General features: G+C 70.4%; 104 protein-coding genes, 1 tRNA gene, 6 pseudogenes and 1 riboswitch (2 of these 112 only partly in view). Of the genes and pseudogenes, 75 read left to right on the top strand and 36 right to left on the bottom strand.

Annotation, left to right across the window (positions count from 1 at the left end; translation table 11 throughout):
* Positions 1–908: the 3' portion of an inorganic phosphate transporter gene (locus ABD297_RS01910; RefSeq protein ID WP_344252427.1), read on the top strand. It extends 97 nt beyond the left edge of the window; 908 of the gene's 1,005 nt are visible here — the last part of the coding sequence; the start codon falls outside the window, past its left edge; it ends in the stop codon at positions 906–908.
* Between the two features lie 131 nt (positions 909–1,039).
* Here ABD297_RS01910 and pstB read toward each other — a convergent pair whose 3' ends face one another.
* The 8 genes from pstB to mshD form a co-directional block, all read right to left on the bottom strand.
* On the bottom strand, positions 1,040–1,816 hold the full coding sequence (pstB, locus tag ABD297_RS01905; protein ID WP_344252426.1) for a phosphate ABC transporter ATP-binding protein PstB: 777 nt from the start codon (positions 1,814–1,816) through the stop codon (positions 1,040–1,042).
* Positions 1,817–1,835: 19 nt separating this feature from the next.
* Entirely contained in the window at positions 1,836–2,801 is a 966-nt protein-coding gene (gene pstA, locus ABD297_RS01900) for a phosphate ABC transporter permease PstA (protein ID WP_344252425.1), read from the bottom strand.
* Positions 2,798–3,805, bottom strand: a complete 1,008-nt coding sequence (gene pstC, locus ABD297_RS01895) for a phosphate ABC transporter permease subunit PstC (RefSeq protein ID WP_344252424.1) — start codon at positions 3,803–3,805, stop codon at positions 2,798–2,800. The genes pstA and pstC overlap by 4 nt, the downstream gene beginning before the upstream one ends.
* A 115-nt stretch (positions 3,806–3,920) precedes the next feature.
* A complete protein-coding gene (gene pstS, locus ABD297_RS01890) occupies positions 3,921–5,048 on the bottom strand; it encodes a phosphate ABC transporter substrate-binding protein PstS (protein WP_344252423.1) in 1,128 nt (375 codons plus the stop codon).
* A gap of 281 nt (positions 5,049–5,329) precedes the next feature.
* A complete protein-coding gene (locus tag ABD297_RS01885) occupies positions 5,330–6,280 on the bottom strand; it encodes an NUDIX hydrolase (protein WP_344252422.1) in 951 nt (316 codons plus the stop codon).
* 101 nt (positions 6,281–6,381) lie between these two features.
* On the bottom strand, positions 6,382–7,764 hold the full coding sequence (locus ABD297_RS01880) for a DUF1731 domain-containing protein (RefSeq protein ID WP_344252421.1): 1,383 nt from the start codon (positions 7,762–7,764) through the stop codon (positions 6,382–6,384).
* 86 nt (positions 7,765–7,850) lie between these two features.
* A complete protein-coding gene (locus ABD297_RS01875) occupies positions 7,851–10,163 on the bottom strand; it encodes an RNA degradosome polyphosphate kinase (protein ID WP_344252420.1) in 2,313 nt (770 codons plus the stop codon).
* Positions 10,164–10,207: 44 nt separating this feature from the next.
* Positions 10,208–11,158, bottom strand: coding sequence for a mycothiol synthase (gene mshD / locus ABD297_RS01870; protein ID WP_344252419.1), 951 nt, complete (start codon positions 11,156–11,158; stop codon positions 10,208–10,210).
* Between the two features lie 252 nt (positions 11,159–11,410).
* Between mshD and ABD297_RS01865 the strand changes: the two genes are divergently transcribed.
* Positions 11,411–13,180, top strand: coding sequence for a bifunctional metallophosphatase/5'-nucleotidase (locus tag ABD297_RS01865; RefSeq protein WP_344252418.1), 1,770 nt, complete (start codon positions 11,411–11,413; stop codon positions 13,178–13,180).
* A 164-nt stretch (positions 13,181–13,344) separates the two neighbouring features.
* On the opposite strand, the gene ABD297_RS01860 is transcribed toward ABD297_RS01865, so the two are convergent.
* A complete protein-coding gene (locus ABD297_RS01860) occupies positions 13,345–14,049 on the bottom strand; it encodes a response regulator transcription factor (RefSeq protein WP_344252417.1) in 705 nt (234 codons plus the stop codon).
* A gap of 66 nt (positions 14,050–14,115) precedes the next feature.
* Here ABD297_RS01860 and ABD297_RS01855 point away from each other — a divergent pair, with 66 nt between their 5' ends.
* Both ABD297_RS01855 and ABD297_RS01850 read left to right on the top strand, forming a co-directional pair.
* On the top strand, positions 14,116–14,478 hold the full coding sequence (locus tag ABD297_RS01855) for a MoaD/ThiS family protein (protein ID WP_344252416.1): 363 nt from the start codon (positions 14,116–14,118) through the stop codon (positions 14,476–14,478).
* A 6-nt stretch (positions 14,479–14,484) separates the two neighbouring features.
* Complete coding sequence (locus tag ABD297_RS01850; RefSeq protein WP_344252415.1) at positions 14,485–15,318, top strand: hypothetical protein; 834 nt, start codon at positions 14,485–14,487, stop codon at positions 15,316–15,318.
* Between the two features lie 79 nt (positions 15,319–15,397).
* Here ABD297_RS01850 and ABD297_RS01845 read toward each other — a convergent pair whose 3' ends face one another.
* Complete coding sequence (locus ABD297_RS01845; protein WP_344252414.1) at positions 15,398–15,769, bottom strand: DsrE family protein; 372 nt, start codon at positions 15,767–15,769, stop codon at positions 15,398–15,400.
* Between the two features lie 23 nt (positions 15,770–15,792).
* Here ABD297_RS01845 and ABD297_RS01840 point away from each other — a divergent pair, with 23 nt between their 5' ends.
* From ABD297_RS01840 to ABD297_RS01800, 9 genes are all read left to right on the top strand, one after another.
* Positions 15,793–16,290, top strand: a complete 498-nt coding sequence (locus ABD297_RS01840) for a heme-binding beta-barrel domain-containing protein (RefSeq protein WP_030199640.1) — start codon at positions 15,793–15,795, stop codon at positions 16,288–16,290.
* A 49-nt stretch (positions 16,291–16,339) separates the two neighbouring features.
* Positions 16,340–17,386 (top strand): CAF17-like 4Fe-4S cluster assembly/insertion protein YgfZ, encoded by a 1,047-nt coding sequence (ygfZ, locus tag ABD297_RS01835; RefSeq protein ID WP_344252474.1) that lies wholly within the window; start codon positions 16,340–16,342, stop codon positions 17,384–17,386.
* Positions 17,387–17,421: 35 nt separating this feature from the next.
* Entirely contained in the window at positions 17,422–18,276 is an 855-nt protein-coding gene (locus tag ABD297_RS01830) for a beta-keto acid cleavage family enzyme (RefSeq protein WP_344252412.1), read from the top strand.
* Between the two features lie 72 nt (positions 18,277–18,348).
* A complete protein-coding gene (locus ABD297_RS01825; protein ID WP_344252411.1) occupies positions 18,349–18,837 on the top strand; it encodes a helix-turn-helix domain-containing protein in 489 nt (162 codons plus the stop codon).
* A gap of 1 nt (position 18,838) precedes the next feature.
* Positions 18,839–19,849, top strand: coding sequence for a hypothetical protein (locus ABD297_RS01820; RefSeq protein WP_344252410.1), 1,011 nt, complete (start codon positions 18,839–18,841; stop codon positions 19,847–19,849).
* Between the two features lie 87 nt (positions 19,850–19,936).
* Complete coding sequence (locus tag ABD297_RS01815) at positions 19,937–20,935, top strand: asparaginase (protein WP_344252409.1); 999 nt, start codon at positions 19,937–19,939, stop codon at positions 20,933–20,935.
* A 49-nt stretch (positions 20,936–20,984) separates the two neighbouring features.
* The gene (gene dtd / locus ABD297_RS01810) at positions 20,985–21,410 is read left to right on the top strand and encodes a D-aminoacyl-tRNA deacylase (RefSeq protein WP_344252408.1); all 426 of its coding nucleotides are present in this window, start codon (positions 20,985–20,987) and stop codon (positions 21,408–21,410) included.
* 88 nt (positions 21,411–21,498) lie between these two features.
* Positions 21,499–21,813, top strand: coding sequence for a DUF2516 family protein (locus ABD297_RS01805; RefSeq protein WP_344252407.1), 315 nt, complete (start codon positions 21,499–21,501; stop codon positions 21,811–21,813).
* 76 nt (positions 21,814–21,889) lie between these two features.
* Positions 21,890–22,327 (top strand): phosphomannose isomerase type II C-terminal cupin domain, encoded by a 438-nt coding sequence (locus ABD297_RS01800; RefSeq protein WP_344252405.1) that lies wholly within the window; start codon positions 21,890–21,892, stop codon positions 22,325–22,327.
* An 88-nt stretch (positions 22,328–22,415) separates the two neighbouring features.
* Here ABD297_RS01800 and ABD297_RS01795 read toward each other — a convergent pair whose 3' ends face one another.
* Positions 22,416–23,216: a class I SAM-dependent methyltransferase gene (locus tag ABD297_RS01795; RefSeq protein WP_344252404.1), complete on the bottom strand. Its 801-nt coding sequence runs from the start codon at positions 23,214–23,216 to the stop codon at positions 22,416–22,418.
* 153 nt (positions 23,217–23,369) lie between these two features.
* On the opposite strand from ABD297_RS01795, the gene mshA reads away from it, so the two are divergent.
* The 3 genes from mshA to ABD297_RS01780 are packed head-to-tail and all read left to right on the top strand — an operon-like array spanning position 23,370 to position 25,989.
* The gene (gene mshA, locus ABD297_RS01790) at positions 23,370–24,683 is read left to right on the top strand and encodes a D-inositol-3-phosphate glycosyltransferase (protein ID WP_344252403.1); all 1,314 of its coding nucleotides are present in this window, start codon (positions 23,370–23,372) and stop codon (positions 24,681–24,683) included.
* The gene (locus ABD297_RS01785; RefSeq protein WP_344252402.1) at positions 24,680–25,222 is read left to right on the top strand and encodes a YbjN domain-containing protein; all 543 of its coding nucleotides are present in this window, start codon (positions 24,680–24,682) and stop codon (positions 25,220–25,222) included. The genes mshA and ABD297_RS01785 overlap by 4 nt, the downstream gene beginning before the upstream one ends.
* Positions 25,223–25,245: 23 nt before the next feature.
* On the top strand, positions 25,246–25,989 hold the full coding sequence (locus ABD297_RS01780; protein WP_344252401.1) for a phosphoglyceromutase: 744 nt from the start codon (positions 25,246–25,248) through the stop codon (positions 25,987–25,989).
* Positions 25,990–26,103: 114 nt separating this feature from the next.
* Here ABD297_RS01780 and phoU read toward each other — a convergent pair whose 3' ends face one another.
* The gene (gene phoU / locus ABD297_RS01775) at positions 26,104–26,820 is read right to left on the bottom strand and encodes a phosphate signaling complex protein PhoU (protein WP_344252400.1); all 717 of its coding nucleotides are present in this window, start codon (positions 26,818–26,820) and stop codon (positions 26,104–26,106) included.
* 252 nt (positions 26,821–27,072) lie between these two features.
* Between phoU and ABD297_RS01770 the strand changes: the two genes are divergently transcribed.
* Both ABD297_RS01770 and ABD297_RS01765 read left to right on the top strand, forming a co-directional pair.
* The gene (locus ABD297_RS01770; RefSeq protein ID WP_344252399.1) at positions 27,073–28,281 is read left to right on the top strand and encodes a sensor histidine kinase; all 1,209 of its coding nucleotides are present in this window, start codon (positions 27,073–27,075) and stop codon (positions 28,279–28,281) included.
* Positions 28,282–28,333: 52 nt separating this feature from the next.
* On the top strand, positions 28,334–29,017 hold the full coding sequence (locus tag ABD297_RS01765; protein ID WP_147065418.1) for a response regulator transcription factor: 684 nt from the start codon (positions 28,334–28,336) through the stop codon (positions 29,015–29,017).
* Between the two features lie 124 nt (positions 29,018–29,141).
* Here ABD297_RS01765 and ABD297_RS01760 read toward each other — a convergent pair whose 3' ends face one another.
* Entirely contained in the window at positions 29,142–29,663 is a 522-nt protein-coding gene (locus ABD297_RS01760; RefSeq protein WP_344252398.1) for a hypothetical protein, read from the bottom strand.
* A gap of 305 nt (positions 29,664–29,968) precedes the next feature.
* Here ABD297_RS01760 and ABD297_RS01755 point away from each other — a divergent pair, with 305 nt between their 5' ends.
* From ABD297_RS01755 to ABD297_RS01730, 6 genes are all read left to right on the top strand, one after another.
* Positions 29,969–30,451 carry a CarD family transcriptional regulator gene (locus ABD297_RS01755; RefSeq protein ID WP_030199704.1) on the top strand — a complete coding sequence of 161 codons (483 nt, stop codon included), beginning with the start codon at positions 29,969–29,971 and terminating at the stop codon, positions 30,449–30,451.
* Positions 30,452–30,464: 13 nt separating this feature from the next.
* Positions 30,465–31,172: a 2-C-methyl-D-erythritol 4-phosphate cytidylyltransferase gene (gene ispD / locus ABD297_RS01750; RefSeq protein ID WP_344252472.1), complete on the top strand. Its 708-nt coding sequence runs from the start codon at positions 30,465–30,467 to the stop codon at positions 31,170–31,172.
* Positions 31,173–31,247: 75 nt separating this feature from the next.
* Positions 31,248–32,048, top strand: coding sequence for an SDR family oxidoreductase (locus tag ABD297_RS01745; RefSeq protein ID WP_344252397.1), 801 nt, complete (start codon positions 31,248–31,250; stop codon positions 32,046–32,048).
* Positions 32,045–32,536 carry a 2-C-methyl-D-erythritol 2,4-cyclodiphosphate synthase gene (ispF, locus tag ABD297_RS01740; protein ID WP_344252396.1) on the top strand — a complete coding sequence of 164 codons (492 nt, stop codon included), beginning with the start codon at positions 32,045–32,047 and terminating at the stop codon, positions 32,534–32,536. The genes ABD297_RS01745 and ispF overlap by 4 nt, the downstream gene beginning before the upstream one ends.
* Positions 32,537–32,704: 168 nt before the next feature.
* Positions 32,705–33,787: an S-(hydroxymethyl)mycothiol dehydrogenase gene (locus ABD297_RS01735; protein WP_344252395.1), complete on the top strand. Its 1,083-nt coding sequence runs from the start codon at positions 32,705–32,707 to the stop codon at positions 33,785–33,787.
* A complete protein-coding gene (locus ABD297_RS01730; protein ID WP_344252394.1) occupies positions 33,784–34,458 on the top strand; it encodes an MBL fold metallo-hydrolase in 675 nt (224 codons plus the stop codon). Before ABD297_RS01735 ends, ABD297_RS01730 begins: the two co-directional genes overlap by 4 nt.
* A 74-nt stretch (positions 34,459–34,532) precedes the next feature.
* On the opposite strand, the gene ABD297_RS01725 is transcribed toward ABD297_RS01730, so the two are convergent.
* Complete coding sequence (locus tag ABD297_RS01725) at positions 34,533–35,282, bottom strand: hypothetical protein (RefSeq protein ID WP_344252393.1); 750 nt, start codon at positions 35,280–35,282, stop codon at positions 34,533–34,535.
* A 121-nt stretch (positions 35,283–35,403) separates the two neighbouring features.
* Here ABD297_RS01725 and cysS point away from each other — a divergent pair, with 121 nt between their 5' ends.
* The 4 genes from cysS to ABD297_RS01705 all read left to right on the top strand — a co-directional run bounded on the left by cysS (position 35,404) and on the right by ABD297_RS01705 (position 39,542).
* Entirely contained in the window at positions 35,404–36,894 is a 1,491-nt protein-coding gene (gene cysS / locus ABD297_RS01720; RefSeq protein ID WP_344252391.1) for a cysteine--tRNA ligase, read from the top strand.
* Position 36,895: 1 nt separating this feature from the next.
* Positions 36,896–37,864, top strand: a complete 969-nt coding sequence (rlmB, locus tag ABD297_RS01715; RefSeq protein ID WP_344252390.1) for a 23S rRNA (guanosine(2251)-2'-O)-methyltransferase RlmB — start codon at positions 36,896–36,898, stop codon at positions 37,862–37,864.
* Between the two features lie 274 nt (positions 37,865–38,138).
* Positions 38,139–38,999, top strand: a complete 861-nt coding sequence (locus ABD297_RS01710) for a DUF929 family protein (protein WP_344252389.1) — start codon at positions 38,139–38,141, stop codon at positions 38,997–38,999.
* A 6-nt stretch (positions 39,000–39,005) separates the two neighbouring features.
* Positions 39,006–39,542, top strand: coding sequence for a vitamin K epoxide reductase family protein (locus ABD297_RS01705; RefSeq protein WP_344252388.1), 537 nt, complete (start codon positions 39,006–39,008; stop codon positions 39,540–39,542).
* 48 nt (positions 39,543–39,590) lie between these two features.
* Here the strand turns inward: ABD297_RS01705 and ABD297_RS01700 are convergent, their stop codons facing one another.
* The 3 genes from ABD297_RS01700 to ABD297_RS01690 all read right to left on the bottom strand — a co-directional run bounded on the left by ABD297_RS01700 (position 39,591) and on the right by ABD297_RS01690 (position 42,730).
* Positions 39,591–40,835, bottom strand: coding sequence for a DUF4032 domain-containing protein (locus tag ABD297_RS01700; RefSeq protein ID WP_344252387.1), 1,245 nt, complete (start codon positions 40,833–40,835; stop codon positions 39,591–39,593).
* A complete protein-coding gene (locus ABD297_RS01695; protein WP_344252385.1) occupies positions 40,832–41,491 on the bottom strand; it encodes a Pr6Pr family membrane protein in 660 nt (219 codons plus the stop codon). The genes ABD297_RS01700 and ABD297_RS01695 overlap by 4 nt, the downstream gene beginning before the upstream one ends.
* Before the next feature lie 135 nt (positions 41,492–41,626).
* Complete coding sequence (locus ABD297_RS01690; RefSeq protein WP_344252384.1) at positions 41,627–42,730, bottom strand: ABC transporter ATP-binding protein; 1,104 nt, start codon at positions 42,728–42,730, stop codon at positions 41,627–41,629.
* 268 nt (positions 42,731–42,998) lie between these two features.
* Between ABD297_RS01690 and ABD297_RS01685 the strand changes: the two genes are divergently transcribed.
* From ABD297_RS01685 to ABD297_RS01665, 5 genes are all read left to right on the top strand, one after another.
* Positions 42,999–44,318 carry a sugar ABC transporter substrate-binding protein gene (locus tag ABD297_RS01685; protein ID WP_344252382.1) on the top strand — a complete coding sequence of 440 codons (1,320 nt, stop codon included), beginning with the start codon at positions 42,999–43,001 and terminating at the stop codon, positions 44,316–44,318.
* A gap of 150 nt (positions 44,319–44,468) precedes the next feature.
* A complete protein-coding gene (locus ABD297_RS01680) occupies positions 44,469–46,013 on the top strand; it encodes an ABC transporter permease subunit (protein WP_344252381.1) in 1,545 nt (514 codons plus the stop codon).
* On the top strand, positions 46,013–46,957 hold the full coding sequence (locus ABD297_RS01675) for a sugar ABC transporter permease (protein ID WP_344252380.1): 945 nt from the start codon (positions 46,013–46,015) through the stop codon (positions 46,955–46,957). The genes ABD297_RS01680 and ABD297_RS01675 overlap by 1 nt, the downstream gene beginning before the upstream one ends.
* Positions 46,954–48,840, top strand: coding sequence for a glycoside hydrolase family 13 protein (locus tag ABD297_RS01670; RefSeq protein WP_344252379.1), 1,887 nt, complete (start codon positions 46,954–46,956; stop codon positions 48,838–48,840). The genes ABD297_RS01675 and ABD297_RS01670 overlap by 4 nt, the downstream gene beginning before the upstream one ends.
* 3 nt (positions 48,841–48,843) lie before the next feature.
* Positions 48,844–49,857: a LacI family DNA-binding transcriptional regulator gene (locus tag ABD297_RS01665; protein WP_344252378.1), complete on the top strand. Its 1,014-nt coding sequence runs from the start codon at positions 48,844–48,846 to the stop codon at positions 49,855–49,857.
* Positions 49,858–50,460: 603 nt separating this feature from the next.
* Here ABD297_RS01665 and otsB read toward each other — a convergent pair.
* Positions 50,461–51,267, bottom strand: coding sequence for a trehalose-phosphatase (gene otsB / locus ABD297_RS01660; RefSeq protein ID WP_344252377.1), 807 nt, complete (start codon positions 51,265–51,267; stop codon positions 50,461–50,463).
* Complete coding sequence (locus tag ABD297_RS01655; protein WP_344252376.1) at positions 51,264–52,826, bottom strand: alpha,alpha-trehalose-phosphate synthase (UDP-forming); 1,563 nt, start codon at positions 52,824–52,826, stop codon at positions 51,264–51,266. Before ABD297_RS01655 ends, otsB begins: the two co-directional genes overlap by 4 nt.
* A 207-nt stretch (positions 52,827–53,033) precedes the next feature.
* Here ABD297_RS01655 and ABD297_RS01650 point away from each other — a divergent pair, with 207 nt between their 5' ends.
* From ABD297_RS01650 to ABD297_RS01625, 6 genes are all read left to right on the top strand, one after another.
* Positions 53,034–53,465 carry a CBS domain-containing protein gene (locus ABD297_RS01650; RefSeq protein ID WP_344252375.1) on the top strand — a complete coding sequence of 144 codons (432 nt, stop codon included), beginning with the start codon at positions 53,034–53,036 and terminating at the stop codon, positions 53,463–53,465.
* A gap of 122 nt (positions 53,466–53,587) precedes the next feature.
* Entirely contained in the window at positions 53,588–55,384 is a 1,797-nt protein-coding gene (locus ABD297_RS01645) for a serine/threonine-protein kinase (RefSeq protein ID WP_344252374.1), read from the top strand.
* A gap of 375 nt (positions 55,385–55,759) precedes the next feature.
* A riboswitch (cyclic di-AMP (ydaO/yuaA leader) is annotated at positions 55,760–55,944 on the top strand.
* Positions 55,945–55,949: 5 nt separating this feature from the next.
* Entirely contained in the window at positions 55,950–56,630 is a 681-nt protein-coding gene (locus ABD297_RS01640; protein ID WP_344252373.1) for a transglycosylase family protein, read from the top strand.
* Between the two features lie 150 nt (positions 56,631–56,780).
* A tRNA-Thr gene (locus ABD297_RS01635) sits at positions 56,781–56,856 on the top strand.
* Positions 56,857–57,019: 163 nt separating this feature from the next.
* Positions 57,020–58,171: a tyrosine-type recombinase/integrase gene (locus tag ABD297_RS01630; protein WP_344252372.1), complete on the top strand. Its 1,152-nt coding sequence runs from the start codon at positions 57,020–57,022 to the stop codon at positions 58,169–58,171.
* A 407-nt stretch (positions 58,172–58,578) separates the two neighbouring features.
* Entirely contained in the window at positions 58,579–58,821 is a 243-nt protein-coding gene (locus tag ABD297_RS01625) for a helix-turn-helix domain-containing protein (RefSeq protein WP_344252371.1), read from the top strand.
* A 146-nt stretch (positions 58,822–58,967) separates the two neighbouring features.
* Here ABD297_RS01625 and ABD297_RS01620 read toward each other — a convergent pair whose 3' ends face one another.
* Complete coding sequence (locus tag ABD297_RS01620) at positions 58,968–59,198, bottom strand: excisionase family DNA-binding protein (protein ID WP_344252369.1); 231 nt, start codon at positions 59,196–59,198, stop codon at positions 58,968–58,970.
* A 560-nt stretch (positions 59,199–59,758) separates the two neighbouring features.
* Here ABD297_RS01620 and ABD297_RS01615 point away from each other — a divergent pair.
* The 13 genes and pseudogenes from ABD297_RS01615 to ABD297_RS01555 form a co-directional block, all read left to right on the top strand.
* Positions 59,759–60,202, top strand: coding sequence for a hypothetical protein (locus tag ABD297_RS01615; RefSeq protein ID WP_344252368.1), 444 nt, complete (start codon positions 59,759–59,761; stop codon positions 60,200–60,202).
* A gap of 101 nt (positions 60,203–60,303) precedes the next feature.
* The gene (locus tag ABD297_RS01610) at positions 60,304–61,089 is read left to right on the top strand and encodes a hypothetical protein (RefSeq protein ID WP_344252367.1); all 786 of its coding nucleotides are present in this window, start codon (positions 60,304–60,306) and stop codon (positions 61,087–61,089) included.
* A 21-nt stretch (positions 61,090–61,110) separates the two neighbouring features.
* Positions 61,111–61,806: an SAF domain-containing protein gene (locus ABD297_RS01605; protein WP_344252366.1), complete on the top strand. Its 696-nt coding sequence runs from the start codon at positions 61,111–61,113 to the stop codon at positions 61,804–61,806.
* A 4-nt stretch (positions 61,807–61,810) separates the two neighbouring features.
* Positions 61,811–62,614, top strand: a complete 804-nt coding sequence (locus ABD297_RS01600; protein WP_344252365.1) for a hypothetical protein — start codon at positions 61,811–61,813, stop codon at positions 62,612–62,614.
* 242 nt (positions 62,615–62,856) lie between these two features.
* Positions 62,857–64,260 (top strand): TadA family conjugal transfer-associated ATPase, encoded by a 1,404-nt coding sequence (locus ABD297_RS01595; protein WP_344252364.1) that lies wholly within the window; start codon positions 62,857–62,859, stop codon positions 64,258–64,260.
* A gap of 161 nt (positions 64,261–64,421) precedes the next feature.
* The gene (locus ABD297_RS01590; protein WP_344252363.1) at positions 64,422–65,150 is read left to right on the top strand and encodes a type II secretion system F family protein; all 729 of its coding nucleotides are present in this window, start codon (positions 64,422–64,424) and stop codon (positions 65,148–65,150) included.
* Complete coding sequence (locus ABD297_RS01585) at positions 65,150–66,073, top strand: type II secretion system F family protein (RefSeq protein WP_344252362.1); 924 nt, start codon at positions 65,150–65,152, stop codon at positions 66,071–66,073. Before ABD297_RS01590 ends, ABD297_RS01585 begins: the two co-directional genes overlap by 1 nt.
* Before the next feature lie 124 nt (positions 66,074–66,197).
* Positions 66,198–66,440 (top strand): hypothetical protein, encoded by a 243-nt coding sequence (locus ABD297_RS01580; RefSeq protein WP_344252361.1) that lies wholly within the window; start codon positions 66,198–66,200, stop codon positions 66,438–66,440.
* 25 nt (positions 66,441–66,465) lie between these two features.
* The gene (locus tag ABD297_RS01575) at positions 66,466–66,882 is read left to right on the top strand and encodes a TadE family protein (protein ID WP_344252360.1); all 417 of its coding nucleotides are present in this window, start codon (positions 66,466–66,468) and stop codon (positions 66,880–66,882) included.
* On the top strand, positions 66,879–67,343 hold the full coding sequence (locus ABD297_RS01570; RefSeq protein ID WP_344252359.1) for a TadE/TadG family type IV pilus assembly protein: 465 nt from the start codon (positions 66,879–66,881) through the stop codon (positions 67,341–67,343). The genes ABD297_RS01575 and ABD297_RS01570 overlap by 4 nt, the downstream gene beginning before the upstream one ends.
* A gap of 5 nt (positions 67,344–67,348) precedes the next feature.
* Positions 67,349–67,867, top strand: a complete 519-nt coding sequence (locus tag ABD297_RS01565; protein WP_344252358.1) for a TadE/TadG family type IV pilus assembly protein — start codon at positions 67,349–67,351, stop codon at positions 67,865–67,867.
* Positions 67,864–71,484: a LysM peptidoglycan-binding domain-containing protein gene (locus ABD297_RS01560; RefSeq protein ID WP_344252357.1), complete on the top strand. Its 3,621-nt coding sequence runs from the start codon at positions 67,864–67,866 to the stop codon at positions 71,482–71,484. The genes ABD297_RS01565 and ABD297_RS01560 overlap by 4 nt, the downstream gene beginning before the upstream one ends.
* A 36-nt stretch (positions 71,485–71,520) precedes the next feature.
* Positions 71,521–71,814, top strand: a pseudogene (locus tag ABD297_RS01555) (CpaF family protein); the annotation flags it as partial.
* A gap of 43 nt (positions 71,815–71,857) precedes the next feature.
* Here ABD297_RS01555 and ABD297_RS01550 read toward each other — a convergent pair.
* The 3 genes and pseudogenes from ABD297_RS01550 to ABD297_RS01540 all read right to left on the bottom strand — a co-directional run.
* Positions 71,858–72,001, bottom strand: a pseudogene (locus ABD297_RS01550) (IS256 family transposase); the annotation flags it as partial.
* Positions 72,002–72,010: 9 nt separating this feature from the next.
* Entirely contained in the window at positions 72,011–73,204 is a 1,194-nt protein-coding gene (locus tag ABD297_RS01545) for an IS30 family transposase (RefSeq protein WP_344252282.1), read from the bottom strand.
* A gap of 48 nt (positions 73,205–73,252) precedes the next feature.
* Positions 73,253–74,388, bottom strand: a pseudogene (locus ABD297_RS01540) (IS256 family transposase); the annotation flags it as partial.
* 7 nt (positions 74,389–74,395) lie between these two features.
* Here ABD297_RS01540 and ABD297_RS01535 point away from each other — a divergent pair.
* Both ABD297_RS01535 and ABD297_RS01530 read left to right on the top strand, forming a co-directional pair.
* Positions 74,396–74,797, top strand: a complete 402-nt coding sequence (locus ABD297_RS01535) for a hypothetical protein (RefSeq protein ID WP_344252356.1) — start codon at positions 74,396–74,398, stop codon at positions 74,795–74,797.
* 117 nt (positions 74,798–74,914) lie between these two features.
* A pseudogene (locus ABD297_RS01530) lies at positions 74,915–75,824 on the top strand (IS5 family transposase).
* A gap of 10 nt (positions 75,825–75,834) precedes the next feature.
* Here ABD297_RS01530 and ABD297_RS01525 read toward each other — a convergent pair.
* The gene (locus ABD297_RS01525) at positions 75,835–76,101 is read right to left on the bottom strand and encodes a hypothetical protein (RefSeq protein WP_344252354.1); all 267 of its coding nucleotides are present in this window, start codon (positions 76,099–76,101) and stop codon (positions 75,835–75,837) included.
* Positions 76,102–76,349: 248 nt separating this feature from the next.
* On the opposite strand from ABD297_RS01525, the gene ABD297_RS01520 reads away from it, so the two are divergent.
* The 12 genes from ABD297_RS01520 to ABD297_RS01465 all read left to right on the top strand — a co-directional run bounded on the left by ABD297_RS01520 (position 76,350) and on the right by ABD297_RS01465 (position 88,931).
* The gene (locus ABD297_RS01520; protein WP_344252353.1) at positions 76,350–77,171 is read left to right on the top strand and encodes a hypothetical protein; all 822 of its coding nucleotides are present in this window, start codon (positions 76,350–76,352) and stop codon (positions 77,169–77,171) included.
* 51 nt (positions 77,172–77,222) lie between these two features.
* Complete coding sequence (locus ABD297_RS01515) at positions 77,223–77,444, top strand: hypothetical protein (protein WP_344252352.1); 222 nt, start codon at positions 77,223–77,225, stop codon at positions 77,442–77,444.
* 104 nt (positions 77,445–77,548) lie between these two features.
* The gene (locus ABD297_RS01510) at positions 77,549–78,286 is read left to right on the top strand and encodes a hypothetical protein (protein WP_344252351.1); all 738 of its coding nucleotides are present in this window, start codon (positions 77,549–77,551) and stop codon (positions 78,284–78,286) included.
* Entirely contained in the window at positions 78,283–78,591 is a 309-nt protein-coding gene (locus tag ABD297_RS01505; protein ID WP_344252350.1) for a hypothetical protein, read from the top strand. The genes ABD297_RS01510 and ABD297_RS01505 overlap by 4 nt, the downstream gene beginning before the upstream one ends.
* 281 nt (positions 78,592–78,872) lie before the next feature.
* Entirely contained in the window at positions 78,873–79,640 is a 768-nt protein-coding gene (locus tag ABD297_RS01500; protein WP_344252349.1) for a hypothetical protein, read from the top strand.
* 2 nt (positions 79,641–79,642) lie between these two features.
* On the top strand, positions 79,643–81,094 hold the full coding sequence (locus tag ABD297_RS01495) for a type IV secretion system protein (protein WP_344252348.1): 1,452 nt from the start codon (positions 79,643–79,645) through the stop codon (positions 81,092–81,094).
* A gap of 13 nt (positions 81,095–81,107) precedes the next feature.
* A complete protein-coding gene (locus ABD297_RS01490) occupies positions 81,108–82,673 on the top strand; it encodes an SCO6880 family protein (protein WP_344252347.1) in 1,566 nt (521 codons plus the stop codon).
* Positions 82,674–82,920: 247 nt separating this feature from the next.
* Positions 82,921–84,240, top strand: a complete 1,320-nt coding sequence (locus ABD297_RS01485) for an ATP-binding protein (RefSeq protein ID WP_344252346.1) — start codon at positions 82,921–82,923, stop codon at positions 84,238–84,240.
* Between the two features lie 12 nt (positions 84,241–84,252).
* Entirely contained in the window at positions 84,253–85,881 is a 1,629-nt protein-coding gene (locus ABD297_RS01480) for a peptidoglycan DD-metalloendopeptidase family protein (RefSeq protein ID WP_344252345.1), read from the top strand.
* A gap of 421 nt (positions 85,882–86,302) precedes the next feature.
* Positions 86,303–86,755, top strand: coding sequence for a hypothetical protein (locus ABD297_RS01475; protein ID WP_344252344.1), 453 nt, complete (start codon positions 86,303–86,305; stop codon positions 86,753–86,755).
* A complete protein-coding gene (locus ABD297_RS01470) occupies positions 86,752–88,260 on the top strand; it encodes a type IV secretory system conjugative DNA transfer family protein (protein WP_344252343.1) in 1,509 nt (502 codons plus the stop codon). Before ABD297_RS01475 ends, ABD297_RS01470 begins: the two co-directional genes overlap by 4 nt.
* The gene (locus ABD297_RS01465) at positions 88,257–88,931 is read left to right on the top strand and encodes a hypothetical protein (RefSeq protein WP_344252342.1); all 675 of its coding nucleotides are present in this window, start codon (positions 88,257–88,259) and stop codon (positions 88,929–88,931) included. Before ABD297_RS01470 ends, ABD297_RS01465 begins: the two co-directional genes overlap by 4 nt.
* A gap of 162 nt (positions 88,932–89,093) precedes the next feature.
* Here ABD297_RS01465 and ABD297_RS01460 read toward each other — a convergent pair whose 3' ends face one another.
* Positions 89,094–91,001 (bottom strand): ATP-dependent nuclease, encoded by a 1,908-nt coding sequence (locus ABD297_RS01460; protein ID WP_344252341.1) that lies wholly within the window; start codon positions 90,999–91,001, stop codon positions 89,094–89,096.
* 324 nt (positions 91,002–91,325) lie between these two features.
* On the opposite strand from ABD297_RS01460, the gene ABD297_RS01455 reads away from it, so the two are divergent.
* Together ABD297_RS01455 and ABD297_RS01450 are read left to right on the top strand one after the other, a co-directional pair.
* On the top strand, positions 91,326–92,381 hold the full coding sequence (locus ABD297_RS01455; protein WP_344252340.1) for a hypothetical protein: 1,056 nt from the start codon (positions 91,326–91,328) through the stop codon (positions 92,379–92,381).
* A 78-nt stretch (positions 92,382–92,459) separates the two neighbouring features.
* Complete coding sequence (locus tag ABD297_RS01450; protein ID WP_344252339.1) at positions 92,460–93,224, top strand: hypothetical protein; 765 nt, start codon at positions 92,460–92,462, stop codon at positions 93,222–93,224.
* A gap of 188 nt (positions 93,225–93,412) precedes the next feature.
* Here the strand turns inward: ABD297_RS01450 and ABD297_RS01445 are convergent, their stop codons facing one another.
* Positions 93,413–94,069 (bottom strand): nuclease-related domain-containing protein, encoded by a 657-nt coding sequence (locus tag ABD297_RS01445; RefSeq protein WP_344252338.1) that lies wholly within the window; start codon positions 94,067–94,069, stop codon positions 93,413–93,415.
* Positions 94,070–94,389: 320 nt separating this feature from the next.
* Here ABD297_RS01445 and ABD297_RS01440 point away from each other — a divergent pair, with 320 nt between their 5' ends.
* The gene (locus tag ABD297_RS01440; RefSeq protein ID WP_344252337.1) at positions 94,390–94,713 is read left to right on the top strand and encodes a histone-like nucleoid-structuring protein Lsr2; all 324 of its coding nucleotides are present in this window, start codon (positions 94,390–94,392) and stop codon (positions 94,711–94,713) included.
* 224 nt (positions 94,714–94,937) lie between these two features.
* Here ABD297_RS01440 and mobF read toward each other — a convergent pair whose 3' ends face one another.
* Entirely contained in the window at positions 94,938–101,027 is a 6,090-nt protein-coding gene (mobF, locus tag ABD297_RS01435; protein ID WP_344252336.1) for a MobF family relaxase, read from the bottom strand.
* Positions 101,028–101,332: 305 nt separating this feature from the next.
* On the opposite strand from mobF, the gene ABD297_RS01430 reads away from it, so the two are divergent.
* Complete coding sequence (locus ABD297_RS01430) at positions 101,333–101,734, top strand: hypothetical protein (RefSeq protein ID WP_344252335.1); 402 nt, start codon at positions 101,333–101,335, stop codon at positions 101,732–101,734.
* Between the two features lie 113 nt (positions 101,735–101,847).
* Positions 101,848–102,936: a DUF4192 domain-containing protein gene (locus tag ABD297_RS01425; RefSeq protein ID WP_344252334.1), complete on the top strand. Its 1,089-nt coding sequence runs from the start codon at positions 101,848–101,850 to the stop codon at positions 102,934–102,936.
* 237 nt (positions 102,937–103,173) lie between these two features.
* Here the strand turns inward: ABD297_RS01425 and ABD297_RS01420 are convergent, their stop codons facing one another.
* Positions 103,174–104,031, bottom strand: a complete 858-nt coding sequence (locus ABD297_RS01420) for a hypothetical protein (RefSeq protein ID WP_344252332.1) — start codon at positions 104,029–104,031, stop codon at positions 103,174–103,176.
* A gap of 239 nt (positions 104,032–104,270) precedes the next feature.
* Between ABD297_RS01420 and ABD297_RS01415 the strand changes: the two genes are divergently transcribed.
* The 3 genes from ABD297_RS01415 to ABD297_RS01405 all read left to right on the top strand — a co-directional run bounded on the left by ABD297_RS01415 (position 104,271) and on the right by ABD297_RS01405 (position 106,725).
* Positions 104,271–104,654, top strand: a complete 384-nt coding sequence (locus ABD297_RS01415; RefSeq protein WP_344252331.1) for a hypothetical protein — start codon at positions 104,271–104,273, stop codon at positions 104,652–104,654.
* Positions 104,651–106,120: a hypothetical protein gene (locus ABD297_RS01410; RefSeq protein ID WP_344252330.1), complete on the top strand. Its 1,470-nt coding sequence runs from the start codon at positions 104,651–104,653 to the stop codon at positions 106,118–106,120. Before ABD297_RS01415 ends, ABD297_RS01410 begins: the two co-directional genes overlap by 4 nt.
* Before the next feature lie 167 nt (positions 106,121–106,287).
* Complete coding sequence (locus ABD297_RS01405) at positions 106,288–106,725, top strand: VOC family protein (protein ID WP_344252329.1); 438 nt, start codon at positions 106,288–106,290, stop codon at positions 106,723–106,725.
* A 25-nt stretch (positions 106,726–106,750) separates the two neighbouring features.
* Here ABD297_RS01405 and ABD297_RS01400 read toward each other — a convergent pair.
* Positions 106,751–106,990 (bottom strand): annotated as a pseudogene (locus ABD297_RS01400) (integrase core domain-containing protein); the annotation flags it as partial.
* On the opposite strand from ABD297_RS01400, the pseudogene ABD297_RS01395 reads away from it, so the two are divergent.
* Positions 106,964–108,134, top strand: a pseudogene (locus tag ABD297_RS01395) (ISL3 family transposase); the annotation flags it as partial. The pseudogenes ABD297_RS01400 and ABD297_RS01395 overlap by 27 nt on opposite strands.
* An 82-nt stretch (positions 108,135–108,216) precedes the next feature.
* On the opposite strand, the gene ABD297_RS01390 reads toward ABD297_RS01395, so the two are convergent.
* The 7 genes from ABD297_RS01390 to ABD297_RS01360 all read right to left on the bottom strand — a co-directional run.
* Entirely contained in the window at positions 108,217–109,212 is a 996-nt protein-coding gene (locus ABD297_RS01390; protein ID WP_344252328.1) for an ABC transporter ATP-binding protein, read from the bottom strand.
* Positions 109,209–110,123: an ABC transporter ATP-binding protein gene (locus ABD297_RS01385; RefSeq protein ID WP_344252470.1), complete on the bottom strand. Its 915-nt coding sequence runs from the start codon at positions 110,121–110,123 to the stop codon at positions 109,209–109,211. The genes ABD297_RS01390 and ABD297_RS01385 overlap by 4 nt, the downstream gene beginning before the upstream one ends.
* Before the next feature lie 71 nt (positions 110,124–110,194).
* Positions 110,195–111,109 carry an ABC transporter permease gene (locus tag ABD297_RS01380; RefSeq protein ID WP_344252327.1) on the bottom strand — a complete coding sequence of 305 codons (915 nt, stop codon included), beginning with the start codon at positions 111,107–111,109 and terminating at the stop codon, positions 110,195–110,197.
* Positions 111,106–112,050, bottom strand: a complete 945-nt coding sequence (locus ABD297_RS01375; protein WP_344252326.1) for an ABC transporter permease — start codon at positions 112,048–112,050, stop codon at positions 111,106–111,108. Before ABD297_RS01375 ends, ABD297_RS01380 begins: the two co-directional genes overlap by 4 nt.
* A gap of 20 nt (positions 112,051–112,070) precedes the next feature.
* Positions 112,071–113,618 carry an ABC transporter substrate-binding protein gene (locus ABD297_RS01370; RefSeq protein ID WP_344252325.1) on the bottom strand — a complete coding sequence of 516 codons (1,548 nt, stop codon included), beginning with the start codon at positions 113,616–113,618 and terminating at the stop codon, positions 112,071–112,073.
* A 79-nt stretch (positions 113,619–113,697) separates the two neighbouring features.
* Positions 113,698–114,264, bottom strand: a complete 567-nt coding sequence (locus ABD297_RS01365) for a helix-turn-helix domain-containing protein (protein ID WP_344252324.1) — start codon at positions 114,262–114,264, stop codon at positions 113,698–113,700.
* Between the two features lie 187 nt (positions 114,265–114,451).
* Positions 114,452–115,014 carry the end of an IS30 family transposase gene (locus ABD297_RS01360; protein WP_425581119.1) on the bottom strand. It continues 787 nt past the right edge of the window, so the window shows 563 of its 1,350 coding nt (coding positions 788–1,350); the start codon falls outside the window, past its right edge; it ends in the stop codon at positions 114,452–114,454.

Genomic DNA, 115,014 nt, shown 5'->3' with positions numbered 1-115,014 from the left:
TCGCGACCTCGGTCTCCACCCGGGCGCTGACCCCCCGCGTCGCGCTCGCGATGGCAGCCATCGCCAACCTCTTCGGTGCCTTCTTCGGCACCAAGGTCGCCAAGACGATCGGCTCGGGCATCATCGAACAGCCGCAGGGCGTCAACGGGCTGTGGCTCGTCGCCGCGGCGCTCATCGGCGCCATCGGGTGGAACCTGCTGACCTGGTGGTTCGGGCTCCCGTCGAGCTCGTCCCACGCCCTCATCGGCGGACTCGGCGGTGCCGCGCTCGTCGCGGGCGTGGCCGTCAAGTGGAGCGTCATCTGGGAGAAGGTCATCATCCCGATGGTCGTCTCGCCGATCGTCGGCCTCGTCGTCGGCTACATCGTCATGACGGCGATCTTCTGGATCTTCCGCAACGCCAACCCCGGCCGGGTGACACGCGGCTTCCGTCTCGCGCAGACGGCGTCCGCCGCCGCGATGGCCTTCGGCCACGGCCTGCAGGACGCCGCGAAGACCGCCGGCGTCGTCGTGCTCGCGCTGACCATCTCGGGTCTGCACGAGGGCGACACCGTCCCGATCTGGGTCCTCGTGCTGTCGGCCGTCGTCATCTCCCTGGGCACGTATGCCGGAGGGTGGCGCATCATGCGCACGCTGGGTCGTCGCATCATCGACCTCACCCCGCCGCAGGGCTTCGCGGCCGAGACGACCGCGGCCGCCATCCTCTACGTGGCCGGCCTCGCCTTCGGCGCGCCGATCTCGACGACCCACACCATCACGGCGGCCATCATGGGTGTCGGTGCCACCAAGCGCCTGTCGGCCGTGCGCTGGAGCGTCGCGGGCAACATCGTCGGCGCGTGGTTCCTCACCTTCCCCGGCGCCGGCCTCGTGGCCGTCGTGGCCTGGTACCTCACGTCCGTCTTCCGCTGAGCGCTGAGCGCTGACGCACGCCACGCGGCATACGCCCACGGCTCGTCCCGCAACACACCGGACAGACGTCAACCCCGCACGGTCGTGACCGTGCGGGGTTGACGCGTACCCCGTGTGTTGCGGGAGGCGGCTCAGCCGAAGCGGCCCGAGATGTAGTCCTCGGTGGCCTGCTCGGTGGGGTTGTTGAAGATGCGCGTCGTGTCGCCGATCTCGACGAGACGGCCCGGCTCCCCGGTCGCCTTGAGGTTGAAGAAGGCCGTGCGGTCCGAGACGCGGGCCGCCTGCTGCATGTTGTGCGTGACGATGACGATCGTGAACTCGTTCTTGAGCTCGTTGATGAGGTCCTCGATGGCGAGCGTCGAGATCGGGTCCAGGGCCGAGCACGGCTCGTCCATGAGCAGCACCTGCGGCTGCACCGCGATCGCACGCGCGATGCAGAGGCGCTGCTGCTGGCCACCGGAGAGGCCGGCACCCGGCTTGTTCAGGCGGTCCTTGACCTCGTTCCAGAGGTTCGCGCCCTTGAGCGAGCTCTCGACGATGCCGTCGAGCGTCTTCTTGTTCTTCACGCCGTTGAGGCGCAGGCCGGCCGCGACGTTGTCGTAGATCGACATCGTCGGGAACGGGTTGGGCCGCTGGAACACCATGCCGATGGTGCGGCGCACCGTCACCGGGTCCATCGAGCCGTCGTAGAGGTCCTGGTCGTCGAGCATGACCTTGCCCTCGACCCGGCCGCCGGGGATCACCTCGTGCATGCGGTTCAGGGTGCGCAGGAAGGTCGACTTGCCGCAGCCGGACGGGCCGATGAACGCCGTCACGGACCGGGGCTCGACCGTCATCGTGACGCCCTCGACGGCCTTGAACGCGCCGTAGTAGACGTTGAGGTCGCTGACGTCGATTCGCTTTGCCATTGCTGGGGTTCGCTTTCTCTTACTTCTTGACCGAGCCGTAGTGCGCGATGACACGGCCGATGAGGTTGAGCAGCAGGACGAGGATGATCAGGGTCAGGGCGGCGCCCCACATGCGCTCGGCGGCGGTGGCCAGCGCGAAGTCGCCGCGGTCCTGGTTGATCATCATGGGCAGCGTCGGGAAGTTGCCGTTGAACAGGTCGCGCTGGAAGTTCTTCGTGTAGGGCGCGAGGATCAGCAGCGGCGCGGTCTCGCCCATGACGCGGGCGATGCCGAGGAGCACGCCGGTGACGATGCCCGAGAAGGCCGTGCGCAGCACGACCTTGACGACGGTGACCCACTTGGGCACACCGAGGGCGTATGCCGCCTCGCGCAGCTCGTTGGGCACGAGCTTGAGCATCTCCTCGGTCGAGCGCACGACCACGGGGATCATGAGCAGCACGAGGGCGAGCGACGCGGCGAAGCCGGACCGGCCGAGGCCGAAGGTCGTCACCCACACGGCATAGATGAACAGGGCCGCGACGATCGAGGGGACGCCCGAGAGGATGTCGACGGTGAAGCTGATCGCCCGCGCGAGACGGCCGCGGCCGTACTCGACGAGGTAGACGGCCGTGAGGATGCCGATGGGCACCGCGATGAGCGCGGTGAAGCCGACCATCGTCAGGGTGCCCTCGATGGCGTGGCGCGCGCCGCCGCCGAAGTCGTCGGAGTTGATGTTGCGCTGGTTGCCCGTCCACCACGTCGCTGTGGTGAGCATGTGGAAGCCCTTGCCCACGACGGTGCCGAGGATCCACACGAGCGGCACCATCGCCAGGGCGAAGGCGCCCCACATGACGACCCTGGCGACGACGTCCTTGACCATGCGGGCACGGTGCGGGTTGCTCATCTCGGACAGGGCGTCGCGGCCCGAGCGGCCGCCGGGAGGCGTCGACGGGTCCCCGGGCACGACCTCGTCGTCCGGGACGCGGCGGTCGGTCGCGGTGCTCATTCGGTGAAGGCCTTCCTGCGCTCGATGACGACCCGGGCGATGCTGTTGACCACGAAGGTCAGCACAAAGAGGACGAGGCCCGCGGCGATGTAGGCGCCGGTCTTGGTGGGGTTGCTGAACTCGGCTGCGTTGTTGGCGATCTTCGAGGCGAACGTCTCGCCGCCGTTGAAGAGCGACCACGTCCACGGGCTGCCGTCCGAGAGGGCCGACACGAGGAAGGTGACGGCGATCGTCTCGCCGAGCGCGCGCCCGAGGGCCAGCATCGAGGCGGAGATGACGCCCGGGCGACCGAAGGGCAGCACCGCGGTGCGGATCATCTCCCACTGCGTGGCGCCGAGCGCGAGCGCGCCCTCCTTGTGGGCCGTGGGCGTCTGGTCGAAGACCTCGCGCGAGAGCGCCGTGACGATCGGGAGCACCATGATCGCGAGGACGATGCCGATGAAGAAGATCGTGCCGCCGCTGATGCCGGTGGGGGCGAAGAGCGGGAACCAGCCGAGCTTGTCCTCGATCCAGCCCTGCACCGGCTTGAAGACCGGGGCGAAGGCGATGAGGCCCCAGAGGCCGTAGACGATGGAGGGCACTGCGGCGAGCAGGTCGACGAGACCGGCGGCGGCGCGCCGCATCCAGGTGGGGGCGTACTGCGTGATGAACAGCGCCACGGCCACGCCGACCGGGACCGCGATGAGCATCGCGATGGTCGAGGCCGTGACCGTCGTCCAGAGGAACTCGAGGATGCCGAAGGCCGGCTGGTCGCCACCCGGCGACCAGACCCGGCTCGTGAAGAAGTTCGCCGAGTTGTCCATGAGGGCCGGCACGGCCTGGACGATGAGGAAGACGGCGATCAGGGTCACGATGGCGATGACGAGGACGCCCGAGAGCGTCGCGGCGCCGCCGAAGAGCCGGTCGCCGAAACGACCCGTGGACGCCCGGTCGCCGTGCAGGGGCTTCTGTCCGTCGGGTCCGGGGACCTGGTCCGCGGCGGACACGCCCGTCACTGTGGACACGTGGAGGCCTCTTCCTTCGTTCGGGTGGTACTGGCGCAGGGACGGACGCCGTTTCTGGCGCCCGCCCCTGCGTGGTCGACCAGGACGGATCGCTCCGGCCGGGTCAGGCGGTGGTTCAGGAGATCGCGTCGACCGCGGTCTTGACCTTGGTGGCGACCTCGGTCGGCAGCGGGGCGTAGCCCTTGGCCTCGAGGCCCTTCTGGACCTCGTCCGAGGCGAAGGTCTTGAGGAAGCTCTTGACCTTCTTGCCGGTCGCGGCGTCGGCGTACTTCGAGCAGACGATCTCGTACGTCACGAGGACGATCGGGTAGGCACCGGCCTCCTTGGTGGCGTAGTCGATCTTGAGCGCGAGGTCGTTGCCGGTGCCGGTCTGCTTGGCGGTGGCGATCGTCTTGCCGGCCGACTCGGCGGTCAGCGCGACGGGGCCGGAGCCGGTGTCGATCTGGGCCATCGGCAGCTGGTTCTGCTGGGCGTAGGAGAGCTCGACGTAGGTGATGCCGCCGTCCTGGTTCTTCGTGGCGGTGGCGACACCGGCCGACTTCTCCTTGCCCTCGCCCTTGCCGGTCCACTTCTTGCCGGTCTCGTAGGACCAGGCGTCGGGGGCCGCGGCCTTGAGGTACTTGGTGAAGTTCTCGGTCGTGCCCGACTCGTCGGAGCGGAAGAAGACCTTGATCGGCGTCGAGGGCAGCGTGACGCCCTTGTTGAGCGCCGCGATGGCCGGGTCGTTCCACGTCGTGATCTTGCCGTCGAAGATCTTCGCGGCGACCTCGGCGTTGAGCACGAGCTTGTCGACGCCCTTGACGTTGTAGGCGATCGCGATCGGGCCCGTGACCATGGGCAGGTTCCAGGCATCGGAGCCGCAGGCGGCCTTGGCGTCGTCGGCCTCGATCTTGCCGTCCTTCGGCTTCGTCTTGAGCGAGGAGTCGGAGCCGGCGAAGTCGACCTGCTTGGCGATGAACTGCTTGATGCCGGCACCGGAGCCGGTGGGCTGGTAGTCGATGTTGGCGTCGGAACAGGCCGTCTGGTAGGCCTTGATGGCCTCGTCGATGGCGTTCTTCTGCGCCGAGGAGCCCTCGGCCTTGAGGTCGCCGCTGAAGCAGTCGCCCGCCGCGGAGGAGGCGCCGCCGGCGCCGGTCGAGCCGGCCCCCGGCTGGGCGCCGTTGTTCTCGGACGCGCAGGCGGAGAGCGCAAGAGCGCCGGACAGGGCGATGGCGCCGAGAGCGCTGATACGCGAAACAGACACGAGTGTGATCCCTCTCGATGGGGTGTTCGTGGGTGGTCGGTGGTGGTCGTAGCGGTCGGATCCGAGCGACGCTGCTGGATGGTGATCCACGGCGAACATAGGTGCGCAGGGTGACCAGCGGTCCATCTGCGGTTAACACAGGGTGAACGACGGTCGACGTCTTGGGGTGGGGTGCCACCTCGGGATGCGGCTGCCCCCGGACGGGCGCACGATGAAGGGTTTCCGGCTGGGTCCGAAGGCTCGCCCGCGCCCGGGTGGCACCCCGCCAGCGGCCCGGCTCCTCAGGTGTCGATGCGCTCCACGTCGACCACCCGGGCGTCCTCGCCGCGGCCGACGAGGTGGCACACGAGTGCCTCGCCCTTGTGCATGGACTCGTCGGCGGCGACCCTCAGGTGCTCCGCCACGACGCCGCCTCGCTCGGGGGAGGGGGCCACCCGGGCGAGCAGGATCCCGAGCAGCGTCGGGAGCACCGGCCCGTGGCTGCAGAGCGCCGCGGCGTCACCGCGTTCGAGCAGTCGCTGGACCTGTGCGACGGCGCCCTCGTCGCTCTCGGCGAAGCCCTCCTCGGAGAGCGCGTCGCGGGTGCGCAGGCGCAGGCCGTGGCGGACGGCATACGGCTCCAGGGTGGAGACGCAGCGGGTCGACGACGAGGAGACGACCCGCGTCACGCCGTACGCGCCGAGGACGTCGGCGAGGGCGAGCGCCTGCGAGCGGCCGACGGCGTCGAGGGGGCGACGTCGGTCGTCGCCCTCCCACCGGCCCCGCGGCGTGGCCTTCGCGTGCCGGACGAGGACGAGCGGCCACGACCGCAGCTCGTCGGCGCGCTCCGCCCGGACGAGCGCGAGCAGCTGCTCGCGGTCCCGGGCGTAGTCGAGGCGGTCGTGCGCCGTGCGCACGTCGACCCAGGCGACCTCGTCGATCTCGTGCTCGAGCGCGCCGGTGCCGCCCGTGACGCGCGCGGACCAGTAGTGCACCTGCTTGGTGGCCGGACCGCCCGTCGGGTCGAGCACGGGGTACTCCGCCGACGGCAGCGGCACGCCGAGGCGCACGACGAGGCCGGTCTCCTCGAGGGTCTCGCGCGCGGCCGCCACGCACGGGTGCTCGCCCGGGTCGAGCTTGCCCTTGGCCCACGACCAGTCGTCGTACTTCGGTCGGTGCACGAGGGCGACCTCGAGACGTCCATCGCGACGCCGCCAGGGCAGCGTTCCGGCGGCGGGGATCACAGAGGCCACACGCGCCAGTGTGCCCGACGATCCCTCCCGGGGCGCCCCGACCTGCCCGACGGGTCCGCCCTGCCCGTATGCCGGTCAGCCCAGGAGGTCAGCTCAGGAGGTCAGCTCAGGAGGTCGTCGAGGGCGTCGTCGAGCGTCGGGTGGGCGAAGCGGAGACCCGCGTCGCGGAGCACGTCGGAGGTGCAGTGGCGACCGGTGAGGCCGAGCGCCGGGTCGGTGCGCAGCAGGATGCTTCCGACCCGCACGGCGAGCTCCGGCGTCGGCGGCGCCGCCGGTCGCCGCAGGTGACGGCGGAGCGAGCCCATCAGCTCCCCGTTGCGGACGGGCCGGGGGGCGGCTGCGACGACGACTCCGTCGGGGATGTCCAGGCCGGCCTCGAGGCCGAGGGCGGCCCGGACGAGCGTCAGCCAGTCCTCGACGTGGATCCAGCTGAACCACTGGCGCCCCGATCCGACCCGTCCACCGAGCCCGGCGCGGGTCAGGCCCGTCAGCCGGTCGAGCGCCGGGGAGCCGGCCTGCAGCACGATCGAGGTGCGCAGCACGACGAGGTGTCGGGTCGCGGCCCCCTCGGTCGCGGCCTCCCACGGCTCGGCGACGCCCGTCATCTGGGGGAGTGCCCGGCTGCCGGTGGGCAGGGGCGTGCTCTCGGTGACCGGCGACTCGCCGGCGTCGGACCAGATTGCCGTCGTCGACCCCTGCACCCAGCGCGCGAGCGGCTCGTGCCCCGCCCGGCTCGCCTCGACGAGGGCCAGCGTGGGCCGCACGCGCGACTCGCGCAGGTCGGCCACGGCCTCGGCGGTGGGCCGCGCGTCGACGAGGCGACCGGCGAGGTTGACGACGGCCGTGCGGGCGGGCCCGGCGAGCTCACGGGTCCACGCTCCCTGGCGTATGCCGTCCCACTCGGTCTGGCGGTACGGGAGCCCCTGGTCGGTCCGCCGGGTGAGCAGCACGACCTCGTGCCCCCGTGCGAGCAGGTCGGCGGCGAGGGCGCGCCCGAGCGTGCCGGAGCCGCCCGCGACGACGACCTTGAGCAGGTCGGCGGACGTCGGCACGGTGAGGGCCGCGAGGCGGGCCACCTGCTCGGTCCACCCGTCGGCGATCGAGCGGGCGACGGCGAGCACCACGGGGACCGTCGACGGGCCCGTGACGGTGACCCGCTGCCGCAGCAGCGTGCCCGTGCCCTCGGGGCGGAGCGTCCACTCGACGCGCATCACCCCGCCCGGGACGGGCTGCTCGACGACGAGGGCGCGCGGCGGCTCGACGGCGACGAGCCGCAGCGGCGGGGCGGTGCGCCCGTGGAGTGCCCGCGCCCAGCGCAGGGACGGCAGGTAGGCCCCGCTGCCGCCCGACACGGGCTCGCCGTCGAGCGTCACGTCGTGGATCGCGACGCACCACTCGGGCCACCGGCGAGGGTCACCGACGACGGACCACACCGTCTCCGGGTCCGTCGCCAGGTGCTGCGAGTGGGTGCGCTGCCACGTCATGCCCCCACCGTAGGAGACGGTAGCGAGCCGAACGCCCAGCCGTGCCGACCGCTCGGCGGTGCCCAGCGGTCAGCGGCGCCGTGCGGTCAGCGGCGCCGTGCCTTGCGGCGTCGCTTGTCGTGGCGCTCGATGAGCTTCTCCTGGAGGTCGTCCAGCGGCTCGCCGGCCTCGGACTGGTGGTGGCGCACCCAACGGCCGTCGGAGCCGAGGTCCCAGCGCGACGTCGTCTCGGCGAAGGCGAGGTCGATGAGGTCGGCGAGCTCGACGACGTGGGACGGCTCGGTGATGCGCACGAGCGCCTCGACGCGGCGGTCGAGGTTGCGGTGCATCATGTCTGCGCTGCCGATGTAGACCTGCGGGTCGCCGCCGTGGTCGAACCAGAAGACCCGCGAGTGCTCGAGGAAGCGTCCGAGGATCGAGCGGACGCGGATGTGCTCCGAGAGCCCCTCGACGCCGGGGCGCAGGGCGCAGATGCCGCGCACCCAGATGTCGACGCGGACGCCGGCGATGCTGGCCCGGTAGAGCGCGTCGATGAGGGCCTCGTCGACGATCGAGTTGGCCTTGATGACGATGCGCCCGGCGGGTGCGTCGTCGCGGCGCGACTCGTGCAGGTCGATCTCTTGTTCGACGAGGTCTATGAGGCCGGACCGCACCGAGCGGGGCGCGACGAGCAGCCGCTTGAACTTGCTTCGAGGGGCGAAGCCCGAGAGCAGGTTGAACAGGCGCGAGAGGTCCTCGCCGACCTGCGGGTCGGTGGTGAAGAGGCCGAAGTCCTCGTAGACGCGGGCCGTCTTCGGGTTGTAGTTGCCGGTGCCGATGTGGCAGTAGCGCACCAGGCCCTCGGACTCCTGGCGCACGACGAGGCAGAGCTTGGCGTGGGTCTTCAGCCCGACGACGCCGTAGACGACGTGGACGCCGGCCTCCTCGAGCTTGCGCGCCCACGAGATGTTGTTGACCTCGTCGAAGCGGGCCTTGATCTCCACGACGGCGAGCACCTGCTTGCCGGCCTCGGCCGCGTCGATGAGGGCGTCGATGATCGGCGAGTCGCCCGAGGTGCGGTAGAGGGTCTGCTTGATGGCGAGGACCTTCGGGTCGTTCGCGGCCTGCTCGATGAAGGCCTGCACCGACGTCGAGAAGGAGTTGTAGGGGTGCTGGACGAGCACGTCCTTCTGGCGCACCGCGGTGAGCAGGTCGATGGCCTTGGCGCTCTCGGTGGGGGCGAAGTCCGGGTGGGTGCGCGGGAAGAACTTCGGGAACTCGAGGTCGCTGCGGTCGACGTCGGCGATGGTGAACAGGCCACGCAGGTCGAGCGGCGTCGGCAGCCGGTAGATCTCGCGGTCGCTGATCTGCAGCTCGCGGGCGAGCATGTCGAGCACCTTCGGGTCGATGTCCTCCTCGACCTCGAGCCGGATCGGCGGCCCGAAGCGGCGCCGGGTCAGCTCCTTCTCCAGGGCGGTGAGGAGGTTCTCGGCGTCGTCCTCCTCCACCTCGAGGTCCTCGTTGCGGGTGACGCGGAAGGAGAAGTGCTCCTGCACGAGCATGCCGGGGAAGAGCTGGTCGAGGTGGCTCGCGATGACGTCCTCGAGCGAGACGAAGCGCTTGCGCATCACCTCGGCGTCGATGTCCTCCTCGACGAGGATGAAGCGGGGCAGGCTCGGCGGGACCTTGACGCGGGCGAAGTGCTCGGTGCCCGTCTTGGGGTTCTGCAGGAGCACGGCGAGGTTGAGCGACAGGCCGGAGATGTAGGGGAACGGGTGCGCCGGGTCGACCGCGAGCGGGGTGAGCACCGGGAAGACGCGGTCGGCGAAGAAGAAGTGGAGCGGCTCCCGGTCGTCCTCGTCGAGGTCGCCCCAGCGCACGACGGAGATGCCCTCGTCCTCGAGCGACGGGCGCACGTCGTGCTGGAAGACGCCGGCGTGCTGCTGCATCAGCTCGTGGGCGAGGCGGGCGACCCGCTCGATGAGCTCCCGGGGCTCGAGGCCGGCCGCGGTGCGCACCGCGAGACCGGTCGCGATGCGCCGCTTGAGGCCGGCGACCCGCACCATGAAGTACTCGTCGAGGTTGTTGGCGAAGATCGCGAGGAACCGGGTGCGCTCGAGCAGCGGCACCGCCGGGTCCATGGCGAGCTGGAGCACCCGCTCGTTGAACTGCAGCCACGACAGCTCGCGCTCGAGGTAGCGGTCGGCCGGCAGGTCGTCCTCGGTCTCGCCGGGCGCGCCCGGGCCGACGAAGCGGCCGTTGGGGGCGCGCGCCGGGACCCGCCGCGTCGGCACGGTGCTCGTGAACGAGCTGACCTCGGCGGCCTCGCTCGTCGCCTCCTCGGACCCCGAGTCACGACCGTCCGTGGCCGTGGTGTCCTGCTCGTCGACGTCGGGGGTGGTGAGGCTGCCGGTGCTCATGCGCCCATCGTGGCACCGAAAGGTGGTCCGAGGGTGAACTCGTCTCAGCCCGGCAGGGCCGGCGAGGGCGTCCCGGGCGGCGTCGCCCGGGCGTACTGCCGGTGCACCTCGACGTCGGTGAAACCGAGCGCGGCGTAGGTGCGCACGGCGGCGACGTTGTCCTCGTCGACGTAGAGCACGACCCGGTCGAGCCCGAGGGAGCGCAGGTGGTCCAGGCCCAGCACGGTGACGGCCCGGCCGAGGCCCTGCCCCTGCCGGTCGGGGGAGACCGCCACGACGTAGACCTCGCCCACGTCGCCGCCCGGAGGGTCGACCTTGGTCCAGTGCGAGGCCGCCAGCACGTCGGGGGAGTCCGCCTCGACGACGAGGATCAGCCCGGCCGGGTCCCACCACGGCTCGGCCATCCGCTGGTCGAGGTCGGCCCGGCGCAGCGACCCCTGCTCCGGGTGGTGGGCGAAGGCCGCGGCGTTGAGGGCCAGCCACGCGTCCTCGTCACGTCCCGGCTCGAAGGAGCGGACGGCATACCTCGGGTCGAGCTGTGCCGCAGGCCAGGCGGGACCCTCGCGCAGGGACCGGCCCATGACGTGCAGTGAGCGCACGGCCTCGAGGCCGTTGGCACGGGCGAACCCAGCGGCCGCCACGGCGGCGTCTCCCGTGGCGTGGCTCCACACGCGTGTGCCGTCCGGCAGGCTCGCGAGCAGGGCGCTCCCCACGCCCGAGCGCCGGGCCGCCGGCGCGACGACGAGCTCACCCGACGGTGCACCCTCGCCCGTGCGCGCCTGGGCGTAGCCGACCAGGCCGCCCGAGGCGTCCGTCGCCAGGAGGTGGTCGACGCCGTCGTGCTCACGCGAGCGCACCGACAGCCGGAACTGCTCCGACAGCGCCTGCGACCCGTCCACGGCGGCGGCGTCCGCCGCGAGCGCGAGGACGGCGGCGGACTCCTCGGTGGTGAGCGGGTGCTGGGCGTCGCGCAGGGCGACGGTCGGACGCGGCATACCGCGATTCCACCACAGCGACGCCCGGGGGTCTCCCGGCCGTCGCCGGTCCCGGCTAGGGTCCGGTCAGGGCGCGGGGGCCCTGCACGCCGATCACGACACCGGCCGAGCACAGGACGGTCGGAGGTCGACGGCGTGCCAGCAGTTCACCGAACACCGCAACTCACCAAGCCCCTCCGGCGACCCTCGGGGCACTAGCCTCCGTGGGTGCCGACGGGCACGCGACCCACACAGATGAACAAGGGGAGACACATGTCCCGTACCACCCGCCGCATCACGGGTGTCGCCGTCGCAGGGTTCTGCGCCGCGGCCCTCGCGGCTCCGGCCCTCGCCGCACCCAGCGCGGGGCCCGACACGAGCAAGGCCCCGGGCAAGACCCAGTTCCCGATCCAGATCCTGTCGTTCAACGACTTCCACGGGAACCTCGAGCCCCCGCAGGGTTCGAGCGGCCGCCTCCAGACCGGAAAGACGACCGCCGACACGACCAACGTCGGTGGCGTCGAGTACCTCGCGACGCACCTCAAGCAGGCCCGTGTCGGCCACCCGAACACCGTCACCGTCGCCGCCGGTGACATGGTCGGCGCCTCGCCGCTGCTGTCGGCCGCCTTCCACGACGAGCCGACCGTCGAGGCCCTCAACACGCTCGGCCTCGACATCACGGCGGTCGGCAACCACGAGTTCGACGAGGGCTACAAGGAGCTCCAGCGCCTCCAGAACGGTGGCTGCATCGATGACGGCGACGGCAAGGACAACCAGAACTCCTGCGCCGCCGGCACGTTCACCGGCGCCAAGTTCCAGTACCTCGCCGCCAACGTCCTCGAGAAGTCCACGGGCAAGACGATCCTGCCGCCCTACGCCGTCAAGACCTTCAACGGCGCCAAGGTCGGCTTCATCGGCATGACCCTCAAGGACACCCCCTCGATCGTCACGGCGTCCGGTGTCGCCGGACTCGAGTTCACCGACGAGGTCAAGACCGCCAACGCGCTCGTCCCCGTGCTCAAGGCGCAGGGCGTCAACGCCATCGTCGTGCTCATCCACCAGGGTGGCAACGTCCCCTCGGCCACGCCCTACGACTTCACCTGCAAGGGTGGCGGCTCCCTGTCGGCCAGCTCCCCGATCATCCCGATCGCCGAGGGCCTCGACCCGGCCATCGACATGATCATCTCGGGCCACACCCACCAGCCCTACGTGTGCAGCCTGCCCGACCCCAACGGCCAGCCGCGACTCATCACCTCGGCCTCGTCGTTCGGACGCCTCTACACCGAGACGGACGTGACCTACGACCGGCGCACGAGCGACATCGTGCGCCCGACGACCGCGGACTCGCGCAACATGCTCGTGACCCGCACCGTGGCCAAGGACCCCGCCGAGACCGCGCTCATCGCGAAGTACAAGGAGCTCGTCAAGGCCGTCGCCAACAAGGTCATCGGCCAGATCACCGTCCCGCTCGTCAGCCGCACGGCCGACGACGCCGGCGAGTCCCCGCTCGGTGACCTCATCGCCGACGCCCAGCAGGCGGACACCTCGGTCATCCCGGCGGGTGGCACCGCTCCCGTCATCTCGTTCATGAACGCCGGCGGCATCCGCGCCGACCTCGTCGCCGACGCCAACGGCAACGTGACCTACGAGTCGGCGTTCACGGTGCAGCCGTTCAACAACTACCTCGTGTCGATGGACCTCACGGGCCAGCAGGTGCTCGACGTGCTGAACCAGCAGTTCATCAGCTCCCCGGGCAACCCGGCCCGCCCCTACGTCCTCGCGACGAGCGCGGGCCTGACCTACACCCACAACCGGGCGACGGTCTCGAACGTCAAGGTGGGGGGCGTGGCGCTCAACCCGGCCGCGACCTACCGCATCGTGACGAACAACTTCCTGTCCGACGGCGGTGACGGCTTCCCGGCCTTCCGCGGCGGTGCCAACAAGTACTTCGGTGGGCTCGACATCGACGCCTTCGCGAACTACCTCGGCAAGAAGTCGCCGTACACCCCCGGCCCGCTCGACCGCGTCACGTTCGCCCCGTGACCCGCTGACACCCGGCGGGCAGCGACGAGACGGCCCGGTTCCCCTCGGGGAGCCGGGCCGTTCCATGTCCGGGTCCCTGTCCGGGCATACGCAGTCGGCCGTCGACGACCGATGGCGTATGCCGTGTGGCGAGCACCGCGGGGCGGGCGGGCGGACGCGCCCGCTCAGGCGTCGGCGGTCTCGGACGCGGGCGCCTCGGCGCGGTCGGGCACGAGGCGGTAGCCGACGTTGCGGACCGTGCCGATGAGCGTCTCGTGGTCGGGCCCGAGCTTGGCGCGCAGGCGCCGCACGTGCACGTCGACGGTGCGCGTGCCGCCGTAGTAGTCGTAGCCCCAGACCTCCTGCAGCAGCTGGGCGCGCGTGAAGACGCGCCCCGGGTGCTGGGCGAGGTACTTGATGAGCTCGAACTCCTTATAGGTCAGGTCGAGCGGGACGCCGCGGAACTTCGCGGAGTAGGACGACTCGTCGATGACGAGCTCGCCCGAGGTGATCGGCATGTCGAGGTCGGCGTCGTCGTCCTGCCCCTTGGTCATGGCCAGGCGCAGGCGCGCGTCGACCTCGGCCGGACCGGCGGAGTCGAGCAGGACGTCGTCGAGGCCCCACTCGGCGGTGAGACCGGCGAGGCCGCCCTCGGTGAGGACGGCCAGCAGCGGGGTGCCGATCCCGGTGGTGCGCAGCACCCGGCACAGGGAGCGGGCGCTCGCGAGCTCCCGTCGCGCGTCGACGATGACGACGTCGCAGTCGGGCGAGTCGACGAGGGCGGTCGCCTCTGCGGGGAGGATGCGCACCGTGTGGCTCAGCAGCCCGAGGGCAGGCAGCACCTCGGCGCTCGGGGCGAGCGCGTTGGTGAGCAGCAGCAGTCGGGCCATCTCATGCAGGATAGGCGAGACTGGTCACCTGCCGACCAGACCGCGTCAACGATGAGACGGAGCGAGATGTCCCCGAGTGCACCCGAGCAGGGCACGTCCCCGAGCGCGGGGTCGGCCGTCTCGACCGCCACCAGCGCCACCAGCGCCACCAGCGCCTCGAGCGCCTCGGCCGTCTCGGGCGTTGCCGGCGTCGGCTCGGTCACGGTGCGCTACTGGGCCGCGGCCCGGGCCGCGGCCGGCACCGACAGCGAGACGCTGGGTGGCGCGAGCGTGCGCGAGGTCGTCGACGCCGCCGTCGCGGCCCACCCGGACCTGGCCCGCGTCGCCGCCGTCGCGACGTTCCTGCTCGACGGTCGCGCGGTGGGCCGCGACGAGCCCGTGCCCGACGGCGGCACCGTCGAGGTGCTGCCCCCCTTCGCCGGCGGGTGATGCACAATGGCGCCCGTGCCTGAGGACAACGCGGCCCTGCCCGGACCCGACGTCTCTGGCGGCTCGGTGGCCGGCGGGTCGCTCCACCTCCCGCTCTCTCCCGTGGCCGCCGACCGGATCCGCTGGGTCAGCATCGCCGCGACGTTCGTCGCCGCGGTCGCCCTTCTCGTGGCGCAGGACGCGGGGTATGCCGCGACGCTGGCCGTGACCCTCGTCCTCGCCCTCGCGCTGGCCTGGGGGTGGCCGCTGCTCAGCGGGTCGTGGACGCCGGCGGCGACGACCGTCGTGCTCGCCGTGGCTTCCGTCGCGATCGTCCTGAGCGCCCTGCGCGAGGACCTGCTCTGGGTCCCGGCCGCCGTGGCGTTCGGGATCCTGCTCGCCTTCTTCGGACAGCTCGTCCGGCGCACCGGCCGCGAGGGGCTCGTGCTGACCCTGCTCTCCTCGTTCGGCGGTCTCGTCGTCATCGCCTCGGGCACGACGGCGGTCGTGGCCGCCGACACCCCCCGCGGGCAGGCGGTCGCCGTCGTGGCCATGGCGGCGGTCGGTGCGGCCGTCGTCGCCGACCTGCTCGCCGGGGTCCGTGCGGCGGCGCCCCTGCTCGGACTCGTGGCGCTCGCGGCGGCCGTGCTCGCTGCGGTGGTCGCGGCGACCCGCTTCGCCGAGGTCGGTCCGCTCGAGGCGCTGGGCATCGGTGCCGCGGCCGGCACGGTGTCGTGGTCGTTCCGCCGGGTCCTGGCCCTGCAGCCGGCCATGCTGACGGTGCGCGGACAGCTCGGCGCCGGGGTGGGCTCGGTCCTCGTGGTCGGCGCCGTCGTGCACCTCTTCTCCGTCCTCACCTGACACCTCGCCGCGCCACCCGTTCGAGGTGAACCCGCCGTGGTTTCCGCGGCGCGTTCACCTCGAACGGGTGGCGGCGGGGTCAGTAGACGAGGGCCTGCGCGCCCGGCGCCATGACCTCCTCGACGAAGACCGCGGCCCCCTTGACGACCGCGCCCTCGACGAGCTGGTCCTCGGTGAGCTCGCGCCGCGCAGCGCACTGGCTGCACACGGTGACCCGGCCACCCGCGAGCACCGCGTCGCGCAGGTCGACGAGCGGGGCGGCATACGGCAGCTCGAACTCCTCGGCGCGGCCCGGCACGGCCATCCACGTCGACTCGCCGGTCAGCCAGAGCGAGACGTCGACGCCGCTGGCGACGGCCGTCGCGGCCACCGTGAAGGCCTGCGAGAGACGTTCCGGAGCCTCGGTTCCGGCGGTGACCTTGACGACGAGCGAGCGTGCGGGGGAGTCCATGGGATCAGGCTACGATCGGGCGCATGTTCAACCTCGACCAGGACATCCCGGAGCCGCTGCGACCCCTCGCCTGGCTCATCGGACGCTGGGAGGGCGCCGGCGTCGTGGGCTACCCGACGATCGAGTCCGCGCACTTCGGCCAGGAGGTCGAGGTGACCCACGACGGGCGGGGCTTCCTCAAGTGGGAGAGCCGCGCCTGGATCCTCGACTCCGAGAACGGCGCCAAGGTGCGTCCGGCCGCGGTCGAGTCCGGCTTCTGGCGTCCGCTCGAGAACGGCGAGGTCGAGCTGCTCCTCGCGCACCCGACCGGCATCCTCGAGCTCTACTACGGCAAGATCGAGCCGGCCAAGATCCAGCTCAAGACCGACGGGGTCCTGCGCGCCCCCGGCGCCAAGGAGTACAACGCGGCGACGCGGATGTACGGCCTCGTCGAGTCCAACCTCCTCTGGGTCATGGACATGGCCGCCGTCGGCCAGGAGCTGCAGAGCCACGTGTCGGCGACCCTCAAGCGCGTCGAGTGACCCGCCGAGCCCGTGGAATGAGGCGTATGCCGTGAGCGTTCCACCGGGCATGAGCGACGTCGAGCTGCCCACCCGTCCCACGACCGCACCGAGCGCCCTGCTCTCCCGTGCGGGCGCAGTGGCTGGCGAGGGCCTCGAGGCGGCGGTGGCGATCCACTACGGCGACCCGATGCGCGAGCAGCGGCTGCTCGAGGAGGGGCTGGCGGTCGTCGACCTGTCGCACCGCGACGTCGTCACCGTGACCGGCCCCGACCGGCTCAGCTGGCTGCACTCCCTGACGACCCAGCACCTCCTCGGGCTCGAGCCGCGCCAGTCGCGCGAGGCCCTGGTGCTCACCCCCAAGGGCCACGTCGAGCACTCGCTCCACCTCGTCGACGACGGCGCCACCACGTGGATCACGACCGAGCCCGGTGCCGGGCAGGCGCTCGCCGACTGGCTCGACAAGATGCGTTTCATGCTCCGCGTCGAGGTCGCGCTCGTCACCGACGACTGGGCGGTGCTCGGCGAGCCGCACGCCAGCGAGTCGGTCGACGGCGAGCCCCTCGCGTGGCGCGACCCGTGGCCCGACCTCGTCGGCGACACGACGGCATACGGCCCCGTCGAGGACCACCCCGGCACCGATCGCGCGTGGCGTGAGGTCATCGTGCCCCGCGCCGATCTCGTTGCAGCAGTGGCGGATCGGCCGCTCGCCGGCCTGTGGGCCGCTGAGGCGCTGCGCATCGCCGCCTGGCGACCGCGGCTCGGCCTCGAGACCGACCACCGCACCATCGTCCACGAGGTCGACTGGCTGCGCACCGCCGTGCACCTGCACAAGGGCTGCTACCGCGGCCAGGAGACCGTGGCGCGCGTCCACAACCTCGGCCGACCGCCGCGGCGCCTCGTCTTCCTCCACCTCGACGGGTCGGGCCACGTGCTCCCCGCGCAGGGGAGCGAGGTCCGCCTGGGCGACCGGGTCGTCGGCCGCGTCACCTCCGTCGGGCGCCACCACGTCGACGGGCCCATCGCCCTCGCGGTGATCAAGCGCAACACCGACCCGGAGGCCGAGCTGCTCGTCGACGACCTCTCCGCCGCGCAGACGACCGTCGTCGCTCCCTGACCGACGACGGCTCCCGCGCTGGCAGGATGACCCGCATGAGACCTGCACGCAGCGTCGCGAGCACCCTGATCACCGTCGCACCCACGGGCGCCGAGAGCGCCAAGGCGGACGTGCCGGCGCTGCCGACCACGCCTGAGGAGCTCGTCGAGACCGCCGTCGCCTGCGAGCGGGCCGGGGCGGCGCTCATCCACATCCACGTGCGCGACCGGGAGCACCGGCCCACGCTCGACCCCGTGCTGCTCAAGGAGGCCGTCGACGGGGTGCGTGAGGCCACCGACCTCGTCGTCCAGCTCTCCACCGGCGGCGCCGTCACCGACCCGCTCGACCAGCGCCTCACCGTCCTCGACGCCGACCCCGACTCCTGCTCGCTCACGTGCGGTACGACGAACTTCGGTGACGGCGTCTTCCTCAACCCGTGGGGGTTCATGGTCGACCTCTACCGCCAGGCGCAGGAGCGCGAGGTCGTGCCGGAGTTCGAGCTGTTCGAGCTGGGGCACGTGCACGCGCTGCGCCGGCTCATCGACGAGTGCGGCCTGCCCTACGGCGGCAGGGTCCACGTCGACTTCGTCACCGGGGTGCCCGGCGCGATGCCCGGCACGCCCCAGGCGCTGCTCGCCGGCGTCGCGATGCTGCCGCCCGAGGTCACGAGCTGGTCGGCGACCGGCATCGGCCGCGCGCACCTGCCGATCGTGGCCGCGGCCCTGTCGTCGGGCGGGCACCTGCGCGTCGGCATGGAGGACAACCTCATGTATGCCAGGGGCCGGGCCGTCGTGCACAACAGCGAGCTCGTGGCGCGGGCCGCGGAGCTGGCGACCCTGATGCAGCGGCCGCCGATGTCGACGACCGAGGCGCGCGAGGCGCTCGCGGTCAAGGACCGCCGCACGCGGTGAGGGGTCGCGTGTGGGGCGTCTCACGCTGTCCAGAGTTTGCATTCTGCTTGCTCTAGTTAGCACAATGGAGGCATGAGCAAGCTTCCGCTACCCGACCTCGGGGCCTACTTGCGCGAACAGCGCGAGAGCGCCCAGCTGTCGCTGCGCCAGCTCGCCGAGATGGCCGGAGTCTCCAACCCCTACCTGTCGCAGATCGAGCGAGGGCTCAAGCGCCCGAGCGCCGAGATCCTGCAGCAGATCGCCAAGGGGCTGCAGGTCTCGGCCGAGTCGCTCTACGTCCGGGCCGGCATCCTCGACGAGCGGGTCGCCGACGGTGACCCTGCCGCCGCGCCCGACGTCCTTTCCGCCATCGCCGCCGACCCGGTCCTCACCGACCGTCAGCGCGCGGTGCTCGTCGACATCTACCTGTCCTTCGTCGGCACCGACGAGACGACACCACCCGCGGCGGCTGCGACCCCGCCTGCGCCGCGCCCCACGCATACGCCAGCGGCAGCACCCCGCCGGCGCCCGCGCAGCACGACCGCTGCCGCGACCCCAGAGCTCAACGAGAAGGAGAACTGAGATGGCACTGACCAAGAAGATCACCAAGGCCGTCAAGGACGCCCAGAAGCAGGCCGAGGCAGCCGTCGCCGACGTGCGCGGCCAGCTCGTCCAGGTCGAGGGCCGCATGCCCGAGGTCCAGGTCGACCCGACACCGTTCTACGCCGTCGTCGGCGCCGCCAACATGGCGATCGACACGGTCCGCACCGCTGGTGAGCAGCTCGAGGTCGCCCGCCGTCAGGCCAAGGGCGCCGACCTGCGCAAGGGTGCCAAGAAGGAGGCGAACCAGCTGCAGAAGGACCTCCAGAAGCGCATCGCCGACCTCCAGGACCGCACCGCCGAGCTCCAGAAGCTCGCGACGACGTATGCCGAGCGCTTCGTCACGCAGGCCCAGGACCTTCCGGCCCGCGTCCTCAACGAGGGCCTCGTCATCGCCAGCAACGCCAAGGACCAGTACGACGCGGCCGCGGCCCGCGGCGAGAAGGTCGTCACCGACCTCCGCGCCCAGGGCGAGCGCACCGCGTTCGACCTCAGCGAGCGCGGCACGGCCACCGTGACCCGCGGGCGCCGCGTCGCCGAGACCGCCGTCACCGAGGGCGAGAAGGTCGCCAAGAGCCTGCTGGACGTCGTCGCCAAGGACGCTTCGAAGATCGGCTCGCAGGTCGAGGCCTCCGTCGACGCCGTCGAGTCCGCCGCGGCGCCGGTCCCGGCCAAGCGCACCGCCGCGCACCAGCGCGCCATCCGCAAGTCGGCCGCCCAGAAGGCCGCCGCCACGCGCAAGGACAACGCGGTCGAGGCCACGACGACCCGCAAGGTCGCCGCCCGCAGCTCCGCCACGACCGACGACGCCAACGCCACGGTGGCCCGCAAGGCCGCACCGGCCAAGCGCGCCGCCAAGAAGACGGTGAAGAAGGCAGCCGCCAAGACCACCGCCGCCACCAAGAGCGCGTCCTCGACCGCCAAGACCGCCGCGAAGAAGTCCACGACGGCCGCGAAGACGGCGACGAGCAGCTCGGACTCGGCGACCAGCTGAGCCCAGTAGGCCGCTCCACCGGTCACCAGGGCCGTCACCCCACCCGGGGTGGCGGCCCTGCTGCGTGGCTCCGGCATACTGCGGGACGTGACCGATGACCTGGCTGCCTCGTTCGTCCCCGCCTCCGTCAGTGCCGCGCTGGCCGACGCCCCGATCGTCGCCCACGTCGTGCGCGCCGGCTTCGTCGAGTCGGTGCACCACGGCACGGCCGTCGTCACGGCTCCCGACGGCTCGGTCGAGCTCGAGATCGGCGATGCCGGCGGCGCCGTCTTCCCCCGCAGCTCGAGCAAGCCGCTCCAGGCGCTCGCGATGGTGCGCAACGGTCTCGCCAACGAGGGGCGACTGCTGTCCCTGGCGTGCGCGAGCCACTCGGGCGAGGACTTCCACGTCGAGGCGGCGCGCGAGATCCTCGCCGGCGCGGGCCTGACCGAGACCGACCTCCAGAACACCCCGGACTACCCCTACGACGACGCCGCCCGGATCGGCTGGATCGCGAGCGGTCGCCCCAAGCAGTCGATCGTGCAGAACTGCTCGGGCAAGCACGCCTCGATGCTGGCCACCTGCGTGGTCAACGGGTGGGACCTCGCCACCTACCGCGACCCGAGCCACCCGCTCCAGGTCGCCATCACCGACACGGTTCGCGAGCTCACCGGCGCCGAGCCGAGCGCCGTCGCCGTCGACGGGTGCGGCGCGCCCATCCACGCCGTGCCGCTGCGCGCCCTCGCCCTGTCGTTCGGCCGGCTCGCCGCCGCGACGGACGGTCCGGAGGCCCGGATCACCCGCGCGATCCGCGAGTTCCCGGAGTACCTCGGCGGCACGAGCCGCGACGTCACCGCCCTGATCCGGGGCGTCGACGGACTCGTCGCCAAGGACGGCGCGGAGGCCGTGTACGCCGTGGGGCTGGCCGACGGCCGCGGCATCGCCGTCAAGGTCGCCGACGGCTCCTCCCGCGCCCGCAGCGTGCTGCTGGCCGCGGTGCTGCGCCGCATCGGGGTCGGCAGCGAGGACGTGCTGGGCATGCTCGAGCACCAGCCGGTGCTCGGTCACGGGCAGCCCGTGGGCGCCGTGGTCGCCGTCGGGGTCTGAGCACCCGTGCCCCGGACGAGCGTCCTGTGAGCCGGACGGTGTCCCGCGCATGAGGACGGTCCTGCAGCGCGTCACGAGTGCCCGGGTCGAGGTCGAGCGCGAGGTCGTCGGCGCCATCGACCGGCCCGGCCTGCTGGCCCTCGTCGGCGTCACCCACGACGACGGGCCCGAGCAGGTCGAGCGGATGGCGCGCAAGATCGCCGAGCTCCGGATCCTGCGCGACGAGCAGAGCCTGACCGACGCCGGGGCGCCGGTCCTCGTCGTCAGCCAGTTCACCCTCTACGCCGACACCCGCAAGGGGCGCCGGCCCTCGTGGAGCGCCGCCGCTCCGGGGCCCGTGGCCGAGCCGATCGTGGCCGACCTCGTGGCCGCGCTCCGGGCCCGGGGCATCGAGGTCGAGCAGGGCCGGTTCGGCGCGATGATGCAGGTCTCGCTCGTGGGCGACGGCCCCGTCACCCTCGTCGTCGACGCCTGAGGCGCCGCGCCCGGAGCCGGGCTGCCGGCGCGAGTCTGGGAGCCGGCTGGGAGGGTTGGCTGACGGGGAGGCGGGTTACGCTGCCACCATGCAGCTCTATGCCGGCTACCAGAGCCTCGTGACCCTCGTCCTCGGAGTGGTGGCCCTCGGCTGCGAGGTCTTCGCGTTCGTCGACGCCCTGCGCCACCCGGACAACGCCTACGTCGCGGCCGGCAAGCGCACCAAGCGCTTCTGGCTGCTGATCACCGCGGTGGCCCTGCTGTTCGGGTCGATCTCGGTCTTCAACCCGATCGGCCTGCTGGGGCTCGCCGGCTTCCTCGGAGCCGCCGTCTACCTCGCCGACGTGCGTCCCGCCCTGCGCCAGGTCCGGGGCCTCGGGGGTCGCTCGAGCTCGCACTGGTAGGCGCACTACGCTCCGTCTGGCGCACCAGCGTGACGGATTGCGGCACACTGGGCTCTCACCGACGATGGGGGAACCTATGACCGACCAGCACCGCTTCGGCGCCGCCGTGGCGCCTGGCCAGGGCCCGACGCACTCGCCCGACGACTACGAGCGTGGCGACCGCAACCCCGCGCAGGACATCTTCGTCGCCGAGCGCCCCTGGGGGCAGTTCCAGCAGTTCGTCTCCAACGAGCAGGTCACCGTCAAGATCATCACGGTCCAGCCCGGTCACCGGCTCTCGCTCCAGCGCCACGACCACCGCGGCGAGATGTGGCAGGTCCTCGACGTGCCGATCGACGTCACGGTCGGCGACCGCACGTGGAGTGCCCAGCCGGGCGAGACGGTGTGGGTCCCGCGCAACTCGGTCCACCGCATGGGCAACTCCGGCAGCGAGCCGGGCCGCCTGCTCGAGGTCGGTTTCGGCCACTTCGACGAGGCCGACATCGAGCGACTCGAGGACGACTACGTCCGCTGAGGACGCCTGACACCTCTGCACGACGCGACACAGCACGTATGCCGTCCGGGCCACCGGGCGGCATACGTGCGTCTGCGACGGGCCGCGTTCACGCTCCGCCGGGCGCGACGGCCGACCAGGCGACGGTGAGCTCACCGAGGCGCCAGCGGGACGGCCCGTCGAGCAGCGGCCAGCTCTCGCGCACCTCGGCGGCGGTCGCGAGGAAGCGCTGCCTGGCCCCCCACGACGAGTGCGGGGCGTGGCGCGCCCACGCCCGGTCGAGGTCGGCGAGGAACGCGTGGACCGGCTCGCCGGGCACGTTGCGGTGGATCAGTGACTTCGGCAGCCGTTCGGCGACGTCCGAGGGGCGCTCCAGGCCCCCCATCCGGAGCGACACGGTCAGGCTGAGCGGTCCGGTGGCGTCGACCGCGACCCAGGCGGCGCGCCGACCGATCTCGTCGCACGTCCCGTCGACGAGCAGGCCGTCGGGGGCAAGGCGCTCCTGGACGAGCGCCCACGCGGCCGGGACCTCGTCCTCGGCGTACTGGCGCAGCACGTTGAAGGCCCGCACGACCGTGGGCCGCGCCCCGGCGTCGAGCGGGACCTCGAAGCCGCCGAGGCGGAAGCTCAGGCCCTCGCGCTCGAGGGGCTTGCCGGCGGCGACGCGGGCGGGGTCGATCTCGATGCCGACGACCTGCACGTCGGGGCGCACGCGCCGCAGCCGGTCGTGCAGCTCGACCGCCGTCGTCGGCGACGCGCCGTAGCCGAGGTCGACGACGACCGGGGGCGTGGTGCTGCGCCGGAGCCGCCATGCCTGCGGCCCGGCGATCCACCGGTCGCACCGGCGCAGCCGGTTCGGGTTCGTCGTCCCACGTGTCACCGTGCCGACGGGGCGCTGGCGTGGAGGCACGTCCGCAGGCTACGCGAGGCCCTTCGGCCGGTCGATGTGTCGCCGCGGTCCAGGGCACGCCGGAATACATCGAATCGCCGGTGTGGTTGAGTCGGGGAGAGCAGGACGAGAGCAGCACGAGAGCACGAGCAGGTGCAGGACGAAGGGATGCCGATGGCGGTCGAGCCGAGACGCGTGGCGATGATCAGCGTCCACACCTCGCCCCTGGAGCAGCCGGGCACCGGTGACGCGGGCGGGCTCAACGTCTACGTCGCCGAGACCGCCAAGGAGCTCGCGGCGCGCGGCGTCGAGGTCGACATCTTCACCCGCCGGACCACCGGCGAGACGCCCGTCGAGGCGGAGCTCGTCCCCGGGGTGCGCGTGCGTCACGTCACGGCCGGACCCTACGAGGGACTGGCCAAGGAGGAGCTGCCGGGCCAGCTCTGCGCCTTCTCGGCCGGGATCATGCAGGCGGGCCTGTCGGTCCCCGAGGACCACTACGACCTCGTCCACTCGCACTACTGGCTCTCGGGCCAGGTCGGGTGGCTCGCGGCCGACCGGTGGCGCGTCGCGCTCGTGCACACGATGCACACGATGGCGCGCGTCAAGAACCTCCACCTCGCCGAGGGTGACCCGCCCGAGCCGCGCGGCCGCGAGATCGGGGAGGTCCAGGTCGTCGAGGCCGCGGACCGCCTCATCGCCAACACCGTCGACGAGGCCCGCGAGCTCGTCGAGCTGTATGCCGCCCCGCCGGCCAAGGTGTCCGTCGTCCCGCCCGGGGTCGACCTGAGCACCTTCAGGCCCGGAGACCGCTCCGAGGCACGTCGGTCCCTCGGTCTGCCCGTGGACGGCGAGCTGCTCCTCTTCGTGGGCCGCATCCAGCCGCTCAAGGCCCCCGACGTGCTGCTCCGTGTCGCCGCTGAGCTCGTGCAGCGCGACCCGGGCCGGCGCCGTCGCCTGACGGTCGCCGTCCTCGGCGGACCGAGCGGCAGCGGGCTCACCCGGCCGCACGAGCTCGAGGAGCTGGCACGCTTCCTCGGCATCGACGACGTCGTCCGCTTCGTGCAGCCCGTCGCCCGTCCCGTGCTCGCCCAGTGGTACCGCGCCGCCGACCTCGTCGTCGTGCCCAGCCACTCGGAGTCCTTCGGGCTCGTCGCCATCGAGGCACAGGCCTGCGGCACCCCGGTCGTGGCGGCCCACGTCGGCGGCCTGCCCACCGCCGTCGGCGACGCCGGGGTCCTCGTCGACGGCCACGCCACGCGCGACTGGGCCGACGCCGTCGAGGCCCTGCTGCGCGACGACACCCGGCGCCTCGCACTAGGGTCCGCCGCCGTGTCGCACGCGGCCCAGTTCGGTTGGGGCGCGACGACCGACCGGCTCCTCGAGGTCTACCAGCAGGCCATCCGCGAGCGCGCGAACGGTACCAACGAGTCGCCCATCGACGAGGGCCAGAGCCTCGTCGGCGTCCCGACGGCGGTGATCCCGTGAGCGCCGAGCCGCAGGAGGTGGACCCGGCCGACGGCACGCCGCGCGTCGCGGCGGAGGCCCGCCTCACGGCATACCTCGGCTCGGTCGGCCTCGACTGGGAGCTCGGCGGACGTGCGGGGGAGTACGTCGTCACCCTGCCCGGCGAGAAGAAGCTCAAGACCGTCGTCTCAGTGCTCGTGCGCGACCGGACGACGAGCCTCAGCGCGTTCGTCATCCGCAACCCCGACGAGAACCACGAGGTCTTCTACCGCACCCTCCTGCGCAAGAACCTCCGGCTGCAGGGGCTCGCCTACGCCATCGACACCGACGGTGACGTCTACCTCCGCGGTGAGATCCCGACCGTCGCGGTCGAGCCCGAGCACCTCGACCAGGTCTTCGGCATCGTGCTCTCGGCCAGCGACGACGTCTTCAACGAGCTGCTCGCGCTCGGCTTCCTCGGCTCGATGAAGAAGGAGTGGGACTGGCGGGTGTCGCGGGGCGAGTCCACCCGCAACCTCGACGCCTTCCGTCACCTGCTGGACGACGGGTCGGACGCCTGATCGGCCGTCGCTAGGCTGGCGTCATGACCTACACGCTCGTCCTCGTCCGTCATGGCGAAAGCGACTGGAACGCCAAGAACCTCTTCACCGGCTGGGTCGACGTCGACCTCACCGACAAGGGCCGCGCCGAGGGCGTGCGCGCCGGCGAGCAGCTCAAGGCCGCCGGCATCCTGCCCGACATCGTGCACACCTCGCTGCTGCGCCGGGCCATCACGACCGCGAACCTCTCGCTCGACGCCGCCGACCGGCACTGGATCCCGGTCAAGCGCGACTGGCGCCTCAACGAGCGCCACTACGGCGCGCTGCAGGGCAAGGACAAGAAGCAGACCCTCGAGCAGTTCGGCGAGGAGCAGTTCATGCTGTGGCGCCGCTCCTACGACGTGCCGCCGCCGCCCATCGCCGAGGACGACGAGTTCTCGCAGGCGGGCGACGCGCGCTACGCCGGTCTCGGCGCCGCGATGCCCGCGACCGAGTGCCTCAAGGACGTCGTTGCCCGCCTCATGCCCTACTGGGAGCACGACATCCAGACCGACCTCGCCGACGGCCTGACGGTCATGGTCGCCGCCCACGGCAACTCGCTGCGTGCGCTCGTCAAGACGCTCGACGGCATCTCCGACGACGACATCGCCGGCCTCAACATCCCGACGGGCATGCCGCTCGTGTACGAGCTCGACGAGTCGTTCAAGCCCGTCACCCCGGGTGGGCGCTACCTCGACCCCGAGGCCGCCCGCGCCGCGGCCGAGGCCGTCGCCAACCAGGGCCGCTGACCGACCCCACCACCGGCGAAAGGCCACTTCCCGGAGGCGGGAAGTGGCCTTTCGACTGCACGCTGGGGGCCGAACGCGGCCTCTCGACGGTGGAGGAGTTTCAGGCGTGCGGAGTCAGACGGTGCTGTCGCGCTCGATCTCGGCGATGACGTCGGCGTCCTCGTCGTCCTCGTGGTCGAAGCTGACCTCGGAGTCGTACTCGCCCGTGACGAGGTAGACGACCCGGCGGGCCACCGAGACGGCGTGGTCGGCGAATCGCTCGTAGTAGCGGCCGACGAGCGTCAGGTCGAGGATCGAGCTGCGCGACCACGACGTGTTCTCGTCGAGCAGCGCCGCGAAGAGCTCGCGGTGCAGGTCGTCCATCGCGTCGTCGTCCTTCTCGAGCGCGATCGCCGCGGCGACGTCCTTGCTCGCGATGATCGACCCGCACTTGGCGACGATGGCCTCGGCGACCTGGCCCATCTGCAGGATGTGCGCGCGCAGCTCCGGCGGCACCGCCGACTCGGGCGTGCGCAGCCGCGCCACCTTGGCGACGTGCCGGGCGAGGTCGCCCATGCGCTCGAGGTCCGAGCTCATGTGCATGGCCGTGACGACGATGCGCAGGTCGGTCGCGACGGGCTGCTGCCGCGCGAGCAGGTCGATCGACAGCTCGTCGAGCTCGATGCGGATGTCGTCGAGCTTGCGGTCGGCCTCGATGACCGACTCGGCCAGGTGCACGTCGGCGTCGAGCAGGGCGGTCGTGGCGCGGGAGATGGCCGAGCCCGCGAGCCTGGTCAGCTCGACGAGCTGGTCCGAGATCGTGTCGAGGTCCTCGTGGAACTGGTCGCGCATGGTCTTCCTGTCAGTCGCCGGTCGTGCGTCGTCGTGCCGCCACGGCTAGCCGTCGGTGTCACGAGGGCCAGCCTGTCATCCCGGGACGTGTCCGGGACGGCATACGGACGGGGCGGCACGTCCCCGCTGGTGCAGAGGCTCGCAGGGTCGCGTGAATGGGTGGGGACGCTCAGGTGAACACTGGGTTCACGTACCGCACTCGCGCACCGCGCGTGGACCGAGCCTCCCGCGGCGATGCGTACGCTGAGTGTCGTGGACCCGACGACCGCGGCAACGCTCGGTGGCATCGCCGGCCTCGCCCTGGGCGGCCTGGCGATGGTCGCCGTGCGCCTGTCGGACCGTTCGACCGCCGCCGAGTCCGAGCCGCCGCCCGAGCCGCTGTTGCCGCCCGGCGTCGGTGAGGTCATCGCGGTGCTGCGCTCGAGCGGCATCCTCGTCGACTCCTCGGACCGGGTCGTCAACAACTCCCCGGCCGCCGTCGCCCAGGGCCTCGTGCGCGGGCAGGAGCTCGTGCACCCGGAGCTGCTCCACCTGGCCCGCGCCGTGCGCCGCGACGGCGTCATCCGCGAGGCCGAGCTGACCCTGCAGCGGGGCATCGGCGACGGCCGCCTCGTCGTGGCCGCCCGCGTCGCGCCGCTCGGCGCCGACCACGTGCTCCTCCTCGTCGAGGACCGCTCCAAGGCCGCCCGCGTCGAGGAGATCCGCCGCGACTTCCTCGCCAACGTCAGCCACGAGCTCAAGACCCCGGTCGGCGGCATCTCCCTGCTCGCCGAGGCCGTGCTCGACGCGCACGACGACCCCGAGGCGGTCGCCCGGTTCGCGAAGCGGATCAGCGTGGAGTCCGACCGCCTGACCCGGCTGGTCAAGGAGATCGTCGAGCTCTCGCGCCTGCAGGGCGCCGACGTCATCAAGGACCCCACCCTCATCGACGTGGGCGAGTGTGCGCGCGACGCCACGGACCGCAGCCGTCTGATCGCCGACGAGCACCGCATCGAGCTCGTGACGGCGATCGACGAGGGCTGCGAGGTGTGGGGAGACGCCGAGCTCGTCACGACGGCGATCAGCAACCTCGTCGGCAACGCCATCGCCTACTCCGACAGCGGCACGCGCGTCGGGGTCATGGTCCGGCGCGGCCGGGCGGGCGTCATCCACGTCTCCGTCACCGACCAGGGCCTCGGCATCGCGCCGGAGGAGCAGGAGCGCATCTTCGAGCGCTTCTACCGCGTCGACACGGCCCGGTCGCGGGCGACCGGCGGCACCGGCCTGGGGCTGGCCATCGTCAAGCACGTGGCCGACAACCACGGCGGGAATGTCTCGGTGTGGTCCGAGCCCGGCCGCGGCTCGACGTTCACCATCGAGCTGCCCGCGGCCAACGCCTCGGGGGCCATCGAGGCCGCCGACCCGCCGGCGTATGCCGCCCTCCCGCACGACGCCGGCCCGGCGCCGTCCGTGAGCGCCTGACCTCACCTCAGCAACCCACCAGCCCACGCTGCCTGACCCCGAGAGGCCCGTCTTGAGTCGCATTCTCATCGTCGAGGACGAGGTGTCGTTCTCCGACCCGCTGTCCTACCTGCTGAAGAAGGAGGGCTACGACGTCGCCGTCGCCGAGACCGGGCCCGACGGCCTGGCCGAGTTCGACAAGAACGGCGCCGACCTCGTGCTGCTCGACCTCATGCTGCCCGGCCTGTCGGGCGTCGACGTGTGCCGGGCCCTGCGCCAGCGCTCCTCGGTGCCGGTCATCATGCTGACGGCCAAGGACAGCGAGATCGACAAGGTCGTGGGCCTCGAGATCGGTGCCGACGACTACGTCACGAAGCCCTACTCCAGCCGCGAGCTGCTCGCACGTGTCAAGGCCGTGCTGCGTCGCCTCGCCGAGCCGGAGGACCTGCTGCCCTCGACGCTCGAGTCGGGGCCGGTGCGGATGGACGTCGAGCGCCACACCGTCAGCGTGGAGGGCCGCTCGGCGTCGCTGCCGCTCAAGGAGTTCGAGCTGCTCGAGATGCTGCTGCGCAACTCCGGCCGTGTGCTGACGCGCATGCAGCTGATCGACCGGGTGTGGGGCAGCGACTACGTCGGTGACACCAAGACGCTCGACGTCCACGTCAAGCGCCTCCGCGCCAAGATCGAGCCCGACCCGGCCAACCCGGTGCACATCGTGACCGTGCGTGGCCTCGGCTACAAGTTCGAGGCCGGCTGAGCCGTCCCGCGACGGCGCGGGGCCGCGAGCGGCGCGCCCCCGGCATACGCCGTCTGGCCCGGTCCGACATGCGCGATGCCCGGCCCACCTCGAGGTGGGCCGGGCATCGTCGTGTGCGCGTCGGTCAGCTGCCGGTCGGGGCGGGAGTGACCGTGGAGTAGTAGTCGGTGGGCGCCAGGACGGGGACCTTCACGACGGTGGTGCCGCCGGTGCTCGAGGTGATCGTCACGGGCACGACGCCGCCCGGCTTGGTCTTGACGCCGCTCAGCTGCAGGCCCTTGGTCGAGAGGTTGACCTGCTGGCGCGGGGAGAGCTGCACCTCGGAGCCGGTGGGGGCGGTCGTGGCGTTGGGGTCGGCCTGGGCGGCGATCTGGACCGTCATGTCCTGGTCGCCGAGGTTGACCGCCGAGCCGGAGACCACCACGGTGCCGCTGCCGTCACCGACGAGCAGGAGGTCGCGCACCGCCAGGTGGCCCACGTCGGCCGGCACGCCGTCGGCCGGCTGGTAGGCCACGTCGGTCTGGACGGGGGAGTTGACCTGGCAGCCGGTCGTCACGAGGGCGAGGGCCACGCCGGCGAGCACCGTCGTCACCCGGCGGGTGGACGGGCGACGCGCAGGGGCCGGGGCGAGGAATCGACGCTTCACGGGCGACAGCCTACCGGCGCGCCGCCCGCCCGGCCCGTGCACCCGCCGCAAGGGGTGGGACGGGCCCCGGTCCGCGGTCCGGCGGGCCGGCGGGCGGGCGGGCGGGACGATCCGGACGGTCCGCGGGTCGTCCGGCGACGATCGTGGAGGTCGCCGGATGCATGCCGACCGGCGTTCTGTCAAGACGTCAACCAACGTTCGTGGAACGCCGATCATGGCTCTGACCTGCGACGATGCGGCTTCCTGAGATCGCCATGTGCCTTGGTTCGTGATAATCTGGAGGTCGCGAAAGGGGAAAACAGCAGATGGTTTTCAAGGTCGGCGAGACGGTCGTGTACCCCCACCACGGGGCTGCACTGATCGAAGAGATCAACACACGAACGATCAAGGGAGAGGACAAGCTCTACCTGAAGCTCAAGGTCGCTCAGGGTGACCTGACGATCGAAGTCCCCGCCGAGAACTGCGACCTCGTGGGTGTCCGCGACGTCGTCGGCCAGGAGGGCCTGGACCGGGTGTTCGAGGTCCTGCGCACGCCCCACACCGAGGAGCCGACCAACTGGTCGCGTCGCTACAAGGCGAACCTCGAGAAGCTCGCGTCGGGTGACGTCATCAAGGTCGCCGAGGTCGTTCGTGACCTGTGGCGTCGTGACCAGGACCGTGGCCTGTCGGCCGGCGAGAAGCGCATGCTCGCCAAGGCTCGTCAGATCCTCGTGTCCGAGCTCGCGCTCGCGGAGAAGACCGACGAGGAGAAGGCCGAGACCATCCTCGACGAGGTCCTCGCCTCCTGATCCGGGCGAGACCCTGAACAACGAGACCGGAGCCGGTCGCGTCGGCGTCATCGTCGTCGCGGCCGGCTCCGGTTCGCGTCTGGGGGCTTCGGTCCCCAAGGCGTTCGTGCCCCTCGCCGGCGTGCCCCTGCTGGGGCACGCCCTGCGGGGGGTTCTGTCGTGCCCGGCGGTGTCCGAGGTGGTGGTCGTCGCGCCCGTGGCGCACCGGGGCGACGCCGAGACCCTGGCCGAGGGCGTATGCCGCGAGCTCGGGTCCGCCGCGCCCGTGACCGTGGTGCCGGGCGGGGCCGAGCGGGGGGACTCCGTCGCGGCAGGTCTGGCCGTGCTCGGTGACGACGTGGAGGTCGTGCTGGTCCACGACGCCGCCCGGTGCCTGACGCCGGTGGCGGTCTTCGACCGGGTCGTGGCGGCCGTGCGGGCCGGAGCGGTCGCGGTGGTCCCGGGCACGGCCGTCGTCGACACCATCAAGCAGGTCGATGCGCAGGGCTTCGTCGTCGGCACCCCGGAGCGGTCCGCGTTGCGCGCGGTCCAGACGCCGCAGGGCTTCCGTCGCGAGGTCCTCGAGCGGGCCCACGCCGTCTCGAGCGACGCCACCGACGACGCCGGCCTGGTCGAGCGTCTGGGCGAGCGGGTGCTCGTCGTGGACGGTGACGCGCGGGCCCTCAAGGTGACCACCCCGGCGGACCTCGACGCCGCTGCCCGCCTCCTCGCCGCCACCTGACCCGCGTTTCGATGTATCCGCGCGGCCTCTGGGGTGCGCGGATACATCGAACCGACAGCGCCTATTGTCGGCAGCGTGACCGATGCGACGCCCCCAACCCAGTCCCGCCCCCTGGCCCTCATCACCGGTGGCGGCACCGGCATCGGCGCGGCCATCGCGCGGCGCCTCTCGCAGGACGGCTTCGACGTCGTCGTCGCGGGCCGCCGCCGCGAGAAGCTCGACGAGGTCGTGGCCTCCGTCGAGGTGGCCGGAGGCTCGGCCCGGGCCCTCGTCATGGACGTCACCGACGCGCAGTCGGTGGCCGAGAGCGTGGCGACGCTCGGCCGCTGCGACGTCGTCGTCAACAACGCCGGTGGCGCCCTCGGCGTGACGCGCGTCGAGGACGGCGACGCGGACGAGTGGGAGCGGATGTACGCCACGAACGTCGTCGGCACGATGCGCGTCACCCAGGCCGTGCTGCCCCTCCTGCGCCGGTCGGCCCGCGCGACCATCGTCGACATCAGCTCCATCGCCGGAGAGCGCGTCTACGAGGGCGGCGCCGGCTACGTCGCGGCCAAGCACGGCACGTCGGTCGTCTCCGAGACGCTGCGCCTCGAGCTCAACGGCGAGAACATCCGCGTCGTCGACATCCGTCCCGGCATGGTGCGCACCGAGGAGTTCTCCCTGACCCGCCTGCACGGTGACCAGGCTGCTGCCGACAAGGTCTACGACAACGTCGACCGGCCGCTCGTGGCCGACGACGTCGCGGCGTGCGTCGGCTTCGTCGTGGGCCTGCCGCAGCACGTCAACATCGACACGATGGTGGTCAAGCCGGTGGCCCAGGCCGCCCCGCACAAGATCCACCGCGGACCGATCGACTGGAAGGACGCCCGGTGACGACCCTCCCGCGCGTCGGCGTCGGGGTGGACGTGCACGCGTACGCCCCGGAAGGGTCGGACCGCGAGCTGTGGGTGGCCGGGCTGCTGTGGCCGGGGGAGCGCGGCCTCGACGGGCACTCCGACGCCGACGTCGCGGCCCATGCCGCGTGCGACGCGATCTTCTCGGCCGCCGGCATCGGCGACCTCGGCGCGCACTTCGGCACGTCCCGTCCGGAGCTCGCCGGTGCGTCCGGCGCCACGCTGCTCGCCGAGGCCTCGAGGCTCGTGCGCGAGGCCGGCTACGAGATCGGCAACATCGCCGTGCAGGTCATCGGCAACCGGCCCAAGGTCGGGACGCGCCGCGCCGAGGCCGAGGCCGCGCTGTCCGAGGCGGCCGGCGCCCCGGTGTCGGTCAGCGGCACGACGACCGACGGGCTCGGCCTCACCGGGCGCGGTGAGGGCGTCGCCGCCATCGCCACCGCCCTCGTCGTCGCTGCCCAGCCCTGAGGTCCGGCCCTCGGGTTTCGGTCCGGTGACAGGTCACGGGACCGAAGCCGGGACGCGCGATCGAGCCCGGGTCACCCGACCCGCTCATTGCGTCCGCCGCCCGGGGGCGTTTGGGTAGGTCAAGGAAGGCCCTCGGGCCCGTTCGTCCGCAGATCGACAGGAGTAGTCATGCCGCAGACCGTCAAGGGTGTCATCAGCCGCAGCAAGGGAGCCGACGTCGAGGTCGTCGACGTCGTCGTGCCCGACCCGGGCCCCGGTGAGGCGGTGGTCAAGATCGAGACCTGCGGGGTGTGCCACACGGACCTGCACTACCGGGAGGGCGGCATCAACGACGACTACCCGTTCCTGCTCGGGCACGAGGCGGCCGGCTACGTCGAGGCGGTGGGCGAGGGTGTCACCGACGTGGCCCCCGGTGACTTCGTCATCCTCAACTGGCGCGCCGTCTGCGGCCAGTGCCGCGCCTGCGCCAAGGGCAAGCCGTGGTACTGCTTCGACACCGCCAATGCCACCCAGAAGATGACGCTGACCGACGGCACCGAGCTGACGCCGGCCCTCGGCATCGGCGCCTTCATCGAGAAGACGCTCGTCGCCTCCGGCCAGTGCACCAAGGTCCCCGAGGCCGACGCCGCCGCGGTCGGCCTGCTCGGCTGCGGCGTCATGGCCGGCTTCGGCGCGGCCGTCAACACCGGTGGCGTGACCCGTGGCGACTCGGTCGCCGTCATCGGCTGCGGCGGGGTCGGCAACGCCGCCATCGCCGGCGCCCAGGTCGCCGGGGCGACGACGATCATCGCCGTCGACGTCAGCGACGCCAAGCTCGAACAGGCCAAGCACTTCGGCGCGACGCACACGGTCAACAGCAAGGACACCGACGCCGTCGAGGCGATCCGCAGCCTGACCGGCGGCAACGGCGCCGACGTCGTCGTCGAGGCGGTCGGCCGCCCCGAGACCTACGAGCAGGCCTTCTACGCCCGCGACCTCGCCGGCACGGTGGTCCTCGTCGGCGTGCCGACGCCCGACCAGCAGGTGACCCTGCCGATGATAGACATCTTCGGTCGCGGCGGCTCGCTCAAGTCCAGCTGGTACGGCGACTGCCTGCCGAGCCGTGACTTCCCGATGCTCGTCGAGCTCTACAAGCAGGGCCGTTTCGACCTCGACGCCTTCGTCACCGAGCGCATCGGCCTCGGCGACATCGAGGCGGCCTTCGACAAGATGCACGCCGGCGAGGTCCTCCGGTCGGTGGTCGAGCTGTGACGACCTTCGGCACGTACGACCAGGTCAAGCCCTCGCCGGGCGGCGTCCGCGTCGACCACACGACGACGTTGGGCACCTTCAGCCTCGACGGCGGCACGTGGGAGGTCGAGAACAACGTCTGGGTCATCGGTGACGACGGCTCGTGCGTCGTCGTCGACGCGCCCCACAACGCCGCCCCGATCCTCGAGCTCGTCGGTGACCGTCGCCTGACGCACGTACTGCTGACGCACGCGCACGACGACCACGTCACCGTCGTGCCCGAGCTGCTCGCGGCCCACCCCGAGGCGACGGTCGCGCTCCACCCGGACGACCGGGTGCTGTGGGACCAGACGCACCCCGACCTCGCGCCGACCCAGGACCTCGCCGACGGTGACGTCGTGCAGGTCGGCGACGTCGAGCTCGTCGTGCTGCACACCCCGGGCCACGCCCCGGGCGCCTGCTGCTTCCACGCCCGCGACCTCGGTGTCGTCTTCACGGGCGACACGCTCTTCCAGGGCGGTCCGGGGGCGACGGGGCGGTCGTGGTCCGACTTCCCGACCATCGTGGAGTCGATCAAGGACAAGCTCCTCTCCCTGCCTCCCGAGACGGTCGTGCTCACCGGGCACGGCAGCGCCACGACGGTCGCGGACGAGAAGCCCGACGTCGAGGAGTGGGTCCGCCGAGGGCACTGACGCGCGGTCCGCGCCACCCGGCACCCGCGACCGAGGGCGTATGCCGGGTGGCCGGCTCCCGCGGTCGGGCCGCCTCACTCTCGTGGGACGTCGCGGAGCAGGCTGATCTTCTGCCAGATCTTGCGGCTCATCCCGGTCGTGAGGTTCTCGATCTCGCTCACGGTGTCGAGCACGAGGGCGTCGGTCGACTCCTCCGCGCACAGGGCCGCGGCCTTGGAGGTGAGCGACAGCAGCTCGGAGCAGTACTCGAGGTAGAGGCCGTAGTCCCGGGCCGACATGGTGCGCGGGCTGATCCGGTCGGGGTCCTCCGGCGCCGCGGAGGGGGCCCGGCCCAGGACGGCTGCGGGGTCCTTGCTCATCTGGTGCATGTCGATGATGTGCGCGAGCGAGCGGAGGTGGTGCAGCCGGTGGATCAGGTCGTTGCGCACGACCCGGTCGGCGAGCGAGAGCAGGAACCAGATCGCGATGCCGGCGAAGACGAGGTCGTTGATGAGGCTCTCGAGCACCGGCAGCCACTCGAACGCCGCCAGCTTGCCGGCGCGGGCCACGGCGTCGCGCACGGCGATGACGACGGCCACGAACGACACGGCGGCGACGACGAGGATCAGCACGCGCGAGACGAGCAGCAGCGCCGCCCGCTGGCGAGGTGCGCTCCGTCCGCGGTCGCGCAGGCCGTCGACGACCTTGCCGAGCTCCTCGGTGGCGGCCCGGAGCCCGGGGTGGCGCGGGAGGTAGTCGTCGATGCGCTCGCCGAGGAAGGAGATGACCGCCCGCACCTCGGAGCCGTCGAGACGCTCGTAGCTCGTGAGCCGCGGTTCCGCCATGGCGCCGAGCGTAGCCGCGGGACCGCGGGAGGGAGGCGGCCCTGCGGACGCCGGGCGGACGGCATACGTGCTCGGTTGCGCGTGGTCGGGTCCGACGCGACGCGCCGATAGACTTCGGCGGGTGACCCTACGACTGTTCGACACCGCGACCCGGGAGCTGCGCGACTTCACGCCGCGCGAGGCGGGCAAGGTCGGCATGTACATCTGTGGTCTCACGACGCAGGGTGCGCCGCACATCGGCCACATCCGCTTCGCCGTCGCCTTCGACGTGCTGCGCCGCTGGCTCGAGACGGGCCACGGCTACGACGTCACCCTGGTGCGCAACGTCACCGACATCGACGACAAGGTGCTGCGCAAGGCCGCAGAGGCCGGCGAGCCGTGGTTCGCCCTCACCTACCGCAACGAGCGCCTCACGTCGCAGGCCCTCGACGCGCTCGGGGTCCTGCCGGCCACCTACGAGCCGCGCGCCACCGGGCACGTGCCCGACATGGTCTCCCTCATGGAGACGCTCATCGAGAAGGGGCACGCGTATGCCGCCCCCGACGGCAGCGGCGACGTCTACTTCGATGTGCGCTCGTGGCCGGAGTACGGCTCGCTGACCGGCCAGTCCCTCGACGACATGGCCAGCGCCGACGACGCCGACCCGCGCGGCAAGCACGACCCCCGCGACTTCGCCCTGTGGAAGGGACGCAAGGCCGACGAGCCCGAGAGCGCGTCGTGGCCGACGCCGTTCGGGGCCGGCCGCCCCGGCTGGCACCTCGAGTGCTCGGCCATGGCGCGACGCTGGCTCGGCGACGAGTTCGACATCCACGGCGGCGGCATCGACCTGCGCTTCCCGCACCACGAGAACGAGCAGGCGCAGTCGCGCGCGGCCGGCCTCGGCTTCGCCCGCTACTGGCTCCACAACGCGTGGGTCACGGTCAAGGGCCAGAAGATGGGCAAGTCCCTCGGCAACGCCCTCGAGGTGCGTCACCTGCTCGAGGAGACGCGGCCGATCGTGCTGCGCTACTACCTCACCGCCGCGCACTACCGCTCGATGATCGAGTACCACCCCGGCTCCCTCGACGAGGCGGCCGGCGCCGTCGAGCGCATCGAGGGCTTCCTCGAGCGCGCGGCCCGCCGTGGGGCGATCGAGACGGTGGCCGCGGCCGACCTGCCCGCCGCCTTCGTCGCCTCGATGGACGACGACCTCGGCGTCAGCGGGGCGCTCGCCGTCGTGCACGACACGGTGCGCGCCGGGAACAGCGCGCTCGACGAGGACGACGACGAGGCGGCCCTTGCGGCAGCCGGCGCCGTCGTCGCGATGACCGACGTGCTCGGGGTGAACCCCCTTGCGGCGCACTGGGGTTCGGGCGGCAGCCGCGAGGACGCCGCCGCCGAGCTGGCGCTCGAGGCACTCGTCCGGGCGCAGCTCGACGCCCGCCAGGTCGCCCGTCAGGAGCGTGACTTCGAGCGCGCCGACGAGATCCGCGACACCTTGACCGCCGTCGGCATCGAGATCACCGACACCCCGTCGGGGGCCCAGTGGTCCCTCGCCCGCCCTGCGCGCGGCGACGCCGACAACACCGAAACCACCAGCGCGGCCCGCGGGGCCGAGAAGGCACAGGGCTGACATGCCAGGCAACTCCCAGAGGCGCGGCGCCATCCGCAAGAACAGCAAGGGCGCGACCGTCGGCTCGGGCGGCCAGCGTCGCCGTGGGCTCGAGGGCAAGGGCCCCACGCCCAAGGCCGCCGACCGCGAGTACCACCCCGCGCACAAGCGGGCCAACGCCGCCGCCAAGCGCTCCGGGGGCGCCTCCGGCGGCGCGGGCCGCGGCTCCGCACGACCCAAGTCGCGCAGCAAGGCCTCGAGCGAGATGGTCTACGGCCGCAACTCGGTCGTGGAGGCCCTGCGCGCCGACGTGCCCGTGTCGACGATGTACGTCGCGACCCGCATCGACACCGACGACCGCGTGCGCGAGGCCCTCAAGCTCGCCACCGAGCGCGGGCTCGCGATCCTCGAGACCCCCCGCGGCGAGCTCGACCGGCTCACCGACGGTGGCGTGCACCAGGGGCTCGCCCTGCAGGTGCCGCCCTACGACTACGCCCACCCCAACGACCTCATCGACCCCGAGATGCCCGGCATCCCGCTCGTCGTGGCGCTCGACGGCATCACCGACCCGCGCAACCTCGGCGCCATCGTGCGTTCGGTCGCGGCGTTCGGCGGCCACGGCGTCGTCGTGCCCGAGCGCCGCTCGGTCGGCATGACGGCCTCGGCCTGGAAGACCTCCGCCGGTGCGGCCGCCCGCATCCCGGTGGCCCGCGCGAGCAACCTGACCCGGGCGCTCGAGGAGTTCAAGAAGGCCGGCTTCTTCATCCTCGGCCTCGACATGGACGGCGACGTCGAGCTGCCCGACCTGGCGCTCGCCACCGAGCCGCTCGTCATCGTGACCGGCTCCGAGGGCAAGGGCCTCTCGCGCCTCGTGCGCGAGACGTGCGACCAGATCGTCTCGATCCCGATGAGCTCGGCGGTGGAGTCGCTCAACGCCGGGCTCGCCACCGGGGTCACCCTCTACGAGATCGCCCGCCAGCGCCGACGCTGAGCGGAGCCGCTCGACCTCGCGGGACGGCATACGCCGGCTCGGCGCAGCCGACCTCGGGAGCGAGCGGCCCCACGCCCGAGCGTGGGCCGACGGCTTCCTGCCGTTTCCGGGAGCCGGCGCGTGCCGGGCTGTGAGTTCGGGAACTTCGGACGGGCCTGCCACGCTGGTCAGAGGGTGCTCGATTAGAGTGCTGACCAATCGACTACGCCCTGTAGTACCCAGTGGGGCGTCACGCTGAGCGCTGCGGACGAGCAGCCGGACCGAAGGACGTACCGTGGCCAAGAGCAGCCGTGCCGAGACCGCCGCCCGCGCGGCGCAGCTACGGGCCGAGGCCGCCCGCAAGGACCGCCAGCGCAAGCAGGTCATCGCGGCATCGGTGGCCGTCGTCGTCGTGGTCGTCGCCGTCGTCCTCGGCATCGTCATCTCCAACCGTCCGGCCGACGCGCCCGCCGCCTCCTCGGGCGGGGCCGGGGCGTCTGCGCTCGCCACCCTGCAGAAGCTGCCGGCGACGCTCTTCGACAAGGCCCCCGCGCCGTCGCCGGCCCAGGCCCCGGCCAAGCTGCAGGGCGGCGCGGCGCTCACGCAGGACGGCAAGCCCAAGGTGCTCTACATCGGCGCCGAGTACTGCCCCTTCTGCGCCATGGAGCGGTGGGCGCTCATCGGGGCGCTGTCGCGCTTCGGCACCTTCACCGGCATCACCGAGACGACGAGCTCGAGCACCGACGTGCACCCCAACACCCCGACGTTCTCATTCAAGGACGCGAAGTTCACGAGCGACGTCGTGGCCTTCCAGGCGATCGAGACCCAGGACCGCGAGGGCAAGCCGCTCCAGACGCTCGACGGCGAGAACCTCGCGCTCTTCCAGAAGTTCAACCCCGGCGGCGGCATCCCGTGGATCACCTACGGCGGCACCAACGCCACCGACGGCGCCACGGTCGACGCGAACGCGTTCGAGGGCAAGACCTACGACCAGATCATCGCCGGCATCCAGGACCCGACCTCCGACATCGGCAAGACGGTCACGCCGGCGATCAACATGATCACCGCCCAGATCTGCGCGCAGACCAAGGGCCAGCCGGCCAACGTCTGCACGAGCCAGGGCGTGCAGTCCGCGTCCGTCCTGCTCAAGCGGTGACCCGGCGTGAGCTCGCTGCGTGACGACGTGACCACCGGCGCGACCGAGCCGCTCGCCCGCCGGGCGCGCCCGGCCTGGCTCGCGCCCCTGTCGCTCGGCCTCTCGGTCGTGGGGCTGCTCGTCTCGGCCTACCTGACCTTCGAGCACTTCACGGCCAACGCCACCCTCGCCTGCAGCATCGGGGGCGTCGTCGACTGCGCCAAGGTGACGTCGAGTGCCTGGAGCACGTTCATGGGCATCCCCGTGGCGCTGCTCGGGCTCGTCTTCTTCGTCGTGACGCTCGGGCTGTGCCTGCCCTCGGTGTGGCGCCGTCCCGAGCGCTGGCTCGACCTGGCGCGCCTGGGCTGGCTCACGGTGGGTCTCGGCATGGTGCTCTACCTCGTGTGGGCCGAGCTCTACCGCATCCACTCGATCTGCCTGTGGTGCACGGCGGTCCACGTCGTGACGTTCCTGCTGTGGATCGTCGTCCTCTTCGGCCAGATCCTCTCGGGGCCGGCGGAGGAGCCGGACGTGCCCACGGGGCGACGTATGCCGTCGCGCTGAGCGGTGTCCGCCGCCTCGCGTCCGCCGGGGTCGGGGTCGGAGCCCCCGTCAGTCGAACCGGCTGATGACCGGCATCTCCTCGGTGTCGACCCCCAGCACGGACTTCTCCTCCGGCTTGGCCGGCAGCACCGTGGCGACGTAGTCGCGCAGCGCGTCCTCGATCGGGGTGTCGTGGCCGGCCCGCTCGCTCATGTACCAGCGGTGCTCGAGGACCTCGTGGAAGATCTCGGCCGGCTCGAGGCGCCCCGTCAGCTCGCGCGGCACGGCGCGGGTGACCGGCTCGTAGACCTTGGCCAGCCAGTCGTGCGCGACGATCTCCTCGTCGTCGCCCTGACGGTCGGTCGCCGCGGCATACGCGTCGAGGTCGTTGAGCAGGCGGCGGGCCTGGTTCTCGCCGACGTCGAGGCCGGTGAGCCGCAGCAGGCGGCGGGAGTGGTGGCCGGCGTCGACGACCTTCGGGGTGATGACGATCTCGGTGCCGCCGATGTCGGTCGTCATCGACAGCTCGTCGACGTCGAAGCCGAGCTCGTTGAGGCGCCGGATGCGCTCGTCGACGCGCCAGCGGTCACCAAGCTCGAAGCGCTCCGTGCCGGTGAGGGCGTCCCACAGCGTGTGGTAGCGCTCGATGACCGACGCGGACACCTCGAACGGGTCCGCGTGCTCCTCGAGGAAGCCGCCCGCGGCGAGGTCCATCAGCTCGCCGGCGATGTTGACCCGCGCGATGTCGAGGTCGTGCTCGCGCTGGCCGTCGGACAGGCGGGCGTGCAGCTCACCGGTCTCGGCGTCGACGAGGTACGCGGCGAACGCGCCCGCGTCGCGGCGGAAGAGGGTGTTGGACAGCGACACGTCACCCCACCAGAAGCCCTCGAGGTGCAGGCGCACGAGCAGGACCGCGAGCGCGTCCATGAGGCGCACCGCCGTGTCGGGCCGGAGGTTCTGGCTGTAGAGGGCGCGGTAGGGGAGCGAAAACTGCAGGTGACGGGTGATGAGGCACGCGTCGAGCGGCTCGCCGTCCGCGGTGGCGCGACCGTGCACCACCCCGAACGGCTCGACCGATGGCACGTCGAGCCGGCGCAGGTTGCGCAGCATGGCGTACTCGCGGTCGGCGATGTCGTCCTTGATCTCCTTGACCGCGAGCACCCGCGGCCCGAGCTTGACGAAGCGCACGACGTGGCGGGAGATGCCACGAGGCAGCGCCGCGAGGTGGCTCTCGGGCCAGTCCTCCAGCGGTGTCGACCACGGCAGGTCGAGCAGGGCGGACTCGGGCCTGGCGGTGGTGATCTCGAGCGTCACGCGCTCATCGTGGCACGCTCGCGCGACAGGCGTCGATCGGCCCACAGCGCGAGGGCCCCCAGGGCGAGGAAGAGCGCGGCGATGACGGCGCAGTTGAGCAGGGTGCGGCCGAGGCCGATCGTGCCCACGTTGAGGAACGGGTAGGGGTACCACCCGACGAAGGGGCCGAGCGCGAGCGTCGCCGCGAGCCACAGGACCGGCCAGATGAGCGAGGGCAGCAGGTCCTCGCGCGTCACCCGCCCGCGAGGGCCGAAGACGGCCCAGCCCGCGAAGGTCAGCAAAGGCACGACGACGTGCAGCAGGCGGTCGCAGACGAGGTTGGCCGTCGTGTACGTCGGCGACGGCGGGAGCGCGACGGCAGCGACGACGCCCGTGACGGTGATCCCGATGAGCGAGGCGAGCCGGACGACGCGGAAGGCCTGCGTGTCCACCCGGTCGCGGACGATGAGGAACATCGAGACGGCGACGAGGATGTTGGACTGGATCGTGAAGTAGCTGAAGTAGCGGCGCACCTGCTCGGGGCGGGCGGTCGTCACCGCGCTCGAGTCGAGGATGTTCTCGCCGCTGATGACGAGGTAGAGCTGCAGGACGAGGGCGATGACCGCCACGAGCAGCGTCAGGGTGTGCCAGGCGCGTCCGATCCGCGAAGTCGTCACACGCGGAGCCTAGGGCCACGGCGGGGCTGGGGGCCGACTTGTCGAGCCTTGTGTCAGAACGACGCTGGGCCGGCACCCACGAGGGGTGCCGGCCCAGCGGCATACGCGATCTGCTGGCGCCGGAGGCGCTGCGGCTCAGTCGCCGACGCGCAGGCCCGACTCCGAGTTGAAGACGTGGACGTGACCGACCTTGGGCTTGAGGTAGATCTTCTCGCCCTTCTCCGGGGGACGGCGACCGTCGACGCGGGCGATGAACGGCACGGCGCCGGCGTTCTCGCCGGTGGCCTCGAGCAGCTTCTGCTCGGTCGAGCCGTAGATGTAGGCGTCGGCGCCGAGCTCCTCGACTACGTCGACCGTGACGGGGATGCCTGACTGGTCGGACGAGAGCTCGAGGTCCTCGGGGCGGACGCCGAGCGTCACGTCCTTGCCGACGCCGGAGAGGTCCTCGCGCGCAATCGGCACCGTGTGGCCGTGCAGGTCGACACCGTTCTCGGTGACGGGCACGCTCATGAGGTTCATGGCGGGCGAGCCGATGAAGCCGGCGACGAAGACGTTGGCCGGGTGGTCGTACATGCGGCGCGGGCTGTCGCACTGCTGGAGGATGCCGTCCTTGAGCACCGCGACGCGGTCACCCATCGTCATGGCCTCGACCTGGTCGTGCGTGACGTAGACCGTCGTGACGCCGAGGCGGCGCTGGAGCGAGGCGATCTGCGTGCGGGTCTGGACGCGCAGCTTCGCGTCGAGGTTGGACAGCGGCTCGTCCATGAGGAACACCTGGGGCGAGCGGACGATCGCGCGGCCCATGGCGACGCGCTGGCGCTGGCCACCCGAGAGGGCCTTCGGCTTGCGGTCGAGGTAGGGCGTCAGGTCGAGGATCTTGGCGGCCTCCTCGACGCGCTTGCGGATCTCGGCCTTGTCGACGCCGGCGATCTTGAGCGCGAAGCCCATGTTGTCGGCGACCGTCATGTGCGGGTAGAGCGCGTAGTTCTGGAACACCATCGCGACGTCGCGGTCCTTGGGGGACAGGTTGGTCACGTCGCGGTCCCCGATGAGGATGCGTCCGCCGTTGACCTCCTCGAGGCCGGCGAGCATGCGCAGGGAGGTGGACTTGCCACATCCGGAAGGACCGACGAGGACGAGGAACTCCCCGTCCGCGATCTCGATGTTGAGCTTGTCGACGGAGGGGACCGGGTTGCCCGGGTACTGCCTCGTCGCGTTGTCGAACGTCACTGTTGCCATGGCTTCATTGCCTTCCTTCACCGGCAGGAACGTGCCGGACGATCCGTTGTAAAGGTGCCTGCCCGGCTGAGCAGGCCTCGCCATCATGTCCCATGCGCGACGCCTTGACCACCCCCAGCCCATCCGTGCCCCCGCTGACCTGCGGTTTCATGTCGTGTCCAGAACGTTGCAAAAAGTTGCTGCAAGCGGGTGGCCGCTGTCTGCAACTTCTTGCTAGATTCCGGGGCACCGGTGGCGGCGTGTGCCACCTGGCTTCAAAGGAGAATCCATGCACAAGCGTGCGCTCGGCGCTGCTGCTGTCACGGGTGTTGCCGCCCTGGCCCTCAGCGCCTGCGGTGGGTCCAGCCCCACCACCCCGTCCAACACCGGTGCCGCCGGCACGAGCAAGGCCACGACCACCGGCACCCCCGAGACGCCGAGCGGCACCGCTGCTCCCGTCCGTGACGCCAACGTCGACCTCGTCATCTGGACCGACGCCGACCGTTCCAAGGCCGTGCAGAAGTACGCTGACCAGTTCGCCGCCGAGAACGGCGTCTCGGTCAAGGTCCAGATCTCGACCGACACCCGCGCCCAGTTCAAGGACGCGACGAAGGTCGGCAAGGGCCCGGACGTCATCGTCGGTGCCCACGACTGGCTCGGCGAGCTCGTCCAGAACTCGACGGTCGCCCCGGTCAACCTCAGCCCCGACGTCGCGGCGAAGTTCCTGCCGAGCGCGATCGCGGCCACGAAGTTCAACGGCCAGTCCTACGGCGTGCCCTACGCCGTCGAGAACATCGGCCTCATGTACAACAAGGACCTCGTCCCGAACCCCCCGAAGACGATGGACGAGCTCGTCGCCACCGGTGAGAAGCTCATCAAGGAGGGCAAGGCCAAGCAGGTCCTGTCCCAGTTCGTCTCCAAGGTCGGCAACGCCTACTTCGCCTACCCGTACCTCTCGGCGTTCCAGGACGGCGGCATCTTCGCCACGAAGTCCAACGGCGACTACGACCCCAACAAGCTGATCGTCAACAGCCCCGGCTCCGTCAAGGGTGGCGACGTCCTCGCCGAGCTCGGCAAGAAGAAGGTCCTCTCGACCAACGTCGACGACACGAACCAGGACGCGCTCTTCGACACGAAGGCCGCCCCGTTCATGATCTCCGGCCCGTGGAGCGTCGCGAAGGCCAAGGACGCCGGCATCAACTACGGCATCGCCCCGCTGCCCAGCCTCACCGGCGGCGGCCCCATGCAGCCGTTCCTCGGTGTCCAGATGTTCTACGTCTCGAGCAAGGCCAAGAACGCCGCCCTCGCGCAGGAGTTCGTCACGAACTACATCCCGCGCAAGGACGTCCAGCTCGCCCTGTTCGAGGTCGGCAAGCGTCCGCCGGCCCTCAAGGAGGCCTACGACGAGGTCGCCGCGAGCGACCCCGACGTCAAGGCCTGGTACGAGGCCGGCACCGGCGGCAAGCCGATGCCCAACATCCCGGCGATGAACTCGGTCTGGGGCCCCTTCGGCCAGGCGACCGCTGACATCATCTCCGGCAAGGCCGGTGCCAAGGAGCGTCTCGACGCTGCTGCCAAGGAGATCGCGGCCAACATCGCCAAGGGCTGAGCCCCCTCGGTCTGACAGGGTTCCGGGGTCCGCCGTCGCGGCGGACCCCGGGCCCTCGGGCCCGGGATCGGGCCACCGGGGAGCTCCCATGGGGCTCCCCTTCGTGCATCTACGGCAACGGCGCCGGTCCGGCGCAAAAGGACGTGTCACATGACCAAGCCCCTCGCGCTCGCGATCAAGTGGGTTCTCATCGTCGCGACGATGGCCGGCATCCTGTGGATCGCCACCAAGCTCGCCCAGGCAGGTAACACGATGGCGGTCGTCATCGCCGGACTCGTGGGGATGGGGATCCTCGCCGTCTACGCGACACGACGCGCCGTGCCCCTGAAGTACCTCGTGCCGGGTCTGCTCTTCATGACCCTCTTCCAGCTGTGGCCGGTGCTCTACACCGCGAGCTTGTCGACGACGAACTACGGCGACGGCCACCTCTACAGCAAGGAGGAGTCGGTCTCCGACATCATCGCCCAGTCGGTGCGTGAGGTCGCCAACACCCCGCGCTACAAGATGTCGATCGCGACGAAGGAGGGCGGTGACCCCGCCACCGCCGACCTCGTGCTGCTGCTGACCAAGCCCGACGGCTCGATGTTCGTCGGCGACAAGGCGGGACTGCAGCCCCTGCCGGCCACCGGGGTCGAGAAGACCTCCATCGGCAAGATCACCAAGGCTCCCGGCTACGCCGTCCTCAACGCGCGGCAGGCCAACGCCCGGAGCAAGGATCTCTCCGCCATCGCCATCCCGACGACCGACGGCGGTGGCATCAAGCCCGTCGGCCTCTCCGAGGCCTTCGAGGGCCGCGCGACGGTGACCTACGACGCCAAGGCCGACAAGCTCACCGACGCCTCCACGCAGCCGCCGACCGTCTACGCCCCGAAGGACGCCCGGTGGGTCAACGTCGCCGACCCGACCGTCTCGTTCCCGCAGGGCTGGAAGGAGGGCGTCGGCTTCGCCAACTACACGCGCATCTTCACCGACAGCACGATCCGCGACGGCTTCCTCGGCATCTTCATCTGGAACGTCGTCTTCGCCATCGTCTCGGTGCTCTCGACGTTCCTGCTCGGCATGCTCATCGCGCTGCTCTTCAACGACCCGAGGCTGCGCGGCAAGGCGATCTACCGGTCCCTGCTGATCCTTCCCTACGCCCTGCCCGGCTTCGTGACGGCGCTGGTGTGGAAGGGCATGTTCAACCAGGACTACGGCATCATCAACCAGACCCTGGGTCTCGGGATCGACTGGCTCGGAACGCCGTTCGGCGCCAAGGCCGCGATCCTCATCACGAACCTCTGGCTCGGCTTCCCCTACATGTTCATCGTCTGCACGGGTGCGCTGCAGTCGATCCCGCAGGACGTGCGTGAGGCGGCGACCATCGACGGCGCCAACGCCTTCCGGACCCTGCGATCGATCATCATGCCGCTGCTGCTCGTCGCGGTCGGACCGCTGCTGCTCGCGTCGTTCGCCTTCAACTTCAACAACTTCGGGCTCATCTACCTGCTGACCAAGGGTGGCCCGTTCAACGGCGCCGACACGAGCATCGGCTCCAGTGACCTGCTCATCACGTATGCGTTCCGCCTGGCCTTCTCGGGCAGCGCACCCAACTACGGCTTCGCGGCCGCGGTCTCGGTCATCATCTTCCTGCTCGTGGCGCTGATGAGCATCCCGGGCTTCCGTCGCACCAAGGCTCTCGAGGAGGTCAACTGATGTCGACCGTGAATGCTCCGCTCCCCGCCGACCCGCGGATGGACACCCGCGTCGCACAGGAGACCGGTGCCCCGACGCCGCCCTCGCCGAAGCGTCGTGGCCTCGGTGGCTCCGTGTGGTGGCGCCATGCCCTGGGCATCCTCGCCCTGATGTGGGCGCTCTTCCCCATCCTCTTCATCTACTCGGCGGCGACCAACCCCAGCGGCACGCTCAACACCGCGAGCCTGCTGCCGTCGGGCTTCTCGACGAAGAACTTCACCGACCTGTTCAACGACAGCTCGCGCCCGTTCTGGACCTGGTACAAGAACTCGATGATCATCTCGCTCGTCGGTGCGCTCGGGGCGGTGTTCATCGGTGCGTGTGCGGCGTTCGCCTTCTCGCGCCTGCGCTTCAAGGGCCGCCGCGGCGGCATGATGTTCCTGCTGCTGACGACGTTCTTCCCGGCGCTGCTCGCCATCGTCGCGACGTACATCATCTTCGCTGGCATCGGTGACGTGCTCCCGGCATTGGGCCTCAACACCGTCACTGGCCTCATCCTGGCCTACCTCGGTGGTGCACTCGGTGCCAACGTGTGGCTCCTCAAGGGCTACTTCGACACGGTCCCGCGAGAGCTGGACGAGGCCGCGATCGTCGACGGGGCCAGCCACGCACGCATCTTCTTCACGATGACGCTGCGGCTCGTCATGCCGATCCTCGTCACGGTCTTCATGCTCGTCTTCGTGGGCCTGTACGGCGAGTTCATGCTGGCCAGCGTCTTCCTCACCGACGTCGACAACCAGACGCTCGGTGTCGGGCTCTACGGCATGACGCTCGGCAACGACGCCAACACCCTGTTCGGCCGGTTCACGGCCGGCGCGCTCCTGGGCTCCATCCCCGTCATGCTCCTCTACCTGGCCTTCCAGCGGCAGCTCGTCGGTGGCCTGACCACGGGATCCGTGAAGTGACCGCTGCCCCGACCCGCCAGCAGACGTGGCTTAGCCAGCCGCACCACGACGGGTCGGGGCGGTACGTCTCCAACCAGACGCCCCGCCTCGGCGACAGCGTCGACGTGCTCGTCCGGGTGCCGCTCGAGGCCGACGTCAAGGCCGCGCACGTGCGCACCGCCCCGGACGGTGAGGCGACCTTCACCGTCGCGCGCAAGGTCCGCACCACGGCGGCCGACGACTGGTGGCGTGCCACCCTGACCTGCCACAACCCGGTCACGAACTACCGCTTCCTGCTGACGGGTGGGCCCACGAAGTACCTGTGGCTCAACGGAACCGGGATCCACGAGCGGGACGTGCCCGACTCGAGCGACTTCCGGCTCGTGGCGCACGCCGCCCCGCCACCCGCGTGGGCCCTGGGATCCGTCGTCTACCAGATCTTTCCCGACCGCTTCGCGCGCTCGAAGGCCGCCGACAGGCACGAGACCCCCGAGTGGGCGATCCCGGCCGCCTGGACCGACCCGGTCGACCTCAGCCCCACGGGCGTCGCCCACCAGCTCTACGGCGGTGACCTCGACGGCATCACCGAGCACCTCGACCACCTCGAGTCGCTCGGGGTCGACGTCGTCTACATGACGCCGTTCTTCCCGGCCCGCTCGAACCACCGCTACGACGCGTCGTCCTTCGAGCAGATCGACCAGCTGCTCGGCGGAGCCCAGGCGCTGCGACGCCTCACCCGGGCTGCGCACGAGCGCGGCATGAAGGTCATGGGCGACTTCACGACGAACCACACGGGCGACGCGCACGAGTGGTTCCTCAAGGCGGCCGGCCCGGGTGGGAAGAACACCCCCGAGCGGGACTACTACATCTGGGAGGGCGGCACCTATGTCGCCTGGCTGGGCGTGCCGTCGCTGCCGAAGCTCAACCACCTCAACGCCGCCCTGCGTCACCGCATCTTCGAGCACCCCCAGGGGGTCGTACGCAAGTGGCTGGGTCGCTCGGGCGGCCTCGACGGGTGGCGGGTCGACGTCGCCAACATGACCGGTCGCTGGCGCGCCACCGACGTCAACCACGGCGTGGCCCGGCAGATGCGTGACGTCATGGGCCGCGTCGCACCCGACGCGCTGCTCGTCGGGGAGCACTTCCACGACTACACCCCGGACATGCCGGGCGACGGCTGGCACGGCGTCATGAACTACGCCGGCTTCTGCAAGCCCGCGTGGACGTGGCTGAGGCAGGAGCCCAAGGACCCGAGGTTCCTCGGTGCGCCCGTGCCGCTCCCGCTGCTCGACGCCGGCGCCGTCGTCGACACGATGCGCGACTTCACGTCGAGGATCGCCTGGCAGTCGCTCGTCCACTCCTTCAACCTCGTCGGCTCGCACGACGTGCCCCGCATCCGCACGCTCGTCGGCACCGACGCGGTCGAGGCGGCCGCCGGCCTGCTCTTCACCTTCCCGTCGATGCCGATGATGACCTACGGCGACGAGATCGGCATGGAGGGCACGTTCGGCGAGGACGGCCGACGCCCGATGCCGTGGGACGAGGACGACTGGGACGCAGGGACGCTCTCGGTCTACCGCGGCCTCATCGATGCCCGCAAGCAGTCGGTCGCGCTCCGCCGCGGCGGACTGCGGTGGGTGCACGCCGAGGGCGACGCGATGGTCTACCTCCGCGAGACGCTCGAGGAGACCGCCCTCGTGCACGTGGCCCGTGCCGCCCACGAGCCGGTCCTGCTCGACCCGCGCCACCTGGCCGGCATCGAGTCGGGGACCTCGCTCTACGGACCTGCGCCCAAGGTCGGCAAGCGTGCTGTCACACTGAGCGCCTCGGGGCCTACCGTCCGCATCTGGACGTGGCGTCCCGCCGACGGCGGTCCACGCCACGTGCGACGAAGGGGGAGGTGACGGGTGAAAGCACGACTGCGCGACATCGCCGACCAGGCGAGCGTGTCGGAGGCCACCGTCTCCAGGGTGCTCAACGGCAAGCCCGGAGTCGCCGAGTCGACCCGGCAGGCGGTGCTGACGGCGCTCGACGTCCTCGGCTACGACCGCCCGAGTCGCTTGCGCCGCAAGAGCGCCGGGCTCGTCGGGCTCATCGTGCCCGAGCTGACCAACCCGATCTTCCCGGCCTTCGCGCAGATCATCGAGAACTCGCTCGCCCAGAACGGCTACACGCCGGTGCTCTGCACCCAGGTGGCCGGGGGAGTGCACGAGGACGACTACGTCCAGATGCTGCTCGAGCGCGGCGTCGCGGGGATCATCTTCATCTCCGGCCTCCACGCCGACACGACGACCGACCCCGACCGCTACATCGCGCTGCGTGACCGCAACCTGCCGCTCGTCCTCGTCAACGGCTTCATCGAGGGGGTCGACGCGCCGTTCATCAGCAACGACGACGTCGCCTCGATGGGACTCGCGCTCGAGCACCTCGTCAGCCTGGGGCACCGTGAGATCGGGCTCGCCGTCGGGCCGGATCGCTACGTGCCGGTCATCCGCAAGATCGCGGGCTTCCGCCACTCCATGCAGGAGCTGACCGGACGCCCCGACGTCGACGACCTCATCGAGCGCTCCCTCTTCTCCGTCGAGGGCGGGGCCACCGCGGCCGGCCGACTGCTCGACCGTGGTGCAACGGCCGTCGTCTGCGGCTCGGACCTCATGGCGCTCGGCGCGATCCGCGAGGCGCGCAAGCGTGGTCTCAACGTGCCGCGCGACTTCTCCGTGGTCGGCTACGACGACTCGACGCTCATCGCCTTCACCGACCCGCCGCTGACGACGGTGCGCCAGAGCGTGAACGCCATGAGCGCCGCCACGGTGCGCGCCCTGCTCGACGAGATCGCCGGACAGCCCTCTCCCCGTGCGGAGTACGTCTTCCGCCCCGAGCTCGTGGTGCGCGGTTCGACAGGCGCGGTCCGGCGGCACTGAGGGCGCGCGCCCGAGCGGGCGACACGGCATACCGGACCACGCGGTTGGGGCGCGCGAACTCAGCCCGGGCGTGACCGGCGGGCCAGCCCGGTCGGTCGGGTGCGCGCGAACTCAGCCGGGGCGTGACTGGCGGGCCAGCCCGGTCGGTCGGGTGCGCGCGAACCCAGCCCGGGCGTGACTGGCGGGCTGGTTGGGGCGGTGGGTGCGCGCGAACTCAGCCCGGGCGTGACTGGCGGGCTGGTTGGGGCGGTGGGTGCGCGCGAACTCAGCCCGGGCGTGACTGGCGGCCCGGTTCGGGCGGTGGGGTGCGCGCGAACTCAGCCCGGGCGTGACTGGCGGGCACGCTGGTCGGTGGGGTGCGCGCGAACTCAGCCGGGGCTTGACTGGCGGGCTGGTTGGGGCGGTGGGGTGCGCGCGAACCCAGCCCGGGCGTGACTGGCGGGCCGGCTGGGGCGGTGGGGTGCGCGCGAACCCAGCCCGGGCGTGACTGGCGGCCCGGTTCGGCCGGCGGGGGCGCGCGAACTCAGCCCCGGCGTGACTGGCAGGCCGGTTCGGCCGGTCGTGCGCCACCGACGCCGTATGCCGGGTGGCGCGTCCGCCCGGTCAGCTCGCGTCGCGGGTGGCCGAGCAGAGCTGCTCGAGCCGGCTGAGCAGGGCTGCGGCGGCGGGCTCGTCGTCGACGCGGTAGCGCGCCGCGGTCGAGCCGGTGCCGACCTTGACCGTGAGGTCCTCGGGCCGGCGCATACGGGTGAAGGCGTCCTCGTCGGTGACGTCGTCGCCGAGGTAGACGCGCGCGACGGCGTCGACGTGGCGGCCGAGGGCCGTGACGGCAGAGCCCTTGTCGGCGTGCGAGACCGAGAGCTCCAGGACCGACTTGCCCTTGAGCACCTTGACGCCCGGGTGGTCGAGGGCGACGCGTCGCGCGTCGGCGATCGCGGCGTCGCCGACCTCGCGGGGGAGGCCGCGCACGTGGACGACGACGGCGGCGGACTTCAGCTCGATGTGGGCGTCGGAGTGGTGCTCCTTGACGAGCGCCTCGATGTCGGAGCGCAGCTCGGCGAGGGTGGCCTCGTCGTCGGGGGTCACGGCGGCGGCCTCCATCGCCTCGCGCACGGCGGCGCTCGACGACTCGGCACCGTGGCTGCCGATGAGGACGATCGGCTCGTCCTCGCCGATCTCGGTGAGCGTGCGCAGCGTCGTCAGGTCGCGGCCTGAGACGACGGCGACGTGCACACCCGGCAGGCTCGCCAGCGAGCGCAGCGTGTCGATGGCGCCGGCAACCGGGGTCGCCTTCATCGGGTCGGCGTCGAACGGCGCGAGCACGCCGTCGTAGTCGGTCGCCACGAGGATGACCGGGGCCTCGGCGGCGCGTTCGAGGGCCTCGTCGAGGGGAGCGACGGCGGCACTCACGACCGCGACCCCGTCGCTTCGCCGCGTGCCGCACCCTGGGACTCGCCGTAGGACTCGCCGTCCGACCCGCTGCGGGAGTCGCTGGGGCCCGGCATGAGCGGCGTCTCCACCGAGTGCGGGGTCGGCGTGTTGCGGGCCTCGGGCTGCGGCAGTTCCGGGGCTGCGGCGAGGGCCGCGAGGTAGCGGGCGGCCCACCGCTGCACGTCGTGGTCGGAGACGCGGCGGCGCAGGGCCTTCATGATGCGCTGCTTGTCCTTGGCCGGGGTGTTGATGGCGCGCAGGATCGTCTGCTTGAGCCCCTCGATGTCGTGCGGGTTGCAGGCGAAGGCCTGGTGCAGCTCGTGCCAGGCGCCGGTGAACTCCGAGAGGACGAGCGCCCCGCCGAGGTCGTGTCGGCAGGTGACGTACTCCTTGGCGACGAGGTTCATGCCGTCGCGCAGGGGCGTGACGAGCATGACGTCGGCGGCCTGGAAGAGGGCCGCCATCTCCTCGCGCGGGTAGGAGTGGTGCAGGTAGTGCACGGCCGGCGCGCCGATCTTGCCGAGCTCGCCGTTGATGCGACCGACGGTCTGCTCGATCTCGCCGCGCAGGATGCGGTAGGCGTCGACGCGCTCGCGGCTGGGCGTGGCCACCTGCACGAGGGTGACTTCCGGCGGTCCGATGCGCCGCTCGGACAGCAGCTCCTCGTAGGCCTTGAGACGGTGCCGGATGCCCTTGGTGTAGTCGAGTCGGTCGACGCCGAGCATGAGGACCTCGGGGTCGCCGAGGCTGGCGCGGATCTCTCGAGCGCGGGCCATGACGTCGGGTCGCCTGGCGAGCTCCTCGAGTCCCCGGAAGTCGACGGAGATCGGGATGGCGGCGGCCCGCACCTGGCGGCGCGAGCCCTCGACGGTGACGCGGTCGCGCTTCGTCTGGGCGCCGAGCAGCTGTCGGCAGGCGCGCACGAAGTTGCGGGCGTCGGCCTGGCGCTGGAAGCCGAGGAAGTCGGCGCCGAGCAGCCCCTCGAGCAGCTGGGCGCGCCACGGCAGCTGCGCGAACAGCTCGACGGGCGGGAAGGGGATGTGGTTGAACCAGCCGATGCGCACATCGGGCCGCAGCCGGCGCAGCAGGGTGGGCACGAGCTGGAGCTGGTAGTCCTGCACCCAGACGGTGGCGCCCTCGGCCGCGACCTCGGCCACTGCCTCGGCGAAGCGCCGGTTGACGGTCTCGTAGCTCGACCACCACTCGCGGTGGAAGGTCGCCGGCACGATGACGTCGTGGTAGATCGGCCACAGCGTGTCGTTGGAGAAGCCCTCGTAGTAGTCGCGCACCTCCTCGGTAGAGAGCGGGACCGGGTGCAGGTGGATGCCGTCCTCGTCGAAGGGCTCGGGCGCCTCGCCGGCGTCGCCTGCCCAGCCGACCCAGGCGCCGGGCTGGGACCTCATGACCGACTCCATGGCCGTCACGAGCCCGCCGGGACTGCGCCGCCACTCGACCTCACCGTCGTCGGTGACCACCTTGTCGACGGGCAGTCGGTTCGCCGCGATGACGAGGTCGTAGGTCGGCCGAGGCGTCGGCACGCGATCAACTCCTGCTGCTCGAGGGGAGGGGGACGGCCCACGACGTACCCGTCCCGAGGGCGTGGGGCGCGGCGCAGGCGCGATCGGTCTCACTCTAACGAGCGAACGGTGGCGCCCGGTGCTGTCGCGTTCTAGGGTCGAGTCAGGGCATCTGCGGTGGTGCGTGTGGACCGCCGGAGGGCATCGCGCCGAGGTGAAGGAGTCGCCGTGAAGGTTTCCGACGTGCTGCGCAACAAGGGCAGCGAGGTCATCACCATCAAGCCCGACGAGACCGTCTCCAGCCTGCTGGACCTGCTGACCGAGCACCGCATCGGTGCCGTCGTCGTCAGCACCGACGGCACGAGCGTCGACGGGATCGTCAGCGAGCGCGACATCGTGAGCCACCTCCATGGCACGGGGCCGACCGTGCTCGACGCGCCCGTCTCGCAGATCATGACGAGCGAGGTCACGACCGGCTCGGCCGACGACAACATCGCCGATCTCGCCGGCACGATGACCGAGCTGCGGGTGCGCCACGTGCCCATCGTCGACGCGGACGGCAGGCTGGCGGCCATCGTCAGCATCGGCGACATCGTCAAGCACCGCCTGTCCGAGCTGCAGTCGGAGCGTGACCAGCTGCGCGACTACATCAGCAGCTGAGGTCGTCGGTCGCGAAGCCGCCGAGGCGACCCGCACGCGACGATCCACCACATCTCAGGACATGTCGCGGCGCGCGACGCCGACGTTGGGGTGCCGGCCCACCCGTCGCATACCGTAGGGGCATGACTGCGTACGACCGGACCGAGCGGGTGCCTGCCCCGCGGTCCGGCGCGCGCACCGGGGGCGTGCCCGTCTCCGGTCGGCCCGGCGGACCGGGCGGCCCCGGTGGTCCCGGCGGCCTCGGCCAGCAGCGGATCGGCTCGTACCGCCTCATCGAGGAGATCGGTGAGGGTGGCATGGGCGTCGTGCACCTCGCCCTCGACCCGCGCGGCCGCGCCGTCGCCATCAAGGTGCTGCGCAGCCACGTCGCGCACGACGCCGACGCCCGCCAGCGGCTCTCCCGCGAGGTCGACACCCTCTCGCGCATCCGTGACGCCCGCGTCGCGAGCGTCATCGACGCCGACGTCATGGCTCCGCGCCCCTACATCGTGACCCGCTACGTGCCCGGTCCGGCGCTCGACGAGGTCGTCGAGGAGCGGGGGCCGCTGGCGCCCGCCGACCTGCTCCGGCTCGCGCGGGGCATCGCCGAGGCGATCCGCTCGATCCACGCGTGCGGGGTCGTGCACCGCGACATCAAGCCGGGCAACGTCCTGCTCGAGGACGGCGACCCCGTGCTCATCGACTTCGGCATCGCCCACCTGCAGGACGACGTGCGCCACACCGTCGGCGGCCTCGTCATGGGCACGCCCGGCTACCTCTCGCCCGAGCTCGTCGAGGGCGCGGCCATCACCGACGCCACCGACTGGTGGGGGTGGGCCGCCACGATCACGTATGCCGCGTCGGGACGCCCGCCGTTCGGCCGGGCTCGCATGGACGCCGTCCTCACGCGGGTGCGCGCGGGCGACGTCGACCTCGACGGGGTCGACCCGCGCCTCGTGCCCCTGCTGCGGGCCTCGCTCTCGCCGGACCCGAGGCTGCGCCCGCACGCCGACGAGGTCATCGCCGCGCTCGAGCTCTACGCCGCCGGTCACGCCGCGACGGTGCCGACGCCGAGCGGCGGACCGTGGGACGACGGCCGGCACGGAGCGGTCCCGGGCGACACCCAGGTCGTCCCGGGCGGCAGCACCGCGGTGCTCCCGCCCGTTGCCGCCACGGCCGTGCACCCCGTGGCCGACACGGCCGTGCGGTGGGCTCCGCCCCCGACCGGCCCGCGGGCGGCCGAACCCGACCCCACGGCATACGACCACTGGGACGACGAGCCCGCCTCCGACGGCTACTGGCCCGAGGATGAGTGGGACGAGGACGAGCCCCCGCAGCGCGAGGGTGACCCCCGCATCGGTCGGCCCATGCGCACGGGGCTGCTGGCTGCGGCCGGTGCCGCGTGGGTCGGCTCGCTCATGGCCTGGCCCGGCATCGCCCTCGTCGTGCTCGCGGCGCTGTCGGTGCTGGCGCGTGCCACGGACCGCTCGGTCACGGCCCTCGTGCTGCGGCGCTACGACTTCGGCCGGAGGCGCAGCGACGTGCCGTTCGCCGTCGTCTCGAGCCCGTGGCACCTCGTCGTCGGCATCATCGCCACGGCGGTGGGGATGCTGCTGCCCGCGGTCGTGGCGCTCGCCGGGATCTTCGCGAGCGCGCTGCTGCTCGCCGGCACCCAGGGGAGCGACCTCGGCCCCGGCAGGCCGCTCACGCTGGCGGTCGGTGGCGTCCTCGGCCTGCTCATGCTCTGGTGGGGGCCCGGGGGAGCGTCGCTCCGGCGTGGCTCCCGCTCGATCGCCCGGCGCCTGGTGCCTGCCGGTGTCGTGACGCAGGTCGTCGGGGCGCTCCTCGTCGTCCTCGGCGTCGTGGCGGCCCTGCTCGCGTTGCAGAACGGCGCCAGCGTCACGTGGAACCCCTTCTCGGGCAACCCGTTCGCGGCATGACCAGTTCGGGCTGCTGAGCCCGGGTCCCGCGTCCGACCGGGTGTACAGAGGGTCGTTCAGGGTGCCGTTCAGGCGCCAGTCCTGCGCGCGGCCTGTGCGGCCGGTCGGCGCCTTCTGTGGGCGTCCTGTGGCGATAGCGCATCAGCCCTTCCGTCGGCTGGGAAAAAGATCACGGAAGTGTCTCGACTTGCCTTGTGTCGCGCCCCGACCTCACGTACCGTCAGTGCTCGGCGGCACCCGACCCTCGGGTCGGAACGGGAGTGGCAGCACTGGCTCCCGGGTCGCTTCGTCGCGTCCGGCTCCACACGAACGCTCCCCACAACTTCACATGGACACCCAAAGAATCCGTTCCCTGAGCGCGCCGAGCCTCGCCAGCCAGGGATGTAGCCCACACCCGTGGGCCGGGCGAGGACGGGGGACCCAGTGTGGCCAGTGAGTGCACGTGCGCAGCGCGTGTCAATGAGGACGAGATCTGGCCTGGGGGTGAAGTCGCAACTGCGACAGGGCACCTGACGCCCCAACCCGACAGCTAACCCCGCAGGCGCGCGTCAGGAAGGAAACACCCATGCACTACATGTCCAAGCATGCTGCGACCAAGAAGATCTCGGTCAAGCAGCGCCTTGCGGGAGTCGGAATCGCCGGAGCGGCCACCATCGTCGGTGGCATCACCACAGCAGGGTCGGCCAAGGCCGCCTCGGTCTGGGACTCGGTCGCCGCGTGCGAGTCGGGCGGCAACTGGTCCATCAACACGGGCAACGGCTACTACGGCGGCCTCCAGTTCAGCTCGAGCACGTGGCGTGCCTTCGGCGGCGGCGCCTACGCCTCGCGCGCCGACCTCGCTTCCAAGGGCGAGCAGATCGCGATCGCCCAGCGCGTGCTCGCCTCCCAGGGGCCGGGCGCCTGGCCCGTCTGCTCGAGGCGTGCCGGTCTGACCCGCTCCAACGGCGGCGCCGCGACGCAGGCCGTGTCCCGCTCGACCACGCGGACGCCCATCGCGACGAAGACGACCGCGACCCGGCCCGTGGCCAAGAAGACGGTCTCCAAGAAGAAGTCCTACGTGGCCCGGCCCGCCGCCACCAACACCGCCAAGGGCGCCTCGATCACCGTGCACAGCGGTGACACCCTCGGCAAGCTCGCCCAGCGCTACCACGTGTCGGGCGGCTGGAAGGCCCTCTGGAAGGCCAACGGGGCCCGCGTCACGAACCCGAATCTCATCTTCGTGGGTCAGACGCTGCGTCTTCCGTGAGTTCCTGATAGAACTGAGCCGGACGGCCTCGCGCGACCAACCCCTGGGTTGCGCGGGGCCGTCCTCTCGTTCCGGGTGCCGTCGGTTTGGGCGTATGCCGTGGGGCTCGGTTACGCTTTCGCCCGTCCGCTGCCCACGTGCTCCGGGCGTGCTGGCGTGGCGCAATTGGTAGCGCACCTGTCTTGTAAACAGGCGGTTAGGGGTTCGAGTCCCCTCGCCAGCTCCATCGTGTGACCTGCGAAAACAGGCTCTGAACTGCACTTATGTGGCCCGGTGGAGCGCTGTGTCCCAGAGTCACAAGCGGACACGACACCGCTCAGATGTACTCTCTAATCGCACGCTAATCGCACGCTAATCGCACGGCGATGGCTCGATCGGGAGGGTCGCGGGTGGCGAACAAGCCCAACAAGCGAGGCTTCGGACATCTTCGGCGGCTGCCCTCCAAGCGGTGGCAGGCCAGCTATGTCGGCCCCGACCTGGCCCGCCACAACTCGCCGACCACCTTTGCGACCAAGGGCGACGCTGAGGCGTGGTTGGGTGCCGAGAGGAACCTGGTCGCTTCCGGGCGGTGGGAATCGCCGGTGTCGCGCACGCAGAAGAGGACTGCGTCCAGCTTCAGCTCATACGCGCGGCGTTGGCTCGAGGATCGCCCTCTGAAGCCCCGGACCAAGGACGGCTATAAGCACCTGCTCGAGCGTTATCTGCTTCCTGTGTTCGGGGACCGCCCGCTCGCGTCGATCACCCCGAGCCAGGTGCGCGTGTGGTGGGCGAGTCTGAACCAGTCGACCCCGACGGTGAACGCCCGGGCCTACGCGCTCCTCAAGGCCGTACTGAACACCGCCGTGGCCGACGAGGAGATCTCCGCCAACCCGTGCCGAATCAGATCCGCCTCCAGTGCGCCGCGAGCTCGCGAGATCAGGCCGGCGACTGTGGCCGAGCTGGACACCATCGTGGCGACCCTCCCCGAGAACAGGCGGGCAATCGCTCTCCTGTGCTCTTGGTGTGCCTTGCGCATCGGTGAGGTTCTTGAGCTGCGCCGAAAGGACGTTGATCTCACGAGAGCGACAGTGCGCGTCGACCGCTCCGTCGCCTGGGTCAAGGGAAGACCGGTCGTTGGCGCGCCGAAGTCCGCCGCTGGGCGGCGAACCGTGACGATCCCGCCGCACGTGGTGCCAGCAATCAGCGCGCACCTTGACGGATACGTCGGGCGAGGCAAGGAGTCGCTGCTGTTCCCTGCGCGGGACGGGCGCAGCCACCTGCAGCCGACGGTCTTCAATGACGCCTTCCGCAAAGCAAAGGTGGCCGCGCAGCGGGACGACCTTCGCGTCCACGATCTGCGTCACACCGGAGCCACGCTGGCGGCAATGACGGGTGCCACCCTCGCCGAGCTCCAGCAGCGCCTCGGGCACTCGTCGGTCGGCGCAGCTCTTCGGTACCAACACGCCGCCGCAGGACGCGACGCGCAGATAGCGGCGGCGCTGTCCGTCCTCGCGACAAACTCTCACGCAGAGATCGAAGCCTCGGAGGCGGAGCCTCAATGAATTCCGCCGACCGCGACCCCGCCAGGGGCTCGCGCATCAGCCCTGGGGCCGGACGTGGTCGGGCACCGTTGCGCCGTGAGTACGACCCGCCAGCCGGACTATTTCAGAATGCGCTCGGAGACCTGAATCAGCCATATCGGCAAGGACTCGGCTGAGTCGTGCCTACAGGCAGTGGTTGCCCTCGCCGAGAGGCGTTCGGCGGCGTCCTGAGCGCTGTGCCGTGCAAAGGCACATCCCCCACGCTTCCGGGAGTCCGGCGTCGACGCGCGTGCGGATGTCTTCGAGGCGCACTGGAAGGGCATGCGACGAACCGAAAATGACAAGGCTGGCATTGGGTCGGCCCGGGCGCTTTGAGGGGAGGCCGTACTCGGCGCGACGAGTTCGGTGGCAATCCGTAGGGTCGTGCCATGCCCTACCCCGGGCGTCCGACCCTCTCGGTTCTTGCGGAGTTCGTCGGCACCGCGACGATCAAGCAGGCAGCGCAGCAGCGCGAGCGACTGCTCGCGTTCTGCGCCGAGGAGCATGCGGCGGGCCGGTCGATCCACGAGCTGGCGGAGCTCACGGGATGGACTCAGGCCGCCGTCCGCCGTGCGCTCGACTCCGCGGGTGTGGAGCGCCGAGGTCGAGGGGCGTCGCGGATCCGGTCCTGACCGAGGCGCGAGCCACGTGTAGGCGCCAACTGAGCCGAGCTGGCCTCGTCGACCCGGATGTAAGGCGTGAGCTCGGTGCGGCCGCGCGAGGCTGGTCAGCGGTTCAGGCGCCCGGCCGTGTCGATGCGGTCGCGAGTGCGGACGCCTCAGCGGGAAGGGCGTGCCGCCCGGAGGCTGTCAGGTCCTAGCGACACGGTCGGTATGCGAACCATCATCTGGTCGACGTCGTCTGGGTCGACTCGAAGCAGGCGGGGCCCGCTGCGGTACGCGGCGAGCACGCCGCTAGCGATACGCCGTCGTAGCGTCTTCGTGCTCAGGCCTGTTCGCTCGGCTGCTTCGGCCAGGGACTCGAACTCGCGTCGGTGCTTGTGGTTCATGGTGACCTCCCAGCCCCCAACGCCCGAGCTGGTAGCCCGGGCGATCAGCCAGACCCTGTCGCCTGGACGGGTGATCGACGGGACCCGCCGGTCGCCTCGACCCGTGGGCGGTCGGCCTTGCCCACTGCGAGCCGCTCGCAGTCGCTCGCGATCCCCCGGATTCTCGACCTGCGCGATGGCGGGAGTTGTGGTGCCATGGATGCGAGGCAGCGCAAACCGGGCGAATCCACAGGCAATGTGACGGCGACGGGGTGGTTATCCACAGCCGGCCATGAGACCTCCTCGCGGATGAAATCCCGCCATAACGTCAAACCACCAACTTCGCCGTGGCTGATCGCCGGGGACGAGTTGAGGGGCTTTATCTCTTGAAACCGGGGAGAACACATATGACTCGAGCAGACAGGCGAGCGGGCGCGGCCGTCGCGGCCGCCATCGCTCTGGTTGCCCTGGCGGCGTGCACGGGTGCGTCCACTCCGTCGACGCCTTCATCGTCCTCGATATCGAGCGTCTCGGTTTCAACCTCGAGCCCACCGACGACCGCGACGACGAGTCCCGAGCAGGTGGCACAAGAGGAGGCCCGGGGGATGGTAGCGAGGTACTACAGGGACGCGGCGCGCGGCCTGTATGAGCCGGCCAAGACCAACCCCTCGTTCTTCGAGGGGTCCTCGAGTGGCACAGCACTGGTCGACAACGTGAACGCTCTCAACGCGGCCAAGGCACAGAAGATCCGTGTGACGGGGGAGACCAAGCTCAAGTCGGTCCAGCATGTAAAGACCGATCTCACTATGGACCTCAAATCCACGCCTCCGGCAGTCCCGATTGTGACGTTCCTGGTCTGCTATGACGTCACCGGCGTCAACGTCGTAGACAGCAAGGGCAAGTCGATCGTGCCGGCCAGTCGGAAGCCGACCGGTCTTCGACTGGTCGGTGTGGTTAACCGCGAATACCCAAGTCCTGATGGGTGGCGAGTGGAGTACGTCCAACCCAAGGCGGACTCGTGCTAGCCAGATGCGCCGCGATCCTCGTAGCGACTCTTGCCGTCGGGACCTTCGGCGCAACAATGACCGCCAGGGCGGACAGTCCCACGTGCGAGAAGTACGGCGACATGGGCAACTGCATCATTTGGGCGGCCAGCGGCGGCACCCCAGGCGGAGGTTCCAGAGGCGGCAGCCCCGGCCGCGGCACCGCCCCCGGTTTGGGCGGCGGCGACGGTTCGGGTTGGGAGGGGTCGAACGTGATGCAGTTCGAAGGCGTGACGTGCCGCGTCACAAGTGCGCTCGTTCCGTCACCCCCGAAGGGCGATCCCATCTGGTCCGGCCACGACACAGGTGCGATCTACAAGTGCCTCATCGCCGGCAACGACTTCAACGGTGACCGCGTGCTGCTGTTCTGGGCGGCTGCGCCAGCGGCACCTCCGCCACCTGATCCGAGGGTTCTGGCCCGGCAGGCCATGAACGCTATGCGGTTGAAGGCGGTGAACATCGGGATCGTCCCGGAGCCGCGGCCCGGAAGCATCGGCATCATCGGGCTACCGACCTGGATGTGGGTCGACGGACCGGCGGATAACACGTGGGGCCCGATCACCCGGACCGCGTCAGCGGGCGGCTTCACGGTCCGGGCGACGGCCGAGGTCAAGAAGGTCGTGTGGGACATGGGAGACGGCACCCAGGTCGTGTGCTTCACGAAGGGCACCCCGTACGCGGACTCCTTTGGCAGGCAGTCCAGCCCGGACTGCGGGCACACCTACACGCGCCAGGGCTTGTATGCCGTCACGGCGACGAGCTACTGGAGCGTGACCTGGGCCGGGGTCGGGGAGAGCGGCGTCATCCCGCTGGACCTGGCCCGGACGACAAACATCACCATGGGCGAGAGCCAAGTCATCAACCAGTAACAGGTCGACAGGGGAACGCGGATGACCGTGACAACAGGGCATACGGACAGCACCGACGCGGGCCGGCGGAACGGGCGAGCCCGGCCAGCTCCGCTCAGCTCCGGCGAGGTTGCTCCCGCCCCGAAGCTGCGGCGACGCCCGATCCTCGTGGTCACCTCCGTCGCCGCCGTCTGCCTCGGTGCGCTTCTGGGGGTGTGGGCGTGGACCTCGACGAGCAACACCCATGAGGTCGTCGCGGTCCGCGCGACCATCGCCCGGGGCGAGACCATCGACCAAGCAGACCTGATGACCGTCCAGGTCGGTGTCGACCCCGGCCTGCGGACCGTCGCCGGGAATAGCCTGACGGAGCTGGTGGGCCAGCGCGCCGCGATGGACATGGCAGCAGGGAGCCTCGTGACGGCCGAGTCGGTGACGAGGTCGGTCATCCCCCCGGCCGGCCAGTCAGTTGTGGGGGTCGCGTTGCCGCCCTCGCTCATGCCGGGAGAGCCGCTGCAGGCCGGCGATAACGTACGCATCGTCGGTACGCCCGGCGCGCAGGGCGAGGTCACCGATGGGCCACCAGTAGAGGTCACGGCGACCGTAGTGGGCCTGCACCCCGGCGCGGATCAGGACAAGACGGTCGTGTCCGTTCAACTCCCGAAGGACGAGGCCGCTGAGCTCGCCGCCCGTGCGGCAACCGGCAGGGTCGTTCTGGTGCTCGACAGCCGGGAACGGTGACCTGATGGCGCTGATCGTGCTCACGTCCGCCTCCGGGTCGCCAGGGGTGACCACCTCGTCGGTCGGCCTCGCCCTGACTTGGCCTCGGCCGGTGCTGCTCGTCGAGGCAGACCCGACGGGCGGGTCGTCCGTCCTCGCTGGCTACCTGCGTGGCCTGACGGCGCCGACGGCCTCGCTGATCGACCTGGCGCTGGCCCACCGGCACGGCCAGCTGGAGCAGGCGATCGCGGGCACTGCAGTGCGGATCGAGGGGTCCTCGGCATCGGTGTTGCCGGGGACCCGCTCGCACACGCAGGCGCCGAGCCTCGTGCCGCTGTGGGAGCCTCTCTCGGCCGCTTTGAAGGGGTTGGAACGGACGGGGCAGGACGTGATCGTCGACGCCGGCCGGCTGGGCCTCACGGGGTTCCCGGAGCCGTTGTTGTACGTCGCTGACCTGTGCCTGCTGACGGTGCGCTCGGACCTGGTGTCACTGTCCGGGGCCCGGTCCTGGGCGCAAGCGCTGCGGGCCGGGTTCGAGCGGGTCGGCGGCCTCGCGTCGCTGGGGTTGTTGATGGTGGGGGAGGGCGACCCGTACACCGCCCGAGAGGTGCGCAAGGTGCTGGGGATCCCCGTGGTCGCCTCTCTCGCACAGGATTCCGTGGCTGCACAGGTGTTCGGCAGAGGCGCCCGGACCCCGCGGAAGTTTGACACGTCACCCCTTGTGCGGAGCCTCTCCGCCGCCCGGGATGCGATCGACTCGAGGATCGCGGCCCATCGTGACGAGCTCGCAGGCGGTCCTGCCCCGGTCCCGATGGCGGCAAGGCCATGAAAGGGCGCGACGGTTTCCCGAGCCCCGCACGCTGGGCGGACCACAGCGATCCAGCGGACCCCACCGATCCGACATCGCTGCCGCTCTTCGCGACACAGGCAGCGCCCCCTCGGCCGACGGCGCCGACAGCGCCGACGGCCACGCCACCAGCGGTGTCGTCGCGGCCGGGTCGGGTGCGCGGCACCTTCTCGATGCGGCCCACGCCTGAGCGCGCCCCCGAGCGCGACGATGTGCGTGACGCTATGACCGCCACGCAGCAGCGGACGGCGGCGGAGCCGCGTCCGGCGCGGGCGGCATACGGGAGCGGGCTGGACTGGGAGCTGGTCGCGGCGCTGCGGCAGCAGGCCTCCGACCGGCTCAGTGCCGCTTTGGGAGAGGAGAGAGCGCACCTCGCTGCGGCGGTTCAGCGGGAGCGGGGCCGCGCGATCATCCTGGACCTGCTCAACGACGAGTCGGTGGCCCGGGTCGAGGCGGGGCAGGCGCAATGGAGCGGGGCCGAGCAGGACGAGATGGCTCAGGCGCTCGACGACGCGCTCTTCGGCCTGGGGAGATTGCAGCCGCTGGTGGATGACGACCGAGTGGAGAACATCATCGTCACCGGGTGTGACCGGGTGACCCTCGAGCTGACAGACGGGCGGATGGTGCCCGGTCCGGCGGTCGCGAACAGCGACCAGGAGCTGATCGACTTCCTCGTGTTCTTGGCGAGCAGGTCGGAGGCGAACGCACGGCCGTTCTCTGAGTCGCAACCGAAGCTGCACCTGCGCCTCGACGGTGGCGCGCGGCTGGCCGCGGTCGCGTGGGTGATGCCTCGCCCGTCGATGGTGATCCGCCGGCACCGGCTGCGGCAAGTGACTCTCGCGGATCTCGTGGCGCGCGGCAACCTGTCGGAGACGGCCGCCTCTTTCCTGCGGGCAGCGGTCCGGGCCCGCAAGTCCATCGTCGTGTCGGGGGCGCAGGGCGCCGGCAAGACGACGTTGGTGCGCGCGTTGTGCGCTGAGATCCCGAGGCACGAGATCATTGGCACCTTCGAGACCGAGTACGAGCTGCACCTGCACGAGCTGACCGAGGTCCACCCGATCGTCTTCGCGTGGGAGGCCCGGCCTGGATCGGGCGAGCGAGGCGCGGACGGCAGGCAGGCCGGCGAGTTCACCCTCAGCGAGGCGCTGTTCGACTCGTTCCGGTTCAACCTCTCCCGCCAGATCGTCGGCGAGGTCCGCGGCGACGAGATCCTCGCGATGCTCAAGGCGATGGAGTCCGGCGCCGGGTCGATCAGCACGACGCACGCCGTCAACGCCGAGGGCGCCATCAACAAGCTCGTCACCTGCGCGATGGAAGCCGGGCCGCACGTGACCCACGACTACGCCGTGCGGGCGATCGCGGCGAGCATCAACCTCGTCGTGCACGTGCACCTGGAGACCAGCCCGCTGGCCGACGGGGCGGCGCAACGCGCCCGCTGGGTCTCCGAGGTCCTCACCGTCGCCCCGGGCGAGCGGGAGAAGGGGTATTCCGTGCAGAAGGTCTTCGCGACCGCGCCCGGCTCGCGGGTGGCGACTCCGAACGTGCTGCCGGACGACTACCTCGATCTGCAGCAGTGGGGATTCGACCTGACCGACTTCTACGGGCACCGGGACGAGGCCGCGTCATGACGCCGCTGATCCCGGCCGTGGCCGGGGCGCTCGTCGTCGCGGGTCTGCTCGGGCTCGTCCTTGGCCTGTGCCCGCGGCCGGTGGAGACGGCCGCCCCACGGGGTCATCGTCTGCCCGGGTCGCCCCGGTCGCCCGGGTCACGCTGGCCACGGTTCGCTGGGGTGAGCCGGCGCAGCCAGCGGCTGATCCTGGCCGGTCTCGCGATCGGTGTCCTGGCGGCAGTAGTGACCGGGTGGGTCGTCGCAATCCTCCTCGTGCCAGCGACACTCGCCGGGCTGCCCTACCTGCTGTCCTCCCCGGAGTCGGCGAGCAAGATCGAGCGCCTCGAGGCGATGGAGGAGTGGACCCGCTCCCTGTCCGGCATCCTCACCGCCGGTGTCGGGCTCGAGCAGGCACTGATCTCTACCCTGCGCTCCACGCCGGAGGAGATCCGACCCGAGGTCACCCGGCTGGCGTCCCGGCTGCGGGCCCGGTGGGGCACCGAACGGGCGTTGCGGGCCTTCGCCGACGAGCTAGACGACGCGACCGGCGACCTCGTCGCCGCCAACCTCGTCCTCGGCGCCCGCCGCCGCGGCGCCGGCGTCGCCAGCGTCCTGGAATCCTTGGCCGAGTCCGTCGCGGCCGACGTGAGGGCCCGCCGCGAGATCGAGGCCGACCGGGCCAAACCGCGCTCGACGGCACGCTGGGTCACCATCATCACCATCGGCGTCCTCGCCGTTCTCGCCTTGACCGGGGACTACATCGCCCCCTACGCCACCCCGTTCGGGCAGGTCATCCTCGTCGTGCTGCTGAGCCTCTACGTGGCAACCCTGATCTGGATGAAGCGGATGGCCATCGGGGAGCGCCTGCCCCGGTTCATCGGCTCGGCCGTGAAGGAGGCGGCTCGCTGATGCCCTCCGGACTGCAGCTGGCGATCCTGGCGGGCGGCCTCGTCGGGCTCGGCGTCGCCCTGATCGTATGGCGGCTCACCCCGGCAGATCCGGACCTGGGCGATGCCCTGAAGCGGCTCTCACCCAGCAGCGCCCGGTCGCAGGGTGACCTCGGCATGGCCGGCGCGGACAGTGGGGTCGGGTCGGACGCGCGGGAACGGCTCGGGCTGTGGGGGATGAAGACGCTGCCCGCCGGGGCGTGGGGCAGCGTCCCCGTCAAGGAGCTGGCGATCCTGCGGATCCCGGTGAGCCGCTTCTACGGCGAGAAGCTCATGTTCGCCGGGCTGGGGCTGCTGGCCCCGCCCCTGCTCGCGACCTTCTTCACCCTCCTGCGGCTGCCCGTCCCGGTCGTCATCCCCGTCATCGCTTCGCTAGGGGCCGCGGTGGTCTTCTTCTTCCTGCCCGACTACAACGCCAGGGACGACGCGAAGAAGGCCCGGGCCGAGTTCGCTCGCGCTCTCGGCGCCTACATCGACCTCGTCGCCCTTGAACGCAACAGCGGAGCCGGTCCGCGGCAGGCGATGGAGGCCGCCGCCGACGTCGGCGACTCCTGGGTGTTCCGGCGCCTCGGTGAGGAGCTGGCCCGGACCCGCTGGTCCGGCCTGACCCCGTGGGACGCGCTGCGCAACCTCGCCGACGAGCTCGGCCTGCCCGAGCTGCAGGACCTGGCCGACATCATGCGCCTCTCCGGTGAGGAGGGCGCGCAGATCTACTCCAACCTGCGCGCCCGGTCCGCGGGGATGCGCGCCGCGATGCTCGGCGCCGAGAAGACCAAGGCCAACGAGGTCGGCGAACGCATGTCCATCCCGATGAGCCTGCTCGGCGTCATCTTCCTCGCCATCCTCGTCGCCCCCGCGCTGCTGCGGGTCATGGGCGACAGCTGATCCCGAATGGCACTGCACCGCAGTCGAATTCGCATGACCCGCACCACCCGCATCACACAGCGCAAGTGACCCTCCCGGGAGAGCTCGGGACCACCCGGCAGATATACGACGACAGGAGAGGCTCATGAACTACCTCGCAGCGACCTTGCACATCCTCGGCGCCACCCTCACGGACAAGGCGGAGGCCACGCTGGAGTCCAGGCTCAGACGTGACCCCAACCCAGACGGAGGCACGGGCCGCGACTCAGACAGGGGTGCGGTCACGATGGAGATGGTGATCTGGGCGGTCGCGATCATCGGCATCGTCGGGATCGTCGTGGCCGCCATCACGAACTACGTGACCTCCAAGGCCGGCAGCATCAGATAGCAGCCACCGAATTCCCAGGCTGGCGATGAGCAGCACCCGGGCGCCGAGACAGCGCCGCCGCACCGCGGCGGGGCCATCCGAGCGCGGGTCGGCCTCGATCCAGATGGTGTTGCTGCTGCCGGTGCTCTTCGCGGTGATGTTCCTCGGGATGCAGGCGGCGTTGTTCTACCACGCGAGGTCGGTCGCGATCGCCGCAGCGCACGAGGGCGCCAGGGCCTCCTCGGTAGAGGACGGCGGCGGGGGAGCGGGGGCGGCCGCGGCGGCCTCCTTCGTCGCTGCGGCCGGTGGGGACGACGTACTCAAGGACGCCCACGTCAGTAGCAGCCGGACCGCTGAGGTCGCGACGGTGACCGTCTCCGGGACCTCGCTGAGCGTCATCCCGGGGTGGTCGCTCTTGGTGCGGCAGTCGGCGACGGTGCCCGTGGAACGGGTCACTCGATGACCCGCCGTCCACACTCCCGGTGCGCCCGCTTCCGATGGCTTCGAAGGCGTTCCGAACGTGGGTCGGCTGTCATCGAGACTGTGATCGGCGTCCCCGCGTTCCTGCTCTTTGTCGGGCTCATCATCTTTGCGGGCCGGATGGCCATCGCGCACCAGGCCGTCGAGGCGGCCGCCAACAGCGCTGCGCGCTCGGCGTCGATCTCCCGAACCCAGGCAGAGGCGGAAGGGGCCGCGTCCTCCTCAGCCAGCTCCACGCTGGCGAGCCAAGGGCTCACCTGCGCCAGCACGGCCGTGTCGGTCGACACGACCGGGTTCGCCACCCCCGTCGGCACCCCCGCCCAGGTCACCGCGACCGTGACCTGCGAGGTCAACCTCGCCGACCTGTCCGTGCCCGGCGTCCCCGGCAGCAAGACCGTCACCGCGACGATGCGGTCCGCCATCGACACCTACCGGGAGCGGTGATGACCATGACGACCAGCACGACAAGCACGACGAGCACGACGAGCACGACGACGCGGCCGCCAAGCCCTGAGCGCAGGGAAGTCCGTGAACGCCGCTACCCCATCGGCGTTGCGCGCCGCGACCGCGGCTCGGTGAGCATCTGGCTGGCAGCCAGCGGCCTCGTCATGATCATCCTCGTCGGGCTCGCCGTCGACCTCGGAGGCAAGGTCGGCGCCCAGCAGCGCGCGCAGGACGTCGCCCGCCAGGCTGCCCGCGCCGGCGGCCAGCAGCTGCAGGCGGCGGGAGCGGTCCGCGGCGACGGGGTCACCGTCGACCCGACGGCCGCCCGAAGAGCCGCCCAGACCTACCTCGCCGGATCGGGCATGACCGGGACCGCGTCCGTCGTGGACGGTCAGACCGTGCACGTCACCACCACGGCGACCTACGAGTGCACGTTCCTCGGCATCATCGGGCTGAGCTCGTTCACCGTCCACGGGGCAGCCGACTCCCGCACCACCCGCTCCGTCGACGGGGTCGAGCAATGACCTTTGGGGCTGAGCGGGGCGCCCGGCTGCGGGCGCGTCTGATCGGCCTTGCCGCGGCGGGCGGGCTGACCGCGATCCTGCTCGGCCTTCCCGCCGCGTTGCTGAGCGTGGGAGCCGACCTCATCCCGGACACGATTCCCTCCGTGACCTCGATGAGCCGGTTGTGGGCGGCGCTGACCAGCCCGGACGACGGGTCCCTCGTGCTGGGCGTGCTCACGATCATCGGCTGGGCTGTCTGGCTCTTCCTGACGGGATCCATTGTCCTCGAGGGGATCTCGCGGCTGCGCGGGGTGCGCGCTCCGCGGCTGCCGGGGCTGGCGCTGCCGCAGGTGGCCGCACGGAATCTGGTCAGCGCCGCGCTGCTGCTCTTCATCACCGCGCCCGTCGGCGCCCAGCCGGTCAAGGCGGCCGCCACCCCGAGACCGCCGACGGTCGTCGCTGCCGCAGTGCAGGTCCCCGGCGAGGCCCAAGTGGGCAGCAACGGCAGACCCCAGGAAGGACGCCCCTCCCACGCCACCGTTGGCGTCGGCACAACTGCGAGCGACGCCCCGGCAACCCGGCGAGAGAGCGCGCCGCACACGGCGACGCACACCGTCAAGCGGGGCGAGTCGCTGTGGTCGATCGCCGAACAGCGCCGCGGCTCCGGCACGCGCTTCACCGAGATCGCAGCCCTCAACACCGACGTGCTCGGCGACAAACCCGGCTTCCTCACGCCAGGCACCGTGCTCGTCATTCCCCGGGAGACCACCGCAGACACCACACACACCGTCACGGTCGAGTCGGGAGACACGCTCTCCCAGATCGCACAGGAGCAGCTGGGGGCCGCGGCCCGGTACCCGGAGATCCTCGAGGCCTCCAAGGACACCCGCCAGCCCCGGGGCGCACACCTGACAGACCCGGACCTCATCCGGCCGGGATGGGCCCTCACCATGCCCCGCGCAGACGGATCAGCGACCCATGAGTCCGAGAGCGACGAGGCTGCGGACAACACGCGAGAGCAAACCGTCACCGTGCAACCGGGAGACACCCTCTCCGGGATCGCCCAGGAGCAGCTGGGCGATGCCAGGCGCTACCCCGAGATCTTCGACGCCTCCACGAACACCCGCCAGGCCGACGGCGACCAGCTGCGCGACCCGGACCTCATCCGCCCCGGCTGGACCCTGACCCTCCCCGCAGCCCACGAACAGGCCATCTCACCGGCGGCCGCCGAGCCAGCCCAATCACCCGAGCGCCACGTGCCACTCCGGTCGGCGCCCGAGCACGGCATCCATCCACCACCGCCTGCGACTGCCCAAGAAGCGGCCGACGCCGCCGGCTCAACAACGGCCGCAGCCGAGGGCGCGACACCGACCACACCCCTAGCCCCTCGGACAGCCGAGATCCCAACAGGCACAACCCGATCCGCGCAGACGGCGGGGGCCGCATCGTCGGTCGAGGATCTGCCGGCCGTGGATGAGCAGGGTGAAGTACCGGCCTCCTGGGCACTGATCGGCCTCACCGGCGCCGGTGCGCTCCTCGCGGGGTCGATGCTCCTTAGCCTGCGCAGACGTCGGGCAGCCCAGTTCAGGGCACGACGCCCCGGCCGCACGATCGCCACACCCGAACCGGCCCTCGCGCCGGTAGAGAAGACCGTCACCGCTGTCGGCGGCACCAGCGCCCCGACCGTCGATCACCTCGACGACATCCTGCGCCGCCTCACCGCCGCGCACACCCGGGCCGGTGGCGCCGTGCCGCAGCTCGCGGCCGTCGAGCTGACCAAGTCGACGATCCGCCTGCACCTGACCGGCCCGGCCGCCCTCGCCGCGCCCTGGCAGGGCACACCCGACCAGCTGCACTGGACGCTGCCGACTGGAACCGCGCTCGACGAGGTCGGGCCAGCCGTGCCGGACCAGCCCGCTCCCTACCCCCTGCTCGTGACGATCGGAGCCAGCGACACCGGGGACCCCTGGCTGCTCAACCTCGAAGACCTCGACGTCAGCATCACCGGCGACGCCGACTTCAGCCGCGACCTGGCCAGGTACCTGCTCGCAGAGATCGCCTGCAACCCATGGTCACACGGCGTCCGGGTCGACATGGTCGGGGTCGGCACCGAGGTGGCCGCCATGAACCCCGACCGGCTCCGCGTGCACACCGGCGGCGACCCGGCCGCGGATGTGCTCACCGAAGGCATTCAGACTATCGATCGGGTCCACGACCTCGGCGACGACGTGGCCACCGCCCGGGCCGCTCAATCCGGCGCCGACGCCTGGCCGGCACGGCTGGTCATCCTCGACGCCGCCGCCCACGCCGCGTCCACCCCCGCACTGACGCAGCTGCTCGACCTCATCCACGGACACGCCGGCCGCACCGCCACCAGCGTCGTAGTCTGCGGCGAGCGCACCGACAGCGGCGCCGGCAGCACAGGCCCAACGATGGAGATCAGCGTGACGGCGGACGGCCGGGTCCGGTTGCCGGCCGTCGGGCTCGACCTCGTCGCAGTCGGCCTCACCCCGGACGAAGCCCAAGGCTGCGCAGCCCTGCTCGCCCAGAGCGAGGACCTCGACGACGTCCCCATCCCCACCACCGACGCCGGGGAAGGGTGGCGGTCCTGGACCAACGAGGCCGGCGCCCTGCGCGACGAACACACCCTGCACCGCTCCGCCGACGAGCACGGCCTCGGCGAACCCGTCACCACCGTCCTCGACCTCGACGACGAGGACTACCTCCAAGTCGGAGCGACCACCCGAGAGGACCTCCAAGCACTCGCACCCAAGGTCACCACCCAGGTCAGCGACGCCGTCCTAGCCAGCGACCCGACGCTCGATGCTGACCTGGCCGCGTGGTGGTCCGAGGACTGCCGGCTGCCACGCCTGACCCTGCTCGGGCCGGTGAGCGCCCGGACCCGGGGAACGCCCCTGACCAAGCGCAAGCACTACTTCACCGAGATGCTCACCTACCTCGCCACCCGCCCCCACGGCGCCACCCCAGCCGAGCTCGCCGACACCTTCAACATCACCCAAGCCAAGGCCCGCGACTACATCCGGATCTTGCGCGACTGGCTCGGAGTGAACTCCCGCACCGGCGACAAGCACCTCCCCGACGCCCGGAAGGCACCCGCCGCCCTGGTCCGCGGCGTCGGCGTCTACCAGGTCGTCGACGTCCTCGTCGACGCCGACCTCTTCCGCCGCCTGCGAGTCCGCGGAGAGGCCCGCGGGCCCGCGGGAATCGAAGACCTCGGCGCCGCCCTGCGCCTCGTACAGGGCCAACCGTTCAGCTGCCTCAAACAGGATCGGTGGTACTGGCTCGTCGACGGCGACCGCATCGACCAGCACCTGCTGTGCGCCATCGTCGACGTCGCCCATCTCGTCACCACCCAGAGCCTGCGAGCGGGCGACCTGCGCCGCGCCAGGCTCGCAGCGGAGACCGCCGCACTCGCCGCGCCCGACGAGGAGATCCCGCGGCTCGACCTCGCTGCCATCGCGGACGCCGAAGGCCGCCACGCCGAAGCGGACCGGATCCTGCGCGACGAGGTGGTCAACCGCGCGCCCCACGAAGGTACGCCGCCGGAACTCAACGACCGCACCGAACAGATCATCGCCGGCAAGGACTGGCTGAAACGGACCCGCCACGCCAGCTGAGCTCGGCAGTCAGCGGCGTCCGTGCCCGGAACATGCATCGAAGGCCCGGCAAGGATCTTCGATGCACGCGGTGGGATCGCCGAACTCACCCCGACCGTCCTCACCTCCGACGACGTGCGTGACCTGTCGAACGCATGCTGAAGAGCGGCGGACGCGGGTCGATCTGAGCAGCCCGTTGGTCGATGCAACCCTGCCTGACGGCTCCCGGCTCCACGTCGTCATTCCCGAATCAGCCGCACGCACTGGCAGGTCAACGTACGCACGTTCGTCGTCAAGGCCGACCACCCCGACGACCTCGTGCGTCTTGGCACGTTGACGAAGCTGGCCGCGACGTTGGGTGTGTCCGACGAACGGTGTTTCTGGCATCTGATTCTCAGAGGTTCTCGGCGGCCGGCATGCGGTCGGCGAAAGTGACAGCGAAAGCGTTCAGGGCGGGCTTCCACCGCATGGTCCATCGTGCCTGCCCGGTGCCCTTGGGGTCCAGCCCGCGGGTGACCAGGTACAGGCACTTGAGCGCGGGGCGGATTCAGCCGGTCAACGCAACACCTGGTGGGTTTGTTGATTGTGACAGTAGCCGGTCGAGTGCTTCTGCGGGTGTGCGCCAAGCGAGCCGTTTGCGCGGCCGAGTGTTGAGCTCACGGGCGACGAAGTCGAGGTAGTCGTGGTGGTAGCCGGACAAGTCCGTGCCCTTCGGAAAGTACTGCCGCAGCAGGCCGTTGGTGTTCTCATTCGTTCCGCGTTGCCAAGGTGAGTGAGGATCGCAGAAGTAGATGTCAAGGTCGGTCGCTGCCGCGATCTGAACGTGGTTGCTCATTTCGCGTCCTTGGTCCCACGTCAACGTCCGTCGCAGGCTTGCCGGCATGTTGCTCATCACCTCGACCATCGCCTGTTGGACCTCGACCGCACCATGGGCCCCGGGCAGGTGCAACAACGCGACGTACCCGGTCGCCCGCTCGACCAACGTGCCGATCGCGGACTTGTTCTCCGCACCGGTGATCAGATCCCCCTCCCAATGGCCCGGGACCGCCCGATCTTCAACCTCGGGTGGACGTTGGCTGATGTTCACCATGTCGGCGATCCGGCCACGCCGTTCGCTGGTGCGGCGGCGCGGTTTACGTAACGCCCGACCGGTGCGCAGGCATCGAGAAAGGTCTCGGCGCAGTCCGCCTCGGCCCTGCACGTACAGCGCTTGATAGAGCGTCTCGTGGGACACGCGCATCTCCAGGTCATCGGGGAAGTCGGCCACCAGTCGGTGGCTGATCTGCTCCGGGCTGTGCTTGAGGAGCAGCTGCTGCTGGACATGGTCACGCAACCGCTCGTGCCGCGCCAACAGCCGCACCCTTGGCCGTCGGGCCCGCCGGTCCGAGCCCGCCTGCGCCACCGATGCCCGGTAGCCGCTCTTGCGGCGAACCACACCGCGCGACAGCTCACGACTGATCGTCGAGGCAGAACGGCCCAGTGCCCGCGCGATCTGTCGCACACCTTCACCGGCCGCGTGGCGACAGCTGATCTCCTCACGCTCGGCGAAGGACAATCGTGGCACAGCAGCGGACACGGGTGCGGTGGCATCAGGCATCACCCCGCCAGCCTCGCGGAACCAACGCCAGGCCACCGACTTCGACACACCGGCGACCGAGGCCGCCTCGGCCACAACGACCCCGGTCCTCATCTCCCGCCAGAACTTTCGACGGACCTCGTACGCACGAGCGGGACGACCCATAACCAGCACCTCTTCATCAGGAGGTGTTGCGTTGACCGGTTGAACTCAAGCCGCCTGCTCGGTCGGGAAGTGCCCGCGGGCCCCGACCGCCCGCCGGTAACGGGCGTTCATAGACTCGATGGCGTTGGTAGAGAACAGGATCCGGCGGATCTCGACGTCGTACGCGAGGAAGCGGGGTGAACTCCTCCCACGCCGCCCGCCACAGCTTCGGGATCGCCGGGTAGGGCTTGCCCCATTTCTCCTCGAGCTCCTCGAACGCCGCCCAGGCACGCCTCGACGGACGGTGCGGTGTAGATCGCTCGCAGGTCCCGTGCGAGCTGGTCCCAGTACTTGCGCGAGGCGTAGCGCAGCGTGGCCCTAATCAGGTGGATCACGCACGCCTGCACGATCGCCTGCGGGAACACCGCGTTCACGCTGTCCGGCAGGCCCTTCAGACCGTCACAGACGACGAAGAACACATCGCCCACGCCGCGGTTCTTCAGGTCAGCGAGCACGTTCATCCAAAACTTCGCCGACTCCCCGCCGCCCTTGCCGGCCCACAACCCGAGCACGTCCCGCCGGCCGTTCAAGTCCACGCCGATCGCGGCGTAGAACGGCTGGTTGCCGACCTGCCCGTCCCTGACTTTGACGTAGATGGCGTCGATGAAGATCGCCGCGTACACGCCCTGCAACGGCCGTGAGGCCCACCCCTGCATCTCCTCGACAACCTTGTCCGTGATCCGGGAGACGGTGTCTTTGGAGATGCTCGCACCGTAGATCTCGTTGAAGTGCGCGGAGATCTCTCCGGTGGTCAAACCCTTGGCGTACAGCGAGATCGCGATCGCGTCGACATCGGTCAGGCGCCGCTGCCGCTTGGCCACGATCACCGGCTCGAACGTCCCCGCCCGGTCCCGTGGGACCTCGATCTGAACTTCCCCGGCGGCGTCGGTCAGGACCGTCTTGGGTCGGGTGCCGTTGCGGACGTTCCTGCCCGGATCGACGGTGGGGTGGTGTTTCTCGTGGCCGAGGTGCTCGGTCATCTCCTCCTCCAGAGCGGACTGCAGCACCGTGGCCGTGATCATCTTCAACAGCCCGTCCGGGCCGGTCAGCTCCTCCCCGCGGGCGCGGGCGGCCTTGACCAGCTCCCGCACCGCGGCCCGTTCCGCCTCACCCGGCTTGGCGGTCTTCTTCGCATCCTTTGGCATCGAGCTCATGCTCGAGTGTGTCGTGGTCATCGGTGACCAGCCTTCCTCGCCGACTGCGTCGGCGCGTTGGGCCAGAAACACCGTTCGTAGGACAGTCCCCACGGCTGCAGAACTTCTGGAACGGGCGCGGGCGAACCCGGGCAAGGAAGAATTCGAGACCTGGGACGACGGGGGCAAGCAGGTGCTGTGCATCGATGTGCTCGTGGAAGGCGACGAGTACATGGAAGAGGGTTGGGTCTCCATGACCCTTCCCGACGGCGAGTTCCTGACAGACGACCAGTTCTACGACGTAGCTCTGCGTCTGGTTCCTCAGAATGTTGAGCCGCTGTGGACCCGGAAGTTCCGAGATCGGGAGTGTCGGCGCGGCGAGGTTGTCTTCACCTGGACTCTCGACAGGGACTCGGAGTAGCCGACCGCTGCCAGTGTCGGCCCACGAACGCCTGGGAGCGGGGGGCATGGGGCGTCCGTGGCCGGTCCAGGGCGTGTCTGCTAACCATCTGGGGTGGGGTTGGGAATTGTGGCCCTCATGCTTCGCGACGGTGTGATCAGTGATGAGTTGTGGGAAGTCCTCGAGTCGGTGATGCCGCAGGACGTCGGTCGTCCCGGGCGCCCTTGGAACGACCACCGCACGACGTTGGAGGGCATCATCTGGCGGTTTCGGACGGGCTCGCCGTGGCGTGACCTGCCCGACGCGTTCGGTCCGTATCAGTCTGTGTGGCAACGGCATCGGCTGTGGTCCACGGACGGCACGTATGAGCGGATGTTCGCTGCGGTGCGCGAGCAGGCCGGGCTCGGTGGGGATGACGTGGAGGCGATCCTGTCGATCGACTCCACCATCGTGCGCGCGCACCAGCATGCCGCTGGTGCCCGTCGGGACTCGGTCACCAGCGACGACACGCAGGACACAGGGGGCAGGATCGAATTACAGGAAATCTCGGGTCGTGCCCGGGGAGCCGCCTGACCATGCGCTGGGCCGTTCCCGCGGCGGCCTGACCACGAAGGTCCACGCCCTGTCGGACCCGACCTGTACCCCGGTGCTGGCGCTGCTCACCCCCGGCCAGGCGGGCGACAACCCGATGCTCGCCCCGCTCATCGAGGCCCTCGCTGAGACCGGGTACGACCTGGACTTCCGGCTGCTGGCCGACAAGGCCTACTCGCACCCGAGCACCCGGACGTACCTGCGGCGCAGGAAGATCAAGCACACCATCCCTGAACGCACCGACCAGATCGCCCGCCGCAAGGCCAAGGGCTCCCAGGGCGGACGGCCACCCGGGTTCGACCGCGAGATGTACACGCTGCGCAACGCCGTCGAACGGTCCTTCAACCGGTTCAAGCAGTGGCGCGGACTGGCCACCCGCTACGACAAGTACGCGGTCACCTACCTCGGCGGAGTCCTCCTCGGACTCATCGTCCTGACCCACCGCGCCAAGCGTTAACAGACACGCTCTAGCGGTCCAGCACGTAACGCTCGAACGTCTCGTTGTAGAGGACGTCCTCGGAGCGGTCGCGCCGAGGCTGGCGCACCCGCTTGGCCGGGTCCTCGCCCGTCAACTCGACCGCAGCGAGGATGGCGACGAGGATGGCGACGAGGGCCGAGCGGTTGAGGCCCATGTGGCAGCGGACGAGGGACTTCGCCCCGGCCTGCACGGCTTCCACCGCCGCGTCCACGAGCCGGTTGACGATCGGCACGTTGACGCCTGAGATGTCGAGCATCCAGAGACTGGCGTGGACCTGAGCCGGGCCGAGTGGCCCAGGTGTCGCCGCGGACGAGGGGCTCATACCGATCGCCGTTGCCAGAGATCTTCAGATTCTTGGGGTACGTCGCATCGTCGCAGGTCAGGACGTTGTACCCCCGTTGCCGGTGGAACGTCCCCCTCTGCGGATCGACAAATCGGGTGACGTTCCCGGGGACGTCTGAGAGCGACCTTCCTGCCGTGTCTACACGGCGGAAGGAGCTCATGATGAGTGTCGCGACGCAGCTGGGTCTGGGTGACCCGGAGAGTGATGTCCTGATGGTGGCTCGGTCCCGGTGGCCCGGCTGGGTGTTGGCCCACCCCGTGCTCGGTGTGGTGGATGACCTGCTGGAGCTGCCGGCGTGGTTGCGGCAGGCCGAACGCGATGACGCCGACGCGGTGCTGTTGACGTTGGCGGAGCTGTCCTCGCCCGAGGGCGGGGACGACGTCGCCGCGACTGGGGCACTGGCGTGGGTGCTGCTTCCCGGGGTGAGTTTGTTGGCTTCGCGGATGTTCACCCTGTCCCCGCGGATCGACCAGATGCTGGCGGCCGCGTTGTGGATGGAGGCGCGGACCTTCCGGTGGCAGCGGGGGCACCGGGTCGCGGCGAACATCTTGATGAATGCCCGCAAGGCGGTCATGCGGGACCTCGGTGTTGGGGCGGCGGCGGACCCGACGTGGGCGCGGACCATCCCGGTCGCGCCGTCCGAGAGGATCTGGGAGGCCATGCCGGCGGAGCCCGCCGAGGCCGCCGAGCCCTCAGAGACCTCGGGGGAGGAGGAACTTTCCGAGCTTCTGGACTGGGCATGCGCCGGCGGCGTCATCACCGTCGAGGACCGGTCCCTGCTGGTGGATGTCGCGCAGACCGCTGACCGGCAGCAGACCGTGAGGTCGGGGCGTGGCCACGCGGGGCTGCTCGGCAACCGCGTCTCCGCCGAGGTCGCCGAGCGGCGGGGAGTCGCCGCCATCACGGTGCGCCGGCGCACCAGCCGCGCCGTCCGAGCCCTGCGGGACGCTCGTGGCGTCACGGCCGCGAAGGTGCCGGCGTGACCGGTGACCGCCTGCCTGCGCGGGCGGGCTTTAGGCGGCGAGGTGATGACAATGACCGTGCGAGAAACGGAAACCGAGACAGACCCGAGAGACGCCGAGCGCCTGATGGACCTCGCCGGCACGGAGGTGGCGACGATCGACGAGCTCGCTGCGTGTGTGGAGCGGCTGCACGAGGTGCAGCGCGCCAAGGTGGCGCTGTCACGGCTCGACTCCGCAGCCCTGCGCGAGGCCCTCGACGCGCGCCGCAGGGCGTTCGATGGAGGAGCGTCGTGACCACCACTGCCGGCACGCGTCGGGCGGTGAGCACGGACGAGCTGAGGAGGGCGTGGCTGGCAGTTCAGTCCGGCCAGTTCCGCCAAGGAAGCGAGCCTCGCCGCGTGACCCCCTCAATCGCTGGCACGTCGACGCCCGATGTTGGGTGGGAGCCGGTTGAGCCGGTCCTGCCGGTCATCGGGTGCCACGGCGGCGCCGGCGCTACCACCGTTGCGCTCGCAGTGGCGACTGCCGCCGGAGATGCGCGGGTCATCGAGTACGCCACTGCCACCGCCTCAGGCCTGGCGGCGGCAGCCTCCGCGGAGCTCGGCCACACCAGCAGCTGGTCGCAGGGCCGCCGCGACCGGGTCCTGCTCGAGCGCATCACCGCGAATGTGACCGGCCCGCAGGACGTGCCACTGCCGACCGCGCCGACACAGCCGGTGGGTCTCAGCGTCCTTGACGTCTCGTGGGAGCTGAGTCAGTTGCTGGCTGGGTCGTCCTGGCTGGCCGAGCAGGTGCGCGGCGCGCCGACGGTCATCGCCGTGACCTCGGCGTCCGTGCCTGGCCTGCGCCGCCTCGAGGGGGCGCTCGCCCTGCTCGATGACCACGAGGTGGCGGACGTGGTCGCTGGGGTGGTCGGGCCCAGGCGCGCGCGGTGGCCGCGCGGGGTCGCCGCGTCTGTGGGCTCGCGGACGCGAGAGCTGGACCGGTGCGGCCGGCTCGTCGAGGTCCCGCCCGACGCGGGGCTGGCCGCTCGAGGACTCGACTCTCAGCCCCTTCCGCCGGCGCTGCTCAGCGCGGCGGCCACCTTGCTCTGGCTCGCCCGGGCCGACACCTACGAGAAGGACGTCCCATCATGAACGCCACCCTCCAGAACGCTTCGGCGGCGTATGCGGCCTTGCCGCACAAGGTGTGCCCGGTGGCCCCGCCGGGCGCCCAGGTCTATGCCGACCAGCTCATGGGCTACGTGTTGTGGGGCGTCGGGATCCTCTTCACCCTCGGGATTGTCGTCGGCATTGGCGCCGTCGTCGGGGGCCGCATCTTCGGCATGCCGCACGCGAGTAAGGCCGGCGTGGTCGGCCTTGCGATGGTGTTCGTGGCCGTCATCGGCTACCTCATCCTCCCGGGGATCGTCAGCGCCATGACCGGCAACGGGTGCGTCTGATGCGACCCGCCATCCGACCTGCCGTTCGATCCGATGTTCGGCTCGGCCACTCCAACCGGGTCATCGCGGGCACTGGGTGGGACCGGCGACGCCTGCTGACTGTTCTCGCGGGCGGTGTGCTGGCTGCGCTGGTCTTCTTGGTCGGTTTGGGCTTGGCGGTCTACTACGCGCTCGGTTCCCTCGGCCCCTCCGCAGCCTCATCGTCAGCTCCAGCAGCCACCGCGGGAACGAGCCCAACCGAGAACCTCGGCGAGGCCGGCCACGACGTGCCAGCCGGCGCCGTGAGAGGTCAGGCGTACCGCGACAGCATCGCCGCCGCACCCATGCTCAAGGTCGACCCGGACATCGCCCGTCAAGGTGTCCCCTCGGCCCACCCCGCCCCGACGATGCTCGTGCCGGCGGCGACGCGGCCCGGTCCGGCGGGCGTCCCGACCGGCTTCCCGCAGACCTCGGCGGGGGCGGTGGCCCAGCTCGCCGCGATCGAATCCACTGTCCTGCAGGGCATGTCCATCCCGCAGGTCAACGACGTCCACCACCGATGGACCCGAACCGGGGCCGTCGAGGTGGCCGACTGGCCGCTCACCCAGAACGTCCAGGCCTTCCTCGCCGCCGCCGGACAAGGGCAGAGCAAGGACCCCGCCGTGACGGTCACCGTCACCCCGGTCGCCGGGATGGTCAAGGGCGTCGACGGCGACGACTGGGTGCTCGCCTGCGTCCTGCTCGACGTGCAGGCCGTCATCACGACCGACGCGCGGATCGCCTACGGCCACTGCGAACGCCTGCGATGGACCGACGGGACCGATCGCAGAGGCGCCGACGGCGCCGGTGGAGCGGGGGATCGGGCGGGAGCGGCGGGCCGGTGGATGATCGCTTCCGGACCGAGCCCCGCCCCGGCGCCGTCGACGTGGCCGGGCACCGACGTGGCCATCCGGGCAGGGTGGCGGACCTGGGTCGACTCCGCCCCCGCACCCGACGCCGGTGCTGCACCCGATGCGGCCACTGGGGCTGCACGGGCTGCCGGAGCGGCTGCCGGAAGCGCGGGGTCCTGACCATGCTCGACCCGTTCTCCTATCTCGCGTCGGCCGCCGGCAAGGTCATCGCCGACGGCTGGACGGCCGCGATGCTCGGCCTGTGGAACGCCGGATTGTGGCTCCTCAAGCTCGTCCTGGGCATCGTCGACGACTTCACCACCCCGGACCTAAGCGAGGGCGGCCCGGCCGGGTCGCTCTACCGGGTGACGTTCTGGATCGGGCTGACCCTCATGCTCATCCTCACGGTGGCACAGCTCGGGATCGCCGCCTTCCGCCGAGACGGCCGCTCCGTGGGGCAGGTGCTCGTCGGCACCGGCCAGTTCCTGCTCGTGTGGGTCGCCTGGATCGGCTACGGCATCGCGGTCCTGGCCGCGTGCGGCGGCCTGACCAAAGCCCTCATGGCCACGCTGCTGCACGTCGACAGCTGGGCGCAGTTCAGCCCGCTCGGCAGCCCGATCGACGTCGTGGACATCTCCGACGGCACTGTTGCCACCGTGCTGGGGCTGATGGGGATCGTGCTGGTCTTCGCCGCCATCGGGCACCTGCTCGTCCTGCTGACCCGCGCCGGGGCGCTCATGGTCCTGGCCGCGACGACGCCGATCTGCGCCGCGGGCCTGTCCTCCGACTTCGGGCGCAGCTGGTTCTGGAAGAGCTTCCGCTGGTTCCACGCCGCCGCGTTCACCCCGGTCCTGATGGTCCTCGTCCTCGGGGTGGGCGTGCAGATGACCTCCGGGGTCGCCACCGGGATGACGGACGACCTGCAGAAGGCCATCGGCACCGCCGTGCCTGGCGTCATCCTCATCTGCATCGGCTGCGCGAGCCCGCTCGCCTTGTTCAAGCTGCTCGCGTTCACCGACCCGGGCACCTCCTCCGGCGCCGCGCTCCGCGCCGGGATGGCCGCCCAGGGCGGTCTGAGCGGAGTCCTCGCCGGCAAGAACGGCCCGGGGGACTCCACGTCCGCGGCGGCCTCGAGCACGGATCAGCACGGACGCTCCCAGGCCGAGGGCGCCGGCGAGACCTCCACCAGTAGCCGGTTCGGCGGTCTCGCCGCGGCAGGTCTGGGTCTGGTCGCGACCGTCGGCGCCAGGGGAGTGGCGATGGGCGCGGACCTGACCAACCAGATGGGCGTCGGGGACTCCAGCTACGTCCCGGACTTCAGCACCGACCGACGCAACCACCAGCAGCGCAACCAGCGACGTGACGACGACAACCCGGAGATCAACGGCGCCGACGGCAACGGGACCGACGGCAGTGGCGGCACGGACAGCGGAGGGCAGCCCTCGTTCCCGAACATGCCATCGATGCCCCGCACACCGTCGGGGACCGGCCCCGGTGGGACCGGGATATCCGGCGGCGGGGACGGCGGCATACCGGCTGGTGCTGCGGGTGCTGCGGGTGCTGCTGGTGGGGCCGGCGCTGCGGGCGCTGGCGGAGCGGCTGCCGCGGGCGCTGTGCCCGCCGTCCCGGCATAGGAGAGGAAACATCATGGGAGTCATCTACTCCGACTACTCCCGGGCCCGGATCGGGTGGTTCTTCGGCCTGTCCGGGTGGCAGCTGGCCACGGTTGCCCTGTCCTTCCTGCCGGTCGCCTGGGCGATGCAGCAGACGGCGTGGACCTCGGTGGCCCTCTTCACGCTGCTTTGGGCGTTCATTGTGCTGGTCACGGTGACACCGGTACGCGGACGGTCCGCCACCGGGTGGATCCTCGCCTCCCTGTCGTTCGCCGTCGGGGGCCTCGCCGGCTGGACCCGGTTCCGGTCGAAAGCCTCCACAGGAGAGGCCGACTCGCTCGAAGAGCCGGACCTGCCCGGGGTTCTACACGGCGTCCGGATCCACGACGGCCCCCCGCGCGGCGCCATGTCCACTCGGACCGCGATCATCCAGGACCACCGCTGCCGGACGTGGGCGCTGACCGCGTCGGTGATCCACCCCGGCATCGGCCTGGCCGAGCTCGACCAGCGCGAACGCCTCGGCGCCGGGCTGGGGGAGCTGCTCGACCTCTCAGCCCGGACCGAGCTGATCGACGCGGTCGTGTTCCTGGTCCGGACCGTCCCGGAGGACGGCGCCGAACGCGACCAGTGGATCGCCCGGCACCGCCGCGCCACCGGACCCCAGGCCTCGCGGCAGGTCAACGACGAGCTGCAGGCGAACCTCACCCGGGCCAGCGTCCGCACCGAGGCGTTCGTCACCTTCGTCGTCCCCGAGGGCCGGCTCGCCCGCGAGGCCAAGGAGTCCGGAGGCGGCCTCGACGGCCGCGCCCGAGTGCTCTACAGCCTCGCCGACGAGCTCGAGGCGCAACTGCGCGGCGGGATGGGGATGACCAGCGTCGCCTGGCTCACCAGCCCAGAGCTAGCGCTGGCCTGCCGCACCGGCTTCGCGCCCGGCGACCGGGCCGGGATCATCGACGCCCTCGCCGGCCGCGACACCGGCACCAACCCCAACACCACCGCCGAAGCCACCGCCACGTCTCAGAGCAACCCAGCGACCAACCCGGGGATCAATGCGGACGTGCCGTGGGCGATGGCCGGGCCTTCCGGGGCGGACCCGGCCGTGCGGCACTACAGCCACGACGCGTGGAACTCGATCTCCTCCACGGTGAAGCTGCCCGTCCGGGGCGCCGCGATGGGAGCCCTCGCGCCCGCGCTGACCCCGGCCGCGCCGGGGGAGCGGCGCTCCTTCATGGTCTGCTACCCGATCCTGACCCCGTCGGTCGCGAACCGGCAGAGCGCCACGAGCGAGTGGGCCGCTGACATCGGCGACGAGCTGCGGCACCGGGCGAAGGTCAAGAAGCGGGCCAAGGCGAGCGACGAGAGCGAGAAAGTGCGTCGCCTCGACGCGAAGCTGGCCCGCGGCAACAGCCTCACCCGCCCGTATGCCGTCGTCACCGTCACCGTCCCCAAGACCGCCCGCGTCTCCGCGTTCGGGCGCGACTTGGACGCGTCCGTGCGGCGGGCCGGGTTCGCCCCGCTACGCCTCGACCTCGCCCAGGACGTCGCGTTCGCCGCGTCGACCGTCCCGCTCGGGGTCAGCCTCACCCGACGAGCCGACTGAAGGGGGGCCGACTGACATGAAAGCGCGCGACATGAAGCCCACTGACGTGAGCAAGCGGCGCGGCCGGAGAGGCGACGGGCGGGACATGTCCCGCCTCCTGTCGGACTTCGGGCACGAGCTGCCCTCCGCCCCACCCGCCCTGCATGGGCCGAAGGAGGTGCGGCTGTTCCGGCACGTACCGCGGCGCGGGGCCCGCCGACCCGGGCGCGGGTGGGCGTCGGGGGGGGCGCCGGTCTCGACGTGGCGGATGACCTCCGAGCAGGCCCCGGTGCTCTGGCCGTTCATCTCCACCCCCGGCCTGCCGCCGACCGGGGCGCAGATGGGGATCGACCTGCTCTCCGGTGGATCGTTCTACGCCGACCCGCTCGGCTGGGTCCTCGACGACACGGTCCCGGTGACCAACCCCAACATCTTCAGCCTCGGCAAACCCGGCCGCGGCAAGTCCGCAACGACCAAGGCGTTCTGCCTGCGGATGATGGACTTCGGCTACCGGGTCCTCGTGCTCGGCGACCCGAAGGACGAGTACGAGCCGCTCTGCCGGTTCCTCGGCGTGGAACCATTCGCGATCGGGCACGGCCTGCCGGCTCGGATCAACCCGCTCGCGTTTGGTCCGCTGATCACCGGCTGGGACCAGCTCAGCCCGGAGCGGGCCCAAGGCCGCGCGGCGATCGTCTTCGCCCGCTGGCTGACCCTCGTCCGGGGCCTCGTCGGCTCCCAACGCATCGGCGAACGGCGGGTGCCGTTCGGGCCCACCGACGAGGTCGTCGTCAAGGCCGCCCTGGCGCACCTGACCGGTTACGCCCACGGCAACACCCGGATGCGGGAGACGACCATCCCGCACCTGTGGCGCCTGCTCGACGCCCCGACCAGCGAGCTCGTCGCGCAGTGCCGGTACGCCGACGAACGCCACTTCCTCGACGACACCCGGATGCTACGGGACGCGCTCGGTCAGCTCGTCTCCGGGGCACTGGCCGGCCTCTTCGATGACCACACGAGCATCGACGTCGACTGGGCCGCCCCCATCCAGTCGCTGAGCCTGTCCCGGCTCGAACCGCTCGGCGACGAGGCCGTCGGGATCGCGCTGACGTGCCTCAACTCGTGGGGCCGCGGGATGCGGGAGCTCGCCGCGCCCGGGGACGTGCGGGTCGTGGTCCGCGACGAGTCGTGGAAGCAGCTACGGCTCGGCCCGGAGGCCGTCAAGAGCTTCGACGCGGACCTGCGCCTGTCCCGCCGCGACGGCGACGTCCAGTTCGCGATCGCCCACAAACCCTCGGACCTGCTCTCCGCCGGCGACAGCGGCTCGCAGGCCGTCGCGATCGCCAAGGACCTGCTGCACCTGGCCGACATCAAGATCCTGCACGGGCAGGACCGGGCCGTCGCGGCCGAGCTCGAGACGATGCTCGGCCTCGGCCCGATCGCCCGGGACCTCGTCACCGGTTGGGCCATGCAGGGCAAGGGCCGCGCCCTGTGGTGCGTCGGCGACCAGCACTACAAAGTCGCCACCGTCCTGCACCCCGTCGAACGGAAACTCACGTTCACAAACCAAGCCCTCGAAGTAGCCGGCTGAAAGGCACTGGCAATGAGGAAGATTGCCGTGATCCTGCTGCCGCTGCTCCTGCTGGCCTGCATCCCCATCGCGGCCGCGCTGCTGGTGATGGCGGTCGCCGGCCCCGCAGCGGGAGAGCAGCTGCGGACCGTCGCCTGTGGCACCGGCATCCCAGCGACGGGGGAGTGGCGGCCACCGTTCACCCAGCCCTACACCGTCAGCCGGCGCGGGTTCGGCCGCGAGTTCCACCCCATCCACCTGCGCTGGGAACAGCACTCCGGGCAGGACCTCGTCTCCCAGCCCGGGCCGGGACCGGTCGTCGCGATCGGCCCCGGACGTGTCGCCTTCGCGGGGGTCTCCCGCAACGGCTACGGCAACTACGTCGACGTCGAGCACGCCGGCGGCGTCACCAGCCGGTATGCCCACCTCGCCCGGATCGACGTCCGGCAGGGGCGGCCCGTCACGGCGGGGGAGCGGCTCGGGGTCGAGGGCAGCACCGGAACCAGCACCGGCAACCACCTGCACCTCGAGATCCTCGTCGCAGGCGTCGCGACCGACCCCGTCCCGTGGATGCTCGTGCATGGCGCACCCCTCAACGGCCAAGCCGTCACAGTCGGCACGACCGTCACATCAGCAGCCGCCGCCGGAGGAATAGGGGCAGGCGACGGCGCGGCGACGGGGGGAGCGGGAGACTCCGTTGACACGGTGATGGAGGGTGGGATCGGGTTCGAGCTTCCCGCGCCCGGCAACCCGCGGCAGGCCTCGCTGCGCAACCCGCCCCTGCCGATACCCGCCAAGGTGAAGGCGCTCTACCAGGCTGCGGCCGCGAGGTACGCGATCCCGTGGACGCTGCTCGCCGGCATCGGCATGGAGGAGACCGGACACGGCCGCACTACCGCCACCTCGAGCGCCGGCGCCCAAGGCCTCATGCAGTTCCTGCCGGCCACGTTCGCGGCGGTCGGTGTCGACGGCGACCGCAACGGTCTCGTCGACATCCGCAACGACGCCGACAGCATCACCTCCGCCGCGAACTACCTCGTGCGCTCCGGCGTCACCGACGGACCCGACGGCGTCGCCAAGGCCCTGTACGCGTACAACCACGCCAGCTGGTATGTCAACGACGTCCTGCACTACGCCCACGCGTACGGCGGCGGCATCGTCCTCGGAGACCCGACCGGATGCGACGCCCCCGCCAACAACGACGGCGGCGGGGACCCCGCCCTGCCGCCGCTGACCAGCGACCGAGTACGGCAGCTCCTCCAGTGGGCCGGCAGCCAGACCGGCGACGCGTACGTCATGGGCGCAAACGGTCCGGACGCGTGGGACTGCTCCTCCCTCGTACAGACCGCCTTCGCCCGGATCGGGATCAGCATGCCCCGCACCGCCGGCGCGCAGCGGGCCTGGCTGGCCAAGGGCAACGGCTTCCGCGTCCAGCCCGGGACGGAGCGGCCCGGCGACCTCATCTTCTGGGACTCCTACCTCGGCCCGTCACGCATCGGGCACGTGATGCTGGTGTGGGACCCCGCGACCCGGACGACCATCGAGGCCCGGTCGAGGTCCCTCGGGGTCGGGCACTTCTCCTACGCCGCCGGGCCGAGCCACCACATCTTCGAGATCTGGCGCGTCGGCAACATGGCCGACCAGCCGACCGTGACCCGGTGATTCAGGTGACTCCGATGATTCAGGTGATCCGGATGAGCAACATCCCCGCCGAATCGGCCGACGATCCCTCCCAGCCAGCGCCGCGGGAGCTGTCCTCCGGCATCGGACCGGATGCCGCCTGGGATGCTGCCTCGGAGGGTGTTGATGGGGCTCGTGCCGAGGCCGAGGCCCGCCCCGCGGGAGCTCGACCCTTCCGACCCGGCGTTCCACTGGCACAGCGTCGTTCGGGCTCGCGGGTGGGCGCAGCCCACCCTCGACGGCAGCAACGGCGGGCAGGACCCGGCGGCGTGGTTGTGGCGCCACCAACGCCTCCAAGAGAAACCCGCGCACCGGTCCGCACACCGGCCCGCACCGCAGGATGGGCGGTGGCGGTGAACGCCCACGCCGGTGTCCGAGGCTTTGGTCGGTGAAGGAGGCCCTCATGCAGCAGTCACGACGCTCGAACCCCTACCCGTTCACGTGGGAGATCCCGCTGATGCTGGCCGTCACGGTGCTGGTTCTGCTCGTGCTCGGGGTGCAGGCCGGCCGGGCCGGCGCGAACCTCGCCGCCGGCGGCGGTCTCTCCTTCCCGCCGAGAGACGCCTTGCTCACCAGCGTGCCCGGGATCCTGGCCGGAGACGCCGGCACCGGGCTACCGTCGGGCGTAGCGGGCCGGGCGTCCCCGGCCGCGGTACGGACCTGGGTGATCGGAACTGAGCTGATGATCCTGGTGGCGCTGTGCTGGGCCGGGAAGGCGCTGTGGCTGCGGTGGGGACCGCACCGCGTCCACGGGATGGCCAGCAAGGCCGAGGCGCAGACGCTGCTCGGCCGCCGGCGGCTGCACCGCGTCCGGGACATCATCCGCCCCGACCTCTACGGCAAGGACCGATCATGACGCCGACAGAGACGACCAGGTCTCGGGCGCGGTTCGAGCCGACCGACGTGGGATGGCGGCTCGGCACCTCGTCCCAGCCCCGCGGCGGGGACCTGTGGGTGCCGTGGGACCGCACCGCCGGCGTCATCGGCCCCCAGGGCAGCGGCAAGACCCTCGACGCGCTGATCCCCGCGCTACTGCAGGCGCCCGGCGCGGCGCTGGTGACGTTGACGAAGCTCGACGACCTGCTGCTGAGCCTGACGGCCCGCTCCGCCGACGATCGGCCGTGTGTCGTGCTCGACCCGTTCGGTGCCGCGTCCGGGTTGCCCGAGCTGGTCTGGGACCCGATCGACGGGTGCGTCGACCCGATGCTGGCCGAGCGGCGAGCGAAGGCGTTCACCGCCGGCAGCGTCAAGGGCGCCGTCGCTGGTGGGCACGGTGACGACGCCGCCCGGTTCTACGCGGCCGAGGCCGCCAAGGTCCTGCAGGCCTACTTCCACGCCGCCGCGTTGACCGGCCGCACCCTGCAGGACGTGCTGCGCTGGGTCGCGAACCCGCTCAGCGCCACCGACCCGACGGAGATCCTCCGTGAGCACCCGCACGCGGCACCCTTCTGGCACGGGCTGCTGTTCGGGGCGCTCCGCGGCGACGACCGGACCGCCGGCAACACGATCACGACCGTGCAACAGACCATGAGCCTGTTCTTCCAGGAGCCGATCCGGCGCCGCTGCGTCCCCGGGCCCAGCCGGCCCGCCACCGATATCGCCGACGTCATTGCGCGGCGCGGCACGATCTACCTGCTCGGACGAGAAGACCCCTACGCCAGCGCGTCACCGCTGATGACAGCCGTCGCCGAGCACGTCCTCGACACAGCCCTCGCAGCCGCGAACCAGTCACGCTGGGGCAGGCTCTGCCCACCGATGCTCGCCTGCCTCGACGAGCTCCCCTCCACCGCACCGCTGCCCACACTGCGCACCCGGATGGCCAACGAACGCGCCCTCGGGATCTCCTTCATCTGGGCCGCACAGACCCGGCCCCAGCTCACCGCGATCTTCGGCGACCAGGAAGCCCGGACACTACTCGGGCTGACCAACACCCTCATCCTCTTCGGCGGCTCCAAGGACGTCGCCTTCAACCAGGAGATCAGCGACCTCCTCGGGCCTGTTCGGGTCGCCCGCACCAGCTGGCAGAGCGGGCACCGCGGCGGCCGGAACGTCGTCGGAGAGGACATCCCCATCCTCACCGGCGCCGAGGTCCGCCAGCTCAAGGAACGGCACGCCCTCGTCGTCGCCGAGAACGGCAAACCGATCATCGCCGCCCTGCGCCGGTGCATCGACGGACGCACCGGTCGGCAACTCGTCGCCGAACAGGCCGCAGCAAGAGCCCAGCTGGGGGAGGAGCGCCGGCTGGTGGTCACCCCGCAAGCCCGCTCCACCGCTGCGCTGGTCGAAGCGCGACGGCACGGCCTGTCCAGCGACACCACAGACGGTCCGAACGTCACGCCGCAGTTCACGGTGCGGCGATGAGCATCACCTCCGAGCCCCAGTTCCCGCCGACCCCCATGGTCCGCCCCTTCCCCGAGCCAGGCCGGGGACTGACGCACTGCTACCGCGAGCTGCACCTCGCCGCCAACGGCACCGCCGAGCAGAAGAAGGCCCTCGGTAACCTGCGGATGCTGCCCCGACCCTGGGACCCCACCAGCATCCGGGAACCGCAGCTGCGGCGCGAACTCTGGACCTGGCTCGACCAGGTCGTCGCCTGGCTCAACGCCGAGTACGTCTGGGACGTCGTCGGCATCATCCCGCCCTGCTGGCCCCAGCACCCGGACCTCGTCCACGAGATCGCCGTCCTGGCCGACCAGCGCCGCAGCGCCGGCCTCGGGTTCACCAGCGACGCCCTCGAGGAATGGCACCGCTACTCGCTACCCGCCTTCACCGAACGACTCCGGAGCCGCCTGAAGGACCACTGCGAGGAAGGCCACAGCGACTGGCCAGCCCGCGGCCGCCACAACCGCCACAGCGCCGAGGGGGCCGTCCAGCAACGCCACACCACGTTCGCTCACGACGAAGCCCTCGTCAAGCTCACGCGCCCAGACCCCAGCGAGACCCTGCGACTGCACCTCGTCGACACCGGACACCTCACCCCCGAAGTCGTCGACCTCGAAACCGGCGAGATCCTCGACGACGGCGATGAATGAGCAAGAACAGCGACTGCAGAGAGCCTTGCGGAGACGCAGCAAGAGGCGAATGGCCTCGGGCGGCCCCTTCAGCGACGTGCCGACGGACGCGAGTGCTTCCGCCCGGGGTGGGCGCCCCATATCGCCCACTATGGGCGCCATCCCACCGCCTGAGGTGCAAGCTTAGGAGTCGGTTCCGTTGATCCGCTCGATCAGCTTCTCAAAGTTAGCGAGCGACTCTTCGCTCAGTCCGTCGAGGAGTTCGGGATTTCGCAGTAACGCGTCTGCTGGCTTGTAGTGATCGAAGGCACCATAGGCATCCGTCAACCGTTTGATGAGTCGGTCGCCGTAACTGAGTTCGCTCGCCGTGAAGGAGCTTGCGAACGCTCTGTTGAACAGAGCCAGGTAGTCGTCGACCGCAAAGAGATCCTCGATGTCGGAGTGTCGGCGACCAGTGATCTCGTTGACTTGCACGATCCTGTCACGCCTGAGCCGGCTAGCATCGACGGCTTTTTCGAGCCTCCCGGCGCCTTCGGTGCCCGAGTCAATGAGGACCGTCACCTCCAGGTTTCGGCCCATCAGCGCAACGAATGCCGGGATGTTCGATGCACCGCCGGCAGGGATCACACGCCAACGCTCGGAAAGGGACGTACGGCCACGATCTGCCAAGAGTCGGCTTAGAGCGTCGAGGAAGATGAAGTCGCTCGGGCCCTCGACGAGAAGATTGGTTCGGCCGATGAAGAGATGCTGGGCGATGTCATATCCGAGCGCCGCCTGAAGGGGAAAGACGCTGCTTTCCCCCACCGTCAGCGCTTCCCTCGTCACCAGCGCCCCCGTCTCAGGGCCACCGTCCTCGACGATCCTGACGCGGTCAATCTTGTCGGTCTCGACTAGGAACGGGCTGTGCGTCGTGTAGATGACCTGCACAGCCGTCGCTAGGCGTTCGTTGATGAAGCGCAACAAGTCACCCTGCGCTCGGGCATGGAGCGTGAGGCCCGGCTCGTCGAGGAGGACGACGACCGGCTCCATGCGGCTCTCGAACTCGGTGAACGCAGCTAGGAAGGAGAAGAACCAACGGAAGCCCGACGAACGCTGGCCAAAGTTGTTCGTGAAGGCATGCCGGGTGTCCTCGACCCTGATGTCCAAGTAGGTCCTGGTGACGGTCTGTTGGTGCGGAGAGACGTTTTCGATCTTGCGATCGATATCGAACTGCACGCGCAGGTTGGTGTTCTGCTTCCAATACTCGAAAACTTGGCCGGTCAGCTCGTGACCGACGGCTTCGAGTTCAGCCTTGCGGTCCTCGTAGTCGTCCTCTGACAGCGCCGCGGGTGTCGTGCTCGCAAGCTGCAGCAAGGCGCGGGCGGTCTGGTCGGCGGACGAGGCGGCCTGCTCGTCAGCGGCCGCGAGTGCAGCGACGTCAATCCGTCCCTCGAGGCTGGAGTAGTCGGAGAAGTAGAAGAACCTTGGTAGCCGCGGGGCGAGTACCTTCACGGCGACCAGCCAAGTCGTGGCTCCAGTAAGGCCCTTCAGCTCGGCACGGATGTTGGCCACTTCCTCCGCGGTCTTGTCGGCCTGGGTGTCGCTCGGGTCCCCGACCAACTCAGCGCAGACCTCCTCGAGTCCGTCGAGATCCTCGACGGACTTGAAGCGGTCGACGGTCTTTTTCCGAATATCGATCTGGTGCAGGAGGTTCTCCACGGCGCGCCGCTCATCGGCCGCCACCGACCAGACGAGGGAGTCGTCGTTGTAGCGGCGAGACACCGTGATCGTGGGTGTCGTGATGACGTTGGGTCCCAGCGCCGCCTCGAGGGCCACGCGGTCGCCTTCGTCCAGGGTGAACGTTGCCTCGATTGGAGCGGTCTTGTCGATAGTCTGCGCCCGCCGGTCTCTGGAGAGAAGCCATCGCGGATAGTCGCGCTGTTCAACGAAGGAGTCGCCATCGACAGGGTTGAGCCGGTGCAAGGCTGACAGGACCGCCGTCTTTCCCGACTCGTTCATGCCAACGAGACAGGTGACCTTCTCATCGATGGCGATCTCGCCACTGTCGATGATGTTCCGGAACTTCCGGACGCGAATCTTGGTCAGCTGCACGGCGACTCCTATGTGACTCATCGTTGGTTTCGCCAGTCTAGGTAGGGCGACCGACATCGTTGACGAAGACTGATTCCGGCGCGCCTAGCACTGACGCCTCACTCAGAACACGGCACCCCGCGCACCGAGCGGAACTCGACTCGGCCTCTGTGCGCGCGTGGCGGCCTCGATGGGCCCAGCGCTCCCCGGCCATCACCGGGACCCGACCCGGTCCGCTTGAAGGATCCGCCTTTGATGCCCAAACATTGGATGGCCCGGCGGCAAGATGCCTCGGCAGGCAAATCAGGTGATGGTGATGTCGGCTCGATCAGGGACACTTCTTGCATGCTGGTCGGACACCGATACGGTCAAAGCGAGTCGCTGTACGCCTGGTTTCTTCATGCGGACATGCTCGACGCACTTTTTGACGACGCTGCGCGCTCTCGGCTGGTCCGTCAAGCGCGAAAGAGGCTCATGGCAGGTGACCACCTGTCCTACACACGAGAACTCGAATCGTGGATGCGGCACCACTCAGTTCTCGCTCTAGACGTCGCCATCGCGACAGCGCAGTGCCGCCCCGGAGTCCTGGTCTGGTGCGAGCTGCCCTTCCATTGGAGCGCGGTCGCCTCCGAAAGGCGCAGGAGGAATGCTGGCGATCCGGACGTGCGCAGCACTTTTCACGGACAGTTGGAAACGGACGGAGGGAAGCGGGTTGTCTGGGGAAGCTTCGACCCCATCCGACTGACATCGACCACGTCAAACCATGAACTGTCCGGTGTCAGGACCCAGTTCGTACTAGCGCAGGTGGCCAGCGTCACTTCGGAGCGCATCGAGCTGCGACCGGTCGCAATCGCCACCCGACTTCTGAGTGAAGGTGCCGGATGGTCCGATGGCTTGGACCGAGCGGATGACGGGCAGCGGATATCACCAATGGACGTCGAGCAGTTTCACGGAGTCAACTTCACCGACGTAGATCGCGATGACGCCCTGCAATTCATGAGGACCATCCCCGAAATCCAGGTCAAGCGGACGTTGGCTCAGGTCCTAGGAGAGCCCGTCATCCCGAAGGACTGGGGCGGGGAGCAGAGCGACCTTTGGACCACACGGCTGAGGGTCCGCGGCAAATCCTACGACGCCGCCTTCTTGCTAAAAGGCCCCGCCGGGGGCCGCTTCTCGCGCCCCATGACAATCGGGATGCTTGGGAAGAACGGCGACCAACTCCAGCGCCTATCCGCCACGCCCGCTGAGGTCTTAGTGCTGCAGCACTGTCACGTGATCAAACCTGAGGTAGTTGGCATGCTGCGCAGCCTGGCCTCTGATTTCCGAAACATCCGGCACTACATGGTCATAGACGGGTACGACACCTGCGCCATCCTGAGACACATGACTGGCGGCAAGTAGGGCACCGCAGGGGGATGCCCGCGAGACCCAGGCTTCAGTCACATGCGTCTATCCGCCGCGATGTGGCAGCCTTCAGCCATGACCCGCAGTGACCGGCGTTCGAAAGCCGTTGAAGTCGTCGGCAGTGCCGCAGGCGCTGGGGTGGGCGCCATACTTGGAGGTCCGGTCGGTGGCATCATTGGTGCGGCCATCACTCCTGGAACGATCGAGCTGGTCGGGCGCGCTTGGGATGAGATCGTCGGCGCGCAAAGGGCGAATGGGGCTGCCGTCGTCCAGATCGCCGCCGAGCAGGCCAGCTCGGATCCGGAGACATTGGTCGCGGAACTGATCCGTGACCCCGCAGCGGCCTCTCTCTTCAAGAGCGCAGTGCAAGCGGGCGCGAACGCAGTTGAAGAGGACAAGATCAGGGCGCTGGCAACGTGTCTGGCGAACGGTTTCGCGGATGGAACCCGTGTCAACAGTGAGTTGATCATCATCAAGGCCCTGGCGGAGCTTGATCCAGTACATGTGCGCGTGCTGGCCATGCTGGAGAAGGTGAGGACTGCCGGCGCATCGGCATATCGAGTGCACGAGTTCTTGGTCGGACCTGAGGCCACGCCTAGGCAGTTCTTGACCTCCGACGACCTTTCAGGTCCTGTCCTAGCGGTTCTGGAGCGCCAGGCTCTAGTGGCCAAGATGGACGAGGAGGACCGGGTGGCGGCGCGAGCGCGGACGGGACAACGTGATCCGGTGCTGCGCAAGCGTGACGAGTCGATCTACCGGATTACTGCGTTCGGGCGCCTGTGCTTGGAGCGCTTGGGGCACATTCAGATCAAGAGACTGCTAAGTGACAGTCCTGACTGAAGAGCTCGTGTGCCGCCGGGCGGACAACCATCAGACGCGATCGTATGTTGGAACCAGCAGGATGAGAACGCCCGACCAACGCACACCGTCAAACGGCCCAGCGCGGGCTGGCGCCTCCTGAGGAACAGCTCCGAAGCGCGGGGCAGCAACTGTGCGTCTATCCGCCGCGTATCGGCGTGAGCGGTGCTTCAGGCCGGTGGTAGTGCGTGGGCAAAGTTTGCGGTGTATCTCGGCGATGGTTTCGCGGCTGTAGGGCCGTCTGCTTGGAGCTGGGGGTGGAGCTGGTTGGGCCACAGGACCTGCACGCCGCGGGTGGTGAAGGTGCCGCCGATCAGGGGCCAGTCTGCTTCGACGAAGCAGAGCACCCCGTGGACCGGGACGTCGATGTTGAGCACTCCGCGCACCACGTCGACCTGTTTGAGCACTCCGTCTACGAGTTTGGTGCAGTCGCGGGATCCGACGAGCAGTCGTTCAACGCGGGGCCGGAAGAGACCCCCTTCGACCTTGAGGTGGGGACGCCCGCGGTACGTCTTGGCGTCGATGACGTAGACGCCGCTGGGAGTCATAGCCAGGTGGTCGATGTTCGCCCTGGTTTTCGGGATCCGCCGGTCGTGCAACAGCCGGAGCCTGTCTGAGGCGAGGCGGTCCGGGGCCTTGCCGAGTCGTTCTTCCCCGGTTGCGCCGGCGTCCCAGGCGGTCGTTGACTGTCGCTCGTCGGAGAGCGCGAGGATCAGGCCGCCGAGTTTCGGGTGCTTGGTCCGGACGTGTTCTTCCCTCTTGGCCTTGCGGCGCTCGAACTCGCGACGCGCTGACGCTCCAGCGGTACCGGACTCAACGACGGCCACAACCGCAGGGTCGACGACACCCGCGTCGGAGGTCTCGACTGGCGAGCTCTCGTCGTGGCTGATGCATCGGACCGTCTTCGTCGCCCGTTCGTAGACCGCCTCGGCCCGGGTGGGGAGCTGTACCCCACAGATACGGCAGGAGCCGGCGTAGCGCGGCGCATGCGCTTTTCGTCGGTCCCCCCGTCCAGCAGCGTTCACCGTACGGTGAACGCTGCTCAGAGGAGAGCCGACTGCCGAGAAAGTCGCGTGACTTCGCCGGAAGACGACCTTCCTTCAGAGAGGCGGCACTCCACGGAGCCAACCGCCCCTACCATCTCGTCATGGCCCAACAAGTGATCACCACTCTGGTTGACGACATTGACGGCACTGAGGCAGCCGAGACAATCACGTTCGCCCTCGACGGTAAGTCCTACGAGATTGACCTCTCGGAGAAGAACGCCAAGGAACTCCGCAAGAACCTCGGGCACTGGACCGACCGGGCGCGAACCTCAGGCAGACCCGCACGCACCCGGCAGCGGCTCGCGGCAGCAGGCGCCTCCCGCAACGCGGAGATCCGCGCTTGGGCGCACAGCAACCGGCACGATGTACCCGCTCGTGGACGTATCCCGCAGCGGATTGTGGCCGCGTTCGACGCAGCCCACTAAAGACGCGCAATGCCCCAGAGCGCCTGGGTCGACGACGGTCTGGGCGCTTCGGCTTTCGGTACGCCGATGACCCAGTCACTCACATGTGCGTCCGCAGAGATCTGGCATGGCGAGCATCAACGTTTGCGGTCCTCCGGGCCTGGCCGGATTACGGAACGTGCGTCCGGCGATAGCCGCTGGCAGTGGTCATCGCTCCGTCCAGGGTGCTCTCCCGGGTTGTGATCTCAGCGCCGGATGGAGCCTCGTCCAAGCAGCGGTCTGTCGCCGCCGGCCAGCTGCTGCATAGCCGCGCCGGTCCGGTGATGGCTCGCAGTCTCGGGCTCGTTGAACGGCACCTCGTCGAACGCAGGGCCGTCGGGGAGCCGGACCTCGAGGCGGTGGCGGAGCTCTTGCGCCGGCCGGTCCTGCAGCGGCTCGCCGTCGATGAGCTGTCGGCAGAGCGCGGGGACGTCGTGTCCGGCCTGATGCGCGTGGTCGAGCATGCTGGCCAGGGCGGGCCAGTCGCTCTGGGCGGGGAGGCGGGGGTCGAGTTCTCGGGCCAGCTTGAGCCACCGGTCGACCGGCTCGTGGGACGCCCTCGCTTCGAGGCGGCCGCGTACCTCTCGGATGGCGATCAACTGCTGTCGGGCGGCGGTCCGCGGGTTGCGGTTCCAGTCCTCGGCGTGGGCGGCGAGGCAGGCGCGGGCGTTTTGTGGCGGGACCCCGAGCCGCGATGCGATGTGTCGGCTGCCGGCGTCCCATGCGGTGGCGGGTTGGGCGGCGAGGATCTGGGTGGCCTGCTGCAGCGCCGTCTCTTGGGGGAGGTTGGTGAGGCGTTCCTCGATGAGCAGCGCCGCGAGCGGCCGAGCCCGTTGGAGGGTGTCGAGCAGTGCGGGTGGGCCCTCGCGGCTGAAGAGGGCGGCGGGGTCTGACCCGTTGGGGAAGGTGGCTACGGTGGGGGAGAGGCCGTGCGGTGCGAGCATCCAGAAGTCCCGTTCGGCGGCGATCCGGCCGGGCAGGTCCCCGTCGGTGGCCACGACCAGCGGTCGTCCCGTCGCCGCCAGCTGCGCGGTCTGCTGGTGGGTGAGGGAGGTGCCGAGGGTGGCGACGCCGACGTAGGCTCCGCCGCTGGCGAGGGTGACCGCGATGGCGTCCATCGGGCCCTCGACGAGGACGAGGGCCGTGTCGGTGGGCAGGGCCCACGGCGGTATGCCGTGGAGCTGGGCGCCCTTGTGGAACAGGGGTGTGTCGGCGGTGTTGAGGTACTTCGGCACCGCAGGTTGGTCAGCGCCAGACGCTCCAGCAAGTGGCGTGCGGTCGAGGGTGGGGTGGCGGCGTCCGACGAAGCCGAGCACGTCGCCGTCGCGGGTGATCGGGAGCATGACGCGGTCGCGAAACCGGTCGATGACCCGGCCGGTGCGGGCGCGGGCGGCGACACCGGTGGCGAGCATCTCCTCATCGGTGACACCGGCGCGCCGAAGGGCGGTGACGAGGGTGGTCCACCCGGCGGGCGCGTACCCCGGCACGAACCCCGACGGGGCCGCCGCAGCGGGCTGGGTGGGGCGGCCGGTCGCCGATTCGGTTGCGGGGCTGAAGCGTTCGTGCAGGTAGGTGTCGGCCCAGCTGCCGGGCAGCTGGCCGCGGAAGTAGTCCAAGGTGAGCTGGTTGATCTCGAGCATCCGCTCGCGGCTGACGGGGCAGTCATCCCACAGTGCGGCACGGGCGACCATGGCCTCGACGTCGTCGTCGTCGGGCGGCAGAGGTCCCATCGTGTCGCGGACCATGGCGGCGAGCTGCAGCCGCACCTCGACAGCCGCAGCGACCTTGTCGGCCTCGTCGCGATCGACCGGGTCAGTGCCCGGTTCGGTGCTCGGGTCAGGGTTCGGGTCGAGGAGGTCACGCCACTGTTCCGGGGTGGGCACCTCGCTGAGGCGCTCTGTGCCGCAGTCCAGTTCGCGGTCGAACTCGTGGTCGGCGTGGTGGAGGTCGGCGGGGTGGTCGACCCAGGACCGGTCGTCCTCGGGGGGCGGGTCCTCGTCGAGGTCCTCGGCCGGTGGGGGAGGGTCGGTCAGGACGGTGATGCGCCACACCATGGCTTGGCAGTCGTCGAGGTCGTCGGTCAGCTGAGGGTCAGTGTCGTGGCGTGGGTGGGTGTCGAGGAGGTCGTCGAGGGTCCAGCCGCGTTGCAGGGCGTGGTCGATACTGGTCACCAGGGCCGGCCACCAAGGGCTGGCCTGCAGCTCCCCGGCGCGATCCGGACCGTAGGTGTCGGACACGCCTGGTAGCCATGACGTGGTGAGGGCGTCGTCGAAGTGGTCGGCGCGGTGGCCGAGGTCGGCGGCGACGGCCGGTGACACGTGCCGGCTCAGGCGCCACCACAGGGCGGCGGCGGGATGGTCATCGGGGAGCGCCCCGAGGGCCGTGGCACGGCGGAGCAGGCCGCGGGCGTCGAGCCCGGCCCGGGACATCGCGGCGAGCCGTTCGGCCAGGATCGGGGTGAAGTCGTCACGGCGGATTCCGGGTGCCACGGCGTGCAGGAGCTCTTGCCATTCCTGCAGGGCGGGGGCGTGGGTGCCGTGCAGCGCTGTGGTGAGTCGGCGCTGCCACAGGGCGGCCGCCTTCTGCAGCTGTGGTGGCCCGGTGGGTCGCCGGTCACTGTCGGGGACTTGGGTCGCGGCCCGCCAGACTTGCACGTCGGCGAGGACACCGGGGTCACGGCGTCCGGGGGTGTAGGTGACCCACGCGGGCGTGTGGGTTGCGGCAGCGGCCCTCACCTGGTCGGCGAGGGTGCTGACGAGTTCGGCTCTGCGGGTGAGGTACTCCCCCCAGCTCGGGTGCTGCTCCAGGGCAGGGGGGATGCCGGGGAGCCAGGGGAGTGGCCCAGTGGCGGCATCGCCGCGACCTGCGTTTCGTACGTCAGTGGTTTCCAGGATGTGGTCGTCGAGGCGCCAGTCGATGACTGCTGCGGGGTCGGCGGCGGTGTCGAGCTCCCGGCTGCCGGCGGCGGCGCGGAGCGCGGCGGTGGGGTCGCGGTCGTGGGCGGCGAGCAGGATGAGGTGCGCGCGGAGGGTGGGCCAGGCGGGCGCCTCGGCCAGTCCGGGCACGGCTTGTTCGGCGTCGCGTTCGAGGCGGCGGGCGGTGTCGGGGCCGAGGTGGTCTTCGGCGGCGACGTGTAGGGCGTCGGTGTAGCGGGCGGTGGCCTGCCCGAGCAGCCGGGTGGGGTCGGCGGCGTCGCGGAGCTGGGTGGTCGCCGAGACGTGGGAGTGGTCCCGGGCAAGGATGGCTTCGAGGATGTCGGTGGCGCTCGGTGGGGTGAGGGTGTCGGGGTGGATCGCGGTGTGCGGGTCGCCGTCGCCCACGACCTGGACGTAGACGTGGTTGGCGATCCGGCCGCGGGTGAGCATCGTGTAGAGCTGCTGGCGTGACTCCTGCCCGCTGGCGAGGCCGTGCATGGTGTCCGCGGAGACGCCTTGGGCGGCGTGGACGGTGGTGGCGTAGCCCAGCTCTGTGTATGCGGCGACGTAGCCGGCGGGAAGGGTGATGGTGTGCCGGTGGCGGGTGTGTTGGACCCGTAACCCGCCGTCGTCGCCGACCGCCAGGACGGTCCAGCGGTCGCCGTTCTTGACCCAGTCCGTCGCGGTCAACCGGAGCCGGCGGTCGTTGGAGCGGGTGATCACGAGGTCCCCAACCGAGGCGGTGTTCCCGTCCGCCAGAGTGACCTCTGCCTTTGGGTCAGCGCAGGGCTGCTGACGGTCGAGGCGGTGGGTGCGGGCGCGCTGGTTGAGCTGGGCGACGAGCTCGCGGGTGGGGGCGAGCATGATGGCGTCCAGGCCGCGGTCGGCGTCGGCGCGCCAGGCGGTGAAGACGTCCTCGGTGGTGGTGGCGGGGTCGCCGACGTGGACGCGGTGCTGGTCGAGGTAGAACCCGAGCGCCTCGGGTGTCCCGTCGCGCAGGGCGAGGGTGGCGGCGGCTTCGGCGGGGTCGGTGAAGCGCATCAGCTCCGTCAGGCGCAGCGCACCATGGGTGTTTTGCAGGTCGCGCAGGACGCCGCCGGCGCCGATCGCGGCGAGCTGCTGGTCGTCCCCGATGAGGCGGACGGACCCGCCACGCTCAAGGACGAACTGGACGGCGGTGTCGAGGGTGAGCGTGTCGGCCATGCCGGCCTCATCGACGAGGACGAGGCTTCGTGGGCCGATGCGGGCGGCCCAGTCGGGCAGGTCGCCGTGGGCGATGGACCAGGTGAGCTTTGCGAGGGTGTCCGTGACCGCCGACGCTTGGCTGGTCGTCCCGTTGTTGCCGAGGTTGCGAATCGCGTCGGACGTAGCAGTGTGGGCGGGTGTGGGGGTGCTGATCTGGTCGCGGAGGACGGCGGCTGCGGCCGCCGAGGGGGCGAGGCCGATGACGTGGCCGCCGCCGTTGGCCCAGGCGGTGGCCAGCGTGCGGAGGGCGGTCGTCTTGCCGGCCCCGGCGGGGGCGATCGCCAGCTGCAGGCGGGCCCCGGAGGTCGCCATGCCGCGAACCAGGGCGGTCTGTCCGGCGTTGAGGGTGGACCCGTTCGCGGCCGACTCGAGCAGCGCCAGGTCGACGGCTGGGGTGTCGACGGTGGCGCCGTCGTGCCGGGCGGCCGCGGCCAGCAGTCGCTGCTCGGCGGTGAGGACCGCGGCGGAGGTGAACAGCTCCGCGCCGTGGACCGTGTAGACGCTGGAGTCGTCCCGGCGCCGCAGCTGCGCCGGCTCAGCGATGCCGTCGCCTTGGTCGGTGAGGTGCACCGAGCGACCGTCAAGGACCTCCTCGACGAGCAGCCCCGCCACCGCGTCGACATCCCCCGCAGCGACCTCGACAGAGTCGGCGCTGCGGACGCGGCGCTGCGCTTCGGCCCGGACGTGCCACACCTGCCACGTACTTCGGCTCGCCTCCAACGTGGCGACGATCGAGGCGGCCGTCGCGTCGATCCAGGCGGTGTCGACCCGCCGCCCAGCCACCCCTCTGGGCGCCTCACCAACGGCCCGCCCAGTGGCACGTCCTGAGGCTGTCGGGGCGGCGGCTGCGCGGAGCATGGCGTCGATCGCGTGCTCGTCGCCGAGTACCTCCACGGCTTGGCGCCGCCACGTGATCCGCTGCTCGGCCAAGGTCCGCGGGGCCTTCTTCGCCTCTCTCGTTTCCAGGGTGGCCTGCTGCGCGAGCTGGATCGACTCCACCGCTGTCGGGGGCCGGCCATGGGCGTACTGGAAGGCTTGCGCAAGCTCGCCGCGGCGGGACACGACGGCTGCCCGGCGGGCCGACCAGCGCTCGCTCAAGCCGGCGTCGACCCCGGCCACCTCACGCACCGGACGCTTCCCTGCATCAGACCCCCCGCGCTCGGTGAAGCGGAGGCCGAGGTCGGCGTGGAGGTGTTTCTCCAGGGCGGTGTTGTAGGTCTCGGAGGCGGACACGTTGGCCTTGAACAGCACGCGCCCGTCGATGCTGAGCCAGCGCCCCTCGAGGGTCTGGACCTTGTTCGCGACGGCGACGTGGGTGTGCAGGTCGGGATCACCGGCGCGGGAGTCACGGTGCGTGAAGCTGGTCGCCACCAGCCCGCGGACGTCGACCTGACGGACCCCGTTGGTGCCGGTCCGGGTGAACAGAGCGTGCTCCTCAAGGAACCTCAACGCGTCCCCGACGGCCGCCAGGTGGGCGCGTTCGATGGCGGCGGCGGTCGCCGGATCCGCTACCGCCCACAAGGCGCTCACGCTCTTGACCGGGGAGAAGGTCAGGTCGTACCCGGCGACAGCGGTCGTCCGTGGGCGGGAGTGTCTCGCGATCGTGGCGGCGATCTCCCGGACGCCGTCCGACCCACTCGCCGGGTCGCGGCCGTGCTCGGTACGGAAGAACTCGGTCGCCACCTCGGACCGGATCCGCGCCCGCTCCGCCAACGGAACCACGGCGTCCGAGCCGTCACCAAGGGCGGATGCCAGTTCGCCTATCCGGCGGGCGACCTCGACCCGGAACGCGCTGACGTCAGTCGAGTACACCTTGTACGGCAGCCCGAGCCGGGTCACCGCCTGGTAGTCACCGGCGGTCAGGTCCGGGCCGGCGAGCCGGTCCAGTCGCTGCTGCGCGAGGGGGTGGTGGCCGGAGCCGAAGAGGGCCTGCATCTGCTCCGCGGTGACGACATCCCCGGCCTCGAGGCCGTCGATGCCGGCCATCCCGGAGCCGACCCACACCCCTGGCGTCTCGCCTCTTTGCGCGTAGTAGCTGGCCAGGCCGGTGTGGCCCTTGTCGGTGGCGTCCTGCGCCGCGACCTGACGGGTCAGGTAGTCGTACCCGCTGCCGGCCGTGAGCTTGTGGATGGACATCGTCACACCGACCAAAGCCCACCCCGGGCGCACTGGCGGTCAGGTGGTTGAAACGGAAACAACCGGAAATGCATGAGGTGTGTGTGACATGAGCGGTTGCGGTTTCGCTGGGGGTACGCGCCTCGGCACGGCGGCGTCGATCACATCAGGGATCCGGGACTTGGTTTGTGGCGGTTGAGCCGACGGCACCTCGGCGTCTCTGGTGACGACATCCGATGGAGGGACTGATCCCTGGGAGTGATCGCTGGGGAGCGTTCTCGCGGCTTCCGTCGGTGACAGGAGCCGTGCGTTAGAGGGGGCCGATCATGAGTGAAACCACCGGGCGAGAAGAGCGGCCGTCGGTGCGTCAGGCGGCGCGCCGCGCCGCGCTCGACGCGCAGGCGAAGCTGCGCGTCGAGCGGCAGGAGCGGGACAAGCGGCTGGCTGCCCTCGCCCTGGACGTGCTTTTCGCCCTGGGCGAGCGGGACGCTGCCGTCATCAAGCTAGAGCAGCGCGCGGGTGCAGCGCTGCGGCAGCTGTTCGACGATGAGCACCTCACGCCGGCCGAGGTGACGCAGTGGTGCGGCCCCAGCCTGACCCGGCAGGAGATCGCGAGGCTCCGCCGGCTCGGCGGCGACCAGCAGCGTACTGACCGGAACCTTGCGCGGAAGCGGGTGGGCGACCCAGCGCCAAAGAGTTCCTCAGGTCTGGACCGCCCGGACCCGTGACCCGCATCCGTGACCCAGAGGTGATGCCGCAGCAGCCGAGTCCGCGGTGATCGCCGACGGCGACCACGCGGCTTTGGGAGGTGACCGTGCCGTCCGACGCGAAGGAGAGCATCGTGAGTCAGGAGAACCTCGTACTGCACAACATGAGCGAGGTGGTTGCCGCGGTCCCACACTTCCTGGGAGTGCACCCGCAGGACTCCCTCGTGGTCGTCCCCGAGGTGACCGGCGGCGCCCCGGTCGCGAGAGTGAACCTGCCCCGCGGCGTCACGCAGACGGTGGCGGTCGGTGAGGGGCTGGCCCGGGCGTATGCCGGCGCGGGCGTCGGTGTCGTGCTGCTCGCGTACACCGACCAGCCTGAGCTGGCAGGCGCGGTGTGCGACGCCGTCCGGGAGCGCCTCGAGCCGGCGATCCCGGTGATCGGTGCGGTGGCGGTCGACCGCGACGTCTGGGTGCGTCTGGACGGTCCGCACAGCGGCCAGGTGACCCAGAGCGACCGGGACCTGATGACGGCGGAGTCCCTCCTGCTGGAGCGACCGACGCCGTTCGCGACCCCGGGGCAGCTGCGGCAGGCGTACGCCCCCGGCCGCCCGGTCCCGGACCAGCTCATGGTTCTCACCGCCGAGCGTGCCGCAGCTGCTGCAGGCGGCGGACGCGTAGGCGAGGTCGAGCGGGAGTGGATCACCACCACGCTGGACAGTGCGGCGGCCGGCCACACCGTCCTGCCGGACGCTGATGCGGCACGTCTGATCGCCGACGTGCAGCACACCCCGCTTCGGGATCATGCCTGGGCGTCGATGGAACGCTCGACGGCACCCCGCCACGCCGAGCTGTGGCGCGACCTGCTGACGCGGTGCCCCGAAAGCCTCGTGGACCCGACGTCACCCGAGTCCACCATGGCACCCGTAGCGCCGGTGGCGTCGTTGACCGCGTTCGCGCACTGGCTCGACGGCGACGCCGTCAAGGCACGCGTCGCCCTGGACCGGGTTCCGGCGGGGACCGCGTACCAGATGGCGCGCCTCATCGACGTGGCCTTGGAGCTGGGGATGGATCCGCGGACCTGGACCGTCGCGGACGACGTGGACGAGGTGGACGGACCCCACCACGACCCGTCCGCATCGCCCAAGTCCGTGGGGCTGAGCCGCGCGATCCACGAGCCGCCGAAGGCCCCACCCGGCCCCGGCCCTGCTGGACCACCCCGGTGAGACGCGGAGAGCTGGTCGCCAGCCAGCCGGTGGCACCGGACGCCCCCGGGCGCCGCGGCGAGGCCGGTGCGCCGGGCATAAGGCATCGACTCGTGATGAACCCGATCCCAGCCCCCGAGGGCCCACCCTCCACGTGGGGTGTCACTGACGACGATCACCGTTGCCCCGTGCGGTCGGGCGTGAGGGCCAATGGCGTGGTGTGCCGGACCGCGTGGTCGGCGTCGCTCGAGTCGTAGGTCAGCGTCGCGTCGACCTGACCGGTGGGCTCGACGGCTGCAGGGAGGCGTGAGCGAGCTCGAGAGCGTGGACCCGTTCGAAAGTGGCGGCCGAGCGTGACTGCCGCAGCAGGAAATCAGCCAACGACGGCGCCAGACGGGTGCGAGCGACCTGTTCGTCCCCCATGGCCTGCAGCCCCGCGGCCGACGCTTTCTCCCAGCGGGGCACGAGGTAGCTCAGCCCGACGACAGCAGCACTTAACGCGCCCGCCACGACAGCCTCGGGCTGGCCGGCGGTGACGCCTTGGCCGAGGGCGATCAGGCCCAGGACGAAGCGTGCCCGCCACATCAGGGCCATCAGCGGTAGACGGCCGCCGGCGGCGCCAACGGCGCGGGCGAGGCCGCGCAGGAACCGCCACGGGATGGTCCACAGCTGCACCGCCAGGTCGGACCGGAGCGCGCCGACCCGGACGAGGCCCGCGGCGTGGGCGATCACGGCGGCCGCTTGATCTGGCGGGAGCCGGCTCAGACGGACCTGCGACAGGAGCTCCGCGGAGACGAGAACGGAGCGGCGGCCGGCTCCTGCCGCGGACACCGTCCGCACTCCGGGCCAGAGGTACAGGCGAACCGACGGCGGACCGAGGTCGCGCTGGCAGAGCTGCACGGTCGTCTTGGCAAGCGCAGCGGCCTCGGCTGGCGTCAACGCCCGGGCACCGAACAGCCCACGTACCGCAGCGGGTTCGCCGGCGCCGGCCAGCAGGACAACCGCCGGAGACAAGGCACTGAGGAAGACGAGCCAACCGAGGGGGCCTGGTAGCGACGCGGCCAGCGCCGCCGTCACAACGGTGCTGACGGCAATGCCCGGCGTCTGCGCCAGCACCCTGGTCAGCGGTACTCCCATCACACCCACCCCCAAGCTGTGCGACAACGACGCCCAGACGCGTCGTGCTCCGGCTGATCGTCAGCGGGCGGCTGCCCGGCTTTTGTCCGTAGGACCAGTGTCCGACCACGCACCGACACCCCTGGGAGTTATCCACAGGCCCGCACCGGGCCGGCCCGCCGCGGCCGCTGTCTGCGTGGATGAAGACGCAATCAGATCCGACGAAGAGGGGACGCGGCATGACGTCGAAGGCGGAGAGGACGATGACGGGCGCAGACGGCCTGGCGGTGATCAGCGGGGTGATCCTGCTCCTGGAGGCCGCAGCCGACCGCTGCCTGAACATCCTGGCTGCCGGCCCGGCGCCCGGGCTCGAGGAGTCCTTCGCCCTGTCCGATCTCGGCTTGGCCGCCCGGCTCGCCGCCAGCCAAGCCCGCCGACTGCTGCCCGTCGACATCGAGCTCGACGACGTCCAGACCGCCGAGTCGAGCCAGCGCCGAGACGATCCGATCGAACTGGTGCGCGCGGCGGAAGCCCTGACTCGCACGGTCCCGATCGAGGCGCTGCCAGTAGGCAGCAGCCGCGTCGTCGTCGCGCTCTGCGACCTCCTTCGAGACCACGGATGATGCCCGCCCTCGAGGGCCGCAGCGTAGGAGAGCTGCTGCTGGACTGCGACCTCATCGTGCGCGAGGTGCTGATGGACACCCCGCTGATGGACGGCCGGGTCATGGTCCGGACCTGGGGCGAGGTCGTCGAAGCCGCCGCCGACCTGTGGCGCGCGTTCCCAGAATCGTCACCAAGCGCAGGCCAATCCGAGCGCAGGGATGCTGGCCAGGTCCTGATGGAGCAGCTCCAGACGATGAACGCCGACCTGATGAAGGCCGGCCGGAGGCGCCAATGGCCCGGGCCCGGCCCGGCGGACGATCGGCTGCTCACGGTGTGCGAGAACCTCACGACGGCTGCGGAGCTTCTGCTGCGTCGCCGCACCGACGTCCGGCCGATGCGGCCCAAGGTCGCGGCGGATCTCGAGGCGGCCAAAGCCAGGATGATGCACGTCCTCTATGTGGGCGCCCACGGCGTGCAGGTCGCCCTGAACCGTGACCTGCGCGACCTCGCCGTCCTGCCCGCGGCCAAGCGCTCTGCCCTGCCGGCCGAGTCGCTCAAGCGCACCGTGGAGGCGCGCGACCGGATGGCGGCCTTCGAGCAGCTGGCTGGCTCCTACGTCTCCGGCACCTTCCCCGCAGCGCTGCACGGCGAACACAAGCCGCTCCCGGAGCTGGATCGGCTGCGGGAGGCGCTGGCCAGCTGGGACATCCAGGCCCACCGCGCCCTGGCCGGCGCCCCCACGGCCGCGACGATGACGCTCATCGCGCAGACGCAGGCGCACACCGCTTTCGCCAGCCAGACGCTGCTGCGCGCCGGCGCCGAGACCGATTCCATCGATCCCAGCGAGTACCGCACCCGCCTCGCGCCCGCGCTCGAGTCCGCCCAAGCGAGCTGGGTCGGGCTCGCGACGACGTGGGCGCAGCTCGCACCTCAGCGCGGACGCCGGCTGGACCCTGACCTGGTCATCGCAGCCAACGAGATCCGCGCCGCGATGCTGGAGATCATTCACGAGCGCACCGGGGTGGCGAGCGTTGAAACCCTCGCCGCGACAGTGGATCTGAAACAGGTGTCTCAGACGCTGCAGCTGGGGCTCGCGACCTCCACGGACCTCGCGTACGCCCTCCGGGAGGCGACAGCGGACCTGCACCTGCTCGCCTCGCCCCGCGGTGTCAACGCCATGGCGATGGCGCTCGAGGCGCACGGCCTTTACGGCAACGTCTCCACCGAGGCGTGGGTGCGGCCCGTCGACCACGCCCAGGACCGCCCCGTCGCGCTCCCCGACATCGTCCGGGGTTCACTGACGCGCGCGGCCGATCAGGTCACCCTCGCAGTCACGAAAGCGGCCGGAGCCGCCGCCTCCATCAGCGCCCCCGACCGCGTACTGGCGGCGAGAACCTCGGCCAGGCAATCCGATTCGTCAGCGGGTCGCGATCGCCAGCCTGTTGCCCTCCAGGCAGGACCACCAAGCAGCCCACGCTCTTACTAATGGCTATCAACGCGACGCCCTCGTGGTCACCTTCATTTTCGAACTAGGGGAGCCGAAAGGACGCGCACTTTGCACGACGCTTCAGATGGGCGCCGTGCCCTGCCGGGCAGGCCGAACAGGCCCCAGCTGACCTGAGCGAATCGCGCTGACTCGGTAGCGTGCCACCTATGCCCATCAAACTCGAGAACGTCGGGATCGCCGTCCGCGACCTCGAAGCGGCGATCGCCTTCTTCACCGACCTGGGCCTTACCGTCCTCGGCCGTGACACGGTCAGCGGGGAATGGACCGACACCGCAGTCGGCCTCGACGGCAACCACGCCAAGATCGCCATGCTTCATACACCTGACGGCAACGGTCGCCTCGAGCTCTTCGAGTACATCCACCCCGACGCGATTGAGACGGAGCCCACCCGGCCCAACGAGATCGGCATGCACCGCGTGGCCTTCTCGGTCGACGACATCGACGACGCCCTCACGATCGCCGCGAGGCACGGCTGCCATCCGTTGCGCGGCGTGGCGACCTACGGGGATGTCTACAAGCTCACCTACGTCCGCGGCCCCAGCGGCATCATCGTCATGCTCGCCGAGGAACTGAACAAGAGCTGACCTAGGGACGATCGGTTCATCCGCGTGAGGGACGACTTCGGGTGTTGTAGCGAACAACCCATCGGAAGATCACGCGACCGCATGACGCGGCGTCGGTGAAGGTCGCGGCGCCGTTGAGGGTCTCGCGTTTCACGGTGGCGTTGAACGCCTCGGCGAGGGCGTTGTCGGCGCTTGTGCCTACGGCACCAAGGGACTGGATGACCCCGAGCTGGCCGCAGAGCCGGGCGTAGTCCTTGGAGGTGTAGACCGAGCCGCTGTCGGCGTTGTTGAGGTGGAGCTGATCGACGCGCCGTGCTTCGGCCGGCCGGTGCAGCTGGTGTGGGTGAAGCGGACCTGGGCCTGCCCCGGGTCAATTCCGAGCCGGCCTGCCCGGTCGGGGTGTTCACCGAGCAGGACGAGCAGGTTGCCCGGCCGCGCGGGTTGTTGACGGTGCGAGCCTGCTGGTGGGCGGTGCGCCAGCTGCGTCGGGAGCACGCCTCGGTGCTGGGGCTGGCCCGGCAGCTGGGCACGTCGTGGAAGACGGTGTGGCGCTCGGCGAAGCCGCTGCTGCAGGTGATGGACGTCGACCCGGCCCGGTTCGAGGGCGTGCAGGTCCTTGGCGTCGATGAGCACATCTGGCACCACGTCAGCCCGCTCAAGCGCGGCCCGAAGGAGCTGACCGGCATGGTGAACCTGACCGGTGACCGGGACGGCACGACGCGGGCACGGTTGTTGGACTTGGTCCCTGGCCGGTCAGGGGCGGTGTACGCCGGCTGGCTGAACGAGCGCGATGCGGCGTTCCGGGCCGGTGTGCAGATCGCGACGCTGGACCCGTTCCAGGGGTACAAGAACGCGGTCGACGACCAGCTCGAGGACGCGGTCGCAGTCGTTGATACTTTCCACGTCGTGAAGCTGGGCGGGCACGCGGTCGATGAGGTCCGGCGCCGGGTGCAGCAGGAGACCCTGGGTCACCGCGGCCACGCCCGCGACCCGCTGTACGGCATCCGGATGATCTTGCGGTGCGGTCGTGAACGTCTCACCGAGCGACAGGAGGCTCGGCTCGAGGCTGCGGTTGGCGCCGACGAGCGCCACGACGAGGTGTTCGTCGCGTGGCAGGCCGGACAGCAGCTGCGCTCCGCGTTCCACCAGAAGGACCTCGCGCAGGGCCGCCGGACGCCGAGCACGTCCTCGCCTCGTTCCCCTCGTGCCCGATCCCGGAGATCGCCCGCCTCGGCAGGACCCTGAAGCAGTGGCGCGAGCCGTTCCTGGCGTACTTCACCACCGGCCGCGCCAACAACGGCGGCACCGAGGCCGTGAACGGCTTGATCGAGCTCCACCGCAGGGTCGCCCGAGGCTTCCGCAACCGTGAGAACTACCGCCTCCGGATGCTCCTCATCGGTGGCACCTTCGCCCACCCCCGGCTGGCATGAGCTCCCACCTCAGGTCCCAAGAGCCCCATTATATCTACTCTGCGAGGGCGCCCGTGGGACGCTCTCGTTAGCTAGGCCGACGTCACCGCGCAGACCCGATCATGGAGTCCACTGCTTCCCCGGCGAAGAGGCACGCGGCTTGATGCTCGTCCTCGACGTGTACTAGAGGAGGATCCAGCTTGGCGCATTGGTCCTGGGCGACCGGACACCGCGTGTGGAACCTGCAACCGGTGGGAGGATTGTGGGCGCTGGGGATGTCGCCCCGAAGCACGATCCGTCGACGTGTGCGCTCGGCGACGGGGTCTGGCACAGGCACCGCCGATAGCAGAGCTGCGGTGTAGGGGTGCGCCGGCCGAGCATAGATTTGGCCGGGGGTCCCTGTCTCGACGATGCGTCCGAGGTACATCACCGCCACGCGATCGCTCATGTGCTCGACAGCCGCGAGGTCGTGCGCAACGAAGAGATACGTCAATCCGAGTTCACGCTGCAACCGCCGCAGCAGATTCATGATCTGTGCCTGCACCGATAGGTCCAAGGAAGCGATGGGCTCATCCAGGACCACGAGGTCAGGCTCTCCGGCGAGTGCCCGAGCTATGCCGACTCGCTGGCGCTGACCGCCCGACAGTTCATGGGGATGCCGTCCAGCGAGCTCCTGCGGCAAGCCCACCAGTTCCAGCAACTCCGCTACGCGTCGATGGCGCGCTTCTTGATTGGCGACGATTCGGTGCACCGCCAGGGGCTCTGCGATGCTGGCGCCGACGGTCAGTCGCGAGTCGAGCGAGGCCGCCGGATCTTGGAAGACCATGGCCACCCGACGCCGGAAGGGCCTCAGCTGTCGTCGGCTCAGCGCCGTGATGTCCTCTCCGTTGACTCGGATTCGACCGCTTGTGGGCTTTACCAGTCGCATGAGGGCGAGCGCGGTCGTCGACTTACCCGAGCCGGACTCACCCACGAGGCCCAAGGTCTCCCCTCGCCGGAGGTGCAAGGAAACCCCGTCTACTGCGCGGACGTGTCCGCCTTCAGGGACCGGGAACCAAACTTTCAGGTCTTCGATTTCCGCGACCAGGTCATCCGTCATGGTTGTCTTCCTGCTTGGCGGTCGGGGTAGAACGTCCGGACCGCGTGGCCGTTCGCGATCTCCACCAGTTCCGGCAGTTCGTGTTCGCATCGTGAGTCACCTCGGACAGGGCAGCGGTCCCAAAAGGCACATCCTGAGGGCAGGTGGAAGGGGCTAGGCGGAGAGCCGGGGATGGCCGGCAAGTCCCGACCGCCGAGGTCCGGCCGCGGCCTCGACTCCAGCAGCGCCTGTGTGTACGGGTGCGACGGGTGGGCGAAGAGACGGTCTACCGGGGCGGTCTCAACGATGCGGCCGCCGTACATGACCGCGACCCGATCTGCGATTCCGGCCACGACGCCGAGGTCGTGGGTGATCCAAACAACCGCGGTGCCGAGACGATGCTGCAGGTCAGCGACGAGCTCAACGATCTGAGCCTGTGTAGTGACGTCCAGTGCCGTGGTGGGTTCGTCTGCGATAAGGATGTCAGGTTCGCAGGCCAGGGCCATCGCAATGACGACGCGTTGACGCATGCCTCCCGAGAACTGATGCGGGTAGGCGTGGGCCCGCTCACGCGGGGACGAGATGCCGACGAGCTCGAGGAGTTCGACCGCCCGGACAGCGGCCTGCCGGCGGGACATGCCCAAGTGCTCTTCACAGGCCTCGGTGACTTGTTTTCCGACTGGTAGGACCGGATTCAGCGAGGTCATCGGGTCTTGGTAGACGAAACCTACGTGTTGGCCGCGCAGGCGGCGTCGGTCGCTTTCCGGCAGAGCTACGAGATCGTTCCCGAGGAGCGTGGCGCGACCAGATACTCGGGCTACGGGCGGGGTCAGCCCCGTCGCTGCAAGGACGGTCATGCTCTTCCCACTGCCAGACTCGCCGACTACGGCAAGCGTTTCACCTCTGCTGACCGACCAGGAGACCCCCGCCACGGCTTGCGCGACTCCATGCCGGGTATGGAAGGTCACACCCAGTTCCTCGAGGGCCAGCACGGTTTCGCCACTCACGGCGCACTCCGACGCGACTCGGTAAGGCTCAGTTGACGGGGATCGAGGACGTCGCGTAGCCCATCGCCGACGAGGTTGAAGGCCAAAACAGTGAGGAAGATCGCCGCTCCAGGGAACACCCCGAGCCACCACGCGTCGGGGATGTAGGCGCGTCCATCGAACAGCATGCGGCCCCAAGATGGCGCGGGCGGCTGCACGCCGAGGCCGAGGAAGGACAGCGCCGCTTCGGAAAGAATTGCGAACGCTAGGGATAGTGACGTCTGCACGATCAGCGGCGCAGCCACGTTGGGCAAGATATGGCGCCGCATGATCCGCAGGTCTGAGGAGCCGATGGACAGAGCCGCTCGGACGAATACCTGTTCACGTACTAGCAGCACGCTGGCGCGGGTGACTCGCGCGAAGATCGGCGCATACACGACGCCGATCGCCACCATGGCGGTGCCTAGACCAGGGCCGAGCACGGCGACGATCGCGACCGCCAGCAGGAGCACTGGGAAGGCGAACAGCACGTCCATGCACCGCATCAAGACGTTGTCGGTCCAGCCGCCGTAGTACCCGGCGATAAGCCCGATGGCGACGCCGATGACCATGGCCATCCCTACGCTGACGAGGCCGACCTCGAGGGAGACACGTGCCGCGACGAGCACTCGACTGAAGACGTCGCGTCCGAGGTCGTCGGTGCCGAACCAGTGGGCTCCGCTCGGCGGCTGGAGCATGTCGGCGACGTTCACATCGTTGACTCCAGCGGGTGCCAGCCACGGGCCGAAGACGCCAACCAAGACGAGGACCACAAGCACTACCGTCCCCGAGACGGCCAGAGGGTCGCGGCGGAGCGCGTCCAAGAGCCGGCGCCACGTCACATCTGGGCCTACGCCGGGCTGCGTGGTGTCGTGCAGATCCGTAACGCTCATCGGATTGAGATCCTCGGGTCAAGGCGTGCGTAGAGAAGGTCGACCAGCAGATTCACGAGCAGGAACAGAGCTGCGACGAAGAGCACTGCGCCCTGCAGGATGGGGTAGTCCCGCGCTTCAACCGCGTCGTACGTCAGTCGGCCCAGCCCCGGCCAGGCAAACAGGACCTCGACGACGATTACCCCACCAAGCAAACTCGCCAGTTGGACAGCTATCACCGTGACCACTGGGATCATCGCGTTGCGCAACACGTGCCGAGTCACGATCACGCGGCGGCGCAGTCCCTTTCCTTCCGCGGTACGGATGTAGTCCTCGGCCAGCACCTCGAGGACTGCGGAGCGAATGAATCGCGTGAGGATGGAGGCCGTGACCAGTCCGACCGTGGCGGCGGGCAAGATGACGTGCGTAGCCCAACCGGCCGGGTCCTCAGTGAGCGAGACGTAGCCGGCTGGGGGCAGCCACCCGAGCACCCCGGTGAAGAGCAGGATGCCCATGATGCCCATCCAGAAGTCGGGCACCGAGACGCCGAACTGGCTGAAGACTCGCGCAGCGTGGTCCACGATCGACCCGCGGCGGATTCCAGACAACACACCGAGCGGAAAGGCGACCAGCATTGCGAGCGCGAGTGCCGTCACTGCCAACGAAAGGGTGGCCGGAAGGCGGTCCAGCACCGTCGTGGTGACCGGTTGCCCAGTTCGAAAGCTCACCCCCAGGTCGCCGGTCACTGCGTGACTCAGGTACTGCACGTACTGGACCACGAGAGGCTGGTCGAGTCCGGACCTGGCCCGCAGTGCCTCGTACGTCGCTTGGTCATACCGCGTGCCGAGCGCGAGCCTGACGGGGTCGCCCGGGACGAGTTGAAGGAGCAGGAAGACAACCACCGTGACACCGAACAGGACTATGGCGGACTGCAGCAGTCGCTGAAGGATGTAGCGCAGCATGCCGGACCCCCCTGCACGACTCACTGAGTCAGGCTGGTCTGGCCAAACCGTATGGCTCGGTCAGACCGGACCTGATAGCCGGACACCTTCTTGGACCAGCCCTGCACGACATCGGGGTTGTAGAGATAGATGTAGCTCGCATCATCGACAATCATCTTCGCCGCCTGGTCGTACTCCTGCTTGCGGGCCTTCTGGTCGGTCTCCGTACGGGCTTGGTCCAGAAGCTTGTCCACGCTCGGGTTGCTGTACTTCTGGAAGTTGAAGTTGGCACCGGAGTGATGCTGTGCGTAGTAGAACTCGTCCGGATCGAGATTGCCGAGCCAGCCGAGCATGAACGAGTCGAAGTTGCCCTTGCCCTCCTCATCGAGCCATTGGGCGAAGTCCAAGGTGCGAATCTTGACGTTGATACCGATCGCACCCAGCTCTGAGGCGATCACCTGGGCGGCGCGCACCGTCTCGGGGTACTGGCTGGTGACCATGAGATCCATGGAGGCGTTTTTGACGCCAGCTTGGCCCATGAGCTGTTGGGCCTTGGCCGGGTCATGCGTGTACGGGGCATACTCGAAGTACCACTGGCTGCCCTTGGGAATGGCCGTCTGGTTGACCGTGGCGTTACCGAATGTGGCTGCCTTGGTGATGGCTTCTCGATCCAGCGCGAAAGCCACCGCGCGGCGGACCTGCGGGTTGTCAAAGGGTTTGTGCGTCTCGTTGAGGGCCATGTACCAGTAGTCCGTCGATGGTGCCGACTGGACGCTGATGTCCGAGTTGTTCTTCAGAGACGCGACCTGCTGGGGAGGCAAGTTGTCGGTCCACTGCACCTGTCCACTCTGCAGATCCTGTAGTGCCACGGTCGGATCCTTGACGAAGGTGTAAGTGACGCCCGCAAGCTTGGGCTTGGGGCCCCAGTAGTGCGGATTGGGGACCAGCTCGATCTTGTCGCCGGACACGTAGCTCTTGACCATGAACGGCCCGCTGCCGACCGGGGCCGTCTTGATCTTGCCCGAGTCCACGTTGGACTGCTCTACGATGCCGACGCCCTTGAATCCGCCTACGTTGGCCAACATGTTCGGAGTCGGTGCGCTCAGGGTGAACACCACGGTGGCCGGATCCGGCGCGGTGATCGACTTTACCGTCGTGAACTTGTAGGACGAGTTCAGCTTGTCCTTGATGATCCGCTCGAACGAATACACCACGTCCTTGGAGGTGAGGGGCGATCCGTCGGAGAAGCTCAGCCCCTTGCCCAGATGGAACGTCCAGGTGAGTTGGTCCTTGCTTGTGTCCCACGACGTGGCCAGCGCGGGCTGCATGTTCAGATTGGCATCGGGCTGAACCAAGGTGTCGTAGACATTCTCGAGCACCTCGAAGCTGTAGTACGCCGACGTCTTCTGCGGGTCCAGCTGGTCGGGCTCGCCGCCGATCGCAGCCTGCAGCACCCCTCCTGACGTCGAGCCGCCATTGGAGGACCCCGCACCTCCGACGTTGACGCCGGAGCCACCCGAACAGCCACTGGCTACCGCCAGAGTCAGGACTACCCCGGCCGCCGACACCAGCCTGATGGAACGACTCATGGTGGACCTTCCCGCTTCATTAGATTGAAAGAGACTTCAATGTAATGTACTGACGGGTGGTGTCAACCCCCATGCTCACTCAGAATGAGGGAGGTGTAACCGCTCCCAGGATCAGCGCAGTGCCTTCGGTGCCGTTGCGGTACCAATGGGGCTGGCTGGCGTCGTAGGTGATCGAGTCGCCCTCTCTGAGCTCGTATTGCTCTGTGCCGATCACTACCTCGAGGCAGCCGGACAGCAAGTGAACGCACTCCTCCCCCTCATGCATGAACGGCTTCGACTCGTTGGACCACCCCGGTGGTATCCGCGTACGCAGGACTTCCAACTTGCCCTGCAATGAGGGCGTGAGCAGTTCGTACACGAGATCCGTGTCGGGGAGGTGAAGCCGCTTACGTTCGTCGGCGCGTACGACCATCCCAGCACTCGGGGGCCCTTGGACGAAGTGCGCCACCGGCAGTCCTAGCGCCTCGGCAAGGCGCCTCAGAGTCAGGAAGGCGGGGTTGCCCTGGCCTCGTTCTAGCTGGCTGATGGAGCCCGTGCTCACACCGGAAGCATGCCCCAGCGACTCCACTGTGAGACCTCGCTCCACGCGGGCGCGGCGCACAGCGTCCCCTAGCGCCCGAAGGTCGAAGTCTCGGCCTTCAGCCACGTTGAGCCCCCCTGCAGCATCGATTCATGAAAATGAACCGTAGTCACTTTCTTGAAGAAGTGCACGTTGCCGGCTGTGTAACCGCGCTACCCAAGCCCATCAGTCAGGTCCTTCGGCTGCGCACTGCCGCGGACGCGTTCCAGGCGCCCAACGTGCAGGCCGCGAGACCCGAGAGCACGCGGCGAGTTCAACCGGTCGTTGCAACACCGGCCTGTTGTAGCGAGCGTAGTTGTTCCTCGAACACCTCGGCTGGCGTCTTCCAGCCGAGGATCTTGCGGGGTCGGTTGTTGACCGCGAGGGCGACTGCTTCGAGGTCCCCGGCGGACCACCGGGACAGGTCGGTGCCCTCCGGGAAGTACTGGCGCAGAATGCCGTTCGTGTTCTCGTTCGTGGGCCGCTGCCAGGGTGAGTGCGGATCGGCGAAGAACACTCGCGTCCCGGTTTCGAGGGCGAACTGGGCATGAGCGGACAGCTCCTTGCCGCGGTCCCAGGTGAGGGTCTTGCGCAGCTGCTCGGGAAGCCTGCTCATGGATGTCGTCAGGGCTGTGTTCATCGCGACTGCGCCGTAGCCACCGAGCGAGGGACCGTTCTTCACGTATGGTCCCTCGCCCCAGCCCTCCAGCCGCGGCAGGTGCACCAGGATCGTGGATCTGCTGCTGCGCTCGACGAGAGTGCCGATCGCGGAGCGTCCTGTTCCGATGATCAGATCACCTTCCCAGTGCCCTGGGACCGCCCGATCCGCGGCCTCCG

It is taken from the genome of Terrabacter carboxydivorans (genome assembly GCF_039532035.1).
Classification (GTDB): Bacteria; Actinomycetota; Actinomycetes; order Actinomycetales; family Dermatophilaceae; genus Terrabacter; species Terrabacter carboxydivorans.
Note: the sequence above shows the minus strand (reverse complement) of the source record. Positions and strands in the feature narration are given on the sequence as shown.

Coding starts and splice junctions, on each gene's coding strand:
- ABD297_RS01480 (WP_344252345.1), top strand. CDS start 84,253: ATGAGGAAGATTGCCGTGATCCTGCTGCCGCTGCTCCTGCTGGCCTGC.
- ABD297_RS01490 (WP_344252347.1), top strand. CDS start 81,108: ATGGGAGTCATCTACTCCGACTACTCCCGGGCCCGGATCGGGTGGTTC.
- mshA (WP_344252403.1), top strand. CDS start 23,370: ATGGCGGTCGAGCCGAGACGCGTGGCGATGATCAGCGTCCACACCTCG.
- ABD297_RS01830 (WP_344252412.1), top strand. CDS start 17,422: ATGAGACCTGCACGCAGCGTCGCGAGCACCCTGATCACCGTCGCACCC.
- ABD297_RS01855 (WP_344252416.1), top strand. CDS start 14,116: ATGTCCCCGAGTGCACCCGAGCAGGGCACGTCCCCGAGCGCGGGGTCG.
- ABD297_RS01410 (WP_344252330.1), top strand. CDS start 104,651: ATGATGCCCGCCCTCGAGGGCCGCAGCGTAGGAGAGCTGCTGCTGGAC.
- ABD297_RS01575 (WP_344252360.1), top strand. CDS start 66,466: ATGAGCAGCACCCGGGCGCCGAGACAGCGCCGCCGCACCGCGGCGGGG.
- ABD297_RS01415 (WP_344252331.1), top strand. CDS start 104,271: ATGACGTCGAAGGCGGAGAGGACGATGACGGGCGCAGACGGCCTGGCG.
- ABD297_RS01375 (WP_344252326.1), bottom strand. CDS start 112,050: ATGCTGCGCTACATCCTTCAGCGACTGCTGCAGTCCGCCATAGTCCTG.
- ABD297_RS01390 (WP_344252328.1), bottom strand. CDS start 109,212: ATGACGGATGACCTGGTCGCGGAAATCGAAGACCTGAAAGTTTGGTTC.
- ABD297_RS01570 (WP_344252359.1), top strand. CDS start 66,879: ATGACCCGCCGTCCACACTCCCGGTGCGCCCGCTTCCGATGGCTTCGA.
- ABD297_RS01370 (WP_344252325.1), bottom strand. CDS start 113,618: ATGAGTCGTTCCATCAGGCTGGTGTCGGCGGCCGGGGTAGTCCTGACT.
- ABD297_RS01800 (WP_344252405.1), top strand. CDS start 21,890: ATGACCGACCAGCACCGCTTCGGCGCCGCCGTGGCGCCTGGCCAGGGC.
- mshD (WP_344252419.1), bottom strand. CDS start 11,158: ATGCCGCGTCCGACCGTCGCCCTGCGCGACGCCCAGCACCCGCTCACC.
- ABD297_RS01470 (WP_344252343.1), top strand. CDS start 86,752: ATGACGCCGACAGAGACGACCAGGTCTCGGGCGCGGTTCGAGCCGACC.
- ABD297_RS01430 (WP_344252335.1), top strand. CDS start 101,333: ATGAGTGAAACCACCGGGCGAGAAGAGCGGCCGTCGGTGCGTCAGGCG.
- ABD297_RS01625 (WP_344252371.1), top strand. CDS start 58,579: ATGCCCTACCCCGGGCGTCCGACCCTCTCGGTTCTTGCGGAGTTCGTC.
- ABD297_RS01455 (WP_344252340.1), top strand. CDS start 91,326: ATGCTGGTCGGACACCGATACGGTCAAAGCGAGTCGCTGTACGCCTGG.
- phoU (WP_344252400.1), bottom strand. CDS start 26,820: ATGCGCGACCAGTTCCACGAGGACCTCGACACGATCTCGGACCAGCTC.
- ABD297_RS01605 (WP_344252366.1), top strand. CDS start 61,111: ATGACCGTGACAACAGGGCATACGGACAGCACCGACGCGGGCCGGCGG.
- ABD297_RS01675 (WP_344252380.1), top strand. CDS start 46,013: ATGTCGACCGTGAATGCTCCGCTCCCCGCCGACCCGCGGATGGACACC.
- ABD297_RS01840 (WP_030199640.1), top strand. CDS start 15,793: ATGTTCAACCTCGACCAGGACATCCCGGAGCCGCTGCGACCCCTCGCC.
- ABD297_RS01560 (WP_344252357.1), top strand. CDS start 67,864: ATGACCTTTGGGGCTGAGCGGGGCGCCCGGCTGCGGGCGCGTCTGATC.
- ABD297_RS01725 (WP_344252393.1), bottom strand. CDS start 35,282: ATGGCGGAACCGCGGCTCACGAGCTACGAGCGTCTCGACGGCTCCGAG.
- ABD297_RS01535 (WP_344252356.1), top strand. CDS start 74,396: ATGCTCGAGTGTGTCGTGGTCATCGGTGACCAGCCTTCCTCGCCGACT.
- ABD297_RS01735 (WP_344252395.1), top strand. CDS start 32,705: ATGCCGCAGACCGTCAAGGGTGTCATCAGCCGCAGCAAGGGAGCCGAC.
- pstB (WP_344252426.1), bottom strand. CDS start 1,816: ATGGCAAAGCGAATCGACGTCAGCGACCTCAACGTCTACTACGGCGCG.
- ABD297_RS01600 (WP_344252365.1), top strand. CDS start 61,811: ATGGCGCTGATCGTGCTCACGTCCGCCTCCGGGTCGCCAGGGGTGACC.
- ABD297_RS01465 (WP_344252342.1), top strand. CDS start 88,257: ATGAGCATCACCTCCGAGCCCCAGTTCCCGCCGACCCCCATGGTCCGC.
- ABD297_RS01505 (WP_344252350.1), top strand. CDS start 78,283: ATGAACGCCACCCTCCAGAACGCTTCGGCGGCGTATGCGGCCTTGCCG.
- ABD297_RS01680 (WP_344252381.1), top strand. CDS start 44,469: ATGACCAAGCCCCTCGCGCTCGCGATCAAGTGGGTTCTCATCGTCGCG.
- ABD297_RS01405 (WP_344252329.1), top strand. CDS start 106,288: ATGCCCATCAAACTCGAGAACGTCGGGATCGCCGTCCGCGACCTCGAA.
- ABD297_RS01485 (WP_344252346.1), top strand. CDS start 82,921: ATGACCTCCGAGCAGGCCCCGGTGCTCTGGCCGTTCATCTCCACCCCC.
- ABD297_RS01755 (WP_030199704.1), top strand. CDS start 29,969: ATGGTTTTCAAGGTCGGCGAGACGGTCGTGTACCCCCACCACGGGGCT.
- ABD297_RS01805 (WP_344252407.1), top strand. CDS start 21,499: ATGCAGCTCTATGCCGGCTACCAGAGCCTCGTGACCCTCGTCCTCGGA.
- ABD297_RS01845 (WP_344252414.1), bottom strand. CDS start 15,769: ATGGACTCCCCCGCACGCTCGCTCGTCGTCAAGGTCACCGCCGGAACC.
- ygfZ (WP_344252474.1), top strand. CDS start 16,340: ATGAGCGACGTCGAGCTGCCCACCCGTCCCACGACCGCACCGAGCGCC.
- ABD297_RS01515 (WP_344252352.1), top strand. CDS start 77,223: ATGACCGTGCGAGAAACGGAAACCGAGACAGACCCGAGAGACGCCGAG.
- ABD297_RS01495 (WP_344252348.1), top strand. CDS start 79,643: ATGCTCGACCCGTTCTCCTATCTCGCGTCGGCCGCCGGCAAGGTCATC.
- ABD297_RS01595 (WP_344252364.1), top strand. CDS start 62,857: ATGACCGCCACGCAGCAGCGGACGGCGGCGGAGCCGCGTCCGGCGCGG.
- dtd (WP_344252408.1), top strand. CDS start 20,985: ATGAGGACGGTCCTGCAGCGCGTCACGAGTGCCCGGGTCGAGGTCGAG.
- ABD297_RS01585 (WP_344252362.1), top strand. CDS start 65,150: ATGCCCTCCGGACTGCAGCTGGCGATCCTGGCGGGCGGCCTCGTCGGG.
- ABD297_RS01685 (WP_344252382.1), top strand. CDS start 42,999: ATGCACAAGCGTGCGCTCGGCGCTGCTGCTGTCACGGGTGTTGCCGCC.
- ABD297_RS01865 (WP_344252418.1), top strand. CDS start 11,411: ATGTCCCGTACCACCCGCCGCATCACGGGTGTCGCCGTCGCAGGGTTC.
- ABD297_RS01880 (WP_344252421.1), bottom strand. CDS start 7,764: ATGACGTGGCAGCGCACCCACTCGCAGCACCTGGCGACGGACCCGGAG.
- ABD297_RS01525 (WP_344252354.1), bottom strand. CDS start 76,101: ATGCTCGACATCTCAGGCGTCAACGTGCCGATCGTCAACCGGCTCGTG.
- ABD297_RS01645 (WP_344252374.1), top strand. CDS start 53,588: ATGACTGCGTACGACCGGACCGAGCGGGTGCCTGCCCCGCGGTCCGGC.
- ABD297_RS01825 (WP_344252411.1), top strand. CDS start 18,349: ATGAGCAAGCTTCCGCTACCCGACCTCGGGGCCTACTTGCGCGAACAG.
- ABD297_RS01380 (WP_344252327.1), bottom strand. CDS start 111,109: ATGAGCGTTACGGATCTGCACGACACCACGCAGCCCGGCGTAGGCCCA.
- ABD297_RS01780 (WP_344252401.1), top strand. CDS start 25,246: ATGACCTACACGCTCGTCCTCGTCCGTCATGGCGAAAGCGACTGGAAC.
- ABD297_RS01475 (WP_344252344.1), top strand. CDS start 86,303: ATGCAGCAGTCACGACGCTCGAACCCCTACCCGTTCACGTGGGAGATC.
- ABD297_RS01610 (WP_344252367.1), top strand. CDS start 60,304: ATGGGCAACTGCATCATTTGGGCGGCCAGCGGCGGCACCCCAGGCGGA.
- ABD297_RS01640 (WP_344252373.1), top strand. CDS start 55,950: ATGCACTACATGTCCAAGCATGCTGCGACCAAGAAGATCTCGGTCAAG.
- mobF (WP_344252336.1), bottom strand. CDS start 101,027: ATGTCCATCCACAAGCTCACGGCCGGCAGCGGGTACGACTACCTGACC.
- ABD297_RS01565 (WP_344252358.1), top strand. CDS start 67,349: ATGACGACCAGCACGACAAGCACGACGAGCACGACGAGCACGACGACG.
- rlmB (WP_344252390.1), top strand. CDS start 36,896: ATGCCAGGCAACTCCCAGAGGCGCGGCGCCATCCGCAAGAACAGCAAG.
- ABD297_RS01440 (WP_344252337.1), top strand. CDS start 94,390: ATGGCCCAACAAGTGATCACCACTCTGGTTGACGACATTGACGGCACT.
- ABD297_RS01850 (WP_344252415.1), top strand. CDS start 14,485: ATGGCGCCCGTGCCTGAGGACAACGCGGCCCTGCCCGGACCCGACGTC.
- ABD297_RS01450 (WP_344252339.1), top strand. CDS start 92,460: ATGACCCGCAGTGACCGGCGTTCGAAAGCCGTTGAAGTCGTCGGCAGT.
- ABD297_RS01875 (WP_344252420.1), bottom strand. CDS start 10,163: ATGAGCACCGGCAGCCTCACCACCCCCGACGTCGACGAGCAGGACACC.
- ABD297_RS01545 (WP_344252282.1), bottom strand. CDS start 73,204: ATGGGTCGTCCCGCTCGTGCGTACGAGGTCCGTCGAAAGTTCTGGCGG.
- ABD297_RS01580 (WP_344252361.1), top strand. CDS start 66,198: ATGAACTACCTCGCAGCGACCTTGCACATCCTCGGCGCCACCCTCACG.
- ABD297_RS01860 (WP_344252417.1), bottom strand. CDS start 14,049: ATGGCCCGACTGCTGCTGCTCACCAACGCGCTCGCCCCGAGCGCCGAG.
- ABD297_RS01690 (WP_344252384.1), bottom strand. CDS start 42,730: ATGGCAACAGTGACGTTCGACAACGCGACGAGGCAGTACCCGGGCAAC.
- ABD297_RS01520 (WP_344252353.1), top strand. CDS start 76,350: ATGAGTGTCGCGACGCAGCTGGGTCTGGGTGACCCGGAGAGTGATGTC.
- ABD297_RS01620 (WP_344252369.1), bottom strand. CDS start 59,198: ATGAACCACAAGCACCGACGCGAGTTCGAGTCCCTGGCCGAAGCAGCC.
- ABD297_RS01820 (WP_344252410.1), top strand. CDS start 18,839: ATGGCACTGACCAAGAAGATCACCAAGGCCGTCAAGGACGCCCAGAAG.
- pstA (WP_344252425.1), bottom strand. CDS start 2,801: ATGAGCACCGCGACCGACCGCCGCGTCCCGGACGACGAGGTCGTGCCC.